The organism is Streptomyces sp. NPDC058195, from assembly GCF_042883525.1.
Lineage (GTDB): Bacteria > Actinomycetota > Actinomycetes > Streptomycetales > Streptomycetaceae > Streptomyces.
Genome location: NZ_JBHVVM010000031.1, coordinates 1 through 102,373 on the forward strand (window position 1 = coordinate 1; position 102,373 = coordinate 102,373).

Here is a 102,373-nt window from a genome sequence, read left to right on the forward strand (position 1 = left end):
ACCCGCTACGACAAGACCGCCCAGTCCTACAAAGCGGCCGTCACCCTCGCATCAATCCTGATGTGGGCCTGACACTTTGACGACAACTCCTAGGGGTTAGGGAAGGGACACCCGGCTGAGCCCGGCCGTCCGCTCGTGGTCCGCGTGGGTGAGTCCGGCTCCCTCGCCGAGGTCTGCGCCGACGGCCCGGGGGCCTTCCCCGGTACGGAAGAGGCCCGCGAGGAAGGGGTACTGGACCTCGCCGGCCTCGCCATCGCGGAGCGGGCGCTGGCCGCACTCGGCTACGTGGGCGTCCCCGGGGACTGCTGGAGAGCGGCTGCGAGAGCCGCGGCGCACTGGAGCACTTCGGGGCGCGGCGTACTTGGCGGGCGCGGTACTTCGGCATCACGTGATCCGCCCGCCCGGCAGGGACACACTGGCCGATTCCGAGGTCCGGATGCTGGGAGTGGTCAGGGGGCTGGGGCGGATGACGGTGGGCCAGACGCTGGCGGAAGGCGGCACCCCGCAGGGGGATGCCGCCTTCGGGCTGCTCCGGTTCCGCTCAGGCGGCGTGGCGGGTCGTGCGGCGGCGTACTGCGGCGGCGGTGCCACCGGCGACGATCAGCACGGCAGCCGCACCCGTGATCGCCGCGGTGTTGATGCTGGTCGACGCCCCCATCGGCGCGGACAGCACCTTCGTCGTCATCCCATCCGACGAAGAAGCCTCACCGCCGCGCTTGCCGCAGGTCTGATTCTCCGTCGGCAGTTTGCCGGTAGCCAGGTACCTGTTGACCTCGTCGTCCACGCAGGCGTTGCCGTAGCGGCCGAAGAGGGCGTGCCGGTTGGCGCCGTTGAGGGTGAGCAGCTTGGAGCTGGGCAGTTGCTCGTGCAGGGTCATGCTGCTCTTGTAGGTGGTGCGGGGGTCGCCGGTGGCGGCCACGATCAGTACGGGGGCGTCACTGCGGACCTGGGTGGGTTTCTCGTGGGGGCGGTCCCAGAAGGCGCAGGGGCCGATGTTGTTGGTCATCGGTCCGAACACCGGGTGCGCGGCCCGGCTGCGCTCGATGTCGCGCCAGTAGACCTCGGGGTCGCGCGGGGCGGCCACGTCCCCGCAGAGGATCGCGGCCTGCACTCCCGACGGTTCGGCCGCGCCGTGCAGCAGGTAGCGCAGCGTCGCGGCGAACTCCGGCGAGAGCGGCGTCGGCGCCGTGCCCTGTGCGGCCCTGCTCAGCACGGCCAGCTGCTCGGCGAGGAACGCCCGGGTCGGATCGGTGTCGTCCCCGATGCTGGAGTAGAGGAGGACTGGCACCTGGGTGTCGTCGATCCGGAAGGCGTCCAAGCCGGTGCCGACGGTCAGCGGACCGCGGGCGGACGCTTCGAGGACGCGGTCGACGGTGGTGAGCACGTGGGCGCGGGTGTGGCCGAGGCCGTAGGCGGCGTCTCGGTCCGCCGCCCACGCGGCCCAGGCGGACAGCGCCTTCTCGCTCGCGCGCTCGGTGCCCTTCGTCAGGCGGGGGCCGTAGTCGGCGGGGGCAACCGCGCCGTCGAGCACGACGCGGTCGTAGCGGCCGGGGAACATCTGGGTGTAGACCGTGCCCAAGTAGGTGCCGTACGAGTAGCCGAGGTAGGAGATCTTCCGCTCGCCGAGCGCGCCACGGACGACATCCATGTCACGGGCCGTGTTGCGGGTGCTGATGTACGGCAGCACTGAGGCGTCACGGGTGCGGCACTTCCTGGCAAGCCCCTTCTGCAGGGCGACCTGGCGGTCGAAGCCTGCCCGGCTGGTGCCGGCCGAGAACCAGGACGTGCCTACGGGCCAGCCGCAGTCCAGCGGGGTGCTGCGGCCGACGAAGCGCGGGTCGAAGCCGACGATGTCGTAGCGCGCGCCGACGTCTCTCATCGCCTTGCGGACGTCCGGCGGCGACTGGACTGAAGGTCCGCCTGGCCCGCCGTTGTTCAGCAGGATCGATCCGATGCGGTGGTGGGTGTCAGTGGCCTTGAGCCGGGATATCGCGAGGGTGATCGTGCGCCCTGCGGGGTGGGCGTAGTCGAGCGGCACGGTGACGTCCGCGCACTGCACACCGGCCTTGTCCAGATCGCGGCCCATCGTGTCGGCGGGGCCCGTGACGCAGCTGCCCCAGCCGAGGTGTTGCCGGTAGTACTGGTCGAGCCCGGCTCCGGTTCCGTTCTTGGCGGGGGCCTCTGAAGCTGAGGCCAGGGTGGGGGAAGTGATGAGGCAGGCGGCGAGGGTGAGGCTCGCGGCATAGGCGCGCCGCGTGGTGGGGCTGAGGATGGTCACGGGTGTCCTTGGGTTGGTGGGTACGGCCGGTGGCGCAAAACGCGGTGTCCAGGGCAGCGCGGAAGCCGGCTTCGGCTCGGTACCGGACGCCCTCGTCGCTGTGAATCCAGAAGTCCGATCAAGATCTTGTTCTGGCTGTCCGGCTGCCCGGCTGCCCGGCTGCCCGGCTATCTGACTGTCCGGCTATCTGGCTGCCTGGCTGCCTGGCTGCCTGGCTGTCCGGCTCAACCGCTTCGCCGGATATCGATCAGGGCGGACCTGCCTGGGCTGGGCACGATTTCAAGATTTCCCGTGGTCTTCCAGAGTGTTTCTGGCGGCTCTTGGAACGTCTGGTGCCTGTCACGGGTGCGCACGTTCAGCCATGCGAGGCCATGCCGGACCGATGGGGTGCTCGCGGGTCACCTGAGCGGTTCGGTCAGTCCGCCATCATGACCCGGCCGGGTTCCGGGACAGGTGCGTTCGCACGGTGCTGCGGGTGGCCGCCCTTGGTGGGCCGTGGGCGGACCGGCCACCAGATGCTTCGTCCGAGAAGTGCGGCAAAGGCGGGGACCAGCACCAGCGAGAGGACGAGCGCGGAGAGCAGGATTCCGAGCGTCATCGCGAAGGCGATCTGTTCGTTGCCCGGGGTCGTGGCGAGCGAGGCGAAGGAGGCGGCGAGGACCAGTCCGGCCGTCGCGATGGCCGGTGCCGTGTGCCGCAGCGCGCGGGCAACGGCGGCGCGGGCCGGGCCAGGCCGCTGCATTTCCTCCCGGATCCGGTCGCTGATCAGGATGTTGTAGTCGGTGCCCAGTGCCACGACGAACAGGAACAGGACGAGCGGGAGGGAGAAGCTGACGCCCGGCTTGCCGAGGCCGTGCTGGAACAGCAGGGTGGCGGCACCGAGGGTGGCGGCGAAGCCGAGCCCGACGGAGAGCAGCAGGATCACCGGTGCGAGCAGGCTGCGCAGGAGCAGCAGGAGGATCAGCGCGATCAGTGCGGCCGCGACCGGGAACACGGTCTTCAGGTCGTGGTCGACGGCGGTGGAGATGTCGGCGTAGATCGCCGCTGTTCCGCCCACGTGTGCCGTCGTTCCGGCAGGTGTGTGCTGGGTGACCGCTGCCCGCACGGGTCCGGAGGCCAGGTCGCGGGCCTGCTGGCTCTGCGGGTCCGCGGTCGGGTAGAGGTCGATCCGGGCGGCGCGGTGGTCCTTGTTCAGGACGGTCCGTGCGACCTGGCCCACGCCCTTGACCTGGGTGAGAGCACGGGAGAGGCCGTCGAGCCGGCCTGCGGTGAGGGTGCCGCCGTCCGTGGCGGTGACGAAGACGCTCGTCGGGTCCGACACTCCGGCCGGCAGCGCACGGGATATCTCGGTCGCGGTAGCCGCCGCGGGGGTCTTGGCAGCGCCGTTGACCTGGCCGTATTCCATGCGGATCCCGATCAGCCCGGCGGCCAGCGCGGCAAGCAGGGCGGCGGAGGCGGCCACCATCGTCAGTGGCCGTCGTGCGACCAGAGCCCCGAAGCGGGCGGCACGGCCTCCGCCGGACTCCTCGTCAAGGGCCTTGGAGGGCCAGAACATCTTGCGCCCGGCGGCCGCGAGCAGCGCTGGCAGCAGGGTGAGGCTGCCGAGCAGCATCACCAGGACCGCGACGGCGATGGCGGGGCCCAGCGAGCGGAACTGGCCGAAGGCCGCCACGCCCAGCGTGGCGAACGCGGCCACGATGGTCAGCGCCGCCGAGGTGATCGCGGTGCCCACCCGGCCCGAGACCTGCCCGGCCGCCTCGCGGGCGGACTGCTCCGGCCGGGCGCGCAGTTGCTCGCGGAAGCGGAACAGCAGGAACAGCAGGTAGTCGATGCCGATGCCGAGCAGGACCACGCTGATCAGATCAGGAGTGCCCGCGTCGAGCTTGCGCCCGGTGAGCAGCGCGGCACCCGCGACGGCTCCCCCCGCCACGCCGATGATCATGGCTACCGCGACCAGCGGCAGCAGGGCCGCCAGCACGCTGCGGAACACCAGCACGTTGATCAGCAGGATGAGCCCCATGAGGAGAGCGCCCCCGACCTTCGCGGCGGTCTCGTGGGAATCGGCGGTGTCGACGGTCCCGGCGAGACTTCCGGTGAAGCCGGTGCGCATCCCCGCCTCGGAGAACTGTGTCCGGGCGGCGTCCCGGAAGGCCCGGTAGACGCCCTGGACCCCCTGGTCCGCAGGGTTCCCGGTCAACTCGGCGGAGAGCAGTTCGAAGCTCCGGTCGGGTGCCACCATCGCCGGGGCGATCCGGGGTGTCTGGGAGCGGTCCGGGACCAGGAATGTCGGTCCGTCGTCCTGCCTGGGCATCATCACCCGGCGCTGCGCCAGCTTCGCCGCCTCGGCCTCGACCCGCTTCTGGTCGGCGGGGCTGAGAGCCTTGCCGTCGGACCGGGCGACCAGCATCGTCACGGTGGTGGCGTCGGGGTTCGCCCCGAACTGCTCCTCGGCGATCTCCAGGGCGGCGGCCGAGTCGTAGCTCCCGGGCAGGAAATCCCCGGTCTGGTTCTGGGTGACGCGGCCGATCAGTGTCGGGGCCAGGGCGCTCAGCACGACACCCAGCACCGCCCAGAGGGCGATGACTTTCCACGGGTGTCTGGTGGAGTATCCGGTCAGGGCGCGGATCACGATGTCCTCCGGCGGACGGACTTGGATGCGGACGTCTGCCGGGGGCTCCCGGCCGGTATCCAGACGATCACCCCGAGGGGCCGGGAAGCGTCCTGGCCACGGATGATCCTGGCCTGGGCCCTGGGTCCTGCCCCGGCCAGGGACCAGGACCCAGGGCCTGGTCACGATCCGGGTCATGGTCCTGGTCCTGATCCGGGTCCTGATCCTGGTCACGGGCTGCGAACTGCCGTCGGCGGCGCGGCCACTGCGGCTGCTGTGAAACCCTGTGCCGAGGGCAGGGAGGCCGGACACAGGGAGAACAGGCATGCGCACGCGGCGACACATCGGGCCCGGCGATGCCCGGGAGCCGCTGGGCATCGACAGCGCCGGGCCGCCGTGGTCCCGTAACGACGCACTCGTGACCGGCGGGGCCTGCGCGATGAACCTGCTCAGCTACGTGTTCTTCGACGACCCCGACGGCCGGTACGCCGTGAGCGTGGCCGGGTTCTTCCTCGTCGCGCTGGCAGCCCTGCCGCTGCTCGTCCGGCGCAGCCACCCGGTGGTGGCGCTCGCTGCCGTACTGGCACTCGATACGACGGCCACCCTGACCGCGCCGCTGCCCAGGCACTTCGGTGCCGTCCTGCTGGTCGCGCTGTACTCGGTCGCCAGGGCCCGCGGCGGCCGGGTGACAGCGGTCGCGGCCGTCGCGACGGTGTCGCTGACGCTGCTGAGCCAGAGCCACGGCCGGATTCCGCCCTGGCAGGATGCCGCTGTCACGCCCCTCTCCGCCCTGATCGTCGTCGGCACCGCCATGGCGGTCAACCGCTGGCAGCGGGAGGTGGCGGCGAACCGCAGACTTCTCGCCGACCGTGCGGTGGCCGACGAACGCCGCCGCATCGCACGGGAGCTGCACGACATCGTGGCCCACCACATCACCTCCATGCAGCTGATGGCTGGCGGAGCCCGGGCCAACCTCGCCCGGCCGGAGGTGGTCCGGGACGCCCTGGTCACCCTGGAGTCCTCCGGGCGGCTCGCCCTGCGCGAGATGCGCCAGCTCCTCGATGTGCTGCGGGCCGGTGACGAACCGGAGTCCGCGCCGTCGCAGCCCCAGCCGGGCGTCGACGACCTCGACCGTCTGGTGGCCGAATCCCGCCTTGCGGGACTGCCGACCGAGTTCAGCGTCCACGGGCCTCAGCGTCCGCTGCCGCCGACCGTCGGCCTCACGGTGTTCAGGATCATCCAGGAAGCCCTCACCAACGCCCGCAAGTACGCGGGGCCCGCCCGCGCGTCCGTACAGCTGACGTATCGCCAGGATCGGGTCACCGTCGAAGTGCGGGACGATGGTGGGAGCGCACCGCCGCAGGAGGGGGCGTCGGCGGTGGGCCCGGGTGGTTACGGCCTGATCGGCATGCGCGAGCGCGTCGCCCTGCACGGCGGCACCCTCAGCGTCGGCCCGCTGGCCGACGGGGGGTTCGCCGTGGTCGCCGACCTGCCGCTGACCACGGACGACGCGGCCGTCCAGCACGAGAGGGCACATCGATGAACGGAAACCGACCGAGCGCACCGAGGATCAGGGTACTGATCGCGGACGACCAGCCGCTGGTCCGGCGCGGCCTGTCGCTGATCCTCTCCCCCGACCCGTCCTTCGAGGTCGTGGGAGAGGCCGAGAACGGCGCCCAGGCCGTCGCCCTCGCCCGCCGGCTGCGCCCCGACGTCGTCGTGATGGACATCCGCATGCCCGTCCTCGACGGGGTCGGCGCGACCGGGGAACTCGCCGCCGCCGTGCCCGGCTGCCGGGTCCTGGCCCTCAGCACCTTCGACATGGACGAGTACGTCGTGGGCGCCCTGCGCGCCGGAGCTTACGGGTTCCTGCCCAAGGACAGCTCGCCGGAGGACCTGAGCGCGGCGATCCGCACGGTCCACGCAGGCGAGGCCGTCGTCGCGCCACGCCTGCTGACCCGGCTGATCTCCACCTATGTTCGGGCCCCTCACAGCGCGTCGCAGCCACTCCCCACCGACCTGGCCGGACTCACGCCCCGGGAGGTCGAGGTGTGGCGTCTGATGGCCACCGGTCTCGACAACACCGGGATCTCCCGCACCCTGGACATAAGCGTCTCCACGGTCAAGAACTACATCACCAGCATCTTCGGCAAGCTCGACGTCCGTGACCGCGCCCAGGCGGTCATCGCGGCCTACGAATCGGGCCTGGTCACCGCCCGCGCGGCAACCGCCAACCCGCCTGGCGACGAAAACGCCGCATAGCCGGGCCAGCCGGTGCGCTCACCGCTTGCACAGGGTGGTGTCGAGGAGGGCCGGGCCATCGTCAGGGCCTCCCGGGACTCCTGCACGGCCGGCTCCCGCCACGGGGCGGGTAACTCCCCGAGTTCCCGTAACCGGGCCTGCCCGGGGGTGCCCCTATCTCGTTGGTCAAGGTGAAAGGGTGCTGGTTCAGGGCGTCTGGAACGATGTGTTCCGTGGATGCGGATGAGGCAGTGGGCGGGGACGGACCGGAGTGGACGGGCGTGGTGAGCGAGCGCCTGCGTTGCTGTGTCTGTGGTGGGCCGACAGATGGTGCCGAGGACTACGTGCTCGTCGAACTGACAGCACAGTTCTCTGGCACGCGCCAATGGCTGGGTGCGCATGCGGAGCACCTGAACTCCGTATGGGCAGAAGGGTTCTCCGTGGAGGTCCACCAGATGTAGGGGCTCGCTGACGGGGCTTGGTGCCGTTGCATCGCTCCGGATGTCCGGGGTTCGCAGAAGGTTCCGTCGCGGAGCATGGCGAACAGGGCGTCGGCCCCGGCGTCTGGCCAGGCAGAGCAGGTCCTGTGTGTGGTGTGTGCCCTGGGCGGTCTTCCTGTCGTAGTAGGTCCGGGAGGCCGGGTCGCCCAGCGCGGCGAATGCGGAGAGGAAGAAAGCCCTCTTGAGCTGCTTGTTTCCCCTCCGGGAGGGTTGTTCGCCTCGGATCGAGGACCCGGAGCTGCGGGTTGCCGGGGCAAGCCCGGCGTAGGCGGCGAGGTGGCCTGCGGTCGGGAAGGTGCTGCCGTCGCCGACCTCGATCAGGATCCGGGCCCCGGTCCTGACGCCGACGCCCGGCATGGACGTCAGGCGTTCCCGACGCGCGTCTTCACCGTCTCCAGGCCCACCGTGAACGACTGCGCGATCTCCGGGTCGGACAGACCGCTGGCCATCAGGCGCAGCGCCTCTTCCTCCCGGCCGTCAGCGCCGCCTGCGGCAGTGCCGCGGTGGAGCCCGGCGGGCCGGGCTCACCGCAGCGTCCCGCCGTCGCCGTCCTTGCCCGGCCCCCACCGCGTCCGGGCCGCGCAGCGGGTGCGGGGCGCCAGCGGCCGGGACGATGGTGGTGAAGCTGTAGCGCCTGGGCAGGTTCAGGTCGCGGTGCTTGAGCCGCGGTCCTGCCGGGCGGCGGCTCGCTCCAGCTGGGCTGTGATTCCGTGCCGGTCGATCTGAATCCAGTACTCGGCGATCAGGCCGTCCTCGACTCGATAGACCGCACTGGTCATCGCGGTGATCTGCGCACCGGTCGGCGGAAAGTGATCGATGGATCCGACATGTCGTCCGGTCTGCGTCCAGCGGGCGTAGACACGATCGCCGTCGGCGATGAGTTCGTCCACGGTCAGCGTGAAGGGGCCGTAGGCGTCGAGCATCTCCTGGACGTGCTCGGCGTACTGCCGCGGTGTTCGCTCCACGACCACCGGCGCCTCCGAGACGATCTGGTGGGCGTGGACCCGGCTGGCCATGAAGCGGTCGGCCTGGCCGGGGTGCAGCCCCGATCGCACCTGCAGCAGGAACTGGTGGACTGTGTCTTTAGCGCTGGTCATCGGACAATTCTGGCATCCTGTTCATGCCGCGTGAGCCTCGGGGCGTTCGACGAGGTGGCCGCGTCCGAAGCGGGCGCGGCCCGGAATGCGGTGGCCGGGCCGAATCGTCTGGAACGCGCGGCGGCCAGCCTGGTCACCAGCGCCCTCCAGTACGGCGACGGCGCTGTCGAGATCCGGATACGGATTCACGTCCGCGACCACGGCCCCGGCTTCCCGCCCGATGTGCAGGTGGCGTTAATGACCGTGATGTCGGTGGTCAGGAGGTCGGTGGCCTGGCGGTGGGTGTGGGCGCGGCAGGTGGCGGTGCCGGTCTGGGGGCGCGGAGATCGGGCCGGGGGAAACGTTCACCTTGCGCCCCCCGGGGGGTTGCATTCGATGGGGTTTATGAGGGCCGTGACCAGGGTTTCGGGTGAGGCGTGGTGCCGTGCTGTGCCCGTACCGGGAAATGACGACACTGACGTGCCCGCCGCCGACGGCCGACCACCTGTCAGGGCGGCCGGCCGCCGGTGGCGGGCAGGTGGAGGCGTCAGAGAATTGTGTCTGGTCCTACGGGGCGACCAGTACGCGGCCCAGTGGCGCACGGCTCTCCAGCAGCCGGTGCACCTCACTGGACTCGGTCAGTGGCAACCGGGCGTGGACCGCTGTGCGCAGCAGCCCCTGGGTCACGTACTCGGTCAGTTCAGCCAGCTCCCTCGCGGTGCGCTCGGCGTCGGCCGCATGCGCGGCCAGGAGGGAAAACCCGGTGACGGACCTCAGGGCGAAGAGGCTGGTGACGGGGATGCTGCCTAGCTCGCCGCTCGCGGCTCCGTACGTCACCAGACGCCCGTAGGGGGCCAGTACGTCCAGGCTGCGGTGCAGGATCTCGCCGCCGACCGCGTCGAGGACGACGTCCACGCCGCCGGGTGCGGCCGCGCGGATCTGCTCCGGCCAGTCCTCGTCGGTGTAGTTGACGCCGGTGTCGGCACCGTGGGCGCGGGCGAAGTCCAGCTTGGCGGCCGTGCCGGCCGTGGCGATGACCCTGCCCGCGCCCAGAATCTTCGCGAGCTGCACGGCGAGATGGCCGATGGTGCCCGCGGCGGAGTGCACCAGTACGGTCTCGCCCCGCGTCAGCCGCCCGGCGCGCAGCACGCCCAGGGCCACCGGTGCCGCCATCGGAAGTGCGCTGGCTGTGCCCGCGTCGAGCCGGTCGGGTACGGGGACGAGGTGCTGGGCGTCAGCGAGGACGAGGTCGCAGAACGCGTCCTCGGAGGCCGTGGCTATCCGCTGCCCGATCAGGACCGGATCGGCGTTCGGCCCGACGGCCTCGACCGTGCCCACCACGTCGCCGGTGAGGGACCTGGGTAAGGGCCGGGAGTAGAGCTCGGCCTGGGCCATGCCGCGCCGGAGCTGGGTATCCACGAAGTTCGCGCCGATCGCCTCGGCCCGGATGAGCACCTGTCCCGCCTCCGGGACGGGAACGGGGGCTTCCTCCAGGGTGAGGACCTCGGGGCCTCCGTAGGAGTGGTAGCGGATACGTCGCATGACAGATCTCCTCTAACGGGGTGGTGTTCTAAACTGGACCAGCGGTCCAATTCAACCGTACTGGACCGCCGGTCCAGTTGACTACGGGTCATGGCCCCTGGGCGAGGAGAGAGCTGATGACGGAAGGCCGCCGCGAACGCGCCGACGCGGCACGCAATCGGCGCGCGATCCTGACGGCCACCGAGCGCCTCCTCTCCGAACACCCGCCGGAGCAGGTCTCGATGGAGCGCATCGCCGCCGCGGCCGGGGTCGGGAAGGGCACGGTGTTCCACCGTTTCGGCAGTCGGGCGGGCCTGATGCGAGAGCTGATGCTGGAACGCGCGCACGCCTTGCACGAAGCGGTCACGGACGGCCCGCCGCCGCTGGGACCGGGCGCCCCTCCCAGGCAGCGGCTGCTGGCCTTCCTCGACGCGGTCGTGGACGTGGTCGGCCGGAACAAGGGTCTGCTGGCCGCTCTCGGCGAGGCCGCGGCAGTCCCCCGCGACGTCCAGGAGGACTCACGGGAACAGCATTCCGTCTACGGGCTCTGGCACGGCCACATCAGCGCGCTGATCACCGAGGAACGTCCCGCCCTGGACGCCGAGTTGCTCGCGCATGTCCTGCTTGGCTCACTGCAGAACGGGCCGATCGTGCACCTGCTGGGGCAGGGCGAGACCCAGCGGCTGGCACGGTCGCTGCGGCTGCTGGTCACCGGCGTGCTGGAGGAATGACGGCCTGCCAGGGGCCGCGCCGCGCAGGCCCCGGACCGGAGAGTCGAGCGGGCAGAGCGGATCGGTTGAGCTGAGCCATGGGCTCGCGGTGGGCCGCGCGGGAGGCGTCGGCCCGTAGCGCCGTCCCACCCTTCCGGCACCGCCGCAGTGAAGGCGCGCACCTCGCCCCGGCGGCTGGACCGGTCCGCCGCAGGTCGCGGTGATCACCGTAGGGGCTCTGCCGCGGCACATCCGGCATTCGCTGCGGCAGGCGCGAAAGCGTCTTCGCGATCGAGCACACGACCGACTGCGGTTCTACTGGGCGGACTTGAGAGGAGTGGACGGTCAGTGCCCGACGCCGGCCAGGTCTGGCGCCAGCACGCCTGCCCGGATCACGCCCCCAGATCCTCCGTCACGGGCAGGCACTCGGCGAGCAGGTCGACGACGTCGCGCCAGGCTCGCTGCGCGTGCCGCGGGTGGTAGCCGACGCCGGGGACCACGGGGTGGCCGACCGGCGGGTGGTGGAAGGCATGCAAGGCGCCGCCGTAGACCGTGAGGCGCCAGTCGACTCCCGCGGCCTGCATCTCAGCGGTGAACGCGTTCCGTTGCGCGGGCGGCATGATCGGGTCTTCCGACCCGACCCCGGCCCACACCGGGCAGCGAATGCGCGCCGCTTCGCCCGGTCGGCCCGTGGTCAGTGCGTTGACTGTCCCGATCGCGCGCAGGCTGACGCCGTCGCGTCCGAGTTCCAGCCCGACGGCGCCCCCGGTTCCGTAGCCGACGGCGGCGATCCGGTCGGGGTCGGTCCGCGGTTCGGCGCGCAACACGTCGAGCGCCGCGTGGCCGATGCCCCGCATCCGGCCGGGATCAGCGAGCAGTGGCATGCAACGGGCCAGCATCTCCTCGGGGTCACTCACATAGCGCCCGCCGTGAAGATCGAAGGCCAGCGCTACATACCCCAGCTCGGCGAGAGCATCGGCCCGGCGGCGCTCGACGTCGCTGAGCCCGGTGCCCTCCGGCCCGAGCAGCACCCCGGGCCGACGGCCGGCACCGGCCGGGAGCGCGAGGTGCCCGGTCATCGTCAGACCGTCAGCCGGGTACTCGACCGTACGCGTCGTGATCGTCGTCATCGTCGTCATGAGACGGACTGTAGTGATCGTCGGACTCGGTCCGGCGGTGTTCTGCCGCTGGCAGAACAGGCCCGCTGAGCAGCGCTCATGCGTCGTGGATGCCCGTACAGACCGAGGCGTTCACCTCGGTGCGGACTGTCGGGGCCACCTTGTCGAAGGTGAGAGAGGCCACCGGTCCGGCCGCAGTGGCAGCCCTCATGACATCGCCGGTTGCGGGGCGCCTCTGACGGAGCGCGGCACCTGGCACAGGCTGGTGTGCCAGGGTCACTGCCGGGCTTTCACGTCGCACGCTCCTGCCATCGGGCCTGTCTTGCGGCTGGGTGCCAACAAGCCGGGTGGTCCGGTGGATCCGCCGGACGAGCTGGCCGTGCGCCATCCCGTTGCGGATCTGCTGACCATGGTCCAGGTACGCCGCCTGCCGGGCCGTCAGGACCCGTCGGCCGCTCCCTGCTTGATGAGCCCGTGCGGCGGCCTCTTGCCCGCGTCCTGTGGCCTTCATCGGCGCGTACCCGTTCACGATCCCTCGCGTCCGGTCCACCACGGCCAGCCGCTGCGCCCGCTCACGCGCCATACCGGCACGTGTGCCCTTCCGCGCGACCGCCGGTTCCGGGATACGAGGGGGCCTCCTCCCCGCGGCTGTCGCGCGGGAAGAGGTGCCGTTGTCTGGGACGGGCTGCCCATGACCACTGGCCTGGGCAACCGGTGGATCAGCAGCACCGGGGGCTCACGCCTCCGGGTGATCCTGCTGAGCCCGGCGGTACGACTCGCCTGCTGGCCCTGACGGTGCACAGGCGCCTCCGGCCGGTACAGGCTCCGGTCGACGTGTGCGAGTCCGGCTGGGATCAGCCTTCTTCCGGCCCGTCCAGCTCCCAGACGTGGAGGACGTCGCGGCCCGGGGACAGCGTGGTCCAGGCGCCGCCGCCCAGTGCGGTCGGCTCGCAGGAGACCGGCAAGGGGTAGTCGACCGGCACGAATCCGCCTGGCCCCGTGGTGTCGACCAGCCAGTGACGGCCCTGTCCCCACTCGTCGTCGCTCTCGGTGGTCGAGACGAGCAGGGTGTTCTCGTCGAGAAAGCCGCCCGCCCAGTCCCAGCAGGCCTCCGGCCCGTCCTCGTCGTCGGCGGGAGCGCCGGGATTCGGGGGGATCACCGTCCCGGCTTCCCACTCCAGCCCGGCCACCACGGAGCCACGGGAATCCCGTACGGCGAGGGAGTTCTGGTCGTGGGAGACCGTCATGAGCCGGTCGCCCGAGGGGCTGAGGTCCAGCAGGCACAGATCGCCGTCCAGACAGTCCACGGCCAGTGCGTTCCCGTCCCACCTGCCCCAGCGCAATGGTGCTCCGTCCTGCCCTTCGCCGATGCTCAGCCCCATCTGGTGGGGATCGGCAGGGTGGGGAAGGTGGAAGCTCCCTGCCGCCGCGGCTTCGGCGTCGGCCCGCGCGCGCACCTGCCCGCTCCCCGCGTCGATGACCAGCCACTCGTCGACCGTGTCGGGGCTCAGCTCGCCCCCGGGCAACGGGCCGCGCACATGGGCCCAGACGAGCCGGCCGTCCGCGGAGAAGCCGACGGATCCGCTCTCCGGGTACCGGTGGTCCTGCCGACTGGCGTACTCGGCGTACGACTCGTGCGATTCCCGGCACGCGCCGGACCAGCACCCGTGGCGGACCTCCCAGCGCACTGCGCCCGACGGCTCCACCGCGCACACGGCATGAACCCCGGCGAAGACCGCCAGGCTCGCGTCCGGGGCCACTTCCCAGGTTCCGCAGTGACGGGGCCACGGCGCGGGGAAGCGGATGCCCGGCCCCGGGCGCGCGGCGAAGGTGTCGTCCAGGGCGCGGGCCACGACCTCGTCGTCGCATCGCTGGACGAGCATCCTGCACCCCGGCAGCCCCGTGATCTGCGGTGGACCGGCCTGAGACGGAGGCAGGAGAGCGGGGACGGTGGCACGGAGCTGGGTACGAGCGGACATGCAAATCTCCCGGAGCAGTCGGATCCAGGGAAGATTACGACGTGCCTCGGACACCGTCCGCGCGATGTGCGGTCCGCCTGCGCGCAGCGCTCTTCGGCCGCGCCCGTGCCGCCCCGGCCACCGTGGGACCGGTCAGATCGAGGCCGCCTGGGCAAGAGGCCGCCTGGGTCATCAGGGCTCCGCGGCACAGCGAAGGCCGCCGAGGGGTAGAGGACTTACCCATCAGGATGCCGAGCGGTGATCGCAACGTGGCGGCGTTCTCCAGGAGAAGAAGGCGGCGCCTTCACCGAGGAGTGCGGCGTTGTGGCTGCCGTGGTCGGCGACGCGTCCGCGGTGGGCGCTGACCGCTCCCGCTCGTATCGCTGCACCCAGCATCCGCACCGGCATCCGCATCCGTATCCGTATCCGCCTGAGTGCGCGGGCGTCCGTCCAGCCCTGCGGCCGTGGTCCTCCGGCCGCCACGTCCCAGCCGTCCGGAAAGGCGGCCGGGGCGTGGCGTTGGTCTTGCTCGCGGGCGACCTGCCGGGCGAAGCGTCACGGTCGGCATACCGGGTGACGGCGTCGGGGACCAGGCGCTGGGGTTCGCCCGGTTCCAGGGCTTCGAGCTCCCGCCGCACGGGGTGGGCGAGGCCCAGCCCGTGACGGTCGGCGAACGTCGGCCGTCAGGGGCCGCCGTGCGTGCCCCTGACGGAAGGAGCGCTCGCAGGCGCTGGTCTGTTCGCGGGTCAGGAGGGCCTGGCGGACCTCGCTCCAGCAGTCCGCGGCGCGCCGGGCCCTGTCGCGTTCGGTGTCCGCTCCGCTGGCGCCGAAGGACTTGCCGGGCCTTGTACTCCTCCCGGCGCGGGTGCATCCGTCCATGCGGGCACGGTGGTTGATCCGATGCAGATTCGATGCGAGTTGTGGCCATCGGGTGGTGGGCCGGAATGTGGCGGCGAGGCAGAGAGCCACCCGTGAAGGAGCAGTCCGCATGACCGCACTCGTCGTGATCGAACCCCCGTCCCCCTCCGTGGCGGACCCGGAGAATGACGTGGTCTTACGTTTCACGGCCGGCGACGAGGACGGCATGGAGGCGGTCTACCGCCGCTGGGCGCCGCTTGTGCTGTCGCTGGCTCGGCGTTCTCTGGGTGATAGCGCGGAGGCCGAAGACCTCACCCAGACGGTGTTCCTCGCCGCCTGGCGCGGTCGCCACGGCTACTGCCCGGGCCGCGGGCCGCTGCCCGCCTGGCTCGTGGGCATCGCGCGGCGCAAGATCGCCGATGCCCTGTCCGCCCGGACCCGGCGCACGGACCTCGCCGTCGCGGCGGCCCGTCAGCTGTCCTGCCCGCCGGACCTGTTGTGCGCACAGGACGCGGTGGTGAACCGCGTGGACGTCACCCGGGAACTGCGCGGCCTTCCCGAGGACCAGCGGCGGGTACTGTGCCTGGTCTTCTACGCCGACCTGACGCAGACGCAGATCGCCCACGCCACTGGATGGCCGTTGGGTACGGTCAAGAGCCATGTCCGGCGCGGGCTGCTGCGCCTGGCCCGCAGCCTGGAGGCCTCGGCCGGGGAACGGGCACACTGACGCTCCACACACCGTCCGAGGACGGAGCGGCCCCGCTTGCGGGGCCGGGAGGCCGGTGGCCGCCACGTTGCCCGTCACGCGGGGCCGCACCGGCCCGGACACGGCCGGGCCGGTGCGCGGCAGAGCACCCGGTTCCTGCCGGGCCGGGCGTACGGACCTTGCTCCGGTCCGCCGGAGACCAGAAGAGAGGAACACTGACCGTCATGGACTCTGCCGCGCAGCCCTCCGCCGCGCAGCCCTCCGTCCCGCCCGACGCCGGTCTGGCCACGGGGGTGCTGGCACACCGTCTCGGCGTCTCACCCATGACTCTGCGCTCCTGGGACCGCCGCTACGGCATCGGGCCCACCGCCCGCACCGAGGGCGGGCACCGGCGCTGGACAGCGATGGACGTGGCCACGGTCGAGGACATGTGCCGCCTGACGGCGGCCGGCATTCCGCCCGCCGACGCGGCCCGTTGTGCCCGCAGCAGTGCCGCGGACCGGGTCTCCACGGCGGAATCCGCCACCGCCTCCCCTCCCCCGTCGCCCGGGGGGCGTTCGCGGGCCGCTGGCGCACTTCCTCTCGGTGACGTACGCCAGGAATGCCGCGGCCTCGCCCGCTCAGCCGTGCGGCTGGACGCCCCCGCGCTCGAGAAGCGGCTCACCGCGGTCGTCGAGCGCCACGGTGTGGTGGTCGCCTGGCAGGACGTCATGGTTCCCACCCTGCACGCCGTAGGCCGGCGCTGGGCCTCCTCCGGCAACCAGTACGTGGAGGTGGAGCACTTGCTCTCCTGGCACGTCTCCACGGTGCTGCGCCGCAGCACACTGCCCGCGCCCTCCGTGGGGTCCTCGGCGGCCGGATGCGTCCTGCTGGCCTGTGTCCCCGGAGAACAGCACACCCTGGCCTTGGAAGCGCTGTACGCGGCACTCGCTCAGGAGGGCCTGCCGGTGCGCATGCTCGGAGGAGCGGTGCCCGTCGAGGCGCTCGATGCGGCGGTGCGCCGGCTCGGCCCCGCCGCGGTCGTCCTGTGGGCTCAGGAGAGCGCCCGGGCGGCCCCGGCCCTGGCGCAGCACGTTGCCGGGCTGCGCTGGGGCATGAAGGGGATGCGGCGCGGTCCGGCGGTACTGGTGGGCGGACCCGGCTGGAACCCGTCCGTACCCGTGGGCGTTCTCAGGCCCGCCGGACTGGCCCAGGCGGTGGGGGCGTTACGCGCGCTGTGCGCGACCGGGTGAGAGGGCGCGCGGGGGTGCGCCCTCTCACCGCGGGCCGCGTTCAGCCGGAGGCGGCGTCGTCGGCGTTGTCGTGGGAGAAGCACTCCGCGCGCCGCCCCTGTGCGGCGTACACGCGGGGAGTGTGGCGAGGCACCGTGCCGGGCCGGGCGGGTTCGCCGCTGCCTGGGTGTCAGGAGCGCCCCCTGGCCCGCTTGAAGCGCTCCAGCCCCTCCGCCAGGGACACGATCGGCTCGGGGTATCCGGTCTTCGAGCGCTCCTGTGCCGGAAGTTTCCACGGTTCGTGCACGGCGCCCCCCTGCACGCACGCCAGTTCCTCCACCCAGCGCCGCACGTAGTCCCCGTCCGGGTCGTATCGCTTGCCCTGGGTCACGGGGTTGAACACTCTGTTGGGGCGGGTGTCGGTGCCCGTTCCGGCCATCCACTGCCAGTTGAGCTGGTTGTTCGCCAGGTCGCCGTCGACCAGCAGGTCCAGGAAGTGCCGGGCGCCCACCCGCCAGTCCACGTACAGCGTCTTGGTGAGGAAACTCGCCACCAGCAGGCGGCCCCGGTTGTGCATCCAGCCCTCGTGGCGCAGCTGTCGCATCGCCGCGTCCACCACGGGGTAGCCGGTAAGGCCCTCCCGCCACGCCTCGACATCGGCCTCCACGCTCTTCCCGACGCGCCAGTTGTCGCCGTGTGTGCGGTAGTCGCGCGCGGCGGCGTCGGGGCGCGCGGCGAGGACCTGCCGGTTGAAGTCACGCCAGGCGATCTGCCGTACGAATGCGTCGGCCCCCGGGCCACCGGCCCTGCGGGCCCGGCGTACCGCCTCGACCGGCGACAGCGTGCCGAAATGCAGATGGGGGGAGAGCTTGGATGTGGCGTCACCGGCCAGGTCGTCGTGTCGTTCCTCGTAGGAGTCCAGACCGGAGCGCAGCCAGGCGGTGAGCCTGCGTCGGCCCTCCGTCTCGCCGCCCCTGCACAGCCCCGGCGACGTCTCGCTGACCTGTCCGCGCTCCGGCAGCATGACGGAGCCCACCTCTTCGGGCACTGTGATCGCACGCGGTGCCTCCCACACGTCCCGCAGGCCCTGTTCGGACCAGCGCCGGAAGTACGGTGTGAACACCGCGAAGTGGTCGGATGCGGCTGGCGTCACCGAACCCGGCGCCACGGCCGTGCTCACCGTGTCGTGTACGTACAGGCGCCGCCCGGCGGCTTCCAGCGCACGGCGCAGCCGCCGTTCGCGCGCGTGGGCGAAGGCGCTCACGTCGTCCGCCATGTGCACCTCGTCGGTGTCTGTCTCGGCGGCCACTCGGCATACCTGTGTGACCGTGTCGCCCTCGCGCAGTACCAGCCGGCCGCCGCGCTCCCTCAGCCGGGCGTCCAGGTCCCGCAGGCAGTCGGCGAGGAAGGCGCGCCGGTTCGGCGCGGCGAAGCACGCTGCGTCCACGGCCGGATCACGTACGAACAGTGGTACCACCCGGCCTCCGCCGTCCAGGGCCGCTCGTAGCGGCGGATGGTCCGACAGGCGCAGATCGCAGGTGAACAGGACGATCGAGGTCCGCATGGGGCTCACTTCCGCTTCAGGTGGGATCGCTCTGGGACCGCTTCGCCCCGCGGTCCGGCGGCGGATGCGGCAGGCCGCCAGCAGCTCCGTTCGGGTACGGGGCTGCCGCGCCGGGTGGGGCTCCACGTCTGCGAGGTCACCGCGGTACGGGTTCGGTCCAGGGTGCTCCGGCCGGTGGCGCGCGAGCGGCCCTGGAGGTGCTGGAGGGCCTCGGGGAGGCTGAGGTTCATTCCGATGCCCGGTCGCCGCGCACGCGGAGCACCGCGGTGGCTGGGCGCCGAGGTGTTCTTCGGGCCCGGGAGGGGACCGTCCCGCTGTCCGAAGGGGTGCCTCCCGTTCGTGGTCCCGGCCCGCCGCTGGGTGCCGGTTCGGGGGTGCCTTTGCGGCCCCGTGTCCCGCTCACCCCGGAAACCGGCCGGTGGACCGCAGCTGCCAGCGGCGCTCGGCGTAGGCCAGGTCGTCCCGCCACAGCCGCCCGGCCGCGGCGCGTACCAGGGGCCGCAGCAGGGGCTGGGCCCGGAGCGCGGCGGTGAAGCCCGGACGTTGCGAGGTGGCGATCACCGCCTCGATGACGGCGGTGCGGGGTCTGCCGGCCCTGTCGGTGCCGAGCGGCGTGGCATGGGTCTCCACGACGGAACCGGCACCCTCACCGTCGGTGATGTGCATGACGACGGTGCGGGGTCCGGGCGCGGTGAAGACGGCACGGACCGGCACGACCAGTCGGCCCGCCATCTTGAACGACACATCGACGGTCAGGGCGTCCGGGGCGTCGTCCACCGCGGTCGCCGGGTCGCCGGCCGCGTCGGCCACGGTCAGGTCGACGAACGAGTACGGGTGGAACCACGCTCCGTGCCACGGATCGAGCCGGTTGGCCACCACGTCCTCGGGCTCGCAGACGCCCCTTCCTGTGTACACGGCGGTCAGGGCACGTGCGAGCTCCGGCCGCCGTGCCACGACCGGTGCGTCCAGCGGTTCCTCACCGCCCGCCGCGTCCAGCCGTGCCCACACCAGTACCCCGTCGTCGTGCACCGGCAGCGGTGACCAGCCCGCGTGCGGGCGGCCGTCCAGGGCGAGTCCGTGCCAGCGGCACACCAACGTGCCGCAACGCACCGGGCCGTCCCGCAGCGGGGCCCCCAGATGAGGGCAGATACCCGGTCCCCCGACAGGGCGCCCGTCGGGTCCGCGCCACACGACGACCTCCTGCTCCGCCACGGTCACGGCGAGCTTGCCGTCGCCCCGCAGGGCACGGGACGCGCCGACGACGTACCAGTTCCCCGACGGGCGGGCCTGCGCGCGTTCCAGCGCCCCGGCGATCACCCCGGGCCGCGCATCGGGCCATGTGGGACGCTGCCCCTCCCAGGGCACGGCGCGGCGGCGGAGCGTCAGCGGCGGACGGCGGTGGTTCACGCGGCCTCCTCGGCCGGGTGGGCGGCCGCCGTCGGCAGCACGCCGGTGGGCCGGGGGCCGAAGCGGGCGGACGAGCCGTGTACGGGACTCGTCCGCGCACGCAGCCGGGCCGCCGCCAGGCGGACCAGCCCGTCGGCGGCGGCCGCCGCTCTGCGTCGGCGCGGTACCACCGACCGCCGGTGCAGCACGGTGTATCCGTCACGGGCGACGGTGTCGAGGATGGCGCCGTACAGGACGGTCGCGGTGCGGATGCAGGGCCGCGCCACCGGTTCGAGCAGCTCGATGCCGGGTGCCGCGGCACGGTACACGCCGCGGGTCAGGGCCTCGAACTCCCTGAGCGCGGCGGTGACCCGACGGTCCGGGCGCTCCGCCGCCCGGCACCGGACCAGCAGCTCTCGGTCGACGCCGTGGCAGGCGAGCAGGTCGGCTGGCAGGTAGACGCGCCCGCGGTCCAGGTCCTCGCCGACGTCCCTCAGGAAGTTGCTCAGCTGAAAGGCGACGCCGAGCGCCGCGGCGTACGGTACGGCTTCCTCCCTGGGCACCACGGTGCCCAGCACCGGCAGCATTTCGAGGCCGATCACCGCTGCCGAGCCGTGCATGTATCCGCTCAGGTCCGCGTAGGTGGGGTAGGCCGTCACGGTCAGGTCGGAGCGCATCGCGGTCATGAAGTCATGGAAGTAGGCGGGGTCGATGGCGTAGCGGTGTGCGGTGTGGGCGAGAGCGTGCACCACGGGCTCGTGGCTTCGGCCGCGTTGCAGTCCTGTCTCCAGCTCCTGCTGGAGACGGGTCAGCGTGCGGTGGCGCGCCTCCACCTCGGTGCCGGGGCTGTGGGAGTCGACGATGTCGTCGGCCCAGCGGGCGAAGCCGTACAGGGCGTGCACGGCGGACCGGTGTTCGACGGACAGCAGTCGTGTGGCGAGGAAGTAGGTCCGGCCGTGCCGGGCGTTGAGGTCGCGGCAGCGGCGGTAGGCCGTCCGCAGGGCCGGATCGGTGATCCCCGCCGCGTCCAGTTCCCGATCGGTCATCGTGTCCTGCCTTCGGTCTTCGGGTCTGTGGGTTCGACTGGGTTCGCCGGTACCTCAGGAGGCTCGGCGGCAGCTGGTGGGTTCGGTGCGGGAGCCAGCGGCTCCCGCACGGCGGCGGGGAGGGTGTGAGGGGTCCTGCGGGCCGGAGGGGAGGTCGTCGGCCCGCGTCCGGCGGGCCGGGACGCGGACGGGGCCAGGAGGCTGGCGGGAGCCGGGGGGCGGGCCGCTGAGGAGCGCGGCCGGGAGGTTCCGCGTCGGGGCACTCCCGTGACGCGGGCTGCGGCCAGTTTCCCCGACAGCAGTACGGTCGGTACTCCGACGCCGGGGGTCGTGCCGCAGCCCGCCAGGACCGCGTTCTGCGTGCCGCGCACCAGGTTGCGTGGTCTGAAGGGCCCGGTCTGGGTGAGGGTGTGGGCGGCCGAGAAAGGGGTTCCGGCGGCGTGTCCTTGGGCGTGCCAGTCGGCCGGGGTGATCAGGCACTCCTCCTTGATGGCGGCTTCCACACCGTCCAGTCCGCGCCGGTCGAGTTCTCGCAGCAGCTCATCGCGGTATCGCGGGCCGAGCTCGGACCAGGCCGCCGGGTCCGGCCCGATGTCGGTGTTGGGGCAGGGGGCGAGGATGTAGTGCAGGTGGCGGCCCGGCGGTGCGAGGCCGGGGTCGGTGGTGGTCGGGCGGGTGACGAGCAACGACGGATCGCTCATCAGCCGTCCGGCGCGGGTGAGTTCGTGGAACGTGCCGTGCCATGCCGCGCCGAACGAGATCGTGTGGTGGGAGAGGTGGGGCCAGGTGCGGTCCGTGCCGAGGTGCAGCACGACCGCTGAGGGAGAGTGGCGCAGCCCGAGCGGTCTGCGAGGCCGGTGCCCTAGCAGTTCGTAGGCGGCCGGCAGGTCCGTGGTGAGGACGACCGCGTCGCACGGGATGCGATCGGCGCTGGTGACGACGGCCGTGATCCGCTCTCCGGACTGTTCGAGGCGGGTCACCCGCTGCCCGAACCGCAGATCCGCGCCGGCCTCGGCGGCTGCCGCCGCCATGGCCCGCGGCAGGGCGTGCATGCCGCCGCGGGGAAAGTAGACGCCTGCGACGGTGTCCATGTAGGCGATGACGGCGTAGGCGGCCAGCGCCCGTGCCGGCGGCACACCCGCGTACAGGGACTGGAAGGAGAACACCCGGCGCAGACGCTCGTCGCTGAGGAACCGGCCGATCCGGGCGTCCAGGCTACTGAATCCGCCGAGGGCGGCCAGCCGGGCGAGGTCGGTGGTGAGCAGGCCGAGCGGTGAGTCGAAGTTGGTGTCGATGAAGCGGCGCATCTGAACGCGGTACAGCCGCTGAAGCCAGGTGCGCAGCTGCCGGTAGCCCGCCGCTTCGGCCGCCCCGGCGAACCGCTCCACTTCTGCCGCCATCGCGTCCGCCTCGGTGTGCACGTCGATGCTGCTGCCGTCCGCGAAGCACGCCCGGTAGGCCGGGTCCAGGGGGATCAGCTCGACCCGCTCGTAGAGGCTGTCGCCGACGGCGGCGAACGCCTCGTCGGCCAGGTCGGGCATGGTCAGTACGGTCGGTCCGGTGTCGATCCGGTACCCCGCCAGGTCGAGGCGCCCGGCGCGGCCACCGGGCAGCTCGTCGCGCTCGACGACGGTGACCCGGCGTCCGGCCCCCAGCAGGTGCAACGCCGCCGACAGCCCGGCGAGTCCGGCGCCGACGACCACCACGTGGTCCGTGGGACCGGGCAGGGTTCGGGTCACCGGTCCCTGCCCGCGTCGCTGTCGGCCCGGTACGTTTCGTGCGCGGGCCGGGGCCCGGCGGTGCTCCCGTCCGGCCGTGCTCCGGCCGTCGCGAGCAGCAGCCCGCGCAGCGGCCCGGCTGCCTCCGCGTCGAGCGGGGCGGCGTCGAAGTGCCGTAGTGCCTGTGCGGCGAGCCGGTCGATCTTGGTCTCCACGGTGGCGCGCGCGCCTGTCGCGATCAGCACGTCCCGTATCTCGTCCAGACCGCGCTCGGTGAGAGCTGGTTCGCCGAGCCACCGGTCCAGGACGGACAGCGCGGTGCGGTTGCCCGCGGCCTCGGCCCGCGCCCGGGCGACCGCGACGGGATAGGTGGATTTGCCTTCCCGGATGTCTTCACCGCACGCTTTGCCGGTCTCCCCCGGGTCACCGAAGACATCGCCGAGGTCGTCGCGCAGCTGGAACGCCATACCGGCGCAGCGTCCGGCGTCGCACAGTTGGCGTGTCGTCATCTCGTCGGCGCCCGCCATGGCGGCTCCCAGGGCGAGGGGCCGTTCGACCGAGTACAGGGCGCTCTTCAGCCGGGCGGTTCGCAGCAGCCGGGGCAGGGAGCGTACGGCGGTGACCTGACCTCGCAGGTCCAGGTACTGGCCCGCCACCATCTCCGTGCGCAGATCGCTCCACACCCGCCGCACCACCGCCGCCGTGCGGGGCTCCATCGGTGTCTCCGCGACCATGTCGTCGGCCCAGGCGAGCGCCAGGTCGCCAGCGAGGACCGCCGCCGACCGGCCGAATCTCCGGGCCCGCTTGGCCTCCGTCCGCTCGGCATACGCGGCGGTCAGGTCCGTGTGCAGGGTCGGCCGGCCCCGTCGCAGCGTGGCCCGGTCCATCACGTCGTCGTGCACGAGTGCGCATGTCTGGAGCAGTTCCAGGGCCGCTCCCATCCGCAGGGCCCCTGCCGCGGATGCCGGATCGCGGCCAGCGCAGGCCCTGGCGGCCCACCACACCAGTTGGGCCCGCGTGCGCTTGCCGCCCTGGACGGTGAAGCGCGTCATCCGTTCCGCGACTTCCCCGGTGAACTGGGGATCCACCAGCCGCGCGCGGCTCAGGCGCTCCGCCAGCACATGGACGAGCAGCCGGCCGACGGCTCCGGGCACGTCCGCGTCGAACCGGTGCACCTCGGCGGGGTCGGCCGGAAGTTTCCCACCGGTTGCGGGGGATGCCCCGTCCGTGTCGTGTCTCTCCGCGTCGCCGGGCACCGGCACGCGCGCACATGACGCTGCGGGCGCCGCGGCGCCCGGCCAGAACGGCGGGGGCTCGGTGTGGTCCTTCGCATGGGTGGGACGCATCCCGGGTTCCTTCCTTCAGGCTTGTCCGCTCCTGTCATCCGGCTGCTTCTGTGCGAAGGGGCCTGGCGGATGCGCGGCCGTCCCACGTGATTGCGGCGATTCCGGGCATCCGTCTCTCCCGCCGTGCCGTTCGGCCGCCCGGTTCCCGGGCGTGGTCCGCATCCGCCGGGGTGCCCGGTCCGGAATACCGGTCGGTGGGGGGGGGGGCGGGGGGCGGGCCGCCCGCCCCCCGCCCGGGTATACCCCCCCGGCGGGCGGGCCCGCGGTCGGGGGGGGGGGGCCGCCCGCGGGGGGGGGGCGGGTGCGTTACTGGGGGGGGGGGGGGGGGGGGGGGGTGCGCGCCCCCCCCCCCCCCGACCGGGATATCCGCCGCGGCGGGACTGCCCCGGGGCAGCGAAACGGGAAGAGCACCAGGAAAGGGAGGCACTGTGCCTGAAGTGGACGTGGCCGTCGTGGGGGCGGGCGCGGCGGGGCTGTCTCTCGCCCACCGGCTCGCCGGGCCTGTTCCCGGCCTGCGGACACCGTCCGTGGTCCTGGTGAACGCGCCGCCTGGCGTGCTGCGGCCTCCGCCGCGGACCTGGTGCTACTGGGCGGAGGGTTCCGGGCGGTTCGACGCGGCGGTGCGGGCCGAGTGGCGGCGGCTGCGGGTTCACTCACGCGCCGGCGTCCCGGTCGAGGAGGACATCGCCCCGCTGCGGTACCGCATGATCCGTTCCGACGACTTCGAGCGCCTGGTCTCCCGGGACCTGGCGCAGAGCTCCAACGTGCGCCGCCTCGAAGCGACCGTCGAGGGGGTGGAGGACGTGCCCGGTGGCGCACTCGTCCGTCTGAGGCAGCCCGATGGCCACACGCGGGTGCTGAGCGCCCGCTGGGTCCTCGACTCCCGTCCCCCCGCCACCCTGCCGCCCGCCCGCACCACCCTGCTGCAGCACTTCCACGGCTGGTTCGTCCGCACGGCCCGGCCCGCCTTCGACCCAGCCGTCGTGGAGCTGATGGACTTCCGCACCCCGCAGCCCGCCCATGGCCTTTCCTTCGGCTACGTCCTGCCGACCGCGCCCTGCGAGGCGCTGGTGGAGTACACCGAGTTCTCGCGGCGTCTCCTCACCCCGGACCGGTACGAGGCCGCCGTGCGGAACTATGCCGATCAGGTCCTGTGTCTCGGCGAGCGGAAGGTACTGGCCAGAGAGACGGGCGTCATCCCCATGACCGACGCGCCGGTCCCGCGGCGGGCCGGGGCCTCGGTCTTCCGCGTGGGCGCCGCGGGCGGAGCGACCCGCCCGGCCACCGGCTACACCTTCGCCGGTCTGCAACGCCAGACCGAAGCCGTCGCCGATGCCCTGCGTCGCGGGCGCCGTCCCCTGCCTCCCGCCGCCCACTCGTTCCGCTCGCGCACCATGGACGCCGTCCTGCTCCGCGCGCTGGACAGCGGGAGGGCCGATGGCCCGGAACTCTTCAGCCACCTGTTCGCCCGCGTGCCCATGGCACGGCTGCTGCGATTCCTCGACGGAGCGTCCAGCCGGTACGAGGACCTCTGCGTCGGCCTGCGGACGCCTGCCGGGCCGATGCTGCGCTCCGCGCTGGAGCTGCCCCGCCTGCCACGCCGCCCCTTCCCCCTCCCCGCACCCACCGGCCCCGCCTCTCGCCTTCCTTCGACGGAGACTTCATGACGCTGCCACGCGACGAGCACCTCGCCGCCGCCTTCGGCCACGCCGCACGAACCCACGGTGCGCTCGCGGCCACCAGCCCCGGCTTCCACGCTCATCCGCGCCCCCCGGTACGCCGGCCCGGTGTGCACGCGTACGCCCTCCGCGGGCGGCGGGCCGCCGGTACGGGGTGGACACCGGTGTGCCGCGGTGTCCACCCCGTACCGGCGGGGACACCGGTGTGCCGCGGTGTCCCGCACCGCGCGGCGGGCCTGCCGGAAGACGAGTCGCGCTACCGGCACCCGCGGGGCAGCGTGGTGGGGCCCGACACCGCCGGACGGTTCGCGCACCGGCCCGGCCCGGCCGGCTCCGGCCGGGTCCACGCCCTGCCTCTGCCTGGCTGGCGAACGGTTCTCCCCCCTGCCTGCGTCGCCCGAGGGGCGCACGGCTGCGGGAAGGACGCGTGACCCCCCGCCGGGGCGCGGCGCGCCGGGGACGGGACCGCCGGGCCCGCATCCTTCCCGCCGCGCCCGGCGCCCCCCGGGTGCGGGGAATCCCGCCGTCGGTCGCCGTGGTCGGCGCGGGCATCGCCGGGCTGGCCGCCGCCACGGTGCTCGCCGAGCGAGGGATAGCGGTCACCTTGTACGAGAAGCGGCAGCATCTCGGCGGCAGGGTCGGCGGTTGGCCGACCGAACTGCGTGACGGGTCGACGGTGACCATGAGCCGAGGCTTCCATGCCTTCTTCCGCCAGTACTACAACCTGCGCGGACTGCTGCGCCGAACCGACCCCGGCCTGCAGCGGCTCACTGGTCTTGCGGACTACCCGCTGCTCCACGCCGGTGGCGCTCACGACAGTTTCCGTCACGTCCCGCGTACCCCGCCGCTCAGCGCGCTCGGCTTCGTCGCGCTCAGCCCTTCCTTCCAGCTCGCGGACCTGCGCGCCATGGACCCGATCGCGGCCCTGCCGCTGCTCGACGTGCGCGTTCCGGAGGTGTACGACCGCCTGGACGGTGTCAGCGCCCACGCTTTCCTCGACGCCGTGCGCTTTCCCCGGGACGCCCGTCATCTGGCCTTCGAGGTGTTCTCCCGCAGCTTCTTCGCGGACCCGCGGGAGCTGTCCGCGGCAGAGATGGCGCTGATGTTCCACATCTACTTCCTGGGCTCCGCCGAAGGGCTGCTGTTCGATGTGCCCCGTTCTCCCTTCCCTGCCGCCCTGTGGGATCCGCTCGCCGCCTATCTGGCCGGACACCGCGCGCAGGTGCGCACCGGTACCGCGGTCGAGCACATCGCACCCGTACCGGGCGGCGGATTCGTAGTGACCGGTGAACGCGACGAGTTCCACTGCGACGGGGTCGTCCTCGCCCTGGACAGCGCGGGGCTGCGTTCACTGGTCGACCGGTCCCGGCAGCTGGGCGACGCGCCCTGGCGTGAGCTGATCGGACGGCTGCGTACCGCGCCCCCTTTCCTCGTGAGCAGGCTCTGGCTGGACCGGCCCGTCGCTCCGGACCGGCCGGGGTTCCTCGGGACCAGCGGTTTCGGCTCCCTGGACAACATCAGCGTGCTGGAACGCTACGAGGACGAAGCGGCTCGGTGGAGCGCGCGCACCGGAGGCTCCGTCGTCGAACTGCATGCCTACGCCGTACCGCCCGGAGCCTTCCGGGCCTCCGAACAGAACGGCCTCCTGCGTCAGTTGCACCGGGTCTACCCGGAGACGAGCACGGCCACCGTCCTGGACGCCCGCCACGAATGGCACGAGGACTGCCCCCTGTTTCCGACGGGCGGCTACGGGGGCCGCCCCACCGTCCGTACCCCGCACCCGCGGCTGGCCGTGGCAGGCGACCTGGTCCGCACCGGCCTTCCCGTGGCGCTCATGGAGCGGGCGGCCACGAGCGGATTCCTCGCGGCCAACGTCCTGCTGGAACAGTGGGGGGTACGGGGGCAGGCCCTGTGGACGGTGCCGGAACGGGGGCGGAACGCGCTCCTGAGATCCCTTGCCGCCCGGGGGCTGACGCGGCATGGGCAGGCGGCATCCCCCACTCCACCGTGAGCCTTTTCAGCGTGGCCATCGATCGGGGGGCTGGGCGGGGTGGGCCGTTGACCGCGAACGGACCACATCAGCCTGCTGCCCTGCGAAGCCCTGTGACCTGCCTTCGTCACACTGACTCAACCAAGTGAGCCTGATCACGAGAGCACCGCCCGTGCGTCGGCGCGTCTGGCGCTTCATCTGGTCCGGGTCGGGTATCCGCTGATTCATGTCTCTTACGAGCAGTGGCTCCTCCCTCCCTTCCCTTCCGTTCTCCGCGCCCCGTTCCGTCTCCGCTGTCGTCCCCGCCCGGTTGCGTGGTCTGCTGCACAGCCGCGACCTCACCCTGTTCCGCAGCGTCGCCGGCCAGCGCTGGCCGGGCGCCGATCAGGTGCTGCCCCGGCTGAGCCGCAGCGCCGATCACGGGCTTCTCTGGTTCGGCGCCGCGGCCGGTATGGCGGCACTGGGCAGCAGTGCGCGGGCACGCCGGGCGGCGTTGCGCGGGGTCGCGTCACTGGCTGTCGCCTCGGCCGCGATCAATACGGTCGGCAAGCGGATGGTGCGCCGGGAGCGGCCGGTGCTGGACCTGGTTCCGATGGTGCGGCAGCTCAAGCGGCAGCCGTTCACCACGTCGTTCCCCTCCGGGCACGCGGCGTCCGCGGCCGCCTTCGCCACGGGTGTCGCCCTTGAGTCGAAGCGCTGGGGCGCGGTCGTCGCCCCGGTCGCGGCGGCCGTGGCCGTCTCCCGTGTCTACACGGGTGTGCACTATCCGGGTGATGTGCTGGCCGGTGCGGCGCTCGGCATAGGAGCGGCGTTCGCGTTGCGCGGGGTCGTTCCGACCCGGGGTCAGCTGCCCGCACCGGGCCGTCCCCCGGAGGAGGTTCCGCAGTTGCCCGCCGGCGAGGGTCTGGTCGTCGTGGTGAACCGTGAGTCCGGCACCGCCACCGCGACTGCTTCGCTGGTGCGCGAGGCGCTGCCCCTGGCCGAGGTCGTGGAGTGCGCGCCCGGCGAGTTGTCCGGGGCGCTGGCCGAGGCGGCGGACCGGGGCCGGGCGCTCGGGGTCTGCGGGGGTGACGGCACGGTAAACCTGGCGGCGTCCGTCGCGGTGACGCACGGGGTGCCGCTCGCCGTCTTTCCCGGTGGAACGCTCAATCACTTCGCATACGATCTGGGCATCGAGACGGTGTACGACACGGCGTCGGCCCTCGCCTCCGGGGGCGCGGTCAGGGTGGACGTGGGCCGGTTCCGGCCCGGTCCTGAGGGGCCGGACGGAGCGGACGGCTACTTCCTCAACGCGTTCAGCCTGGGGGTCTATCCGGAGCTCGTGCGGACCCGGGAGCGCTGGACGCCCCGCATCGGCGGCTGGCCCGCCGGGGTCCTCGCGGCTTTCGAAGTACTGCGTGGCCGACGCCCGCTGACGGCCGAGCTCCAGGGAGAGCGGCGGCCGTTGTGGCTCCTGTTCGTGGGCAACGGGCTCTTCCAGCGGGTGGGGCCCGCTCCCGGGCGGCGGCACAACCTGGCGGACGGCCTGCTGGACATCAGAGCGGTCCACGGCGGCCGGACCCCGGGGCTGCGCCTGCTGGCTGCGGCCGTGGCCGGTCCGCTGACCCGCTCCCCCGTCCACGCGGCGGTACGAAGGCACCGCGTACGGATCACCGGCCTGGCACCGGGAACCCCGTATGCGTATGACGGGGAAGTCGCCCGCTCGGGGACCGAGCTGACGGTCGACAAGCTGGCAGAAGCGCTCGTGGTCTACTGCCCCATGGTGCTGTGACGCAGAGACCGGGGCGGCGGACCACGGTCCTTGGCCCCGAGCGGGAACATCACCGGACCGCGCTCGGCGATGAGGCGGTGCGGACAGGAGACGTCAGCCACGAGCCGAGAGCCGCGTAGTCGCTGCGGGCTCGGGGCCGCCGTGCCTTTGAGGAAGCGGGTGGGTGGGCGACATCCGCCGCGGGCACCCTCCGAAAGGGCCTGGTGCCCGGCCGGGCACCTGGAAGCGGCGGCGCGCACGCGGGCCTGCCGCGCAGCCGCCGAGCGGGCCGGGCACGACCGGGGCGTCCCTGCCGCATACGCTGTCGCTGGCCGCTCCGGTCAGCTGGTGCAAGCGCCGGATGAAGGGCCACGGCGTGGGTCCGGGCCCGTCAAGCGGTGCCCCCTCTGCGCGCGTTTCGGAGAAGGTGTGTCCGGGAGGTACCGTCGATGCCAGTCCCGCAGTTGCTGACCGTCGACGGACCGTTCACGCCGTCTGCCGTCGGCCGGTCACTCGTCTCCCAGCTGGAAGCGCCCATGCCTCGCCGGTCACCGGGCGAGATCAGAACCGAACAGTCCCGCCGCAGGGGCGCCAGGAACCGGCAGGTCATCCCTGGCCTGTCCACGGCGACGAACCGGCAGATCGCACAGTTCGAAGCTCAGCACGGGCTGCCTCCCGGTCACGTCGCCCACGCCTTCCAGGCATGGGCCCTGGCGCTTCACTCCTGGCCCGACCACGGCCCCGGCCACGGACGCGGAACCACGCTCTGGCGGGACGCCCACGCGCGGACCCTGCTCCAGGGCGCGGCCTCGGCCATGAATCGCAAGGCGCGCCGTCAACTTCTCGGAGCGGTTGCTCCCCTGGACGACCGCTTCTTGACACGGACCCTGCCAGATCCGTTCTCACCGCCCGCAGACCCCTGGTGGAAGCGCCGCCTCGCGGACTGATCTACCCCACGGGTCAGGCCCACAGACGGGCACGCTGTTCTGCGCACCCCGGCATGATCGTTCTCACTCCGGGTTCCCTGTGCCGGTACTGCTCACGTCTGGTAACCGCGTTTCAGAAGCACGCCGTTATCGTGTCCACGACGGATCTGCGGAATGCCTCTTCGCCCGGGGATACCACCGTGACCGTCCACAGTCGTGAGCCGGTAAACGTGATCTCGTACGGCTCATAGCCGCTGCTGGTGCGGACGTAGGGGTCTTCGAGGGCTACGGCCTTCAGGGTCTGCCATTCTGCTGGCTCGTACACGAGGGCAAAGGGCCCCTCTTCCCTGGCATCGAGCGCGTAACCGAACTCGTCCCAGTGCGCCAGCATCTCCTCGTCGCGTGCCACGAGTACATGGTCCGTGGACTCCGCCCATGTCATTGCTCCGGGAGCCCACGGCAGGAAATCGCCGGAGCCCTCGCTGTCCGTCGCGATCCGGGGCTGTGGCCACCGCGCGGACCACCGGCCGAAGAACCGCTCCATCGCCGGCGGAACGGGACCGTGAGCCACGAGTACGGTGTCATAGCCTGTGATCATGAATTTTTCCCTCCAGAAGTGAGGCCGGGGTGCCTGGCCTTGGCGCGGTCCACCGTAGTCCCGCCCGGAGCAGTGGCAGGCCGGTCACCAGGCGTTCGGCGAACGCGACCTGTCCAGCGGCGACTACGTCTGCGTGTGGGCCATGGCATCCACCCGCGCGTACGCCTGCGGGAGGCGAAGCCGTGGGCGCTCGTGCTGACGGGTGTGCGCGGACGGCGTCAAAGGAGCTGATCGCCATGAGCGACGGCCACCGGTAATCGGCCGACTCCTGGCCGACCTGCTGCGTGGCTGTCAGCGGTGCGGGGCGCGCCCCTGTCCTGGCGGTCAGCGATGAGGCACTCGGGGGCCGACCGCCTCCAGCTGCCCTGCCTCGCACCTGCCGAGCACACTCTGGCAGCGCCCTGACCACCCACGGAAGCGGCCCGCATCCCGCTCCCGCTCCCCGCCGCCGTCCCAGTCCTCCGACGACCGGCCACCACCGGATTCCAAAGGCGTGTCAACCACACGGGGCAAGGGCCGCCGTGCCGCTCAGCTCGCTGTGCGGCATCAGCCAGCCGGCTCACCCCACATCGGCGTCGGCCCAGATGGGTGGCGGAGCGGGTTCATCTGGAGGACCTCGTGCTGGGCGAGGCGGATGAAGCCTCGTGCTGGGCGAGGCGGGTGAAGCGCTGCCTGGTGAAGATCCGGGAGGAGAGCATCAGTTCAGTTAGCCGTGAACCTCGCCTCGCCGGACCCGGTGTCCACCCGGAACGCCTCCGCCAGTTCCTTGAGCGGCCTCTTCTCGAACCCGTCGGGGACCACTAGTTCGACCACCCCCGCTCCGTCCGCCCCCTCATGCCGCTCGCCTCCGGGACCGACTCCCGGGGGAAGCGGCTTGCACGTCACGCGTTCGCCGCCCTCTACGATCTCGGAGAGGGCCATGATGCGCCCACTCGCATCGAACGCCGCATACACACGCATAGAGACCACTCCTGGTTAGTCCTGGCTAAAGGGCTGTCCCGTAATACCTGGCGGGCGTGCGACGACAGCCAGGGCACCTCGCCGCGTTGCCGGAACGCCCGGATACATCCAGCATTCGGGCGTCCCTCCGCTGTGCGATGCACCGCGTCTGACGCGGCACGCTGATCTACCAGGGATGACGGACAGCCCTCAGGTCACGGTGATCATGCTGATAGCGAAGCTGGAGGCGTTGGCCGCACTCAGATGGACCCAGCGCTTTTGCGGAATGCCCTGACTGTTGTCCCAGGTGACAGCCTCTCCCAGGTAGTACAGGGTCGCGGTCTGGTCGCTCAGCGGGTTCTGGCTGACACACATGCGTACCCAGAATCCGGCACTCTGGTCATTGGGCCACTGCCACTGCCACCACTCGTCCGCACCATTTGCCATGAAGAGCGCGCCACTGGCTATCCGGTAGACGTCCGACGGCATGACACACACTCCTGTCTTCCAATCACCCCCCTTCTTCAAGAATGAACCCATTTGGGCGAGTCGCAACCGAATTCGACGGCGTGCTTTGGGCCGTGCTCGCCTCCGTCTCCACGGCCCTCCGGTCCAGCGGGCGGGACCAGGGTGCGCGAGACGGCGCCTTCGACGTGTTCGGGGAGGATGGGGCCGAGTGCCTTCGCGGCCGGAGCGGAGAAGCGGACCACGTACGGCTGTGCGGTCGTCCGTGCCTTCCCCGCGGCTCTGCCATGCCGGTGAACTCGCTGTCCTCGTAGCCGAAGACGACGAACACCGCGGTCAGGAAATGCGATGCCGCCTTCGAGGACCGGTGCGGCTCCGGCGAGCGAGAGGCGGGCGCGGCAGCGGAACCGCCCGGCCGGGAGTTCTCCGAGGAAGCCAGGGTGATGTGCCGGTCCTCGATACGGCTCCACCGCATCCGGGGGTGCGTGCCGTGGGCGGGGGCGCAGTTCCCGGGCCAGTCCTTCTCTGGCGTGGCCGGGCGGGGCGAGCGCGATGAACACGCGCACAGTCGCGGGCCGAGTCCGGTCGTTCACACCGGACTTCGTACCGCACCCGGCAGTGGGTGCGACGACCCGGGTGCGGCGGGCGGGCGCCCGCGGCCGCGACGCCCGGGACCATTCCCCCTTCGGCCGCATCGGCAACAGCGCCACCCCCCACGGGCGCACGAGCAGGACAACAACCGCACGGACGGTCATCCCGCGCCCGCCTGCCCTGTCGCAGCGAAGGTGCAGCAGTCTCACCGAAGTGTGAGCACGGCCTCCGCGGTCTCCCCCGCGGTGAGGTTGGTGGAGTCCAGGACGTTCTTCTCGTACGGGCCGAGGTCGGCGAAGCTGTCGTATATCTGGTTGAGGATCTGGCGGTCGGTGAGCGGGTGTTGAGAGCGGGACGTCCCGCGGTCCAGTGCGACGTCCCGGTCGGGCCGCAGCACCACGTAGACGAGTCCGACGCCCACGGCCTTCGCCGCTTTCTCGTACTCCTCCAGGAACCACGGCCCGACCACCCCGTCGACCACGGTGTGGTAGCCCCCGGCGGCGTAACCGGCGGCTGCCCTGGCGATCACCCCCGTGACCGTCCGGTTCTGCTCATGCGCCTCCGGCAGGTACGGCGCCAGCGCCCCCTGCTTGATCGCCGCGTAGAAGTCGTCCGTATGAAGATGCACGCTGGGAGAGAGCCTGTTCTGGGCCAGGATGCGCGCGACGGTCGTCTTCCCTGAGCCCGAAGGCCCGCTCACCAGGATGATTTGCATCCTCCCACCGTAGGGGCAGGTGCCCAGTCTCGACGCGGCAGGACACCACCCTGCACAAGACTGCGCAGCAGAGCCGGGGAGCGGGGCTGCGGACCGGTCGAACCGCAGCCGCACCGAAGGCGGCGTCGTCCAGGGTCAGCCGAGGGTGTTCTTGTAGATGCGGCCGTCCTTGATGATCACGGCGAGGTTCTTGTCCGGGTCGCCCAGCACGGTGAGGTCCTGGGTGGGGTCGCCTTCGACGAGGAGCACATCGGCCCAGGCTCCTTCGGTGATCTGGCCGAGACGGGCCGCCTTGTAGGGGTCGCGCTCGCCGGAGAGCCGGAAGAGCTCGGCGTTGCCTGATGTGGCGATCCGCAGTGCCTCGGCGGGCTTGAAGCCGAAGTCGGTCGACAGCCGGGTGAGCATCTCGTTCTGCAGCCCGGCCTTCTCCGGTTCGAGGAGCAGGTCGGTGCCGAAGGCGATCTTCGCGCCCTGTTCCCGCGCCCACCTGAAGGTGTGAGCGACGCCTTCGCAGACCTGCTTGTTCTTCTCGGTGTTCTCCGCGCTGGGGTATTCGTGGTCGCTTTCGAGGAAGGGCTGGGTACTCAGCCACACGTCCTCGTCCGCCATCAGCTTGACGGTCCTGGGGCCGTTGACGAGGTGGCCGTGCTCGATCGACTTGATGCCGGCGGCGATCGCACGGCGGATGCCCTCGTCGTTGTAGACGTGCGCGCACACGTACGTGCCCCAGTCCGTGGCGGCCTCGACCGCGGCCCTGAGTTCGTCCGGCGTGTACTGCAGCACGTCCAGCGGGTCGTAGGCGGAGGCCACTCCGCCGCCCGCCATGACCTTGATCTGGGAGGCCCCCTTCTTCAACTGCTCGCGCACGGCCGCGAGAACCTGGTCGCGGCCGTCGGCGACCCGCAGGAATCCGATCTGCTCGGCGCGGGCGTGCGCCCCGCAGGAGAAGGTGTTCGCGTCCTCGTAGACGTGGGAGAAGTCGCCGTGCCCGGAGGTCTGGGAGATCGCCGCCTGGCTGGGGTAGATGCGCGGGCCGGGGAACGTCCCGGCGTCCAGGACCTGCCGCAGCGAGGCGACGTCGCCGGCCATGTCCCGGACGGTGGTGAAGCCGCGCATGAGCATCTGCCCGGCCGCGGCGAGTGCGTGGTAGTAGCCCGTTCCCGTCGCGCCGGTGGTCAGACCCGCGAGGGAGGTTCCGGCCGCGAAGAGGTGGACGTGCGCGTCGGTCAGGCCGGGGATGAGCACCCGCCCGCCGCCCTCGATGACAGCAGTCCCCTCCGGCGAGCCCTGCGTACCGATCGCGGCGATCCTGCGGTCCTGGATGAGCACCGACGTCGGCGGGGTCAGCCCGGACCACACGGCGTCGAAGACACGCACGTTGCTGATCAGGATCGGTACGGGGGGCTGCTGCTGGGTCACGGTCTTCCTCTCGTGGCGGGTACGAGCCGACGGGGTTCACCGGCCCGACGGGATCTGGCGGGCACATGGCGTGCTCACTCAGAAGCAGCGCATCAGCGCGTTGCGCAGGGACCTGCTTGGCCAGTCCCGAGCTCGGCCGGAGGACGCTCCTGCCGATGCTGTCGCCGCCGGGACCGCTCCGTCATGTCCGCGGCGACGAAGTCCCAGCCCCGGCCTCGTCCTCCTGCGTATGGACACCGCTCGGGGCCAGCGGGTGCCGCGCGTCCTGTACCGGCGCGGCCGCGCTCAGGAGAGCCGACGAAGTTCCGGTGCGGAACACCCACCGCTCGGCCGGCGGCCGTGACGTCATTCTGCGCGACTGACTGCCGCGCACCCTGGCCTGCCCGTGGACGGCTCCGCGCCCAGCCGGGGGCTGCGCGGTCAGGTCTGCCCGGCGCCCGGAACGGGCAAGACGATCGTGGCGGCCGCGGCCGCGCTGCGGACGGTCCCGCACGGCCTGGCCGGGGTCCAAAGTCCCGGCGCTGGAGCCGCTCGCCCGAACTATCCAGACATGGCGGACCGCCGGGCACACCGCACGCGCGGTCGCGGTGTGCGGCCTGGGGCCCGGCCCGCTCCTCGAATCCCTGGGCGTGCGGTGTTGTACGACGAGTCCCCCGCAGTGCGCACTTGGACGCGTGACGGGAGCGGTCCGGTGCTGGTGCCGCCGGGCCGACCGCGTTCACGCAGCACGCGCCGGCGGAGGTTGCCGTGGCCAACGATGGCGAGGCTGCGGCCACACTTCTCGCGCAGAACGACCGCGGCGGAGGACTTGCCCGAGGCGCTGTTTCCGCGGACCACGATGAGGCGCGTGTCCTGCGTTCCCGCCGCCCCCGGCGCGCTCTGCGTCACGCGTCGTCGCGCTCGATGCTCAACTGCAGCCCGGTCTCGTGGAAGTGCTCCCAGTTCATGACCAGGCGGAAGCGCTGATGTGGCTCCAGGCGTTCCGCGTCGGCTGGCTCCTCGCCGCGCCGCACTTGGGCGTCACCGGACTCCACGAGCTCCGCGAGGGCGATTCGGACGTCGTCGGCGTCCAGACTTGTGGCGGTTGCCAGGCGGTCCAAGGAGGTGAGGATCTCCTGCGGTTCACCCATATCGTCGACCAGATGGTTGATGAGGGTGTTGACGAGCGGGCCGGTGCGCGTCGTCCAGCGGATCCCGTCGAGGCGCTTGGTGAGTTCGGCGTCCAGGGGCAGCAGGTCGCCGGGCAGCGGCAGCGCGGCGGGCATCGACCAACGGGTGCCGTCCGGTGTCTCCTCGCGGCTGGCCAGGCCCCACGTCAGGTAGAGCTCGGACAGGTCTCGCACCGTCTTGGGCACGGGGAAGCCGGCTGTCGTCAGCATGGCGCCGAACTGCTCCCAGCGGCGCGCCTCGCACGCGTCCCGGCCCTCCGGCGCGGCCTCGTAGTCCCACTCCTCATCGGGCCAGGAGAACGTGAGCGTGCCGTCGAGGTCGCCGCCGATCATGTCCCAGTGGCCGTCGAAGATCTCCTGCACCAGGTCGTCCAGCGGGCCGGTGAAGCCGGGCTGGCTCGCGGTCCCGATCAGCAGGGTCAGGGGAAAGCCCTGGCGGGGCAGGACGTGGTCCCAGCCCGAGACGAACCAGTCGTTGTGCATCGCCATGTCCCGGCGCGGGCCGGGCACAGAGGGATTCTCAGTCATCCGCAGTTCTTCCTCGAAAACGGCCGAAGGCCCGTAGTGCTTCTGGCGGGGTGAGGTGAAGCCAGTAGGACGGTGGTCCTGGGAGCCGCTGCTCCGGCGGTGGGAACGGGAGCCACCTGTTGTGCTGGTGTACGACCGTTGAGCCCGGCAGTGCGCCGTCGCCTCGACGAGTGCGGCCCAGGCGCGTGAGGAACGACCGTACAGGCCCAAGGCCCGGGACGGGGACCGGATGTCTGGTCCGGGCGCGTGAGGGACGGCCGCATCGCACCCTGGAGCGGTGGCTGCCGGATCGCGGCCGGGGAAGAGCTCCGCCGGTCTGCCCGGCTCATCGGACGGGTACGTGCCGCCGTTCGGCCGCCCGCAGATGCGCCTGAAGCGCCGCGACGGCCTGATCCGAAGGACACGACTGGCCGCCGGGGGCCGACTGCTTGGACCGCGCGGCCGGACACGGCAACCGAAGGCCCGACCGCCCTGACTCCGAGGTGCTGCGTCGGCCCACGGTGCTCCGGCCGCGCGGCTTCCTCCGTTTCATCACGGGTTTCGGGCTGATGAATGCCACCGCCGACCTGGCGACCTTCGCGGTGCTGGCCGTCGCCCTGCGCGGTTCGGCGACGTGCGGCAACAGGAGGCGTTCCACTCGGGGTGGTTCACCGAGAACCCGCTGCCCCAGGCGCTGGTGATGCCGCTGCTCCGTGCGGGCGGCCGGGCCGTCAGGGGCCAGGACGGCGGCCCCCTCCGGACGGCGGGCCTGTGGTCTCGCGGTGGTCGGCCTGCTGCCGCCGTTCACTCCGCCCGGCGGGCCGCTGGGCATGAGCGCGCTGCCGCCGCTTTACTACGTGTCGCTGGCACCGGTGCTGGCCCTGTACACGGCCGCGTTGTGGGCGGCCCGCAGCAGATGCGAACGGAAGTGGAGCCAGTCATGACCCCGCCGCACGTCTACACTCCCGGGCCCGGCAGCCGCGGAGAACCCGAGAGGCCCCGGACCGTGCTCGCCCGCCGGGCCACGCTCGACGACATACCGGCCCTGGTGCGGCTGCGGGGACTGATGCTGGACGGCATGGGGGTGGAGACCGGCGGCGTCGACGCCCCGTGGCGGTCGGCGTCGGCCGACTGGTTCGCCGACCGGCTGGGGCAGCCCGCCCTGTTCGCGGCGTTCCTGGTCGACGATCCCGAGCTCGGTGTGGTCTCCGTCGCGGCAGGAGCGTGCGACGCGCACGCCCCTGGGCCGATGAACCTCAGCGGCCTTCAGGGGCACGTCTTCAACGTCAGCACCGACCCCCGTCGTCGCCGCCTCGGTCATGCGCGTGTCTGCCTCGACGCCTTGCTCGACTGGTTCCGTACGGAGACCGGTGTCGGTGCGGTGAGCCTGAACGCCACCGGGGACGGGGCCGCGCTGTACGAGTCGTACGGCTTCGCGGCGCCCCGGTATCCGGTCCTGCAGCTCCGGGTGGCCGGGGCGCCGTGCTGACGGCCCGGCCACCGGTGGGCCGTCAGCCGTACGAGAGGTTCGCGCACGGGTCGTCGTCGGCGGAGCGGGCCTGGTCGGCGACGGTGGGGGGCACGGTGGAGGGGGTCGAGGGTACGGGGGTGGCGGAGGGGTTCTGGGCGTAGGAGGTGCCCAGGATCACCTGGATGCCGGGGGTGGTGGACGCGGTCGTCCGGGCTCCGGCGAAGAGCCGCGCGGTGGTCTCGGCCTGCTCCCGCAGACCCGGCCCGTACTCGACGACGGTCGAGGTGTGGTCCTGGCTGCTCGCCGTGGCCGTGGTGGTGACGGTGAAGTCCCGGGAGCGCAGGAGCTCGGTCGCGCGGGCGGCGAGGCCGGTGACCGTGGTGCCGTTGTAGACGGCGACGCTGATGCCCCTGCCGGAGACCGGGGTGTTCCCCGCGGGCGTCCGGCCGCCGCCCTTCTCGTCGTGCCCGCCGGACTTCCTGCCGCTGGCGTCCTTGCCGTCGACCGTACGGTCGGCCTTCAGCGCCGTCCAGAGCGCGTCGGCGTCCGGTTCGACGATGGCGACGCGTGCGCCCTCGTAACGCCAGGGGACGGTGACGAACTTGGTGTTGTGCAGGTCGACGTTCTTCATCGACAGGGCGAACGACAGCAGCTTGTCCGCCGATCCGAGCCCGGGGTCCACGGTCATCGCGTCGGTGGCGGCGTTGGCGAGCGGCAGCAGTGTGGTCGGGTTCAGCCCGTCCGACTTGACCTTCTTGATGAGGGCGGCGACGAAGGCCTGCTGCCGTTTGATGCGCCCTATGTCCGAGCCGTCCCCGATGCCGTGCCGCAGCCGTACGTAGTCGAGGGCCTGTTGGCCGGAGACGGTCTGCGGTCCCCTGGAGAAGACCTTGGCGCCCCGGGTGGGCCGCTTGGGACTGAGATCGCGCTGGTAGACGTCCTGGGGCAGACAGACCCGTACACCGCCGACGGCCGAGGTCAGCTTGGCGAAACCGGCGAAGTCGACGACGACCGTGTGGTCCACCCGCAGGCCGGTGAGCTTCTCCACGGTGTTCTGGGTACAGGCGGGGTTCCCCTCGGCGCTCTCCCCCACCGAGAACGCCGCGTTGAACATCACGTTGCGCTGTGGCGCGGTCCACCGGCCGTCAGCTCCCTTGCAGGACGGGATGTCGACCAGCGCGTCACGGGGGATGGAGACGGCCACCGCGTGCCTGTGGTCGCCGTACACATGCAGGAGGAACGCGGTGTCGGAGCGTCCCACCTCGCCCGTGCCGCCGCCCAGTTCGCTGTTGCCGCCCGAGCGTGAATCCGATCCGACGACCAGGACGTTCTGCCCCTGCTCCGAGCCGGGCGGCCGGTCTCCGGAGATCCCGTCCGCGCTGAAGGTGTCGATGCTGCCGCCGAGCTTGAGGTAGGCCCACCCGGCACCGGCGACCAGCAGCACGAGGAACGACAGCCCGAACGTGGCCGTGCGCCGCAGGCGTACGCCCCCGCCCCTTCCCTGTCCCGCGTTTCGACGTCCCGTCATCGGCCCCACCCCGTCCATCCGGTTCCATGGGGAAGACGTGCTCCACCACCCCACGGTTGTGCAGTTGCGCAACGTAGCAAGTATTGATGCCCGAGTGGATCATCGGACCTGCCCATAGTCAGCCTGAAGCACTGTCCGCCGATACGGAGCATGAACTCCGGTCAAAGCACCGAAAGGAAGGTGAGACGCCCTGTGCTGCGCAACGGCCTCGAACCCTGGCACCTGTTGATCGTGGCGATCGTGCTGTTCGGCTCGACGAAACTGCCGGACACGGCCCGGGCCCTGGGCAAATCCATGCGGATCCTGAAGAGTGAGGCGAAGGCCATGAAGGAGACCGGCACTCAGGCACCCCGCACCGGCACACAGATGACTCACGAGGCACCCGCACCGCGCACCGAGCCGCACGTAGAGCGCACCGGCCGCCGGAGAGAGGCGGCTCACCAACGATCACTTCACGGCTTGCGCAAGCATGGGAACCATGGTCACGGCACCGCCGTTGACCTGGTGACGGCACCGGCGGTGCCGTCACCGATTCGCTGGACCACTGGATCAATGGAGGAAGTTTCATGGGTGTGACCCTGGCCAAGGGCGGCAACGTCTCCTTGTCGAAGGAGGCACCCGGCCTGACCGCAGTGACGGTCGGCCTGGGCTGGGACGTACGGACGACGACGGGCGCCGACCACGACCTCGACGCGAGCGCGCTGCTCTGCTCGGAGTCCGGCAAGGTCCTCTCCGACCTGCACTTCGTCTTCTACAACAACCTCACGAGCCCGGACGGCTCGGTCCAGCACACCGGCGACAACCTCACCGGCGAGGGCGAGGGCGACGACGAGTCCATCAACGTGGACCTGGCGGCAGTCCCGCTCGATGTGGCCAAGATCGTCTTCCCGGTCTCGATCCACGATGCGCAGAGCCGCGGGCAGAGCTTCGGCCAGGTCCGCAACGCGTTCATCCGCGTCGTGAACCGGGCGAACGGCGTGGAGCTGGCCCGTTACGACCTCAGCGAGGATGCCTCGACGGAGACCGCCATGGTCTTCGGCGAGCTCTACCGGCACGGCGGCGAGTGGAAGTTCCGCGCGGTCGGCCAGGGTTACGCCTCCGGCCTGGCGGGCATCGCGTCCGACTACGGCGTCAACGTCTGAGCGGACGACGACCGTCACGTCTCGCGGGCTCGGACCGTCTCCCTCTTCCGGGAGCGTCCGGGCCCGCGGCGGTCCCTCGTCCGCGCCCCGCCCGGTATCGCCTCCACCGCGTCCGCGCGATCATGTCCGTATGACCGACGACCACAGACATGTCCCGGGGTTCTTCGCCTCGCGCGGCCGGCCGGGACAGCCGCTTTCCCGATGACGGCCACGCCTTCGCCACCGCTGCGGACTCGCTCGCGCTGCGACCGGGCGACGCGGTGCCCGACGCCGGCCGGGGAACGGGGCGGGCGCTCCCCGCGCTGCGCGCGGCTGTCGGACCGCGGGGCACGGTGCTGGGCGCGGACCTGCCCCCAGCGATGCTTGAGGAAGGGGGCACGGACGGGGCGCGACCGTGAGGGGACGCCGCTGCTCGCCGCTGCCGCCCGGCTGCCCCTGGTCCCGGGCTCGTTCGACACGGTCCTCGCGTCCGGCCTGGTCTCCCGCCTCTCCCGGCCCGGCCCCGGCCTGGCGGAACTGGCCCGGGTGGTACGCACGGGTGGGCGGGTGGCGCTCTTCCATCCGGCCGGGCGGGCCGCGCTGGCTGCGCGCCACGGCCGCCGGATCACCGACGGCGATCTGAGGGCCGAGCCCCTCCTCCGCCCGCCGCCGGCGCGTTCGGGCTGGCGGCTCGACACGTACACCGATGAGGACGACGGTTTCCTCGCCCTCGCGTTACGGACGCTCTGAGCCCGTCGCGTCCACGCGTGGTCACTCCGTCGGCGCGCCGGACCGGCGGTGGTGCGGGACCGGGCAGCCGCCGAGGCCCGGGGCCGGGAACGTGCCCAGTGCGGAGACCTCGTAGCCGTCCGGATAGCCCTTGATCTCGGGGTTCTGCCGGGCGTAGTGCGCGGTGGTGCGCGGCGGCAGAAGCCGCATCGTTCTGGCCCTGAGCCGCAGGGCGCCCCCGGTCAGACACCGGGACACCGCGCCGGGGCGCGGATAGCGGAAGGCCCGGATCAGGGAGTCGTCGAGCAGCGCGAGGGCGGCCTTGCGGGCGAGGGGGGCCAGCGGGCGCGGGTACCAGGAACTCATCAGGTCCAAGGTGGCGTCGGAGACGCGGCGCGCGCCCTCGTCCCAGCCGAAGCGTTCCGCTTCGTAGGCGTCCAGGGTGTGCTCGAAGTCCTCGTAGGCCGTCGGCAGATCCTTGATGCCCATCCGGTCACCCAGGGCCCGGTAATAGGCGGCGCAGGCCCGCAGTTCATGGCCGGAGAGCCGGCGCCAGCCGTAGGTGTCGAGCCAGCGCTTCGGGGTCACGACAAAGGTGCACAGCACGTAGCGCATGTCGTCGTTGCTGATGTCGTAGCTGCGGTGCATCTGGTTGATACGGCGCAGCGCCGAACGGCCCGATCCGCTGTCGAAGCCGTGCTCCAGGACCGCGTCGAGGAGCAGCGCGGTGTCGTCGTAGCGCTTTTGCGAACGGTCGGTCAGTTCGGCGGTCCGCGCGAGAAGGCGGCCGATGCTGGGCACCGCATAGGTGCGGTAGAGGGCCAGTTCCAGCGCGCGGGCGATGTCCCAGGGGAACTCGTAGGTCGCCGTGATCCGGTAGATGCGCAGGAAGTCGCGCTCCGGGTCGAGACGCTGAATCTCCTTCAGCCGATCGAACCGCCTCACCGCGCTGCCCCCTTCTGCCGGCCGGAGGTCCAACTCTACGTCGATGGGGAAGACCACAGGTGAGTACGGAGATTCCGCACCCGCACGGTTCCACGGAACGACCGGAAGGTGGTCCTCATGACCGGCATACTCGGCGGCCTGCGCAGGGCGGTCACGTTCGGACGCAGGGGGGCGCGGTCCGCGCCGCCCGCCAAGGAGGTCCGGCGCAGGCAGCCCAATCTCTTCGAGGCGGCCGCCGTCTTCGTCGCGGCGTCGGCGACGGAGGACCCGGCGCGGGCCGAGGAGGCGAGCGGCTGGGTGTCGCCCGAGGCACTGTCCTTCGGGGTCAGTGAGCTGGCCTGCCGGGCCGTCGCCACGCTGGCCCGCGAACGCGGCGAGTCTCCGCAGGCCGTGGCCCGTGCGCTGCTCGGCCTCCCCGCCAGCCCAAAGGAGCCGGTCGTGGAGCACCACACCTGAGAAGCGCGTACGCCGGGCCATGGGCCCGCCTCCTACCCCTGTCAAGGGTTTCGGACTTCGGTTGTCAGGGCCTCGACGAGTGGGTTACTCACTCGTTAAGGTGCGCCGACGATCCACGACGAGCGAAGAGGAGGGTGCTGTGGCCACGCCGAACGACATGGTCGCCGACGACGACGCGCTGTACGTGCTGACGGCGGCGCTGCTGACACCGGCGCAGTTCCCGACCGTCCTCGGCGACGACTATCCGGCCGCGTGCGCGCTGCTCGGTGTCGAGCCGTACGCCGAGGGGTACGGGCTGGTGCTCGGGCAGGACGGCACGGGCGCGCGATGGACCGTCGTCGTCGAGGACGTGTCGCTGGTCGCCGTGGCGATCGCGGCCTGGGACTGCGGCATGGAGTACGACCTGTCCCCCGACGACCGGTCGGTGGTCTGCGCGCTGCCGGGCTGGCCGCTCCCGCTGGCGGTCGCGGCTCCGGGTGTGGCCGCGCCGCACGATCCTCTGCCGGACCCGGGGGCGGAGGGCGTCGCCCCGGCTCCGCTGGCGCCGCCCGACACGGCGTCGTGGGGGCCTGCCCAGCGGCGCATGGGCGCGGACGAGATCGCGCATCAGTGGGCGGCCTGGCGCGAGCAGATCGACGACGCGAGCGATTCCGCCTCCCCTGCGGGCCCTCCCGCCTCCGACCCTCAACCTGAGGTGAAGGGTGAGAGTGGGGCTGCTGCCGAGGCTCCGGCGTCCGGCACGCACGCCGGTGTCCGGCGCGTGCTCGCGGAGGCCCGGGGCTATGTCGACTCCCCGCCTCCGCCCGGCCGCGTACGGTCCTCCTTCGCCACCGAGGAGGCCCGGATGCTGCGCGCCGACGGTCCTGGCTGGTCCCTGGTGGCCCGGACCGACGACATCGCCTTCGTGCTGCTGGACGACGAGCCGGGCGAGGTGCTGCCGGTCGGGCGGGGCGCCGAGCTGCCCGGTCTGCTGGAGGCACTGGACGCGCTCGCGGTGCGGCCCGCCTGATGTCGCTGCACGCGCCTGGGCGGGACGGGGCCACGCGCGGCCCCGTCCCGCCCAGGCGCCCCGCTCAGCGGCCTATTTCCTTGCGGGAGATCCGGCGGAGCCTGCGCCGCTGCCCGGGGTCGAGCAGCAGATAGGCGACGGCCGGAACTCCGACCAGGACCAGCAGCGACAGCCAGAAGCCGATGAACGGCATCAGGACGGCTGCGGCGATCACTCCCCCGATGGCTACCTTCGCGCTGTTCGACATCGTCCCTGCCTCCTTCGCGGCCCGCAGCCGCATCTGCTGTGAGAACGCTTGTGCGCCTCTGCCGGTTCCGGGAAGCCGCGTACGTTCAGCGCAGGGGCTCGCCGACCTCGTGCATGTGCCGCAGCGCCTGCCGGTAGGACTCGGCCAGCCCGGTCTCGGCGTACGGCATGCCCAGCGCCTGGCAGTGGGCCCGCACCATGGGCTGGGCCAGGCGCAGGTGGGGCCGGGGCATGCTCGGGAAGAGATGGTGCTCGATCTGGTAGTTGAGACCGCCCAGGAACCAGTCGGTGAGAACGCCGCCGCGTACGTTGCGCGAGGTGAGCACCTGGCGCTGGAGGTGACCCCAGCGTTCACCGTCCGGGTCGGGCATCTCCATGCCCTTGTGGTTCGGCGCGAAGGCCATGCCCAGATGGAGTCCGAACAGCGCGTGGTGCAGGAGAGCGAAGGCGACGGCCTTGCCCGGCGACAGGACCGTCAGCAGCAGGGCCGCGTAGAGGCCGAGGTGGGCGACGAGGAGCAGGGCGGAGAGCAGACGCTCCCGGGCGGGCTGCCGCCTCAGGTACTGGAAGCCGGAGATCTTCAGGGCTATGCCTTCGAGGAGGAGCATCGGGAAGAAGAGGCGGGCCTGGTGGCGGGTGAGCCAGCGGGCGAATCCCGCACGCCGGGCGGCCTGGCGCTGCGTCCAGACGAGTGCGCCGACAGCGACATCCGGGTCCTTGTCGATGTGGTTGGGGTTGGCGTGGTGGCGGGCGTGCTTGTCGTTCCACCACGCCTCGTTCATACCGAGCAGCAGGTTGGCGTGGACCAGGCCGATGGCGCGGCCCGCCCGGCGTCCGCCGGTGATCTGGGCGTGCCCGGCATCGTGCCCGACGAACGCGGTGCGCGCCCAGAAGACCGCCAGCGGCAGCGCGAGCAGCAGAGTCCACCAGGTGTCGCCGAGCAGGAACATCCCGGTGATCACAGCGGCCAGCGCGGCCAGGTTGACGGCGATCCCGGTCGCGTACCAGCCGGTCCGCCGGTCCAGCAGGCCCTGCCCCTTCACCGCCCGCAGCAGGGGCGCGAAGTCGCTTCCCTGGGGTGGCGCGGCGCTCTCGGAGTCCGTCGCGCTTCCCGCTGCGGTGCGCTGGGCTGCGGCGTCCTGCGCCCCAGCGGTTCCCGTACCGTCACGGGTGGCTCCCGCCGCGGTGGCCATGGCCTGGGGCATGATGTCTCCGGTCTCTGAAAAGCTGCGCTGACCTGGAGAAACGTAGGCCTTTCGAGGGTTCCGTGGCCATGGCGCCAGCACCCCGGATATCCGGGGGCAAGCCCCCTTCCCCAAGGGGTGCTGACTCCACCCCGGCACCCGGAGCGGCCTCCTCCGGGAGCGGCCCCGCCGTCGCACTGGTCACCTATGTTCCAGGTCACAGCGATTCCGCTCCCGTTCCCCGGCGGGGGTGGGGTACCCTCGGCGCCCCCGACGCCCCGACACCCACTAGTCAAATTTGAGGAATTCGGCTTCGCTGTGCACAGACTTCCTGCCGCAACGCTCTCCGAGATTTCCGCACTCTCCGCCTGTTCCGTGGTCTTCCTGCCGGAAGACCCCGCCCGTACCGGCCGGATCGCCTTCTGGCACCCGGACGGCAGCGGTCCGCCCGACGGTCCGGGCTCCGTGGCGGACCTGACCGTCACCGGCCCCGACACCCAGCCGTACGCCGTTGCGGCGCGGCTGCTCCCGGTCCGGGACGCACTGCCGGTACTGACGCGCGCGCGTACGTCGGCGCACGCTTCCGCCGCGGCCGCCTTCTGGGGGGCTGCCGCCCTGCTCGCCCTTCAGTTCGCCGCCCGGGGCCTGCTGTTGCCGGGACTGACCGCCACCGATCACGATGCCTGGCGGGTCGGCCCGCTGACCGCCGACGACCAGGCGCTGGTCCGGACGCTCGCGGCCTCGATGCCGCCGTCGGCCCACGCGGTACCGCTCGACGGGATGGCCGCGGCACCCCTGCTGCTGCCCGAGCCCGAGCGGCTGCTGCGCGCCTTCCTCGACGCGGTGGCGGACGGCCTGCCGCGGACCCCGGCCGCCCCGCTGGCCGGTGGCGGCCCGGCGTTCACCGCGGACGAGCCCCAGCACCTGCCCGGCCGGCGGGCCTGGGCCGCCGACATCGCGGCCGGACACGACGCGGGCGTCCGCCTCTCGCTCCGGGTGGAGGTCTCCGGGCTCGCCGCGCCGGACGGGCCGAGCCCGTACGCGGGTGAGGAGGACGGGGGGCGGTCCGGCGGCCCCGCGTTCCGGGCGGTGCTCCAGATCCACAGTGTCAGCGACCCCACGCTGGTCGCCGACGCCGCCGAGGTCTGGGCGGGCGGCGCGCACACCGCCGCCGCGTTCGGGCCGCGTGCCCGGATGGACACCCTGCTGGCGCTGCGCCGGGCCGCCCGGTCCTGGCCCCCGCTGTCCCCACTGCTGTCCGCCGCGGTCCCCGACGCCGTGGAACCGGCCGACGACGAGCTCACCGAACTCCTCGGCCCCGCCGGACGGGCACTGGCCGCGACCGGCGTCCAGGTGCACTGGCCCAGGGAGCTCGCCCGCAAGCTCACCGCACGCGCCGTGATCGGCCCGCCTGACGACGGGCGGGACGGACAGCGGGGCGCCGCGGCCTCCCTGGAGTCGGGGGCTGAGCCGTTGCTGTCCGCGGACGCGCTCCTGGCGTTCGACTGGCGGTTCGCGCTGGGGGATCAGCAGCTCGACCGGGCCGAGCTGGACCGGCTCGCCGAGGCCGGACGGCCGGTGGTGCGGCTGCGGGACCAGTGGGTGCTGATCGACCCGGAAGAGGCCCGGCGTGCCCGCGAGACCCAGGACCGCAAGGTCACCCCGATCGACGCGCTGGGGGCCGTCCTGACCGGTTCCGCCGAGGTCGGCGGACGCCGGGTCGAGGTGCAGGCCACCGGCTGGCTGGAGCGGCTGCGCCAGCGCCTGGCCGACCCGGCCTCGGCCGAGCAGCGGATCGGCCCGCCCGAGGCTCTGGCCGCCACCTTGCGCGACTACCAGCTGCGCGGTCTGAACTGGCTCCACACCATGACCTCGCTCGGACTCGGCGGCTGCCTCGCCGACGACATGGGCCTCGGCAAGACCATCACCCTGATCGCGCTGCATCTGCACCGCCGGACGGTCGAGTCCGCCGCCGGACCGACGCTGGTGGTCTGCCCCACCTCTCTGATGGGCAACTGGCAGCGGGAGATCGAACGGTTCGCTCCGGGCACCCCGGTGCGACGCTTCCACGGCGCCACGCGCAGCCTCGCCGAGCTGTCGGACGGCGAGTTCGTCCTCACCACGTACGGAACCATGCGGCTCGACGCGCCCAAGCTCGCGGAGATCGGGTGGGGCATGGTCGTCGCGGACGAGGCGCAGCACGTGAAGAACCCGTACTCGGCGACGGCCAAGCAGCTGCGGACGATCGGCGCGCGGGCCCGGGTGGCGCTCACCGGAACACCGGTGGAGAACAACCTCTCCGAGCTGTGGGCGATCCTCGACTGGACGACGCCCGGCCTGCTGGGCCGCCTCGGCACCTTCCGCACCCGTTACGCGCGGGCCGTGGAGGGCGGTGACCCGGCGGCCGCGGAACGGCTCGCCGCGCTGGTGCGGCCGTTCCTGCTGCGGCGCCGCAAGTCCGATCCGGGCATCGCCCCGGAGCTGCCGCCGAAGACCGAGACCGACCGCGCGGTGTCGCTGACGCCCGAGCAGGCGGGTCTGTACGAGGCGGTGGTGCGCGAGACGCTGACCGCGATCTCCGGCGCCGACGGCTTCGCACGCCGGGGCCTGGTCGTCAAACTGCTCACCGCGCTGAAGCAGATCTGCAACCACCCCGCGCAGTACCTGAAGGAGGAGGAGCCGCGGATCACGGACCGTTCGGGGAAGGTCGAGCTGCTGGACGAACTGCTCGACACCATCCTGGCGGAGGGGGCGAGTGTGCTGGTGTTCACCCAGTACGTGCGGATGGCCCGGCTGCTCGAACAGCACCTGGCGGCGCGCGGGGTGCGCACGCAGTTCCTGCACGGTGGCACGCCCGTCGCGGAGCGCGAGGCGATGGTCGGCCGCTTCCAGGCGGGCGAGGCGCCGGTCTTCCTGCTCTCGTTGAAGGCGGCCGGCACCGGCCTCAACCTCACCCGGGCCGGTCATGTCGTGCACTTCGACCGCTGGTGGAACCCTGCGGTCGAGGCACAGGCCACCGACCGCGCGTACCGGATCGGGCAGACCCAGCCGGTCCAGGTGCACCGGCTGATCGCCGAGGGCACCGTCGAGGACCGGATCGCCGGCATGCTGGCCCGCAAGCAGGGGCTCGCGGACGCCGTGCTCGGTTCCGGCGAGGCGGCCCTGACCGAACTGTCCGATGCGGAACTGGCCCAGCTGGTGGAGCTGCGAGGGGGCGCACGATGAGCGGCATGCACGAGAGCGACCACGACGAGTACGGGATCGACGCGTACGCCGGTGACGGCGAGGACGCCCCCGGCCCCGGGCAGGAGCGGACCTTCGCCGCGCTGCCGCCCGCACAGGGCCGGGGTTTCGCCACGACCTGGTGGGGCCGGGCCTGGCTGAAGGCTCTGGAGGACACCGCGCTGGACGGCCAACAGCTCAAGAAGGGGCGGAAGTTCGCCCGGGAGGGCCGGGTCGGCGCGGTCTCCGTACGGCCCGGCCGGATCACCGCGCTGGTCCGCGACGGCGACTCCACGTACCGCAGCGACGTGCTGCTCCAGGAGCTGGGCGGGGCGGCCTGGGAGCAGTTCCTCGGCATGGCCGTCGAACGGGCCGGGCACATCGCGGCGCTGCTGGACCGCGAGATGCCCCCGCATCTGGTGGAGGACGCGGCGGCGGCCGGGGTGGAGCTGCTGCCCGGGATCGGAGATCTGGACCCGGAGTGCACCTGCGAGGCGTGGGACCACTGCCCGCACACCGCCGCGCTCTGCTACCAGGTGGCGCGGCTGCTGGACCAGGACCCGTTCGTGCTGCTGCTGATGCGGGGACGCGGTGAGCGGCGGCTCCTGGACGAGCTCCAGATCCGCATCGCGACCCGCGCGGAGGAACACGGGCCCGTCGCGGCGGAGGACGGCCGCGCCGTCCCGGACGCCACGGAGGCGGGCGTCCCGGCCGACGAGGCGTTCGCGGCCAGGGACATCCTGCCCCCGCTGCCCGCTTTGCCCCCGCTGCCCGACGCCCCGGGACCGGCGCCCTCGCTGGACACCGAGACCGAACCGCGGGCCGGTGTCGACCCGGCGGCGCTGGAGCTGCTGGCGGCGGACAGTGCGGCACGCGCACACCGGATGCTGGCCGAGGCACTCGCCCCCGGCCACGGACAGCAGCCGCCGCCGTCCGTGCTGACGCCGCGCCAGGACGCCGTGCGGCTGGCCGCCGAGAACCGGCCCGCTCCGTGGATCGCGAAGCGGCTGGCCGCCGGATCACAGCGGCGCCCCGCCGAACTCGACGCGGCGGTACGGGCGTGGCGATACGGCGGGGTGGCCGCGCTCACCGTCCTGGAGGAGGAGTGGACCCCGGGCCCGGAGGCGCTGGCCAGGGCACGCGCCCGGATCGCGGCGGCCTGGGAGGAGGGTGAGCGGCCCCCGCTGCGGGAGTCGGGCAACCGCTGGACCGCGGCGGACGACGGCGTGCAGCTGCGGTACGGGCCGGACGGGCGCTGGTGGCCGTTCCGCACCGAGGACGGACGCTGGGTTCCGGCCGGTCCTGCGGACGACGATCCGGCGGCCGCGCTCGGTGCCCCGGGCCCGGCGGACGGCTGAGGGGGCGTACGCGGAGCACGGCGGCGGGCAAGGTGGGAGGGGCGTGCCCCTCCCTGGAGCGGGGGCGCCCCTCCCCGAGAAGGGGAGCGCCCTCCCCCGCCTGTCGTCGCGTTCTGCCCGTACGTTCAACCGGATGTCACCTTCCGTTGAGTACGGGCACGGAACCTGACGGTCGTCAGACCCGCTCGTGCCCCAGGAGGCTCCATGTCCGTGCCTGTTGTCCGTCGTTCCCTCGCTGCCGGCCTGCCGCTCGCCGTGCTCGCGACGGTGTGCGTGGCCGGAACGGCAACCGGCGCGCCGGACCGGCACGAACGCCCGGAGCGTCCGGCGCGGGTCACCGGGACGGCCGTGCTGGGCGCCATTGCGCTGGGCGGCTTCAGCAACGGCCTGCTGCCCGGGACCGTCCCGGACGACCGCGGGGTGAAGCTCGGCGGGATCGGCAGCGACCTCTATCCCGCGGAGCGCCGGGGCGAGTTCTGGACGGTCACCGACCGGGGCCCGAACGGTCAGATCAAGATCGACGGGAAGAAGCGGCGCACCTTCCCCGTGCCCGGATTCAACCCGGCGATCGTCAAGGTGCGGGTCAGCGGCACGCACCTGCGGGTGATGGACGCGATCCCGGTCACCACCCGTTCCGGCGCGCCGGTGACCGGTCTGTCCAACCAGCCGGGCCGCGACGAGGCCCCGTACAGCTACGACGCGCGGACGCCGCTGCCGTACAACCCCAGCGGCCTGGACACCGAGGGCATCGTCCGCGCCTCCGACGGCAGCTTCTGGCTCGTCGACGAGTACGGCCCCTCCCTGGTGCACGTCTCGGCCCGCGGCCGGGTGCTCGCCCGCTACGTACCGCAGGGCCTCGGTCTCACCGGCGCGGACTATCCGGTGGTCGAGGCGCTGCCCGGCGTACTGCTGCACCGCAAGATCAACCGCGGGTTCGAGGGTCTGGCCCTGCTGCCCGGCGGCGATCTGGTGGTCGCGGTGCAGAGCCCGCTCTCGCTGCCCGGCCCGGAGGCGGGCGAGTCCTCCCGCAATGTGCGGCTGCTGCGCTTCTCCACGAAGAAGCACACGGTGACCGCCGAGTACGCCTACCGCTTCGACCCGGTGGGCGTCGTGGACCCGGGCGAGGACGACACCGCGGAGCTGAAGATCTCCTCGGTCGTCGCGCTCGGCGGCAACGACCTGCTGGTCGAAGAACGCACGGACCGGGCGGCCCGGTTGCACCGGGTGACGCTCCCGCAGGGCCGGGGCATCCTCGGCTCCGCCTGGGACCGGCCGACGACCTCCCCCTCGTACGAGGAGCTCACCGACCCCGCTGCCTCGGGCGTGCCACTGCTCCGCAAGAGCCTGGTCGTCGACCTGGGCAAGGTGCCGGGCGTGCCCGGGAAGATCGAGGGGGTGGCGGTCACCGGCCGGAACACCCTCGCGCTCGTCAACGACAACGACTTCGGGATGACCGACGGCCCTGAGGCGTTCGACGCCGACGGGCGCCTGGTCGACAGCGGCATCAGGACATCGGTGACGCAGCTGAAGCTGCCGCGCCCGCTGCGCGGCTGACCGGAGCGCGGCGCCTGCCCGTGGGTGCCGCCCCGTCCCGGTCCCCGGCGGCCTGTCCCGCCGGGGACCGGGATCCTCGCTTCAACCACCTGATTCCCGGCTGCCCCGCATCTGACTCCTGGCTGTCCCCACACCGGGAACCCGGCCGTTCCCGCGCCTGATTCCCGGCTGTCCCCCCGCCTGGAACCTGGCGGTTCCCCCGCCTGGATCTAGCGGTCCGCCCCCTCCTGGAACGGGCCTCACCGCACCCGCCGCCCGCCCCGTGCCGACATCGCCGTACATGCCGGTGTTCTCCTCGCCCGCCCAAGGCCCTTTCGCCCTCAGCAGTCTTCCGTGATCCGTGCGGCGCCCCGTACGGTAGGGCCCGCGAGACGCACGGCCGCACATCGGACACCACCTTCCGGTCATCGGACACAGAAGGAGCCAGGGATGTCGGGAGAATCGAGCAGTGGGCTGTTACGCGACGCCATCGGGCTGCGCGAGGTCCTCTTCCAGAGCGTCACGGCGATGGCTCCCGCCGCCGCCATCGCCGCGTCGATCCCCGCCGGTGCCGCGTTCGCGGGCGGCAGCCTGCCGCTCTCGGTCGTGGTGGCCCTCGTCGCCTGCCTGTTCACCGCGTCGTGCGTCGCCGAACTGGCCCGCCGACTGCCAGCCGCCGGTTCCGTCGCCACCTACTCCGCGCAGGGGCTGCATCCGGCCATCGGCTTCCTCGTCGGCTGGGGCTACGTCTTCGTCGAGGCGCTGGTGCCCGCGCTGCTGCTGCTCCAGCTCGGATTCACCACGGCGGGCACCCTGCACCAGGAGTGGTCCTCCTACCCAGCGGACCTGTGGTGGCCGTGGTCGCTGCTGGGTGCGGTGATCATCGCACTCGCCGGATACTTCGGCGTACGGGCCTCTGCCCGGTTCGGCACTGTGCTCGGCATCTTCGAGGTGCTCGTCTTCGTCGTCTTCGCGGCTCTGCTCATCGGGCAGGCCGGATCCGGCAACACCCTCTCGGTGTTCGGCACATCGCACACCGCCGAAGGGTACGACGGGATAAGCGGCATCTTCGCCGGGTCCGTCTACACCGTGCTCGCCTTCTCGGGGTTCGAGGCCGCCGCGCCGCTCGCCGAGGAGACGAAGAACCCGAGGCGCACGATGCGGCGGGCCGTGCTCGGCGCGGCGCTCTCCATCGGCCTGGTGTACGTGCTGACCACGTACGCCATGTCGGTGTACTTCGGGCCCGACCGGTTCGCCGGGTTCGGCGGTTCGGGCGCGGCCTCGTGGGAGGGCGTGGCCCGTGCCTCGTTCGGGCTGTTCTGGGTGCTGCTCTTCCTCGCCGTGGTCAACTCGACCGTGGCGAACGCCAACGCGTGTGCCAATGTGTCGACCCGAACCGCGTTCGCGCTGGGCCGCATCGGAGTGTTCCCCCGGGGCTTCGCCAGGCTGCACCCCCGGCGGCGCTCCCCCGTCATGGGCGTAGCAGCGCAGTTCGTGATCGCCGTCGGCGCGACGCTCGGACTGGGATTCGCCTACGACCCGGTGACCGCGTTCACGCTGCTGGCGACGGTGATCGTCACCGTGATCATCGGTGTCTACATCGTCGTGAACCTGGCGTGCGCCGGATACTTCCTGCGCCGGTGCCGCGACGCCTTCAACCCCGTACTCCATCTCCTCTTCCCGGTGCTGGGCATCGCGGCGTTCATTCCCGCGCTGCTGACGGCTGCCGGAATCCCGGCCTTCGACTTCGTCTCCGAGCTCAGCGCGCCCGTGTCGTACGCCGGTCCGGTCGTGGGTGTCTGGATGCTGGCCGGGGTCGTTGTACTGGTGGTGCTGATGCGCCGGCATCCGGACCGGGTGGCGGAGACCGGACGGATCCACCTCGACGACGACCCGGCACCGGCCGGGGACACAACGACAGGAGCAGAGCAGCGATGAGCGATCCCCGTGTCCTGACCGTCCGCCCCAAGGAGGGCGAGTACGCCTGGACCTTCGGCGGAGCGGCGCCGGTGGCCCGGATCGAGCCGGGCACGTTCCTCGACCTGTACACGGAGGACTGCTTCGCCGGGCAGGTGCGCTCCGAGAAGGATCTGGTCTCCGAGGTCTGCGCGTTCCCGTTCCTGAATCCGCAGACCGGCCCGTTCCATGTGGTGGGCGCGGAGCCCGGGGACACCGTCGCGGTGCATTTCGTCTCGGTCGAACCGGCCAGGGACTGGGCCGCGTCGACGACCGTGCCGCTCTTCGGCGCGCTCACCTCCACCCACACCACCGCGTCGTTGCAGGCGCCGCTGCCGGAGGTGGTGTGGATGTGGCAGCTGGACCGGGCGCGCCGCACCTGCCTGTTCAGCGCCCGGGACAGCGACTTCCAGGTGGAGCTGCCGATGGACCCGATGCACGGCACCATCGGGGTGGCTCCGGCCAATCTGGAGGTGCGGTCCGCGCTGGTGCCGGACGCGCACGGCGGGAACATGGACACGCCCGAGATGCGGGCGGGTGTCACCTGCTACCTGGGGGTCAACGTCGAGGGGGCGCTGCTGAGCCTGGGCGACGGCCATGCCCGCCAGGGCGAGGGCGAGACCTGCGGGGTGGCCGTGGAATGCGCGATGAACACGGTGGTGCTGGTCGAGCTGCTGAAGGGGGTCAGTACGCCGTGGCCGCGCATCGAGTCCGACACCCACCTCATGTCGACGGGATCGGCCCGTCCGCTGGAGGACGCCTTCCGGATCTCCCAGCTGGACCTGGTCCAGTGGCTGTCCCGCGACTACGGCCTGTCCGAACTCGACGCGTACCAGCTGATCAGCCAGGCGGGTGAGGCGCCGCTGGCCAATGTGTGCGACACGAACTACACCAGCGTGGCGAAGATCCGCAAGGAGTGGCTGCCCGCGGGTGACCCTCACCGCGGTCTCCACCGCCATCTGAGGGAGACCGCGTCACTCCTCGGCCGCTGAACGCCGTCCGGTTCCCGTACCCCGAATCCTGTTTCCCCGCCCCTTCCCTCCCTCCCCCCACACAGGAGTTCTCCATGCACCGCAGAAGGATCCTCCAGGGGGCCGCCGCCACCGCGGCCGCCGCCCTGCTGCCCGCCTCCACCCGGGCCGCCGCCGCCACGACGGCGGGCGACACGGACTACCCCCTCGCGCACTGGACGCCCGCGTCCTCCTCCAACTACACGGTGTCGAGCCGCCCTTCGGCCTATCCCGTGCAATACGTGATCATCCATGTCACCCAGGAGACCTACGCGGACACGATCGGCATCTTCCAGAATCCGGCGAAGCAGGTCTCCGCGCACTATGTGGTGCGCTCGTCGGACGGCTATGTCGGTCAGTGCGTACGGGAAAAGAACATCGCCTGGCACGCCGGGAACTGGGACTACAACACGCGCAGCATCGGCATCGAGCACGAGGGCTGGGTGGACCAGCCCTCCTACTTCACCAACGCCCTGTACGAGCGGTCGGCACTGCTGACCGCCTCGGTGTGCGACCGCTACAGCATCCCGAAGGACCGCGCGCACATCCTCGCCCACGCGCAGGTGCCGGGCAGTGACCACACCGACCCCGGCCCCCAGTGGGACTGGGTCCGCTACATCCGGCTCGTCAACCTGTACTCGGCGGGCTGACCCGGTCGCGTCACCCGAACCGGTGCCCGCGGCGCGCGGCGGTTGTCGCGGCGGCCCCGCCGTGGTGACGATGGGGTACGCACGATGCCCCTGGACCGGAGGGTGAGTTGAAGGATCCCTGGGTGGCGCTGGCCGCCGGTACGGACCCCGGTGAACGGATCGGCCAACTGCGCCGCGCACACGAGACGTTCACCACGGCCGGCCGACTGGAGCGACCGGTACGGCCGGTCGTCGGCGAGTCATGGCGGCGCTCGGCCCGAGCCCGGGTCAGTCCGGACGGCACGGCCCTGGTCGAGCTGGACCCGGACGACCTGGGCCCGTACCGGGACGGGCACCCGCTGGCCGCCGTCATGCCGCTGATCCGCGAGCTGACGGTGGCCTACGCGACGGACGGGGAACACCTGCTCGCGGTGTGCGACGCGCACGGCAGGCTGCTGTGGGTCGAGGGGCCCGCGGGGCCGCGGCGGGCCGCGGGCCGGATGAACTTCGTGGAGGGCGCCCGCTGGGCCGAGTCGGTGGCCGGGACCAACGCTCCGGGTACGGCACTGGCCGTGGACCGCCCGGTGCAGGTCTTCGCCGCCGAGCACTACCTGCGCCCGGTGCAGCGGTGGACGTGCGCGGCGGCTCCCCTGCACGACCCGCACACGGGCCGGGTCCTGGGGGCGGTGGACATCACGGGAGGGGACGGGCTCGCCCATCCGCACAGCCTGGCGTTCGTGCAGGCGGTGGCGCGCGCCGCGGAGACCCAGCTCGCGCTGCTCACCCCGGCGCCGCCGCCGGGTGTCACCGTGCGACTGAGCGCGCTGGGCCGGGACGAGGCGCTGCTGGTGGCGGGCGAACGGCACGTGCGGCTGAGCCGTCGGCACAGCGAGATCCTGGTGACGCTCTCCCGCCGCCCGGAGGGCCTCGGCGGCGAGGAACTGCTCATGGAGCTGTACGAGAACGAGTCGGTCCCCCCGGTGACCCTGCGCGCAGAACTCTCCCGCTTGCGGCGGCTGCTGGGTCCGGAACTCCTGCTCTCCCGCCCGTACCGGCTGGCCGCTCCGGTCGACGCGGACTTCGACACGGTGGCGCGCAGGCTGGCGTCGGGGGCGGTGGCCGCCGCGATGAACGCCTACTCCGGGCCCTTGCTGCCCGCCTCGCAGTCACCGTCCGTCATCCGCCTGAGGCGCCGCATCGAGGACCAGCTGCGGGCGGCGCTCATCGCGCGCGGCGACCCGGGGCTGCTGGCCGACTGGGCGTACAGCCCGTGGGGCGAGAACGACCTCCCGGTCTGGCGGGCGCTCGCCACGGCCGCCGCTCCCGCCCAGCGCCCGGCCCTCCTCGCCAGGGCCCGCACGCTGGAGGCCGAGCAACGCTGCCACCCGACGCAACGGGGTTGCAACGTACCGCCTCCTACGCTCGCCCCAGAGGGCCGCCCAACGGCGGGCGGCACCGGATCCGGGAGGCCACAGAGATGACCCGTTACGCCGCGCCGGGCGACGAGGGCGCACTCGTCTCGTACGAGTCCCGCTACGACCACTGGATCGGCGGTGCCTACGTGGCGCCCGTCCGGGGCCAGTACTTCGAGAACCCGAGCCCGGTCAACGGCCGCCCCTTCACCGAGATCGCGCGCGGGACGGCCGAGGACGTCGAGCTGGCCCTGGACGCGGCCCACGCGGCGGCACCCGCCTGGGGCGCCACCTCGGCTGCCGACCGCGCGGGGCTCCTCAACCGGATCGCCGACCGGATGGAGGCACATCTGGAGGAGCTGGCGGTCGCCGAGAGCTGGGACAACGGCAAGCCGGTGCGGGAGACGCTGGCGGCCGACATTCCGCTGGCCATCGACCACTTCCGGTACTTCGCCGGTGCGCTGCGGGCCCAGGAGGGCACGCTCAGCGAGCTCGACGCCGACACGGTCGCCTACCACTTCCATGAGCCACTCGGCGTGGTCGCGCAGATCATTCCGTGGAACTTCCCGATCCTGATGGCGACGTGGAAGCTGGCCCCGGCGCTCGCGGCGGGCAACGCGGTGGTCCTGAAACCGGCCGAGCAGACTCCGGCCTCCATCCACGTATGGCTCAAGCTGGTCGCCGACCTGCTGCCGCCTGGTGTCGTGAACATCGTGAACGGCTTCGGCGCGGAGGCGGGCAAGCCCCTCGCCTCCAGCCCGCGCGTCGCGAAGATCGCCTTCACCGGCGAGACGACGACGGGGCGGCTGATCATGCAGTACGCCTCCGAGAACATCAAGCCGGTGACGCTGGAGCTCGGCGGCAAGTCACCCAACATCTTCTTCGACGACGTGTGGAACGCGGACGACGACTTCCGCGACAAGGCCCTCGAAGGCTTCACCATGTTCGCCCTCAACCAGGGCGAGGTCTGCACCTGCCCCTCGCGCGCGCTGATCCAGCGCGGGCTGTACGGCGAGTTCCTGGAGGCGGGCATCGCCCGTACCGAGAAGATCGTACTGGGGCACCCGCTGGACACCGACACGATGGTCGGCGCCCAGGCCTCCAACGACCAGCTCCAGAAGATCCTCTCGTACCTGGACATCGGTGTGCAGGAGGGCGCGAAGATCCTCACGGGCGGAGAACGGATCGAGTACGACGGCGATCTGGCGGGCGGCTACTACGTCCAGCCCACCATCTTCGAGGGGGACAACCGGATGCGAGTCTTCCAGGAGGAGATCTTCGGACCGGTCGTCGCGGTCACCTCCTTCTCCGACTTCGACGACGCGATCAGGACCGCCAACGACACCCTGTACGGCCTGGGCGCCGGTGTCTGGACCCGGGACACCAACACCGCGTACCGGGCGGGCCGGGCCATCCAGGCGGGCCGGGTCTGGACCAACTGCTACCACGCGTACCCGGCACACGCGGCCTTCGGCGGCTACAAGCAGTCCGGTATCGGCCGCGAGAACCACCGGATGATGCTGGAGCACTACCAGCAGACGAAGAACCTCCTCGTGTCGTACTCGCCGAAGAAGCTGGGCTTCTTCTAGACGCACGGAAAAAGGCGCCTGGCCTGGGTTTCTCCCGTCAGGCGCCTTTGGCTGAGCCCACTCTCGACCGAGCCCGGCTTGCACGCCAACTCCCAATTCATCCCACAGCCACCCCCCTCCTGACCAGTGCTTCCGGACCAGTCACGGACCACATCCCCTCTTCAGCCCTTGAGCGCTTCACCTTGGCTGACGTGCCGCCACTCGTTCATGGACTGCTCGATGAGGCGGTTCGCCTGCTCTCGCAGGCCGTCGAGGAACTTGGCGTAGTGGCGGAACCTCGATGCTCTGGCCTGCACGGCGGGCACATTCAGCTGGGTCCACTCCGGAGTAGAGCCAGAACGAGATCCCGGCGTGTCGGAGATCGTACGGTCGCTTGGCCAGGCCAGAAGTGCGCTCAGTACGAGTCAGGGCATGCTCCCGGGCCCGCGCCCACGTGATGCCATAGGCGGCAGCGTCCACGTGGTTGCCGACCTGGTTCCGGAAGAGGCCGAACGGATCGGTCAGCACCTGGACGTTCATGCCGTGATGCCGCTTCTTGCCGGAGCAGTAGGGCCGGTCGGCGGCGATCCGGTCGATCGGCAGCACGGTGCCGCCGAGGATCACGTACGCCTTCGTGCGGGCCGTCGCCATCGCTTCGTCGAGCCTCGGCGCGAGCACGGCCAGGAAGTCGATCGCTTCGCGGACGCAGCGGCAGACGGTAGCGAGCCCGATGCCGAACCCGGCCGCGAGCTGGGCGTAGGTGTCACCACACCGCAGGTGCGCCAGGGCGAGCAGGTTCTGACGGCCCGCGGTCAGCCGCCTCCACCGCGTGCCGATCTCCCGCCTACGGGAGTCGAGTTGCCCGGCAAGATACCGCAGAGTGCGAGTGGACAGATCGATCGCCGACGGATAGACAAGCAAGCGAAGCTCCTGGCGGGACACGGCGGATCTTGGTCGAGACACCGTCTACCAGGAGCTTCTTCATAGTGCAGCACCGGCCACCTACCAGACCTCACCGACAGGTTGGGACACCCTCACTGATCTGACACACCATTTTCAGCAGGGACCGCCCGCCTATTTCCTCGCATTCCAGCGGGGAACCGCCGTCCAGCAGAAAGCGCACGCTGTCGGACCAACGGACCGGCTGCACAAGCTGATCGCAGAGCGTCCGGACGATTTCGCTCTCCCGGTACGGGAGTCCGGTGGCGTTGGCGATCACCGGTGTGCGGAGTTCCCCGAACGCAAAGGTCTTCAGATACTTCTCGAATTCGATACGGGCCGGGTCCATGTACCGCGAGTGGAACGGCCCGCCGACCCGCAGGGGGACGAAGCGCACCCCTCGGCGTGCCAGCGCCGCGTGTGCGGTGCGCAGTGCCTCGGCGGGGCCCGCGATGACGGTCTGGGTGTCGGTGTTGAGGCCGGCCAGGTCCACCGCCTCGACCCCGTCCTGCCGGAAGACGTCGAGAAGCTTCTCCACGGGTAGGTCCAGTACGGCCGTCATACCGCCGCCGGAGGCCGCCGCCATGAGTTCACCGCGCCTTTTGACCAGTCGCAGACCGGTCTCGAAGTCGAAGGCTCCGGCGGCCAGCAGGGCGTTGTACTCGCCGAGGCTATGCCCGAGGTAGCAGTCGGCCCGGCGCTCCTCCCGGCGCTCCCTCTCGAAAGAGTGCAGGGCGTTGACGACGAAGAGCGCGGGCTGGGTGTACTCCGTCCGCGAGAGGACGTTGTCCGGGTCGTCCCGGCAGAGCGCGACGAGGTCGTATCCCAGGAGGTCGCGGGCGAACTCCGTGAGTCCGGGATAGCGGTCGAATAAATCCCCGCCCATTCCCCGGGACTGCGCCCCCTGCCCGGGGAAGAGAACTGCAAATGGCATGGCATCTCCCAGAACAGAATCCGCCGAACTACCCGTCACGGCGGCACATCGGCCGAAAAACCCGATCGGTCTTTCGGAAACATCGTTTCCTGGTGGCGACAAGGGTGGTCTCCACCGGATCTCCGAGGCGTCCTCGGTCTCACGTCCCCGATGCCGGTGCGGCGACGGCGTACGGCCGTGCCCGGGGCCCGCTGTCCGCGGTGGTGGCGAGGGCGGCGGGGCCGAGTACGTCGAACAGCAGTAGCGCGCTCTACAACCGCAGGCAGTTATCCTTGACCGGCCGGCCCAGGAGGTGTTCCGCCTTCCGTATCCGGTAGGCGACGCGACTCTTGGCGATGTGCAGCCGGCCGACGGCGGACATACTGCGTTCCGTGTCCAGGTAGCACTTGACGGTGACCCTCAGTTCGGACATCCCGTCGTCGGCCAGCGGTCCGAGTTCACGGTGGCCGAACGCGGCGCTGCGATCCCGCCGCGATCTCAGCAGAATGACCAGCCCCAGATCGGCGTAGTTGTACGGCGACGACCGGACGACGGCGCCGGGACCGACCGCGCGGATCAGCTCGGCCGTCTCGCCGGCCTGGCGGTGACTGGTCCGGAATCCCTCGGTCCCCTCCCCCGGAAGGCCCGTCGCGATGTGCACCCCCGCGTGCCCAGGACGCCCGGGGCGCCGCGGCGCGGCGCGACCGCCGGAGCAGCAGGGGGTCTCCGCTGGCCTTCGGCCCCCAGGCCCACAGGGTCGAGAGACCCACGGGCAGGTTCTGCCGGATGCACTCGCGGACGGACTGGCCGATGACGTCCGGAAGGCCGTCGGTCGGAATCCCGCCAGGGATCGGAGGAAGTGGAGCGCGAGCGCCTCAGCGCAGCGGGCGGTCAGATCGTCGGGGATCCTGGACGGTCCCGCGGACCGGGCCGGGGCGGTCGCGTCCGTCGGCCGGGCGGTCTCCACCGCCCGGCCGACGGCGCCGACGCCGATCTGGAGCCGGGCCTCGCGGAGGGTGGCCTCGTCGCTGACCGCGGCGACGAGCACGGACGTGTCGCGGGGCCGTAAGCGCCGGACCCACGGATGTTCCACCATGAGCCTGTGGCTCGCCGGGACGCCGCTCATTGGTCCACCGCCCACCGTGTCCACAGGGATGCGGGTGTGTCGTCCGGGCCCGGCTGCGGGGTCACGTCGTAACTGACCGAGATCACCGAGCGCAGCACGCTGAGGAATGCCTTGGCGCGACCGCTCATGACGGATCCGGGCATGATGCCCACACCGAGGGACGACGAGGCCAGGTCGTCGACGATGTCGACCGCGCGGACCCTTCGGCCGTCGAACGTGGTGACTGGCGAGGCGCGTTGGTACATCAGTGCGAATCCGAAGCCGGCGGCCACGAGCCCACGCATGGTCTCCTGCGTCGTCGTCCTGATCACCGGGGGCATCGCGACGCCCGCGTCGACGCACAGCTTCTCGAAGTGCCGGAGGAGCGGTGGGGAGTCCAGGGTGACAAGGGGCTGGGCGACCAGTTCACCCAGTGAGACCCGACCGTCATCGGCCCCGGGAGCGTCTTCGGCCACGAGGGCGTGGACCTGTAGCTCGACGAGCGGGTGGAAAACGGATTCCTCCGCCAGGAAGTCGTAGGTCACGATCATCTCGCATCGGCCAGCCCGCAGGAATTTCAGGATTTCCTCGGCGGATTCCTCGTGCACGTTCAACTGGAGCACCCCATGGCGTTTTTCGATCAGCCGGCAGACCAGCGGCCGGAGGAACGGGGCGATCGGATAGAAGAAGCCGACATCGAGAGGACCCGTGATATCGCTCGCCAGGGAGTCGCTCTGTGCCTTGAGGCTTCTGGCCTGCCTCAGCAGTAAATGGGCTTCGTGCAAGAGGTGGCGCCCGCTGGGGGTGAGGCTCACCCCCCGGGCATGGTGGCGAAGCAGTAACTGGACGCCGAGATGGCGTTCGAGGCGGCGTACGGCCGACGACACCGTCGACTGCGAGGTACAGAGCCTCTCCGCGGCCTCGGATATGTTGCCGAGTTCGGCGGAGACCACGAAGTACTGGAGTTGGGTGAGACTGAATCCCAGCTGATCGGTCGTAGCACGCATCCGGCGAAAACCTCCTGGAGGGTAACACTCGAACTTGGGTGCAGATCTTCTTGGGGTGCTGTCGATCAGTCGGTGGGTATGGTCTGGCCGCGTCAACGCGTCTGGTGATTGCGGATGAACTCCTGCTGCTGGTGCAGGCACCTCTTCCATCGTCTCCCGCGCGATCTGCAGCCGCGTCAGCTGCTTCTCCGCACGCGGCAACTCCTCCGACAGACCAGCGATCTGCTCACGCAGCCGCTCGGCCCCGCCTGCGCCTCAGCCCGCCTGGCCTCCAACGCCTCCATCGACGGCGGCACACCGCACCCCCTCTAGCTCAGCATCGGCACGTCTCACGGCTGGCTCGGCCCCGGCGACGGCAGAAGTCGGCACGACCGGCCACATCCCGAATCTCTGTGGATCACCCTAACGAGGCACCCTCAAAAGATGCGTGCACCTTTTCGGACTTCACGTCCAGTCATATTCTTCCTGCGAGGGACTCAAGGGCAATCGGCTCCCGGGGCTTTCGACCGCCTGGAAGTCCCCGGGCCTGTCAGCTATCTCCTCGCCGCCGCCAGAACCGCCCTGTGCCTCTCGCCGCTGGGGACGGCCGCCGCGCTCGGCGTCTTGTCCGGGGCGGGCCACCCGCTCGCCCATCCGGCGCAGACGGTCATCGTGGCCGCAGGTGACACCACCGCCACGGACCACGGGACCGAGTGGCTCCGAGCAGCGGACACCGCTTCCGTGCGGCCCGGACCCCCGCCGGGCCGCATGGAAGTTCTCAGAGCAGGCCGTGCAGCCGTAGATCCGTGACGTACTTCCGGATCAGGGCGGCCGACAGATGGGGGATGTCCCCGTCGGAGCCGACCTTTTCGGCGCGTACGGCGGCGCGGAACCGCTCGGCGGGGAGTGCTGAACCGCCCGGCGGCGTCTCCGGCTCGGCGAAGGCGTGCAGCAACGGGAGCAGCGAGTGCCGGCGCTGACGTTCCGGCAGGGCCCGGAGCGCGACCGTGCAGCGGGTGAGCCACTGGGCGTGGTCGTCGATCCGCTGGACCGGATGGCCGGCCTCGATCAGCCATTCGACACAGGTGTCCAGCGAGACACCGTCGTCGTGCGGGTTGACCACGTTGAAGATCCGGTAGCCGTAAGTGGCCAGCGCGCCCAGCACGGTGACGGCCTCCGCGGTGAAGTCGACGGGCAGTCCGCCGTAGTGCGCGCGTGCGCCGCCGCCGTCGCCGTAGAACGAGCCCGGCGCGACACCGGTGGCAAGCAGGCTCAGCAGCAGACGGGTGAAGGTGTCGGACACATTGAGCTGCCCGGGGTGTGTGCTGTGCGCGAGGATGTTGTCGGACCGGAAGACGGCGACCGGCAGACCGCACAGGTCGTACGCCTCCCGGAGCAGGACCTCACCGGCCCACTTGCTGGAGGCGTAGCCGCCCGCGTAGCTCTCGTCGAGGTGCCGTACCGGCCTGATGTCCCGGATGTCGGCGTCCTCGTCCAGGGAACCGCCTGCGGTCCCGAAGCCCACGGCGACGGTCGACACATAGGAGACGGGCTTCAGCCGTGCGGTGAGGGCGAACCGGATCACCTCGGCCGTGCCGGCCACATTCGGGCCGAACAACTGGCTGTAGGGCAGCAGATGGTTCACCAGGGCGGCCGAATGGACGACCAGGTCCACGGTCTCGGCCAGGGTGCGCCAGGTGTTCTCCTCCAGTCCCAGCAGCGGCTCACCGACATCCCCCGCGAGGACGTCCAGGGTTCCCTCGGCCAGGTCGCGGAAGCGCCGGGACAGTTCGGTGTCACCGCCGCCGAAGCTCTCCTCCAGCCTGCGTCGGGCGGCGGCCGGGTCGCCGCCGCGCACGACACAGACGAGCCTGCCGCCCGCGGGCGCCAGCCGGCCCAGCCACTCCAGGCACAGGAACCGGCCGAGGTAGCCGGTGGCTCCGGTCAGCATTACGGTCCTCGGGGGGCCGTCGGAACGCGGCAGTTCCGCCGCCCCGGCCAGTGTGGCGGCGTCGATGAACTTCTCCAGGGTGAGGTCGGCGGCGCGGACCTCGGTGCTGTGCTCGCCGTGCACGGTGGCGAACGTGGGGCACCCAGCGCGGGCGCGGCGCCGCGCCTCGATGTATCCGGCGACCCGTCTCAGATCGTGGGCCGGGCTGATGATCACCCCGACTGGAACCTCCACCTGGAAGATCTCCTCCAGCAACCGGGAGAAAGAGAGCGCGGACAGCGAGTCTCCGCCCAGGTCGGTGAAGTGGGTGTCGGCGCTCGGCTCGGCGTCCGCGCAGCCCAGCAGCGCCTGGACGGCCCGGCTGACGGTCTCCGCCACCGGCCGGTCCGGCCCGCACCGCCGTACCTCGCGCAACTGCTCGGCGTACCCCTCGGCCAGCTCGTCATACAGACGTTCGAGAGTGGCACCGTAGCGTTCCTTGAGCCGGACGCGCGGCAGTTTGTGACTCTCAGTGTAAAGACCGTTCTCGATGCTGAAGGGCTCGGCCTCGATCAGGAAGTCCCTGGGGATCTCGTACGAGTCGAGGCCGGCCTCCCTGGCGGTCCGCCGGAGCGATTCCGCGAGCAGCGACTTGAGGGACGCGAGGTCGCCTCCGCACCCGGCCAGCGCGTCCGCGGTGGGTACCACCACCGCGAGCAGATAGGCACGCTCACTGTTGCCGTACACATAGATCTGCCGGATCAGCGGGCCTCCCACGAAGACCGCCTCCAGGCGGGAGACGGCCACGAACTCCCCCTGGGACAGCTTCAGGGTGTCCTTGGTGCGATCGACGTAGATCAGCCGGTCGGGCCCGGTCTCGGCGAAGACGTCGCCGGTCCGGTAGTAGCCGTCCTCGTCGAAGATCGAGGCGGTCAGCTCGGGGCGCTTGTAGTAACCAGGAATGAGTGTCTTGGACTTGAGCAGCAGTTCGCCTCGCGGATACGGCAGGTCGGTGCTGTAGTAGCCGAGTTCGGGAACGTCCGCGAGCTTGTAGTCGATGACGGGCGGGCGCTGCACCACCGTGTCCAGGAGGACTCCGCCTGCCTCCGTGGAGCCGTAGCCGGTGTACAGGTGGACGCCGAGACAGGACTCGACGAAAGACGCGATCTCGCCCGAGACGGGGGCAGTCCCGACGAACGCCTTGGCGACCCGGCCGCCGAGGAAATTCTCCCGGAGGTCCTTTCTGACCGCCGCCTCGACATCGCCGGGCTCCCCGGCCCGCCGGTCCAGTTCGGCGCGGTACCGCTCGAACAGCATGTCGCAGATCCGGGGGACCGCGGTCAACTCGGTGGGACGCACCAGCGTGATGTCCTCGAACAGCGTGGACAGGTCGCTGCGCGCGGTGAAGTAGCCGACACCGCCCTTGACCAGGGAGCCCATCAGCGCGTAGCGGCCGGCCAGATGGCTGTGCGGCATATAGAGCACGCTGACCGGAGGCGTGTCCGCAGCCCCGTAGCTGAACCCGTACCAGGCGGTGCCGACCAGCCGTTGGGTGTACATGGCGCCCTTGGGGGCGCCAGTGCTGCCGGAGGTGTAGATGAGCAGGGACAGCGGGTCCTCGCCGGGGGCGGCGGTGAACAGGGGCGCGGGCGGCAGTCGGCGTCCGCGGTCGATCACCTCGGCCAGGGTGTCCACAGCCACCGGCCGGCCGGCCTCGGCGAGGCGCCGTCGGGCGGCCTCCAGCGCGTCCCGCCCCTCGGGTCCGGGGCGCTGATCGAACACGGTCAGCCGCTGGACGGAGGGCGCCGCCAGGACGGCCAGGACCGCGACCTCCAGATACTCGGCGCTGACGGCGAGGACACGCGGTTCGGTCTCCGCAATGATCGGCCCGAGCTGCGACAGCGGCGCGCTGGACTGGAGGGGGACGGGTACCACACCGGCATGGATACAGGCCAGGTCGAGGGTCGCGTAGTCGACACCGGTGAAACCCAGGGTGCAGATACGGTCGCCCGGCCGCAGCGGGTACTCCGGGTCGTGGTGCCACCGGCTCGCGACGGCGCGGACCCGCGCCCACAGTTCGCGGTAGGTGAGGGTGTCGAAGAGCGGCAGCAGCTGTCCGGTCGCCGGGTCCGCGGCGCGTTCGCCGAGGGCCGGGAGGTCCCCGTGGTTCTCGAAGATGGCCGCCATGACCTCAGCGAGCGCCTCGCCCAGGTCCACGGACGCCAGAACCTCGGCGAGTCCCCGGCCCGGCTCGGATGCGGCCGCGGTGCTCGCGTCCTGTGGTTCTGCCATGAACAGCTCTCCCTTGGCGTTACGGCGAGGTCGCCGGGTCATATGCGAGCGGGTGGGCGCCGGGACGGCCCGGCGGTGCGCCCCTGCCGAAGCCGGCTCCGGCACATGTCACGGTGCCGGGCGCACGGCGGGGTGTCTCACCAGCCGACCGGAAGTGCGGCCACGCCCCGAACGAGGCGCTCGGTCCGCCAGGCCAACTGGTCGGACTCGACCGCGAGATGGAGTCCGGGCAGCCGCCGGACCAGGACTTCGAGCACCACGTTCAGCTCCATCCGGGCCAGTTGGGCACCGAGGCAGTGGTGGATGCCGAATCCGAAGGTGACATGGGGGATCCGCTCGCGCCCGAAGTCGATCTCCTCGGGGCGTTCGAACACCTCGGGGTCGCGGTTGGCCATGCCCAATTCGGCGACCACCGCGTCACCGGCCCGGATGATCTGCCCGCCCAGTTCCACGTCCTCGGTGGCGATCCGGGTGAAGCCGGCGGTGGCGCTGATCGGGATGAACCGGGAGAGTTCCTCGACCGCATCGGGGATGAGAACGGGATCGTCGACGAGCCGCCGCCAGAGGCCGGGCCGGGTCAGCAGGGTGTAGACGAAGTTGCCGATCTGGTTGGCGGTGGCCTCCTGACCGGCGGAGAGCAGGCTCACTCCGAGGCCGACGAGTTCACCCTCGCCGAGCGGTTCTTCCTCCTCCCCCGCCACCAGCTCGCCGAGCAGGTCCTCGGTGCGGGCCGTACGGCGCCGCGCGATCAGATCGGCGAGGTATCCACAAAGCTGCTCCCGGGCCGCGGCAGACTGCTCCGGGTCGGAGAGCATCAGCAGGCCGTCCACCCACTCGGTGAACCGGTCGTGGTCGGCCTTGGGCACGCCCAGCATCTCGCAGATCACGGTGATCGGCAGCGGCCAGGTGAGGGCCTGGGTAAGATCCGCATGGCCGCCAGCGGCCACCATGGTGTCGAGCAAGCCGTTCACGATCTCCTCGACGCGCGGGCGCAGTGTCTTCAGCCGGCGAGTGGCGAACGCGTTCGCCACCCGGCGGCGCAGCCGGGTGTGATCCGGCGGGTCCATGCTGAGCATCGAGGTGGCGGGCAGTCCGACCGCGACCGTGCGGGGCACATGGTCGCCCACGGCGGCGGCGCGGCTGAAGCGCGGGTCGGCCAGCACGGTCCGGACATCCGCGTGCCGGGTGACCAGCCAGCCGTCGCCGCCGAAGGGCAGACGCACCCGCAGCACAGGCTGCTCACTGCATATCTCGACCAGATTCGGGTCGATGTCGAGTCGGGTTATCGGTCCGAACGGATACGCCCGGAGGCCGCCCGCAGCTGTCTCGGTCATGGTGTCGGTCCTTCCAGGACTACGTGTGCTGAGGTCGGGTTTCTCCGGCGCACGGACGGGCCGGTTCCCCGCCTCTAAAAAAGCTGGCCGGACTCCTTCATCGAGGAAAGGAAGGGGCGGATTCCTCTATTCGCGAATGACGGGGCAAGATCCCGGCGTTCAGGAAAGGCCGGCCGTCTTTCCGCCGTCAATGACGATATTGCTGCCGGTGATCCATGAAGCGCGCGGGGAGACCAGGAAACCGACCGCTTCGGCGATGTCCTCGGCCGAGCCGAGCCGCCCCAGCGGAATTTCCGCAGCCCAGTTCCCGGCGAGGGCTTCGAGGCCGGCCGGGTCGGCCACGCCGCCGAAATACTCGACCGCCTGTCCGCGCGCGATCTTCGAGGCGGGTGTCTCCACATTGCCCAGGCACACGGAGAGGACCCGGATGCCGTCCGTCGCCAGCTCGGCGGCCAGACCCTTGCTGTACGTCTCCAGCGCGGCCTTGGCGGCGGCGTAGTGGTAAAGGATCGGGTAGGCCGCGATGGTGGCGATGGAGGAGACATGCAGGACGGCCCCGCCGCCGCTCTCGCGCAGCGAGGGCACCAGGGCCGCGTTGAGCCGGACCGCGGCCAGGAAGTTGATGTCCATCGTGTACTGCCAGTCCTTCTCCAGGTCCAGCACACTGTGGAAGGAACGGCAGCCACCCGCGTTGTTGACCACGATGTCCACGCCGCCGAGCGTCTCCAGCGCGGCGTCGGCGAACTCGCGCACCCCGTCGGAGGTACTGAGGTCGGCCTTGACGAAGGTGACGCCGGACGGCGTCCCCTCGTCCGGGTTGCGAGCGGAGGTGACCACGGTGGCACCGGCATCGAGGAGGTTGCGCACGATCGCGGCGCCGATCCCGCGGCTGCCGCCGGTGACCACGGCCCGCTTGCCTTCCAGCTCCCCAACGGACGGCACGAGAGAACGGCCATGGCTCGTCATATGGGTTCCGCTCTTTCATTCTCGGGCAGCCCTGGGAACAGCACGCATCGTGCCGGAATTCCCTGGCTGCGATAACGAAATAAGTAGCGCACCAACTGCCCCCGTGATGCAAAGCCACGGGATCAACTGTCGTCGCCCTCGTGCACCGGGTCAACCCAATAATTTCGTTGCAGTGCATCGCATCATGCAATGCAGGAGTCCGCTCGTGCAGGTCTGTTATTTTCCATCAGGGCGGTGTGGCCAAAGACGCCGTCGATCGGGCACTATCCAAGCGTGACCGAAGTACTTCCCCACCGGAAATCCTTCGTCGGTCCGCATTCGACTCGGAAGGCAACGATGGCCAGTCTCGATGAACCGTTCACCGTGGGCAGCCTCACGGTCCCCAACCGGATCGTCATGGCCCCGATGACCAGAACCGCGTCCCCCGGCGGGGTGCCGGGTGCCGATGTGGCGGAGTACTACGCCCGGCGGGCTACCCACCAGGCCGGACTGATCATCACCGAGGGCACCTACATCGACCGCCCCGCTGCCGGGGCCTACGACAACGTGCCCGACTTCCACGGGGAACGGGCGCTGGCCGGCTGGGCCCATGTGGTGCGCCGGGTGCACGAGTCAGGCGGAAGGATCATTCCGCAGCTCTGGCACACGGGGCTCACACGTACCGCCACCGAGCCGCCCGCCGAGGGCCCGTCCGGCATAGGGCTGGACGGCGGGCCGGCCGGTGTGGCCATGACCCGGCGGGACATCGACGACACCGTCGCCGCCTACGCGGAGGCCGCGCGGACCGCCGAGCGGCTCGGGTTCGACGGCGTCGAGGTACACGGCGCCCACGGCTATCTGATCGACAGCTTCCTGTGGAGCGAGACCAACCGGCGTACGGACGGCTACGGCGGCAGCCCCGCCGCCCGCGTTCGGTTCGGCGCCGAGGTGGTGCGGGCCGTCCGCGCGGCCGTCAGCCCGGGTTTCCCGGTCTTCTTCCGCTTCTCCCAGTGGAAGCTGGGCCGTTACGACGCCCGTAACGCGCGGAACCCCGGCGAGCTGGAGCAGTTGCTGGTGCCGCTGGCCGAGGCCGGGGTCGATGTGTTCCACGGCTCCAGTCGCCGCTACTGGCTCCCCGAGTTCGAGGGCAGCTCCCTCAACCTCGCGGGCTGGGCCCGCAAGCTCACCGGGAAGCCCGCCGTCACGGTCGGCTCGGTCGGCATGGTCCGGCAGTACGGCGATGGCGACTTCACCTCGGGCTTCACCACGCCGTCCGACACGACCGGCATCGACGAACTGCTGGCCCGGCTGGAGCGCGACGAGTTCGACCTGGTGGCGGTCGGCCGGTCGCTACTGGCCAACCCCGACTGGGCGGCGCGGGCCCTCCGCGGCGAGTTGGAGTGGACGGTCGCGTACGACCCTGCCGTGCTCCAGAGCCTGGTCTGACGGCCGTCCGGCACCGCGTCGACGCGGCCGAAGACGCCGACCGGTCGTCAGCGGGCGCCGGCGACATCGGTCCCGCGTCGGCCCGGGGCAGCGCGGAACCGGGGAGTGGTACCTCACTCGTCCGGGGAGAACCGGATCGTCCCGGCGGGGACGGACGCCCCGCACCGGATGCGTTGCACCGAGTCCTGCCTCCCGGCGGGCGGAAGGTCACGCGACGCTTCCGCGGACCGTGTGAGTGTCCACCGTGGGCGGCGTCACCGCGCGTTCTTCTCCGGCGCGGTGTACACGTACTCCTCGATCCGGTCGATGTGATCGCCCTCGAACCGGAAATACACCACGGCGTGGACCTCATCGGAGGAACCGTCGGCCAGATTCAGGCGCAGCACATGCTGCTGGAAGAGCTCGCTCCCGTTGTGAACCTGTCGGGTCACCTCGTACCGGAGGGAGTCGACGTTGGTGACAAAGGACTTGAAGTGGTCGAGGCGGTCGCTCATCGCCACCTCCCCCTCACCGTCGTTCTGCCATACGACGGCCTTTTCGGTGCACAGCTCCAGGGCACCGGAAAAGTCGCACGCCTCCAGCCGCCGCAGAAACTCATTGACGGGCACACGCAGGCCCTGTGTCATGCCGGACCACCTTTTCACGTCGAATGATTGCCCTCACACTATCGAGGAGTCACATTCTCACGGTCAAGATGATTATTTCGATGCACTGGATCGCCTAGGTCCATGAAGCGCTGCGGCCGGACTGGATCACAGAGTGCGATGCACTAGATCGACAGAATGAGTGTGACTTGTTTCGGCCGACTCATTAGCAGGAGCCAGGACGCCTCCGCAGGAATATTGGAATTCGCTCAGGATTCATACCGCCTTGGACGCCGGAAATCCCAGCGACCCCGCCATTCTGGAGCTTCTCACCATGACGAACATTCACCGTGCCGCCAGTGCCAAGATTCCCGATTTCCCGGTCGGCAGACCGGAATCCTGCCCTTTCGACCCCGATGAGATCTACACCCGGCTGCGCGCCGAGGAACCCATGACGCTGGTCCACTGCCCTGCCGGAATGGACGCCTGGCTGATCAGCCGGTACGAGGACATGCGGCACATGCTCGCGGACCGGAGTCTGAGCTCCCGCGCCGCCGGCTCGGACCACATGCTGCCGTCGTACGACGGGCACGAACCGCTTCCCGGCTTCATGATCCAGTTGGACGGCCAGGAGCACGCGCGGCTGCGTCGGCTGCTGATCGGGGAGTTCACGGTCCGCAAGATGGAGGCGCTACGACCCTGCGTCCAGAAGATCACCGACGAGCACATCGACGCGATGCTCGCCGGGGCCGGTGCCGATCTGGTGCGGGACTTCGCCCTGCCGATCTCCTCGAAGGTGATCTGCGAGATGCTCGGGGTGCCGTACAAGGACCACGAGATGTTCCAGCTCGACAGCCAGGTGCTGATGAGCTTCGAGGCGGACGAGGTCAGCCGGGGCGCGGCCACCCGGCGGCTGGAGGCGTATCTCGGCGAGCTGGTCAGGCAGCGGATCGCCGAACCACAGGACGATCTGCTCAGTCGGCTGATCGCCCGGAGCAACGATACCGACCGGCCGCTGGAAGTGGGCGAGCTGGCCACGCTCAGCGTGCTGCTGCTGGTCACCGGGCACGAGACCACCGCCAACATGATCACGCTGGGCATGCTGATGCTGCTGGAGAACCCCGGGAAGCTGGCCGAGTTGCGGGCCGATCCGGACCTGATCGGTACCGCCGTGGAGGAGCTGCTGCGCTATCTGTCGGTGATCCAGTTCGGTCTGCTCCGCTATGCGACCCAGGACGTCACCATCGGCGGTATCGAGGTGAAGGCAGGCGAGTGGCTGGTCGCGGCCGTCCCCTCCGGCAACCGGGACGAGAGCGTGTTCCCGTCCTCGGACACCCTGGACCTCGGGCGACAGGTCCGTACCAACCTGGCATTCGGCTTCGGCGCACATGTGTGCATCGGCCAGCACCTGGCCCGGATCGAGCTCCAGGTCGCGCTGTCCACGCTGCTGCGCCGCATACCGGAGCTCCGGCTGGCCGAACCGCTGGCGCAGTCCGAGTTCAAGCGCAACGACATCGTCTACGGCCTGCAGAGCATGCGCGTCACGTGGTGACGACCGGGCCGATCAGGCCGTCCGGCCGCGCGGCGAAGACCTCGGCGTTCTCCACCCCGAAGGCGGGTTCAGCCGCGAAACTCCGCCGGGCGCTCGGGGGACGCCTCGGACAGCGCTCGGGCGACCGCGTCGGCGCCGGCCTGCAGCCCGTACACCGGGGTGCCCGGCTGCTGGCGCCAGGAGTCGTCGAGGGAGCCCGCGTCGACGGTGTCGAAGCCCAGTTCGTCGATGAGGGCCCGGACGGTCTTCTTCGCGGCCGGGTCGTCGGCGGCGACCGGCAGGGCGAGCCGCTCGGGCGAGCCCGCCGGGCGGAACGCGTTCAGCAGGTCCTCCGCGTAGGTGCCGTTGAACGCCTTGACGACCGGGCGGCCGAGCTGGCGCTCGGTCCAGCGGCTCTCGGTCAGCTTCTCGTCCTCGATGCCGGCGATACGGCCGTCGCGGGGCCGGGGGTAGTAGTTGCCGGTGTCGATGACGACCAGGTCGCCGGACGTGCCGTCGAAGAGCCCCGAGGGCAGGTCGGGCACGCTCTTCAGGGGGAGAGCGACCACCACGACCTCGGCGTCGCGGACGGCGTCGGTGACGGTGGCGGGGGTCGCGCCCGTCTCCTCTGCCAGGGCGGTCAGCGTCCCGGGGCCGCGCGAGTTGGCCACGGACACCTCATGACCGAGCGCGCTGAGCCGCCGGGTGAGGTTGCCGCCGATATTCCCAGCGCCGATGACACCGATCTTCATGAAGACCTCCCGCAGGACGTACGAACTTCGCTGCCGCATGACTTTACCCGGGCAACGTGAATTTATGTAGCTGTTTCCATTGAATCGTACAAAGCGATCCAGTCCATCAATAAGTTCCGCTTGACCGGCATCAGCGAAACCATTGATAGTGAAATGTAGTGTGACCGCGACCGGTCAATGGGAAGGGGCACCGGATGAGGGGCGGCCAAGTAATTCCGGACCGCCGACCGATCTCGTCGGCGGTATTCGCCACGATCGATACGGATGGGTGATGGCGCAGTCGCACTCTCCCAGCGACCACCACGCGGCCCGGCGGAGTTCTCGCACGCCTTCGCACGCCCCCGAGGGCGTCGCGCGACGTCCCCGTGATGACAAGGAATGGGTCAGTGACCAGGACGGACAAAATCATTCGGTTCGTGGAAGAACAGTTCTTGATCGACTTTGGTGACGACGTGACACCGCAGAGCGATCTCTTCAAGGAAGGGATCATCGATTCCTTCGGATACGTCCAACTGATGTCCTTCCTGGAGAAGGAATTCTCGCTGGAGATCGAGAGCGCGGAGTTCCTGCTGGAGGTCCCGGCCACGCTGGAGGCGATCGACAGGTTCGTGGCCGCCCGGATGGACCGCAGCGGTACGCCGGGAGGCGCCCCGTGTGCGGAGTAGCGGGGTACGTCCCCTCCTCGCCCGGTGCGGAGCCCCGCCCCGAGGTCGTCGCCGGCATGCTGTCGGAGATCCGCCACCGCGGACCCGACGAGGTGGGCTACTACCTGGACGACGGTCTTGCCATGGGGACCGTGCGGCTGGCGATCGTCGATCTGGCGACGGGTGCGCAGCCCATGTCGGATGCCACGGAGCGCTACTGGATCTGCTTCAACGGCGAGTTGTACAACCACATCGAGCTGCGTGAGGAACTGCGCGGGCTCGGCCGGCCGTTCCGTACCCGGTCGGACACGGAGGTCGTCCTCCAGGCATGGATCCAGTGGGGGCCGGACTGCCTGACCCGGTTCAACGGGGCGTTCGCCTTCGCCGTCCGGGACGCCGTCGCCGACGAACTCCTCCTCGCCCGCGACCGGTACGGCAAGCGCCCGCTGTTCCACACGAGCGGCCCCGGCGGGTTCCTCTTCGCCTCGGAGATGAAGGCGTTCCGCGCCGTCCCGGGTTTCCGTTTCGCACTCGACCCCCATGAGCTGAAGACGGTCTTCGGGATCTGGACCCCGCTGCCGGACCGGTCCCCGTTCAAGGGGGTGAGCCAGCTTCCCCCCGGCAGCTTCCTCACCCTCCGCGGGGGCCGGCCCACGGTGCACACGTATGAGGAACTCTCCGTCACCGCCGAGCCGTTCACCGGTACGGCGGCCCAGGCGGCCGAGCTGGTGCGCGACACCCTGCGCACCAGCGTCGATGTACGGCTGCGCAGCGATGTCGAGGTCGGGGTCTATCTGAGCGGCGGCCTCGACTCGTCCGTCATCACCAGGCTCGCCACGGACCTCTCCTCCCACGAGGTCCGCACCTTCTCCGTGGAGTTCGAGGACCGGGCCCTCGACGAGTCGGGCAGCCAGCACTCCGTCGCGGACTACCTGGGCACCCGCCATTCCGCCATCACGATCTCCACGGCCGACATCACGGAGAACTTCCCCGCCGCCGTCCATCACGCCGAGTTCCCCGTCTTCCGTACGGCCCTCGTCCCGATGTACCTGCTGTCGCGGCACGTACGCGACGCCGGAATCAAGACGATCCTGAGCGGAGAAGGCGCGGACGAGGCCTTCCTCGGCTACTCGCTGTTCCGCGAGACCATGCTGCGCGCCTCCTGGAACGGCCTCTCCCCCGAGGAGCGACAGCGCCGGATCGCGGTGCTGCATCCGGAACTCGGCCACTTCGGACCCGAGCACCGGGTCCATGTGGCGGGGCTGCTCAGCCAGTTCTCCGAGGAGCGGCTGCCGGGGCTGTTCTCGCATGAACTGCGCTACCAGAACGGCCGGTTCGCCCAGCGGCTGCTCCAGGACCGCACCGAGCCGTTCGCCGATCTGCTCGCGCTGGTCGGGAACACGCCCGGCTATGCCGGCCTGTCCCCGACCCAGAAGGCGCAGTGGCTGGAGTTCCGGACCCTGCTGGCCGGCTATCTGCTGTCCAGCCAGGGGGAGCGGATGGGGCTCGCCCACGGGGTGGAGAACCGCTGCCCGTTCCTCGACCCGGCCGTGGTGCGCGCCGCCGCCTCGGCCAATCTGCGCTTCGACGACGGATGGGAGGAGAAGGCCGTGCTCAAGGAGGCGTTCCGCGGACTCCTCCCGGCGGATCCGCTCTCCCGGCGCAAGCAGCCCTACCGCGCCCCGGGCGGCGTCGCCTTCCAGGAGCACCGGCCGGACTATCTGGAGCTGGTTCTCTCGGAGCGGGAGCTCAAGAAGATCGACGGTATCGAACCGGTCTTCGCCGAGCGGCTGGTCCGCAAGGTCCTGGCCACTCCCCCGGACGGGATCAGCACCAAGGAGGACCAGGCGTTCGTCCTGCTTCTCTCGACCGCCCTGCTCAACCAGCAGTTCGTGACGGACGGGAACGGCCCCATGCGTAGTCCATCGGACGCCCAGATGAACCTGACCACGGTGATCGACCGCCGCGGGTCCTCACTCCTTCCCGGAGGGCGGCGATGACCACGCGCGCGTACGTTCCGGCCGAGGACGGCGTCGCAGTGATCGGGCTGGCACTGCGGATGCCCGGCTCCGAGACCCTGCCGGAGTTCTTCGGCCATCTGGTCGCGGGCCGGTCGCTGATCTCCGAGGTGCCGCCCGAACGATGGTCCAAGGAGCGTTGGTTCGGCAGCCCCAGGCGAGGCGCCGAGAAGACGAACAGCGTCTGGGGCGGCTTCATCGAGGAGGCGGACCGTTTCGACGCCGCCTTCTTCAGCATCTCCCCGCGCGAGGCGGCGAGCATGGACCCCCAGCAGCGCTTCGCCCTGGAACTGGCCTGGCACGCCATCGAGGACGCGGGCTACCGCGCGGGCGAGCTGGCGGGCACCCGGACCGGCGTCTTCATGGGGGTCTGCCACGCCGACTACGCGGAACTGATGGAACGCGACGGGGCCAGGACCGACGCCTATTTCCCCACCGGCACCGCGTACTCGATCATCTCCAACCGGATCTCGTACCACCTGGACTTCCAGGGCCCCAGCATCACCAATGACACCGCGTGCTCCAGTTCGCTGGTCTCGGTCTACGAGGCGGTGTCCGCGCTGCGCAACGGCGACTGCGCGCTGGCCCTGGCCGGCGGGGTGAATCTGTGCTGGTCGCCCAAACACTTCGTCGCCTTCAGCCAGGCGAGCATGCTGTCGCCCACCGGCCGCTGCCGGGCCTTCGACCAGGGGGCCGACGGGTATGTGCGCGGCGAGGGCGGCGCAGTGCTGCTGCTGAAGCCACTGGCACAGGCGGTCGCCGACGACGATCCGGTGTACGCGGTGATCAGGGGTGTCGCCACCAACCACGGCGGCCGGACCAATTCGCTCACCGTCACCAATCCGGTCGCGCAGGCGAGCCTGATCGAGGGGCTCTACACCCGGGCGGGCATCCGCCCGGAGACCGTGTCCTATATCGAGGCCCATGGTCCAGGTACGCCGGTCGGCGACCCCATCGAGGTGCTCGCGCTCAAGCGCGCCTTCCGCGAGCTGCACCGGGCACAGGGCACGGAACCCGTGCCGGGAACCATCGGCATCGGCTCGGTCAAGACCAACATCGGGCATCTGGAGGGCGCGGCGGGCGTCGCCGGGATGGTCAAGGTGATCGCCGCCCTCCGGGAACGGGTGCTCCCCGCGACCGCCGGTTTCACCGAGCCGAACAAGCTGATCGAGCTGGATGGCAGTCCCTTCCGGATCGTGAGCGAGACCGAGCCGTGGGCCGAGCCGCCCGCGGGTCCGGACGCCGCCCCGGTGCCCCGGCGCGCCGGGGTCAGCTCCTTCGGCTTCGGCGGGACCAACGCTCACGTCGTCCTGGAGGAGTACCTGCCCGGCGACCGGCCGGACTGCGGGGCCGAGGAGCCGGGCGCCTGTGTCGTACCCCTCTCGGCACGTACCCCGGAGCGCCTGCGCCGGGTGGCGAAGGACCTGCACACGTTTCTGACCGCGTCCTCCACCGCCGATACTCCGGCCGGTGCGTCGCCGCGCCTCGCCGATATCGCGTACACCCTCCGGACCGGCCGTGAGCCGATGCCCGCGCGGGTCGCCTTCGTGGTGACGGACCGACGGCACCTCCTGCTCGCTCTGGGCGAGTTCGCGGATGGAATGCTGAGCGACACCGCCGCGCACGACCGTACCGGGGCACCGGACACGGACGGTCTCGCCGAGCTGACGGAGACCGCCCAGCGGTGGGCCGCGGGCGGCGAGACGGGCTGGTCCCCGCTGCCGGGCCACCCGCACGGGCGCCGAGTGCGGCTGCCCGGCTACCCCTTCGCCCGGGAACGCCACTGGTTCCGGACCCGCCCCGAGAACGAGAACGCCACGACCACCGGCACGCTCCACCCCCTCGTGCACCGCAACACCTCCCGCCTCGGCGAACAGCGCTATACCTCGGTCTTCACCGGCGACGAGCCGTTCCTCGACGACCACCGCGTGGACGGGGCGCGGGTGCTGCCGGCCGCCGCCCAGCTGGAGATGGTCCGCGCCGCGGTGTCGTACGCCACCGGTCACGAGGACCCGGCCGCCACGGCACTCCGGCTGACCGACACGGCCTGGCTGCGCCCGCTGGTTGCGGACGGGCAGCCGCTCCAGGTTCGGGTGGTGCTCACCCCCGGGGACGACGGCGCCCTCGGGTACGAGATCCGTACCGGGGACGAGGAGGCCGGCGCCGCCGTGGTGCACAGCCGGGGCATCGCCTCGGTCGGCCCGGCGGAGGAGTGCGAGACGCTCGACCTCGACGCGCTGCGCGCGTCCTGCACCGCTCGCCGCGACCCCGCCGAGGTGTACGCGGGCTTCCGCGAGGCGGGACTGCGGTACGGGCCTGCCCTGCGCGGACTCACCGGGATCCACCTCGGGTCGGGGGAACTGCTCGCGCGGATCGAGCGGCCCGCAACGGACATCGCGGTGGCGCTGCCGCCGAGCGTGCTGGACGCGGCGCTCCAGGCGTCGCTGGTCCTCCGGTCCGCCCTGAACCCCGGGGCGGAGCAGGCGCTGACGCTGCCGCTCGCCCTTGACCGCCTCGACGTCCACGGCACGTGCGGGGACGCCGTCTGGGCCTGGGTCCGCCACCAGCGCGGCGGCAAGGAGCTCGCCGTCTTCGACATCGACCTGTGCGACGGCAACGGCACGGTCCTGGCCCGGCTGCGCGGTCTCGCGCAGCGGACCGTCACCGAACCGGCGGAACCCGCCGAACCGTCCGCCCCCACCGGGCCGGGCGTGGTGGCAGCCACCTCGCGCTGGGTGGAGGCTGCGCCCGCCGGCACGGCCGAGCCCGGCACGGTGCACGGCTTCGTCGCCGGGATGCCCGAGCCGTTCGTCTCCGGGCTGTCCGGTGCGACCGGCCTCCCCTTCACCGCCCTGCCCGGCGTCCCCCTCGACGCCGTGGCGGACGGTGTCACCGTCGTACTGGACCGTGTCCTCGGGCGGATCCAGGAACTGCTGCGCTCGAAACCGAGGGGAACGCACCGCTTCCTCGTACTGGTCGACGACCGGGTGCCGCGCTTCTGCCACGCGCCGCTCGTCGGCCTCTTCCGGACCCTGCACCTGGAGAACCCGTCCGTGTCCGGGCGGGTGGTCCGGGTCGCCGGCCTCGGCACCGCGCCGTCCGGGCGGATCGCGGAGATCGTGCGCCAGGAGGCCGCCGATCCCGTCGTCGCCGACGCCGAGATCCGTCGCGGCGCCGACGGCGTCCGCCGCACCTGGCGTCCGGTCGCCGTCGAACCCTCCGCCGGTCCGGAGGTCCCGCCGCTGAAGAAGGGCGGGGTCTACTGGCTGACCGGGGGCCTCGGCGGCCTCGGCCGGAACGTCGCCCGCTACTTCGCCCGGCAGGACGGTGTCACCGTGGTGCTCAGCGGCCGGACCCCGGCCGGGGCGGCGACCGACGAGGCACTGGCCGGGCTGCGCGCGGCCGGGGTCGACGCGCACTACCTCGCCGCCGACGCGGGCAGCGCGCAGGACGTGGAGCGCGCCGTCCGCACCATCGTGCGCGAGCACGGGTCGCTGGACGGAATCGTGCACGCGGCGGGGACGCTGCGGGACGCCTATCTCCTCACCAAGGACCCCCGCGAGGTGGCGGAGGTGCTGGCGCCGAAGGTGGCCGGTGTCCTCCACCTCGACGTGGCCACCCGCGGCCTCGCCCTCGACTTCCTGGTGCTCTTCTCCTCCGTCGCCGGGGTGTACGGCAGCGCGGGCCAGGGCGACTACGCGGCGGCCAACGCCTTCCTGGACGCCTTCGCCCGACACCGGCAGACGCTGGTGGACGCCGGGGAGCGGACCGGCCGGACCGTGGCGGTGAGCTGGCCGCTGTGGGCGGACGGCGGGATGACGATGGACGAGGTGACCCTCGCGTCGATGCGCCGGCAGCGCGGCTGGGAGCCGCTGCCCACGGAGGACGGTCTGCGGGTCCTGGGGCGCGCGCTGCTCGACTCGCCGGAGCACCTCGTCCTCGCGTACGGCGCCGACGCCTCCCTCACCGCCGAGCCGCAGGCCGCGCCCGCCGCGGTGCCCGCCGCGGTGCCCGCCCCGCCCGTCCGGGCCCCGGGCGGGCTCTCCGGGGACGACCTGGTGGCGCGTACGACGGAGGTGGTGAAGCAGGTGCTGGGCGAGGTGCTGCACCACGACCCGGCGGCCCTCGGCACCACCGTCGGCCTGGTCGACTACGGGATCGACTCGCTCGCCATCCTGGAGGCCACCGAGCGGCTCGGCGAGGTCACCGGGCCGCTGCCCAAGACGCTCTTCTTCGAGTACCTCGACATCGAAGGCGTCGTCGGCTATCTCGTCGAGGAGCACCGGACGGCGCTTGAATCCCATTTCGGCGCGGCACCGGAACGGACGCCCGAGCCGGTGGCGAGGACCGAGCCGTCCGCCGTACCTGAACCGTCCGCCGTGTCCGGAGCGTCAGCCGCGCCCAAACCGTCGGCCGTCCCCGGGCCGGATGAGGCGTCCGCACGCCGGGACCTGGCACCGGTGGAGGTCCGGGCCGCCGCGGCCGGGGCTCCGGCCGCCGCCGCGTCCGACGACCGCCACGACATCGCGATCATCGGTATCTCCGGCAGCTACCCCGGCGCCGAGACCCTGGACGAGCTGTGGTCGGTCCTCGAAGAAGGGCGCCACCTCTTCCGGGAGGTGCCCCGCGAGCGCTGGGACCACGACACGATCTACAGCAACGAGCGCAGTGTCCCCGGCAAGAGCGCCATCCGTACCGGGACGTTCCTCGGGGAGATCGGCACCTTCGACCCCCGATACTTCCGGGTCTCCAAACGCGAGGCGGAACGGATGTCACCGGAGGTCCGCCTCCTCCTGCGGGCCGGTGTCGAGGCGCTGGAGGACGCGGGGTACTCCCGCGAGACGATCCAGCGCCAATACCAGGGCGACGTCGGCGTGCTCGTCGGCTCCATGAGCAACCACTACGGTCTCTACGGCTTCCAGAACAGCCTGACCCGCGGGGCCCCGGCGACCGGCAGCTACACCGGCACGCTGCCCAACATGCTGTCGTACTTCTACGGGTTCACCGGGCCGTCGATCTTCCTCGACACCATGTGCTCGGGTTCGTCGACGTGTGTGCACCAGGCCGTGCAGATGCTGCGGGCCGGCGAGTGCCGGATGGTAGTCGCCGGAGGGGTGAACCTCCTGCTGCACCCGTACAACCTCATCACCTCCTCACACGAGCACTTCACCACCGCGACCTCCGATGTCATCCGGAGTTTCGGGCTCGGCGCGGACGGGACCATCCTCGGCGAGGGCGTCGGCGCCGTGGTGCTCAAGCCGCTGATCGACGCCGAGCGGGACGGTGACCGGATCCACGCCGTCATCAAGGGCACCGCGATCACCAACGCCGGTGTGCGCAACGGGTTCACCGTGCCCAACCCGCGGATGCAGGCCCGTGCCATCGAGAAGGCGATCGACGACGCCGGCGTCGACCCGCGCACCATCAGCTATGTGGAGGGCCACGGTTCCGGCACCTCGCTCGGCGATCCGATCGAGGTCAGGGCCCTCACCACGGCGTTCGGCAAGTACACCCGGGACACGCAGTTCTGCGCCCTGGGGTCGGTCAAGTCCAACATGGGACACCTGCTGCACGCGGCCGGCATGGTCGGCCTGGCGAAGGTGGTCCTCCAGCTCAAGAAGCGCACCCTCGTCCCCTCGCTCCACAGCGAGCAGCTAAATCCCGACATCTCCTTCGCCGACACGCCCTTCCGGGTGCAGCGGGAACGCACCGAGTGGGAACCGGCAGTCACGGTGGAGAACGGATCCACGACCGTCCATCCACGGCGGGCCGGTATCACCTCCATCGGTGCGGGCGGTATGAACTCGCACATCGTCGTGGAGGAGTACATCGACCGAACCGGCCCCCGGGCACCGCGGCCGGACGGGCCCGAGTTGTTCGTCTTCTCCGCGATGACCGACACCGTGCTGGAGACCTCGCTCCGGCGGTTCAGGGACTTCCTGGCGGCGGCGGACGAGGCGGACCTGCCCTCGATCGCCCATACGCTCCGGGTCGGCAAGAACGAACTGCCGTGCCGCTGGGCCTTCCTGGCCCAGAACCTCGCCGATGCCGTCGCGGCCGTCGACCGCTATCTGGCCGGTGACCGTGACCAGGCCGCCGCGCTCACCGCTACCGGCCCGCGCGCCTCGGCCGCCCGTGAACTGGCCCTCGCCTGGACCGGTGGCGGTGGCGTCGACTGGGCCCCGCTCACCGGCGCCCGCCCGCCCCGGCGGATCTCGCTGCCGGCCTACCCGTTCGAGCGGGTGCGGTGCTGGGTGGACCCGGAGCCGGGCGCACCCGACGTCACCGCGCCGCTGGTCCTGAGCGGGAAACCGCATCCGTTCCTCGGGGCCAACCAATCCGACATCGACGGGCTGCGCTACGGTCTGGACGTCCACCTCGACGACCTCGCCGACTACGGCTGCCCGCAGGACAAGGTGCGGGGCATCGTCCCGACCTTCGCCGTCGATCTGGCGCTCGCCGTCGGGAAGGTCTCCGGACTCACCGGCACCCCGCGCGTCAAGGGCCTGCGCCTGTACGGCCCGGTCCCCTGGGACGCCACCGCCCGTCTGGTCACCACGGTCACCGTCCGGGGCCGGGAGGAAGCCGTCGGGGCCGTGTTCCGCGAGGACGGGACGGGAGCGCGTACCCCGGTCGCCGACTTCGCGGTGTACCCGGACAACCGGCGGGCCGCGCCGGACACCGTGCGGCTCGGCGGCGACGGTACGCGCGCCCTGGACCGGGAGGAGGTGCTGGCCGAACTGGCCGAGGGCGGCATCACCCCCGACCCCTTGCTGTGCGGGGTGCACGGCGCGCACTGGCTGCCGGACGGACAGCTCGTCCTCGATGTGTCCGTCCCGGAGCTTCGCCTGGATCACACCCGGAGAAACATCAGTATCGCCCCGCATGTCCTCGCGGCGATCGCCCATGGTGTCCAGCTCTTCGCCAGGCGGGCCGGTGAACCCGCCTGGGCACGGCAAGTCCCGTACCGGATCGACGACATACGTCTCTTCGGTGACGCACGGGACGGCGACGACGTGGCCCAGGTGTTCCTCGACCTGCCGACGCGGCCCGATACCCCCGGCGGCCGGGTCCGGCTGGCGGACCGCGACGGCCGGGTCCTGGCCGAACTGGTGGGCGTGCGGTGGGGCGAGGGCGGTACGGAGTCCGCGGCCACAGAGGCGGAGCGCAGCAGTACGCCGGTGCCTGCCATGGCTGAGCAGCGGGCGCTCGCGTCCGGCCCTCCGGAGCCGCCCGAGGACGAGAGCGGGGCACTGGTCGCCTTCACGGTCGGTGAACTCCGCCGTATCGCGGCGGACATCCTGAAGTTCGATGCCGAGGAACTGGATGTCCACACCGGTTTCGACGCCTTCGGCTTCGACTCCATCTCGCTCGTCGCGTTCAGCACGCTCATCAAGGAGTCGCTCGGTGTCGAGCTGACCCCCGCGGTCTTCTTCGATCTGACCACGCTGGACCGGCTGGGCCGCCATCTGGTCACCGAGTTCGGGCACCAGCTCGACACCGCGCGGGAAGGCTCGAAACCGCCGGTCCCGTCGATGCCTTCGGTACCGCGGACGGCCGTGACCGAGCCGGCTCCGTCCGCCGCGACCAGCCGGGAGAGCCGTGCCCCGGAACGCCGCGACGGGCCGGTGCCCATCGCCGTCATCGGTGCCGCCGGGCGCTTCCCCGGCTCACCCGACCTGGACACCTACTGGTCGCGGCTCGTCGAAGGCCGGGACTGCGTCTCGCAGTTCCCCGTCCACCGCTACAACGACGCCTACCGGCGGATCGTGGAGAAGGCCGATTTCCCGCGCCACGCGGGTGTCGTCGACGATGTCGACGCGTTCGACGCCGGCTTCTTCCAGATCTACCCGCGGGAAGCCGAGCTGATGGACCCCCAGCACCGGCTCGCCCTGGAAACGGTCTGGAGCGCGATCGAGGACAGCGGGTACACCCGGGCCGGACTACCGAGGAACACCGGGCTCTACTTCGGTGTCTCGGGCACCGACTACGCCACTCTGCTCACCACCCACGGCGTCGAACCGGACGCGTTCACCTCCACCGGCAACGCCCATTCCATGCTGGTCAACCGGATCTCGTACATCCTCGACATCCGGGGCCCGAGCCAGCCCGTGGACACGGCCTGCTCCAGTTCCCTGGTCGCCGTGCACCGCGCGCTGGAGGCCATCCGCTCCGGCGTGTGCGATCTGGCGATCGCCGGCGGAGTCAATCTCCTGCTCAGTGTGGACACCTTCGTCAGCGCCCACCGCGCCGGGATGCTGAGCCCGACCGGCCGGTGCCGGACCTTCGCGCGGGACGCGGACGGCTATGTGCGCGGGGAGGGCGTCGGCGCGCTGGTGCTCAAGCCGCTCGACGCCGCCGAGCGGGACGGTGATCCGATCCTCGGCGTGCTCGTCGGCAGCGCCGAGAACCACGGCGGCCGCGCCAACTCCCTGACGGCGCCCAACGCGGACGCCCAGGCCGAGCTGGTCCAGACGGCGATGGCGGGCATCGAGCCGGACACCGTCGACTACATCGAGACCCACGGCACCGGAACCGTGCTCGGCGACCCCGTCGAGGTACGCGCGCTGCGCACCGCCTACAAACGGCTCGGCAGCACCCCCCTGGCGGACGTCGTGCTGGGCTCGGTGAAGACCAACATCGGCCATCTGGAGGCGGCGGCAGGTGTCGCCGGGCTGCTGAAGGTGCTGCTCGCCCTGGAGCACGGTGTCATCCCGGCGACCCGTAACTGCGCGGACCTCAACCCCTATCTCGAACTCGAAGGAGGCCCTTTCCGCGTCGGGCGCGAGAACGAGCCCTGGCGACGCCGCTCGGTCCCGCGGCGGGCCGGGATCAGCAGCTTCGGCTTCGGCGGCGCCAACTGCCATGTGGTCGTCGAGGAGTACACCCCGGGCACCCTGCCCGACCCGGACGCCGAGGACACCCCTGTGATCGTCCCGCTGTCGGCTCGTACCCCAGGACAACTGAGCCAGGTCGCCCACAGGCTGCTCGCCCATCTGGAACGGACGCCCGAGCCGCCGTCGTTGCGCGCGCTGGCCTGGACCCTCCAGTCCGGACGGGAGGCGATGGCCGAGCGCGTCGGCTGGGTCGTCGGATCGCTGCGTGAACTCACCGACCACCTGCGGAACTTCACAACGGACGGCGAGAACATCGGGAACGGGGTCAGGGGCAGTGCCGTCCGGCCGGTCACCGATTCCGTGCCCCTGGTGCCGAACGGCGACCCGGCCCGTCTGCTGGCCCGCTGGACCGCGGGGGCGGCCGTGGACTGGCGGCCGCTGTACGGGGCGTCGGCGCCCCGGCGGGTGCGGCTGCCCGGCTATCCCTTCGCCCGTGAGCGCTACTGGATCCCGGATGCCGCGCCGGAGCGGCTGGACGACCCGGGCCGAGCCTGGAGCGGCACCGCGCTGCTGGTCCCCCGCTGGAGGCCGAAGCCCGCGCCCACGAGCGGCCCGCAGCGGCCGGAGCGCCATGTGGTGATCCTGTGCGGGGCGCTCGCCGCCGCGCGGGAATCCGCCGAGCGCCAGGTGACGGGCGTGCGATGGGCGACGGCCGAAACCGGCGCACAACGCCTCGACAGCTGTTTCGGCGCTGTCTCCCGGCAGGTCTTCGAGACCGTGCGCGAGCTGGCCGCCGACACCTCGGCCAGCCGCACGCTGGTCCAGGTGGTGGCGCCCATCGGTGGCGACGACATCGTTCATCTGGCCCTCGCCGGTCTGCTGCGTACCGCGGCGGCGGAGGACCCCACCCTCACCGGGCAGCTCATCGGCCTCGACCTCACTGGTCGCGACGGGCCGGACGGCCCGGCGCTCGCCGCCCTGGTGGCGGAGAACGCGCGGGCCACCGGGGACGAGGTCGTCCTCCAGCGGGACGCGGTGCGCTCCGTCCTCACCTGGGAGCGGGCCGAGCCCGCGCCCGGGAACGACGCCTCCGGACCGTGGCGCGACGGCGGCGTCTATCTGATCACCGGCGGCGCGGGCGGCATCGGTGCGGTGATCGCCCGTGCCATCGCCCGGGACGTCGCCGGTGCAACGCTGGTCCTGGCCGGCCGCTCGCCCCGGGACGCGCGGATCGACGCGCTCCTCGCGGAGCTGCGTGCAGCGGGGGCCGCCGCCCGGTACGCGCGGGCGGATGTCTCACGCTGGGAGGAGGTGCGCCACCTCGTCGAGGACGTCCGGGAGCGGGACGGGGGCCCGCACGGGATCGTGCACTGCGCGGGGGTGGTGCGCGACGGCGCCCTGGTACGCAAGACGGAGCGGGAGTGGGCGGACGTCCTCGCGCCGAAGGCGGACGCCGTCGTCCACCTCGACCGCGCGGTGGGCGAAGCGCCCCTGGACTTCCTGCTGCTGTGCTCCTCCGGCTCGGCGGTCACCGGCAATCCCGGTCAGGCGGACTACGCCACCGCCAACGCCTTCCTCGACGCCTTCGCCGTACGACGCAACGCGCGTGCCGCCGCCGGGGAACGCTTCGGACGCGCCCTGTCGCTGGCCTGGCCGCTGTGGCGCGAGGGCGGAATGACCGTCGACGACGCCGTCCTGAAGCGTCTGTGGCAGAGCCGGGGCCAGGCCCCGATGGATTCCGCGGACGGCATCGGCGCACTGGTCCGTGCCTGGCGGCTGGACGGCGAGGGGCAGGTCTGGATCCACCACGGAGACCTCGACCGGATCCCGGTCACCCCCTCACCGGCAACCGCCGTGCGGGACGTAACAGAAGCACCGGCAACCGCCTTACGGGACGTAGCAGAAGCACCGGCGACATCCGTGCGCACCGCCGCGGAGGCGCTGCGCGGCCTCACCGGTCTCTTCGCCGAGGTCACCAAGGTCCCACCGGGCGACATCGACCCGGACGCGCCGCTGCACACCCTGGGGCTGGACTCGATCATGGTGGTGCAGCTCAACAAGGAGCTGGCCCTCAGACACGGAGAGGTGTCGAAGACCCTCTTCTACGAGCTTCCGACGCTCCGGGCGATCGCCGGGCACCTCACCCCTGCGCAGGACGGGCCGCGCGATGCCGACGGCAGGTCCGGCGAGCCCACCCGGGACTCGGGGCCGGCGCCGTCCGAGCCCCGGCCTCTGCCCGCCACGCCCGCCGGGCGGCGGGAGCCCATCGCCGTCATCGGGATGAGCGGACGCTACCCGGGTGCCCCGGACCTCACCGCGTTCTGGGAGAACCTCAAGGCGGGGCGCGACCGCATCGGTGAGATCCCGGCCGACCGCTGGCCGAGGGAAGGCTTCTACGAGCCGGACCGTGCCAAGGCGATCGCCACCGGGCGCAGTTACAGCAAATGGGGCGGGTTCCTCGACGGCTTCGCGGACTTCGACCCGATGTTCTTCCGGATCGCCCCCCGGGACGCCTACGCCATGGACCCGCAGGAGCGGCTGTTCCTCCAGGCGGCCTGGGAGGTCGTGGAGGACGCCGGTTACACCCCCGGGGAACTCGGTGGCCGTCATGGCGGCCGGGTCGGGGTCTTCGCCGGTGTCACCAAGTCCGGCCACGCCCGCTACGGCGCGCGCAGACTGCCCTCGGGCGAGACGGTGGTCCCGGCACTGTCGTTCGCGTCGCTGAGTTCCCGGACCTCGCACGTCCTTGATCTGCACGGGCCGAGTCTGACCATCGACACGATGTGCTCGGCGTCCCTCACCGCGATCCACGAGGCGTGCGAGCATCTGTACCAGGGCTCCTGCGAGGCGGCCATCGCCGGCGGGGTGAATCTGTATCTCCACCCGCTGGACTACATCGAGCTGTGCCGTTCCAACATGCTGTCGACCGGCCCCGAGCTGCGCAGCTTCGGCAGCGGCTGTGACGGCTTCGTACCGGGCGAGGGTGTGGGCGCGGTGCTGCTCAAGCCGCTCTCCCGGGCGCTGGCCGACGGCGACCGGGTGCTGGCGGTGATCCGGGGCACGAGCGTCAACCACGGTGGCCGCACCCACGGTTACACGGTGCCCAGTCCCACGGCCCAGGCCGAGGTGATCCGTGACGCGCTCGACCGCGCGGGTGTCTCGGCCCGGGACATCGGCTACGCCGAGGCGCACGGCACCGGCACCGAACTCGGTGACCCGATCGAGGTGGCCGGTCTGACCCTGGCCTTCGCGGCGGACACGGACGACCGGGGCTTCTGCGCCCTCGGCTCCGTCAAGTCGTCCATCGGGCACCTGGAAGCCGCCGCCGGCATCGCCGGACTGACCAAGGCCGTCCTGCAACTGCGGCACGGGCAGTTTGCCCCGAGCCTGCACGCCGAGGAACTCAACCCCAACCTCGCCCTCGAACAGACCCCGTTCTTCGTCCAGCGTGGCCTCGCCCACTGGCCGGGCGACCGCCCTCGTCTGGCGTCGGTCTCGTCGTTCGGTGCCGGAGGCTCGAACGCACATGTCATCTTGGAGGAACACGTGTCAGAGCCCGTAGCCGACCGGGCCACCGCCGAACACCTGGTCGTCCTGTCCGCGCGCACCCCGGACCAGCTGCGTGCTCAGGCCGCCCGTCTGGCGGAGCATCTGGACGGCGCGGGAGCGCGGGAGCGTCTCGCCGACATCGCCTTCACCCTCCAGATCGGGCGGGAGGACCGGGAAGAGCGCCTCGCCGTGGTCGCCACCTCGGTGTCCGGACTGCGCGCCGTGCTGCGCGCGCACCTGAACGGGGAAACGGACACCCCCGGCGTCCACCGGGGCACCGTCGGTAAACCCCGGAGCGCCGTCGCCGACCTCGCGGCGGACGAGGAGGTCGGGCATCTGCTGGTGGCCCGCCTGGCCAGGCAGGGCAAGCTCGCGGAACTCGCGGAGCTGTGGACCCAGGGGGTGGCGCCGGACTGGTACGCCCTGCACGGTCCGGACACGCCCCGTCGGATCTCGCTGCCCAGCTATCCGTTCGCCCACGACCGCTACTGGGCCGGCGACCTCGAGCCTCTCGGCACACCCGACGCGCCCGCCGCTTCCCCGGTGTTCCGCGTCGAAGAGGCCGCGCCCCTCGTGTCCGACGTCCACCACCAAGCCGCTCCCGGGGTGCCCGACATCCGGGAAGCCGCCCCCTTCGTACCCGGAGCCGTACCCGCAGCACGGCCCGGCCGCCCGGCACCGGCGCCCGCGGTGGCGGACGCGCGGCCCGCGCCGCCGCTCGACGAACGGGTCCGGCAGGTGGTGCTGGAGAAGCTGGCCGACGCTCTGGCCATGGAGGCCGGGGCGGTCGCGAGCGGCCACGCGTTCGCCGACTACGGGCTGGACTCCATCCTCGGCGTCCGCTTCGTCCACGAACTGAACGAGGCCCTGGGCCTCGATCTCACTACCGGCGTCATCTACGACCACAGCACGGCCGACCGCCTGATCGCCCATCTGCTGCACGAGCACCGCACGGCCATCACGCTGCCCGTCCCGGACGCCCCGCCGGCCGCCGGGCCCGCTCCGGCGGCCGAGGTCGAGGCCGAGGGCCCGGCTCCGGAGGCGGGCGGCCGTGAGCCAATCGCGGTCGTCGGCATGAGCGGACGGTTCGCCGGCTCCGACTCCCTGGAGGAGCTCTGGAAGCATCTGGCGGCCGGTGACGACCTGATCGGCGAGGCGACCCGCTGGCCCCTCCCGGCGGCCGACGACACCGGCAGGCCGCGCTGCACCCGCGGTGGATTCCTCGACCGTATCGACGAGTTCGACCCGCTGTTCTTCAACATCTCCGGGGTCGAGGCCGCCGTCATGGACCCGCAGCAGCGGCTGCTGCTCGAAGAGTCCTGGAAGGCCCTGGAGGACGCGGGCTACGCTGGACGCGCGGTCGCCGAGCGCACCTGCGGTGTGTATGTCGGCTGCTGGGACGGCGACTACCAGCAGCTCGTCGGCGAGGACGGGCCCGCGCAGGCGTTCTGGGGGAACATGGCGTCCTTCGTCCCGGCCCGTGCCTCGTACTTCCTCGATCTGAAGGGGCCGGCCATCTCGGTCGAGACCTCCTGTTCCAGTTCCCTGGTCGCGATCGACCTGGCCTGCAAGGACCTCTGGTCGGACGAGACGGACATGGCCCTCGCCGGCGGTGTCTACGTCCAGACCTCCCCGCGTCTGTACGACCTCGCCGGACGCGCCGGGATGCTCTCGCCGACCGGGCGCTGCCATGCCTTCGACCACCGCGCCGACGGCTTCGTACCGGGTGAGGGTGTCGGTGTCCTGGTCCTCAAGCGGCTGGCGGACGCACTCGCCGACGGCGACCACATCCACGGTGTGATCCGGGGCTCCGGCACCAACCACGACGGCGCGACCAACGGCATCACCGCCCCCAGCTCGCTCTCGCAGGAACGGCTGCTGAGCGAGGTGTACGACCGGTTCGGCGTCGATGTCGAGACGATCCAGGTCGCCGAGGCCCACGGGACCGGCACGAGGCTCGGTGACCCGATCGAGTTCCAGGCGCTGACCCGCGCCTTCCGCAAGGGCACCGACAAATCCGGTTTCTGCGCCCTCGGTTCGGTCAAAACGAACCTCGGGCACACCCAGTCCGCCGCCGGTGTCGCCGCCGTCTTCAAGGTCCTCCTCGGCATGAGGCACGGGCAGATCCCGGCCTCGCTCCACTTCGAACGGCCCAACAACGCCGTGCAGTTCGACGGCAGCCCCTTCTATCCCAGCACCCGCACCCACCCGTGGCCGAAGCCCTCGGGCACCCCGCGACGCGGTGTGGTCAGCTCCTTCGGGGCCAGCGGCACCAACGCGCATCTCGTCCTGGAGGAGCCGCCGGCGGTGTCCCGGCCGCGTCCGCAGAGCCCGGCCCATCTGGTCGTGCTGTCGGCGCGTTCACGTGAGCAGCTCCAAGAGCAGGTGGCGCGTCTGGCCGCGCATCTGCGCCGGGAGACCGCCCTGGACTGCGATGACATCGCCTGGACGCTCGCCGCCGGACGCGAGCACTTCGCCCACCGCTTCGCCTGCGTGGTACGGGACCGCAACGAACTGCTGGACGTCCTGGACCAGGGGATCGACGGGCCGCAGGCGCACACCGGGGAGGCCGCCGGAGCAGGGCTGCCGGACGCCGAGGAGGCGCTGCGCCGCTGCGCCACCGGGACGGCCCTCACCCGCGCCGCGGACCTCACCGTGCTCGCCGAGCTGTTCGTCGGGGGCTCGGTGCTCGACCCCGCCCGGATCTTCCCGAGTAAGGGGCCGCGCCGGGTTCCCCTGCCCACCTACCCGTTCGCCCGCGAGCGCCACTGGGTCGGCGGAAGCCCTCTGCCGGGGCCGGCCGTCACCGAGGCCGCGTCCGACCGGCTCGCGCCCCTGGAGCCCCGCCATCCGATCCTGGTCGGTACGGCCCCGGTGCCGGGCGAACCCGGCACCGTTCGGGGCACAGCGAAGCTGACCGGCGAGGAAAGCTTCCTGCGCGACCATCTGGTGCGCGGCGAGCGGGTCCTGCCCGGGGTGGTCCATCTGGAGCTGGCCCGTGAGGTCGCCGCCCGTGCCCTCGGCACGGACACCGCGACCCCGCTCACCCTGCGGAACGTCACCTGGGTCCGCCCGCTGGTCGTGGAGGGCGCTCCGCTGGCGGTGGATATCACGGTGCGGCCAGAGGGCGACGGCGTCGCCTTCCGGGTGGCCTCCGCGACGGACGACACGGACCCGTTCTGCGAGGGACGTGTGCTGCCCTCTGTCTCCCCGCGTCCGGCCCCGCTGGACCTGGACGCACTGCGCGCGGGCTGCCCGGTCCGGGTGCCGGGCGCGCGGATCGGCGAGGCGATCGCCGCCAAGGACATCACCCATGGGCCGAGCCTGCGCGCGATCGAGGAGGCCCAGGTGGGGCCGGACCTGGTCGTCGCCCGTCTCTCGGCGGCACCGGGTGAGCCCTATCCGTACGGTCTGCATCCCACGCTGCTCGACTCGGCGATCCAGGCGTCGGCGGCGCTGGACCTCGACGGTGCGCAGACCCCGCCCGGTGCGGTGATGGTGCCGTTCGCCCTGGACACGCTGGAGCTGTACGGCCCCTGCGTGGACGCGATGTGGGCCGTGGTCCGTACCGCGCCGGGTCGGGAGGGGCCGGACGCGCTCAGCAGGCTCGACATCGACCTGGTCGACCCAACGGGGGCGGTCCTGGTACGGATGACCGGTTACACCTCGCGGGCCGTGCCCGAGCCCGTGCCCTCGCTGTTCGCCCCGGTGTGGGAGCCGGTGCCGGAAGCGGACCTCGGGGTGTCCCCCGCGCCGCTGCCGGAGCGGACCCTGGTCGTCGGCGCCTCTGACCGGCAGTTCGCCGAGATCGCCCGGCGCTGCCCCGGGGCGCGGGCATGGCGGCTTGCGCCGAGCGCGTCGGCCGAGGAGAACGCCGCCGCGCTGCGGCCCGGCGGCCCGGTCGGACATCTGCTGTGGGTCGCCCCGGACACTGCGCCGCACCCGACGGACACCGCCGCCTTCGCCGCCGCCCAGGAACAGGGCGTCCTCGCCGCCTTCCGGATGGTCAAGGCACTGCTGCTCACCGGTCAGGACGCCCGTCCACTCGGCGTCACCCTGGTCACCCGCGGCGCCCAGGCCACCCATCCGGCCGAGGAGATCCGGCCGGCCCAGGCGGCCCTGCACGGCCTGTTCGGCTCGCTCGCGCAGGAATACCGCCACTGGGAGGTCCGCCGCTTCGACCTCGGCACCACCGACGGTCCGAACGCCTTCACGGACCTTCCCGCGCGGTCCACCGGCGGCACCTGGGCGCGGCGCTCGGGCCAGTGGCTGCGGCGGCGGCTTGTGCCGTGCGCGACCGAGCGGCCGACGGTGGCCCCGTACCGGGAGCGCGGTGTATACGTCGTCATCGGCGGCGCGGGCGGCCTCGGTGAGGCGTGGACCCGGCACGTGGTGGAGCGCCATGGCGCCCGAGTGGTGTGGATCGGCCGCCGCCCGCAGGACGCCTCGATCGAGGCGCGGACGCGGGCGGCCGGACCCGGCGGAGAGGTCAGCTACCTTTCGGCCGACGCCACGGACCCCGAGGCGCTGCGCGCGGCCTGTGCGGAGATCAAGGCCCGGTACGGGCGAATCCACGGTGTCGTCCACGCGGCCCTGGTGCTGCGCGACCGCGGCCTCGCCACCATGGAGGAGGCCGACTTCCGGGCGGGCCTGGCGGCGAAGACCGACACCAGCGTCGCCATGGCACGGGTCTTCGCCGGGGAGCCGCTCGACTTCGTCGTCTTCTTCTCCTCGCTCCAGTCGTTCGTCACGGCGGCGGGGCAGAGCAACTACGCGGCCGGTTGCGCCTTCTCCGACGCCTACGCGCATCTGCTGGCCACTCATCTGGACTGCCCGGTGAAGGTGATGAACTGGGGCTGGTGGGGATCGACCGGCAGCGTCGTCTCCGCGCTCCACCAGCAGAGCATGGCGCGGTGGGGACTGCTGTCGATCGAACCGCCGGAGGCGATGGCCTCGCTCGCCACCCTGCTCGGCGGTCCCCAGCCGCAGGTGAGTTTCGTCAAGATGACTGATCCGGAGGCGATCGAGCCAATCGACATGACGCTGCGCACGACCGTGTACGGGCGTTCGCCCATGGGTGTTCCGTCCGGGGCGGCGCTGGCCCCGGCGGACCTCGACGACGGGGACGAGTGTCTCCTACGGAGCGTGGCCGACTGGCGCCGCACCGAGCGTGATCCGCTGCTCGCCGAGCTGATGCGGGCCCATCTGGAGGCGCTGGGTGTGCTGCGGCCAGGGGAGCCGGCCCCCGCCGATCCGGCGGCGGCGCGTGAGCGCGGCGGGATCGACGAGCGGTACACGATGTGGCTCGCCCATGCCCTGCGGGTCGTACCGGACCGGGCGCGGCCTCTCGACGTTCTCGGACAGCGGTGGGCCGAGCAGTGCACACGGTGGTCCGCCGATCCCGACAAGAGGGCGGAACTCGCCCTGGTCGACGCCACGTTGAAGGAGCTGCCGCATATTCTCACCGGGCGCGTCCCGGCGACGGACAGCATTTTCCCGCGCGGCTCGGTGGAGCTGGTGGAAGGCTGCTACCGGAACAACCGGGTGGCCGACACCTTCAACCGCACCATGGCGTCGGCCGCCTCGGGGATCGTCTCGGAGCTGCTGCGGAGGAACCCGGGTCACCGCATCCGGATACTGGAGATCGGGGCGGGCACCGGGGGCACCAGCGTCGGCATGTTCGCCGCGCTGCGCCCGTACTGGCACAGTGTCGAGACCTACACGTACACGGACCTGTCGAAGGCGTTCCTGAACCGCGCCCAGGCCCGGTTCGGTCCGGATGTCCCCTACCTCGACTGCCGGCGCTTCGACGTGGAGCAACCGCTCGCGGGGCAGGGCATCCCGGAGGGCGGCTACGACCTGGTCATCGCCGCCAATGTCCTGCACGCCACCCGGAACATGCGCAACACGCTGCGCAACGCCAAGTCGGCGCTGCGGGACAAGGGCTGGCTGCTGCTCAATGAGCTGACCGCCTTCGATGTGTTCAGCCATCTCACGTTCGGGCTGCTCGAAGGGTGGTGGCTGTCCGAGGATGTGCCGCTGCGTGTGCCGGGCTCGCCCGCGCTGGCGCCGGAGACCTGGCGGGAGGTGCTGCACGGCGAGGGGTTTTCCTCGGTGGTCTCCCTGCTGCCGCACGCCCGCGACCTTGGCCAGCAGATCCTGGCGGCCGAGGGCGACGGTGTCGCGCACCGGCGGGTGCCCGCGCGGGCCCGCGCGGCCACCGTGCCACCACGGCCCACCGCGGCCGTCCCCGCGCCCCCCACCCCGGCCCCGGCCGTCGTACCCCCCGCCCCCGCCGCGACCCGGGCTTCGCTCCTGGCCTCCTATCTCACGGACAAGGCGGCGGAGACACTGCGGATACCGGCGAAGAAGATCGACCCGGGGACGTCCTTCGCCTCGTACGGGATGGACTCGATCCTGGTCCTCCAGTTCGCCAACGCGCTCCGGCAGGACCTGGGCGAGCTGTCCTCGGCTCTGCTCTTCGAGGAGGACTCGGTGGACCGGCTCGGCGCCTACCTGCTGGAGCACCACCGCGCCGAGGTGGACGCGCTGACCGGGGCCCGGCTGCCGGACAGCGGCAAGGACGCAAACCCCGATGCCGTTCGGGGGCCGTCGGCCGCGTCCATCGGCTCGCTGTTCACAACGCTGGCGGGGTCGGGTGACCCGGCCCTGAGCAGCTCCCTGCTGACGGCCGCCGCGCGGCTGCGGCCCGCCTTCGCCTCCGGCGCGGACGGCCGGGAGCCGGAGGCCCTGCATCTGGCCGACGGCGCGGACGGAATCGGGCTGGTCTGCCTGCCGTCGCTTGTCGCTCCCACCGGGGCGCACCAGTACCTCCGGTTCGCCCTCGCGCTGCGTGGTCTGCGGTCCGTCTGGACAGCCGGTGTGCCGGGCTACGGCGCGGGCGAACCGCTGCCGGGGAACCTGGACGCGGCGATGGACCTCCAGGCCGATTTCCTGCAACGCCGGTTCGCCGGCCGCCCGTTCGCGCTGGTGGCGTACTCATCGGGCGGGTGGGCTGCCCATGAGGTGCTGCGGCGGCTGGAGGCCGCCGGAGCCGCCCCGGTCGCGCTGGTGCTGCTCGACTCCCCCGGGCGGCCCGACGACGATGTCGCCGGGGGCATGGCCACCATCGCCCACTGGCTGACCAGTCGGTTCCCGCAGCTGCCCGTCGAGGACGAGCAGCTCACCGCGATGGCCCGGTACGCGGAGCTGTTCGACGGCTGGCGGCCCCGCCCGGTGTCGACCCCGACGCTGTTCGTGGGCGCGGCTTCGGAAGGACCCCTCTTCGAGGTGCTCGGTGACCGGTCGGGACCGCTGTGGCGGCCGGAGTGGCCGCTGGAGCACACCCGGCTCGACGTTCCCGGCAGCCACTTCACGATGCTGGACGAACACGCAGAGTCCACGGCGCTCGCCGTCCACCAGTGGCTGGTCCAGCGGTCCGGCTGATCGGAGGTTCCGCGACACGAAAGCCGTCTTCGTCGTGGGCCCGGCCCGGTCGCCGAGCCTGCGTCGAGGACGGCCCGTGGTGGTTCATCGTTGTCCTGCCTGAGGACAGCGGCCACCCGCTCGTCGCCCGTGGACCACGTGACCTTCATCCATAGGGCCGTGGTCTTCAAGAGCTGCCAGTCGTGGCCGGCCACCCAGGCGTGGCATCAGCGGGAAGGTGAACTGTGAGGTGATTTCATCCTGACGCGGCCGCGAGCGGAAGGGCGAGAACAGCCTTGCCGATCGCGGTGATGCGGGTGGTGCTGCAGCGCAGCTTGCGCAGGAGACGCCAGCTCTTGAGCGTGGTCATGGCCTGCTCACCGACGCAGCGGATTTTGGCGTGGGTGGTGTTGTGGCGTCGTTGCCACCGCTTGAAGCGGCGCCCTTTGAACGGGGATCCGGACGTTCCGTTCCGTGCCCTGATACGCCTCGTCGGCCCAGCATGTGAGGTCCGCCTCGGCAAGGGCGTCGATGAGGCCGTGCTCGCGTGCCGCCGTCAGGTCGTGCCTCGCGCCGGGCAGCGCGGGTGAGGCCCACAGCAGCCGGCCCAACGGATCGGTCAGCACCTGGACGTTCATGCCGTGATGCCGCTCCTTGCCGGAGCAGTAGGGCCGGTCGGCGGCGATCCGGTCGATCTGCAGCACGGTGCCGCCGAGGATCACGTACGCCTTTCGTGCGGGCCGTCGCCATCGCTTCGTCGAGCCTCGGCGCGAGCACGGCCAGGACGTCGATCGCCTCGCGGACGCAGCGGCAGACGGTAGCGAGCCCGATACCGAACCCGGCCACACGCTGGGCGTAGGTGTCACCACACCGCAGGTGCGCCAGGGCGAGCAGGTCCTGACGGCCCGCGGTCAGCCGCCTCCACCACTTACCGATATCCCGCCTACGGAAGGCGAGTTGCCCGGCAAGATACCGCAGAGTGCGAGTGGACAGATCAATCGCCGACGGATAGACAAGCAAGCGAAGCTCCTGGCGGGACACGGCGGATCTTGGTCGAGACACCGTCTACCAGGAGCTTCTTCATAGTGCAGCACCGGCCACCTACCGGACCTCACCGACAGGTTGGAAGAGCCTCAATCTGAACACCCACCTGGCTGCTGGACTGAAACCGTACAAGGCCGAAAACGACTGGGTTACCACCATCCGCCTCCCGCCCTATGCACCCGACCTGAACCCGTCGAGGCCATCTGGTCACTCCTGCGCAGAGCCACGGCCAACACCGCCTTCAACACACCCCACGACCTCGACCGCAAACTTCGCCGCGAGTTACGCAGAATCCAAATCCGGCCCCACCTGATCGACGGCTGCCTCACCGCCACGGGCCTGGCTATCAACCCACCGACCCCACCCTGAAAACCTCAGCAATCAGCTCTATCGTGGACCTCCAGTCCGCACTCGTAACGGACGGGGACTGGGGCGCGTATCGAGTCGTGATCAATGTGACTGCTTGAGTCCGCGCCGAGCTGTCCGCCAGCGTGGCAGACGGGCACGTTACGTCATGGGCCTGGCCGGAACGTAGAGCAGCGCTGGCGCTTCTCGGGGTTCCATCGATGGGCCGAGTAGGAGCCCGCGGTGGCGCGCCCTCATGTCAGCTGTGGGGAAAGTGCGTTGACGCTTTTCGGACGGTGGTCAATCATCGCTGCTCATGCTTCAAAGTGAGATTTGGGATGACCGGGCCGCTCAGAGCTACGACACACCTGGGACTGGCATGTTCGCACCGGAGGTGCTGGGGCCGACGGTGGACCGCCTGGCGGAGCTCACCGGGGGCGGGCAGGCGCTGGAGTTCGCCATCGGGACCGGGCGGGTGGCACTGCCGCTCGCGGAGCGCGGCGTCCCGGTCAGTGGCATCGAACTGTCGGAGCCGATGGTCGATCAGCTCCGTACCCAAGCGGACGAGGCGGCCATTCCGGTCGTCGTCGGCGACATGGCCGCTGCCCGAGTCCCGGGCGAGTTCCAGCTCGTCTACCTCGTCTACAACGGCATCTCGGTCCTGCTCACGCAGGCGGAGCAGGTTGCCTGTTTCCGAAACGCCGCACGCCACCTCGCGCCGGGTGGGCGGTTCGTCATCGAGCTGTGGGTTCCCGAGCTTCGCAAGTTGCCGCCAGGCCAGCAGGGCGTGGTCTTCGGGTCGGCGCCGGGCTATATCGGGCTCGACACCTACGATGTTTTGCGCCAGCAGGTCGTCTCGCACCACTTCGGGTTCGACGCCGACAGTGGCCGTGAGGCCAGCCTGTTTCGCAGCCCACACCGATACATCTGGCCGGCTGAACTTGACCTGATGGCCGAGCTGGCCGAAATGACGCTGGAGTCCAGGCACGCAGACTGGACGGGAGCGGAATTTACCGCAGAGTCGCGCTCCCACGTCTCCGTCTACAGGACGTCCGGCCCACTCTGACCGGGCAAGTGGCTCGTGACTGTCAGGTCACCCGCATGCATCGAGCTGCGCTCACTGAGCGTTTTCAGCGTTGCCTCTCCAGGGTGAGGACGGCTTTGGCGATGACGGTCATGCGGTTGGGGCTGATGCGGGATCGGCGGAAGATCTGCCAGGACTTCAGCCGTGCCATGCCGCGTTCGACCGGTGCTCTTGCAGCGGCCAGGGCCCGGTTGAAGGTGCGCTGGGTGGGGGTGAGTTCACCGCCCGGTGGGCGTTTGAGTCCTGTGGTGACCCAGGGGCCGGCGCCCTGGTAGGCGCGGTCGGCGACGATGGGGACGCCCTGGCGTTCGCAGATCCGGATGATGCGGTGGGTGCGGGCCGCGGTCAGGTCGTGGGTGCGGCCCGGCAGCGCGGGCGAGATCCACAGGATCTCACCGGTGGGGTCGGTGACGACCAAGCTCGTCGAGGCCGCCCAGGCCCGCTGGCGAGCCGTGAATGCACCCCACCTCGTTGCTCTCGTCCGCGCCGGGGCCCGTTTCGAACGCGGCCAGCTCGTTGAACGGCCGCAGACGACCGCGGCGTGAATAGGGTGGCGGGCCTGCCTCGAAGTTCGAGATCATCCGGTCATGTTGGATGGCACGGCAGGACAGGACCTTCCGGTCGGCTTCGGGTTCCGGCCGTATCGCGGCGACGAAGACCACGGCGCCATGGCGGCGGTGCGGCGGGGGTGTGCTGAACGGGACCGGGTCGATGCCCAGTCGGTCGTGGAAGGGCTCCCGACAGCAGCCGAGATCGCGGAAGCTTCTGCCAAGTTGGAGGAGCCGTCCAAGAACCAGATCCTGGTGGTGTGCGACGGGAGCGTCGTCGGCTACTCGACGATCCGGTGGTGGCAGGAGCGGGACGATACGTGGCTATACCTGCACCGCGGCTACCTCTTGCCCGAGCATCGCGGTCAGGGCATCGGCTCAGAGATGCTGAGCTGGGCCGAAGAGCGGATCCGCCGGCTCGTCAAACAGCATGGAACGGCGCGGACGGCAGTGATCGGCGCGAACGCCATGACCTCCGAGCAGGATGCCACGGCACTTCTGCGCGCAGTCGGCTACCGACGTGTCTTCAGTCTGGTCGAGCTGGAGCTGGGCGATCTGCAGCAGATGCCCGAGCCGGGCGACGAACTGCCGGCCGGGATACGGACGGGGCCGATCAGGACAAGCCACTACCGTGCAGCCTGGAGGACGGTCGTCGATTCGTACGCGGACAGCGGCTTCACTCAGAGATGGCCGTTCCAGGACTTCGTCGACACCGCCGACCCGGCATGCTGGAGGGCTGCCTGGAACGGGCAGGACATGGTCGGCGTCGCCCTCTGCTCCATCCGCCGTCACGACCACACCGTGGGCGAGGTAGAAGAGCTGAGTATCCGGACGGACCAGCGACGCCTCGGAATCGGCCGGGCCCTGCTGCTGGACGGGCTGCAAAGCCTTCGCGAACAGGGTGCAACGACCGCCCGGCTGTTCACGGGCACGGCAAATCCACACCGGTCCTACAACCTCTACGAGAGCGTGGGGTTCCGGCGGCAGAACGAATACGTCCGCTACCGCAAGCCGCTTGCTTGATCGACCGGCCATTGGGCTGTCCGGTCATCCACAGGATTTGACAATAGCTCGTCACCCGATCAGTGGCCACGCTGAATACGCTCAGTGATCGGCACTCACCTACATACTTTCAGTGTCGACGTGAGGGGCAAGGCGTGCGACCACGGCAGCGAGTTCCCGGCGTCTGTCCGCGTGAGAGATCGGGGCGCCCGATGGCAGGGGCAGAATGAATTCTGTCGGCGATTTGACCTTTATGCCCTTGCGATCGACGGGAATCGCGGCCGATTTGCGCACTGTGACCAGGACGTCTTGTCGGCCGAGAGTGTCCTGCTCGTGGGGTGCGATGGATACTATTTCCAGCCAAGGAATGGATGCGCCATACCCACTATCCAGGACGACGGTCAATTCGTTAGCGTCAAGTTTCAGCTTCTTCGATCCTATACTGCGGACCGCCATCACGACGGAAATAGAGCATGAGATTCCCAAAGCCCAGAGTACGATGTCTTCTGGCGGGTACTTCTGTTCGGCCAGCACGGGTAGATAGATCCCCTGAGTCGCGGCCGCCAGGGCATATCCCAGGAAAGGGAGCCATTCTGCGCGCATGCTGGCGTCGAATACCACGGTGTCGGTGGTGATGTAGGCCTGCTGCGGCGAAGAGGAACTGGCACTGGCAGATTCTTCGGTGCCCGGCTGAGGTCGATCGGGTTCAGTGGGCGTGCGACTCCCAGCACCCTTTCTTGGCCACACGTCTTCGGGTGCTGCCGCAGCGGGCTGGGGCCCGGCGAAGAAGGCGAGCAGCTGTGTGGGAAAGGGGCGGTACATTGCGCGCTTCGCCATACAGGAGGCGACGAGCGGGCGCAGCTCGGCGGGCACCGCAGTGAGATCCGGCTCGCTGTGAACGGCTCGGTACAGCAGGGCCACGGGTTCGGCTTGGCCGAAGGGCAGGGCGCCGGCTGCATGAGCAAGGACAGCGCCGAGGGCGAAGACATCGGTCGCCGGGCCGATGTCCCCGCCGGTGATCTGCTCAGGGGCGAGGAAGCCCGGGGTGCCGATGACGGTGCCTGTGTCAGTCAGCCGGGTGTTCTGTAAGGCCCGTGCGATACCGAAGTCGACAACCCTGGGGCCGTCATCGGACATGAGAATGTTGGCCGGCTTGAGGTCGCGATGGACCAGCCCGCAGGCATGGATGGCCTGGAGTGCCTCGGCGAGGGCCGCACCGAAGGAGCGCAGGGCCGGTTCGTCGAACGGTCCGTCTTCAAGAAGGACGCGGTCGAGTGAGCGGCCTGCTATGAAGGCCGTCACCATCCAAGGCTGCGAGGCCTCCGGATCGGCGTCGACCACCTGGGCCGTATGGAATCCCCCCACTCTGCGGGCCGCGGCGACCTCAGCGCGAAATCGCTGACGGAAGCCGGGGTCTGAGGCGAGTTCGGGCCGGGCCAGCTTCACAGCGACCGACCGTCCGCCTGGTGACCGGCCCTTGTAGACGTGCCCCATGCCTCCTTCGCCGAGCTTGCCGACGATGTCGTATACGCCGACCCTGCGAGGATCAAGCGGACCGAGCCCTTCCATGAACACCCCCGGATCGGTGGTACGCGGTCGAAAAGACTACTGACTAACAATCAGGACAGGAAGCCGCCTACGGGTGCTTCGCGGATGACTGAAGATCTTCAAGGTGCCGTGCCCCACGTGCTGAAGCACAAGGTCCTGAACATCTTCCCCAGCGTCGACACCCCGGCCTATGCGACCTCCGTCCGGAAGTCAGGCGGAAGGGGCACCGCGCATGTCGAGGTTCGTCTCTACGGCGGCCAGCCTGGTGACGGACAGCAGTGTGTCGGTCAGTTCGAACGAGCGCATCCCGCCGAGCGGCAGACACGCGTAGAAGTCGCCCCCTGGCGGTTACGGGAGCGGCGTGACTGCAACTGCGGTGCCGACTGGTGCCCTCCACCTCGTCACCCGATCGGTGGGCACGCTGAAAACACTCACTGGGTGGTACGGGTGAGGTCTTTGATCCAGATCATCGAAGCGCGCAGGTGCAGGCCGGCGAGGTAGCTGCCGGGTGTCTTGTCATACCGGGTCGCGATGCCCCGCCAGGCTTTGAGCTTGTTGATCATGCGTTCGACCGTGTTCCTCTCTTTGTAGAGGCTGGCATCGTGACCGACGGGTCGACCGCCTCTGGAGCCCCTCTTCTTACGGTTGGCGGCTTGGTCCCTCTTCTCCGGAATAACCGCCTTGATGCCGCGTTGCCGCAGGTGTGCCCGGTTGCCGCGCGACGAGTAGGCCCTGTCCCCGGCGACCGCGTCCGGCCGGGTCAGGGGGCGACCGAGGGGCCCTCGGACCCTGATCTTCCCCAGCACAGGGATGAACTGCGGACTGCCCGCGGACTGCCCCGCGGTCAGGACGAACGCCAGAGGGCGACGCTTGCGGTCGGCAGCGAGGTGGACCTTACTGGTCTGCCCACCCCTGGAGCGTCCCAGGAGGGCGGCCTTGAGCCGGAGCTTGCGCCGCCGCCGGATCCGCCGTCGCTCCTTCCGCTCGGGATCGCTCTCGACTGCCTGCCCGTTTTGTCCTCCAAGGCCGCCCCCTTTGACCTGGCCTTCTCCTCCTGGGTGGCGACCTCCTCCAGTGCGGTGAAGACGCCCTCGTCCAGGTGCATCCCGGCAGCGTCGTGGTGAACCCGCGCAGTGGTGGAGTCGATGCTGACCAGCGACAGGTCCACCTCGCCCCGCTTCGCTGCTTCAGCGATCAGCCCCTCCAACAGGGCCTCGAACACTCCCGCGTCCCGCCACTGGCGGAAGCGGTTGGAGACGGTCGACCAGGCACCGAACTCCTGCGGCATTTCTCGCCACTGCCAGCCCGTCTTGAACCGCCAGATCACGCCCTCGAACTGCTGCCGCAGTCGCTCGGGATACGGACCGTACTCACCGATCGGCAGGTACGGCCCGATGAACTCCCACTCTGCATTGGTTAGTTGCACTCGCGTCACGCAAGACGATCTACCGGATCACGCCTCGCAGCGAGGCCGAATCCCGCAGATTGATCAGGACTCGATACGCGCCCTAGGCCCTGTCGTCAAAGTGATCTTGGATTGTGGATCATGGAGTCGTGATACGTCGCCATGAACTGTCCGATGCCGAGTGGGACCTCATACGC

General features: G+C 71.2%; 62 protein-coding genes and 10 pseudogenes. 34 read left to right on the plus strand and 38 right to left on the minus strand.

What is annotated here, in order from left to right; translation table 11 throughout:
* Nucleotides 1-541: 541 nt before the first annotated feature.
* Together ACFVWY_RS29650 and ACFVWY_RS29655 are read right to left on the minus strand one after the other, a co-directional pair.
* Nucleotides 542-2,278 (minus strand): alpha/beta hydrolase, encoded by a 1,737-nt coding sequence (locus ACFVWY_RS29650; protein WP_389877790.1) that lies wholly within the window; start codon nt 2,276-2,278, stop codon nt 542-544.
* A gap of 415 nt (nt 2,279-2,693) precedes the next feature.
* Complete coding sequence (locus ACFVWY_RS29655) at nt 2,694-4,907, minus strand: MMPL family transporter (protein WP_389877791.1); 2,214 nt, start codon at nt 4,905-4,907, stop codon at nt 2,694-2,696.
* Nucleotides 4,908-5,211: 304 nt separating this feature from the next.
* On the opposite strand from ACFVWY_RS29655, the gene ACFVWY_RS29660 reads away from it, so the two are divergent.
* From ACFVWY_RS29660 to ACFVWY_RS29670, 3 genes are all read left to right on the plus strand, one after another.
* A complete protein-coding gene (locus ACFVWY_RS29660; protein ID WP_389877792.1) occupies nt 5,212-6,429 on the plus strand; it encodes a sensor histidine kinase in 1,218 nt (405 codons plus the stop codon).
* Entirely contained in the window at nt 6,426-7,148 is a 723-nt protein-coding gene (locus tag ACFVWY_RS29665; protein WP_389877794.1) for a response regulator, read from the plus strand. The genes ACFVWY_RS29660 and ACFVWY_RS29665 overlap by 4 nt, the downstream gene beginning before the upstream one ends.
* Before the next feature lie 212 nt (nt 7,149-7,360).
* Nucleotides 7,361-7,588: a hypothetical protein gene (locus ACFVWY_RS29670; RefSeq protein ID WP_389877795.1), complete on the plus strand. Its 228-nt coding sequence runs from the start codon at nt 7,361-7,363 to the stop codon at nt 7,586-7,588.
* A 41-nt stretch (nt 7,589-7,629) separates the two neighbouring features.
* On the opposite strand, the pseudogene ACFVWY_RS29675 reads toward ACFVWY_RS29670, so the two are convergent.
* The 5 genes and pseudogenes from ACFVWY_RS29675 to ACFVWY_RS29695 form a co-directional block, all read right to left on the minus strand.
* Nucleotides 7,630-7,993: pseudogene (locus ACFVWY_RS29675) on the minus strand (transposase); the annotation flags it as partial.
* A 111-nt stretch (nt 7,994-8,104) separates the two neighbouring features.
* Nucleotides 8,105-8,290 (minus strand): annotated as a pseudogene (locus ACFVWY_RS29680) (hypothetical protein); the annotation flags it as partial.
* On the minus strand, nt 8,272-8,724 hold the full coding sequence (locus ACFVWY_RS29685; RefSeq protein WP_389877797.1) for an ester cyclase: 453 nt from the start codon (nt 8,722-8,724) through the stop codon (nt 8,272-8,274). The gene ACFVWY_RS29685 and the pseudogene ACFVWY_RS29680, both read right to left, overlap by 19 nt.
* A 21-nt stretch (nt 8,725-8,745) precedes the next feature.
* The gene (locus tag ACFVWY_RS29690) at nt 8,746-8,925 is read right to left on the minus strand and encodes a hypothetical protein (RefSeq protein ID WP_389877798.1); all 180 of its coding nucleotides are present in this window, start codon (nt 8,923-8,925) and stop codon (nt 8,746-8,748) included.
* 345 nt (nt 8,926-9,270) lie between these two features.
* Complete coding sequence (locus ACFVWY_RS29695) at nt 9,271-10,245, minus strand: zinc-binding alcohol dehydrogenase family protein (protein ID WP_389877799.1); 975 nt, start codon at nt 10,243-10,245, stop codon at nt 9,271-9,273.
* A 116-nt stretch (nt 10,246-10,361) separates the two neighbouring features.
* On the opposite strand from ACFVWY_RS29695, the gene ACFVWY_RS29700 reads away from it, so the two are divergent.
* Nucleotides 10,362-10,955: a TetR/AcrR family transcriptional regulator gene (locus ACFVWY_RS29700; RefSeq protein WP_389877800.1), complete on the plus strand. Its 594-nt coding sequence runs from the start codon at nt 10,362-10,364 to the stop codon at nt 10,953-10,955.
* A gap of 371 nt (nt 10,956-11,326) precedes the next feature.
* Here ACFVWY_RS29700 and ACFVWY_RS29705 read toward each other — a convergent pair whose 3' ends face one another.
* Together ACFVWY_RS29705 and ACFVWY_RS29710 are read right to left on the minus strand one after the other, a co-directional pair.
* Nucleotides 11,327-12,064: a dienelactone hydrolase family protein gene (locus ACFVWY_RS29705; RefSeq protein ID WP_389877877.1), complete on the minus strand. Its 738-nt coding sequence runs from the start codon at nt 12,062-12,064 to the stop codon at nt 11,327-11,329.
* A gap of 842 nt (nt 12,065-12,906) precedes the next feature.
* Nucleotides 12,907-14,031, minus strand: a complete 1,125-nt coding sequence (locus ACFVWY_RS29710) for a hypothetical protein (protein ID WP_389877801.1) — start codon at nt 14,029-14,031, stop codon at nt 12,907-12,909.
* A 967-nt stretch (nt 14,032-14,998) separates the two neighbouring features.
* Here ACFVWY_RS29710 and ACFVWY_RS29715 point away from each other — a divergent pair.
* Nucleotides 14,999-15,595 carry an RNA polymerase sigma factor gene (locus ACFVWY_RS29715; protein WP_389877803.1) on the plus strand — a complete coding sequence of 199 codons (597 nt, stop codon included), beginning with the start codon at nt 14,999-15,001 and terminating at the stop codon, nt 15,593-15,595.
* A 203-nt stretch (nt 15,596-15,798) separates the two neighbouring features.
* Nucleotides 15,799-16,806, plus strand: a complete 1,008-nt coding sequence (locus ACFVWY_RS29720) for a MerR family transcriptional regulator (RefSeq protein ID WP_389877805.1) — start codon at nt 15,799-15,801, stop codon at nt 16,804-16,806.
* A 169-nt stretch (nt 16,807-16,975) separates the two neighbouring features.
* On the opposite strand, the gene ACFVWY_RS29725 is transcribed toward ACFVWY_RS29720, so the two are convergent.
* The 5 genes from ACFVWY_RS29725 to ACFVWY_RS29745 all read right to left on the minus strand — a co-directional run bounded on the left by ACFVWY_RS29725 (nt 16,976) and on the right by ACFVWY_RS29745 (nt 23,845).
* Complete coding sequence (locus ACFVWY_RS29725; RefSeq protein WP_389877806.1) at nt 16,976-18,349, minus strand: cryptochrome/photolyase family protein; 1,374 nt, start codon at nt 18,347-18,349, stop codon at nt 16,976-16,978.
* Nucleotides 18,350-18,748: 399 nt separating this feature from the next.
* The gene (locus tag ACFVWY_RS29730; RefSeq protein ID WP_389877807.1) at nt 18,749-19,756 is read right to left on the minus strand and encodes a DUF5914 domain-containing protein; all 1,008 of its coding nucleotides are present in this window, start codon (nt 19,754-19,756) and stop codon (nt 18,749-18,751) included.
* Complete coding sequence (locus tag ACFVWY_RS29735) at nt 19,753-20,781, minus strand: phytoene/squalene synthase family protein (RefSeq protein ID WP_389877808.1); 1,029 nt, start codon at nt 20,779-20,781, stop codon at nt 19,753-19,755. The genes ACFVWY_RS29730 and ACFVWY_RS29735 overlap by 4 nt, the downstream gene beginning before the upstream one ends.
* Complete coding sequence (locus ACFVWY_RS29740; RefSeq protein ID WP_389877809.1) at nt 20,778-22,520, minus strand: phytoene desaturase; 1,743 nt, start codon at nt 22,518-22,520, stop codon at nt 20,778-20,780. Before ACFVWY_RS29740 ends, ACFVWY_RS29735 begins: the two co-directional genes overlap by 4 nt.
* Nucleotides 22,517-23,845 carry a polyprenyl synthetase family protein gene (locus ACFVWY_RS29745; RefSeq protein WP_389877810.1) on the minus strand — a complete coding sequence of 443 codons (1,329 nt, stop codon included), beginning with the start codon at nt 23,843-23,845 and terminating at the stop codon, nt 22,517-22,519. Before ACFVWY_RS29745 ends, ACFVWY_RS29740 begins: the two co-directional genes overlap by 4 nt.
* 428 nt (nt 23,846-24,273) lie before the next feature.
* Here ACFVWY_RS29745 and ACFVWY_RS29750 point away from each other — a divergent pair, with 428 nt between their 5' ends.
* The 5 genes from ACFVWY_RS29750 (at nt 24,274) to ACFVWY_RS29770 (ending at nt 30,211) form a co-directional block, all read left to right on the plus strand.
* Entirely contained in the window at nt 24,274-25,512 is a 1,239-nt protein-coding gene (locus tag ACFVWY_RS29750) for a lycopene cyclase family protein (RefSeq protein ID WP_389877812.1), read from the plus strand.
* Nucleotides 25,509-25,955, plus strand: coding sequence for a hypothetical protein (locus tag ACFVWY_RS29755; RefSeq protein WP_389877813.1), 447 nt, complete (start codon nt 25,509-25,511; stop codon nt 25,953-25,955). The genes ACFVWY_RS29750 and ACFVWY_RS29755 overlap by 4 nt, the downstream gene beginning before the upstream one ends.
* Entirely contained in the window at nt 25,952-27,535 is a 1,584-nt protein-coding gene (locus ACFVWY_RS29760) for an FAD-dependent oxidoreductase (RefSeq protein ID WP_389877815.1), read from the plus strand. The genes ACFVWY_RS29755 and ACFVWY_RS29760 overlap by 4 nt, the downstream gene beginning before the upstream one ends.
* Nucleotides 27,536-27,740: 205 nt before the next feature.
* Nucleotides 27,741-29,285, plus strand: coding sequence for a bifunctional phosphatase PAP2/diacylglycerol kinase family protein (locus tag ACFVWY_RS29765; RefSeq protein ID WP_389877817.1), 1,545 nt, complete (start codon nt 27,741-27,743; stop codon nt 29,283-29,285).
* A 428-nt stretch (nt 29,286-29,713) separates the two neighbouring features.
* On the plus strand, nt 29,714-30,211 hold the full coding sequence (locus ACFVWY_RS29770; RefSeq protein WP_389877818.1) for a hypothetical protein: 498 nt from the start codon (nt 29,714-29,716) through the stop codon (nt 30,209-30,211).
* 112 nt (nt 30,212-30,323) lie between these two features.
* Here ACFVWY_RS29770 and ACFVWY_RS29775 read toward each other — a convergent pair whose 3' ends face one another.
* The 7 genes and pseudogenes from ACFVWY_RS29775 to ACFVWY_RS29805 form a co-directional block, all read right to left on the minus strand.
* Nucleotides 30,324-30,788 carry a hypothetical protein gene (locus tag ACFVWY_RS29775; protein ID WP_389877820.1) on the minus strand — a complete coding sequence of 155 codons (465 nt, stop codon included), beginning with the start codon at nt 30,786-30,788 and terminating at the stop codon, nt 30,324-30,326.
* A 702-nt stretch (nt 30,789-31,490) separates the two neighbouring features.
* Nucleotides 31,491-31,748: a hypothetical protein gene (locus ACFVWY_RS29780; RefSeq protein WP_389877821.1), complete on the minus strand. Its 258-nt coding sequence runs from the start codon at nt 31,746-31,748 to the stop codon at nt 31,491-31,493.
* A gap of 189 nt (nt 31,749-31,937) precedes the next feature.
* A complete protein-coding gene (locus tag ACFVWY_RS29785; protein WP_389877822.1) occupies nt 31,938-32,216 on the minus strand; it encodes a hypothetical protein in 279 nt (92 codons plus the stop codon).
* Nucleotides 32,217-32,573: 357 nt separating this feature from the next.
* A pseudogene (locus ACFVWY_RS29790) lies at nt 32,574-32,785 on the minus strand (RNA 2',3'-cyclic phosphodiesterase); the annotation flags it as partial.
* A gap of 203 nt (nt 32,786-32,988) precedes the next feature.
* Entirely contained in the window at nt 32,989-33,498 is a 510-nt protein-coding gene (locus tag ACFVWY_RS29795) for an AAA family ATPase (protein ID WP_389877824.1), read from the minus strand.
* A 135-nt stretch (nt 33,499-33,633) separates the two neighbouring features.
* Nucleotides 33,634-34,917, minus strand: coding sequence for an amidohydrolase family protein (locus ACFVWY_RS29800; protein WP_389877825.1), 1,284 nt, complete (start codon nt 34,915-34,917; stop codon nt 33,634-33,636).
* A gap of 884 nt (nt 34,918-35,801) precedes the next feature.
* A complete protein-coding gene (locus ACFVWY_RS29805; RefSeq protein WP_389877827.1) occupies nt 35,802-36,614 on the minus strand; it encodes a DUF6042 family protein in 813 nt (270 codons plus the stop codon).
* Nucleotides 36,615-37,078: 464 nt separating this feature from the next.
* Between ACFVWY_RS29805 and ACFVWY_RS29810 the strand changes: the two are divergent.
* Nucleotides 37,079-37,537, plus strand: a pseudogene (locus tag ACFVWY_RS29810) (magnesium-translocating P-type ATPase); the annotation flags it as partial.
* Complete coding sequence (locus ACFVWY_RS29815; RefSeq protein ID WP_389877828.1) at nt 37,534-38,082, plus strand: GNAT family N-acetyltransferase; 549 nt, start codon at nt 37,534-37,536, stop codon at nt 38,080-38,082. The pseudogene ACFVWY_RS29810 and the gene ACFVWY_RS29815, both read left to right, overlap by 4 nt.
* A 22-nt stretch (nt 38,083-38,104) precedes the next feature.
* On the opposite strand, the gene ACFVWY_RS29820 is transcribed toward ACFVWY_RS29815, so the two are convergent.
* Complete coding sequence (locus tag ACFVWY_RS29820) at nt 38,105-39,592, minus strand: LCP family protein (RefSeq protein WP_389877829.1); 1,488 nt, start codon at nt 39,590-39,592, stop codon at nt 38,105-38,107.
* Nucleotides 39,593-39,784: 192 nt separating this feature from the next.
* Here ACFVWY_RS29820 and tatA point away from each other — a divergent pair, with 192 nt between their 5' ends.
* The 3 genes and pseudogenes from tatA (at nt 39,785) to ACFVWY_RS29835 (ending at nt 41,463) form a co-directional block, all read left to right on the plus strand.
* A complete protein-coding gene (gene tatA / locus ACFVWY_RS29825) occupies nt 39,785-40,168 on the plus strand; it encodes a Sec-independent protein translocase subunit TatA (RefSeq protein WP_389877831.1) in 384 nt (127 codons plus the stop codon).
* Complete coding sequence (locus ACFVWY_RS29830) at nt 40,159-40,734, plus strand: TerD family protein (RefSeq protein ID WP_389877833.1); 576 nt, start codon at nt 40,159-40,161, stop codon at nt 40,732-40,734. The genes tatA and ACFVWY_RS29830 overlap by 10 nt, the downstream gene beginning before the upstream one ends.
* A gap of 130 nt (nt 40,735-40,864) precedes the next feature.
* A pseudogene (locus ACFVWY_RS29835) lies at nt 40,865-41,463 on the plus strand (methyltransferase domain-containing protein).
* Between the two features lie 21 nt (nt 41,464-41,484).
* Here ACFVWY_RS29835 and ACFVWY_RS29840 read toward each other — a convergent pair.
* The gene (locus ACFVWY_RS29840; protein ID WP_389877834.1) at nt 41,485-42,387 is read right to left on the minus strand and encodes an oxygenase MpaB family protein; all 903 of its coding nucleotides are present in this window, start codon (nt 42,385-42,387) and stop codon (nt 41,485-41,487) included.
* A 117-nt stretch (nt 42,388-42,504) separates the two neighbouring features.
* On the opposite strand from ACFVWY_RS29840, the gene ACFVWY_RS29845 reads away from it, so the two are divergent.
* Both ACFVWY_RS29845 and ACFVWY_RS29850 read left to right on the plus strand, forming a co-directional pair.
* A complete protein-coding gene (locus ACFVWY_RS29845) occupies nt 42,505-42,843 on the plus strand; it encodes a hypothetical protein (protein ID WP_389877836.1) in 339 nt (112 codons plus the stop codon).
* Nucleotides 42,844-43,000: 157 nt separating this feature from the next.
* Nucleotides 43,001-43,852, plus strand: a complete 852-nt coding sequence (locus ACFVWY_RS29850; protein ID WP_389877879.1) for a hypothetical protein — start codon at nt 43,001-43,003, stop codon at nt 43,850-43,852.
* Between the two features lie 64 nt (nt 43,853-43,916).
* Here the strand turns inward: ACFVWY_RS29850 and ACFVWY_RS29855 are convergent, their stop codons facing one another.
* Nucleotides 43,917-44,099: a hypothetical protein gene (locus tag ACFVWY_RS29855; protein ID WP_389877838.1), complete on the minus strand. Its 183-nt coding sequence runs from the start codon at nt 44,097-44,099 to the stop codon at nt 43,917-43,919.
* 85 nt (nt 44,100-44,184) lie between these two features.
* Nucleotides 44,185-45,303: a fatty acid desaturase family protein gene (locus tag ACFVWY_RS29860; RefSeq protein ID WP_389877840.1), complete on the minus strand. Its 1,119-nt coding sequence runs from the start codon at nt 45,301-45,303 to the stop codon at nt 44,185-44,187.
* Between the two features lie 297 nt (nt 45,304-45,600).
* On the opposite strand from ACFVWY_RS29860, the gene ACFVWY_RS29865 reads away from it, so the two are divergent.
* The 8 genes from ACFVWY_RS29865 to ACFVWY_RS29900 all read left to right on the plus strand — a co-directional run bounded on the left by ACFVWY_RS29865 (nt 45,601) and on the right by ACFVWY_RS29900 (nt 57,991).
* Complete coding sequence (locus tag ACFVWY_RS29865; protein WP_389877842.1) at nt 45,601-48,507, plus strand: DEAD/DEAH box helicase; 2,907 nt, start codon at nt 45,601-45,603, stop codon at nt 48,505-48,507.
* Entirely contained in the window at nt 48,504-49,862 is a 1,359-nt protein-coding gene (locus ACFVWY_RS29870; protein ID WP_389877844.1) for an SWF or SNF family helicase, read from the plus strand. Before ACFVWY_RS29865 ends, ACFVWY_RS29870 begins: the two co-directional genes overlap by 4 nt.
* A 204-nt stretch (nt 49,863-50,066) precedes the next feature.
* Complete coding sequence (locus ACFVWY_RS29875; RefSeq protein ID WP_389877845.1) at nt 50,067-51,416, plus strand: esterase-like activity of phytase family protein; 1,350 nt, start codon at nt 50,067-50,069, stop codon at nt 51,414-51,416.
* 429 nt (nt 51,417-51,845) lie between these two features.
* Nucleotides 51,846-53,333 (plus strand): APC family permease, encoded by a 1,488-nt coding sequence (locus tag ACFVWY_RS29880; RefSeq protein ID WP_389877846.1) that lies wholly within the window; start codon nt 51,846-51,848, stop codon nt 53,331-53,333.
* Nucleotides 53,330-54,343 carry an acetamidase/formamidase family protein gene (locus ACFVWY_RS29885; RefSeq protein WP_389877848.1) on the plus strand — a complete coding sequence of 338 codons (1,014 nt, stop codon included), beginning with the start codon at nt 53,330-53,332 and terminating at the stop codon, nt 54,341-54,343. Before ACFVWY_RS29880 ends, ACFVWY_RS29885 begins: the two co-directional genes overlap by 4 nt.
* A gap of 74 nt (nt 54,344-54,417) precedes the next feature.
* Nucleotides 54,418-55,011: an N-acetylmuramoyl-L-alanine amidase gene (locus tag ACFVWY_RS29890; RefSeq protein WP_389877849.1), complete on the plus strand. Its 594-nt coding sequence runs from the start codon at nt 54,418-54,420 to the stop codon at nt 55,009-55,011.
* 107 nt (nt 55,012-55,118) lie between these two features.
* Nucleotides 55,119-56,471, plus strand: a complete 1,353-nt coding sequence (locus ACFVWY_RS29895; RefSeq protein ID WP_389877851.1) for a GAF domain-containing protein — start codon at nt 55,119-55,121, stop codon at nt 56,469-56,471.
* Complete coding sequence (locus ACFVWY_RS29900; protein ID WP_389877853.1) at nt 56,468-57,991, plus strand: aldehyde dehydrogenase family protein; 1,524 nt, start codon at nt 56,468-56,470, stop codon at nt 57,989-57,991. Before ACFVWY_RS29895 ends, ACFVWY_RS29900 begins: the two co-directional genes overlap by 4 nt.
* A 486-nt stretch (nt 57,992-58,477) precedes the next feature.
* Here the strand turns inward: ACFVWY_RS29900 and ACFVWY_RS29905 are convergent.
* From ACFVWY_RS29905 to ACFVWY_RS29935, 7 genes and pseudogenes are all read right to left on the minus strand, one after another.
* A pseudogene (locus ACFVWY_RS29905) lies at nt 58,478-58,891 on the minus strand (transposase family protein); the annotation flags it as partial.
* Between the two features lie 91 nt (nt 58,892-58,982).
* Complete coding sequence (locus tag ACFVWY_RS29910; protein ID WP_389877854.1) at nt 58,983-59,843, minus strand: ACP S-malonyltransferase; 861 nt, start codon at nt 59,841-59,843, stop codon at nt 58,983-58,985.
* A 250-nt stretch (nt 59,844-60,093) separates the two neighbouring features.
* On the minus strand, nt 60,094-60,483 hold the full coding sequence (locus ACFVWY_RS29915) for a hypothetical protein (protein WP_389877855.1): 390 nt from the start codon (nt 60,481-60,483) through the stop codon (nt 60,094-60,096).
* Nucleotides 60,484-60,944: 461 nt separating this feature from the next.
* Nucleotides 60,945-61,934 (minus strand): LysR family transcriptional regulator, encoded by a 990-nt coding sequence (locus ACFVWY_RS29920; RefSeq protein WP_389877857.1) that lies wholly within the window; start codon nt 61,932-61,934, stop codon nt 60,945-60,947.
* Between the two features lie 757 nt (nt 61,935-62,691).
* Nucleotides 62,692-66,135: a carboxylic acid reductase gene (gene car, locus ACFVWY_RS29925; RefSeq protein WP_389877858.1), complete on the minus strand. Its 3,444-nt coding sequence runs from the start codon at nt 66,133-66,135 to the stop codon at nt 62,692-62,694.
* A gap of 137 nt (nt 66,136-66,272) precedes the next feature.
* Complete coding sequence (locus ACFVWY_RS29930) at nt 66,273-67,469, minus strand: cytochrome P450 (RefSeq protein WP_389877859.1); 1,197 nt, start codon at nt 67,467-67,469, stop codon at nt 66,273-66,275.
* A gap of 159 nt (nt 67,470-67,628) precedes the next feature.
* A complete protein-coding gene (locus tag ACFVWY_RS29935) occupies nt 67,629-68,435 on the minus strand; it encodes an oxidoreductase (protein ID WP_389877861.1) in 807 nt (268 codons plus the stop codon).
* Nucleotides 68,436-68,771: 336 nt separating this feature from the next.
* On the opposite strand from ACFVWY_RS29935, the gene ACFVWY_RS29940 reads away from it, so the two are divergent.
* Nucleotides 68,772-69,860, plus strand: coding sequence for an NADH:flavin oxidoreductase (locus ACFVWY_RS29940; RefSeq protein ID WP_389877862.1), 1,089 nt, complete (start codon nt 68,772-68,774; stop codon nt 69,858-69,860).
* A gap of 254 nt (nt 69,861-70,114) precedes the next feature.
* On the opposite strand, the gene ACFVWY_RS29945 is transcribed toward ACFVWY_RS29940, so the two are convergent.
* The gene (locus ACFVWY_RS29945; protein ID WP_389877864.1) at nt 70,115-70,486 is read right to left on the minus strand and encodes a nuclear transport factor 2 family protein; all 372 of its coding nucleotides are present in this window, start codon (nt 70,484-70,486) and stop codon (nt 70,115-70,117) included.
* A 292-nt stretch (nt 70,487-70,778) separates the two neighbouring features.
* On the opposite strand from ACFVWY_RS29945, the gene ACFVWY_RS29950 reads away from it, so the two are divergent.
* Complete coding sequence (locus ACFVWY_RS29950; protein ID WP_389877865.1) at nt 70,779-71,996, plus strand: cytochrome P450; 1,218 nt, start codon at nt 70,779-70,781, stop codon at nt 71,994-71,996.
* A 68-nt stretch (nt 71,997-72,064) separates the two neighbouring features.
* Here the strand turns inward: ACFVWY_RS29950 and ACFVWY_RS29955 are convergent, their stop codons facing one another.
* Nucleotides 72,065-72,727, minus strand: coding sequence for an NADPH-dependent F420 reductase (locus ACFVWY_RS29955; RefSeq protein ID WP_389877880.1), 663 nt, complete (start codon nt 72,725-72,727; stop codon nt 72,065-72,067).
* Between the two features lie 416 nt (nt 72,728-73,143).
* Here ACFVWY_RS29955 and ACFVWY_RS29960 point away from each other — a divergent pair, with 416 nt between their 5' ends.
* Genes ACFVWY_RS29960 through ACFVWY_RS29970 form a run of 3 tightly spaced genes read left to right on the plus strand, consistent with a single transcriptional unit; the run spans nt 73,144 to nt 95,221 of the window.
* Nucleotides 73,144-73,392, plus strand: coding sequence for an acyl carrier protein (locus ACFVWY_RS29960; protein WP_389877867.1), 249 nt, complete (start codon nt 73,144-73,146; stop codon nt 73,390-73,392).
* Complete coding sequence (gene asnB, locus ACFVWY_RS29965) at nt 73,380-75,371, plus strand: asparagine synthase (glutamine-hydrolyzing) (RefSeq protein ID WP_389877868.1); 1,992 nt, start codon at nt 73,380-73,382, stop codon at nt 75,369-75,371. The genes ACFVWY_RS29960 and asnB overlap by 13 nt, the downstream gene beginning before the upstream one ends.
* A complete protein-coding gene (locus ACFVWY_RS29970; protein ID WP_389877870.1) occupies nt 75,368-95,221 on the plus strand; it encodes an SDR family NAD(P)-dependent oxidoreductase in 19,854 nt (6,617 codons plus the stop codon). Before asnB ends, ACFVWY_RS29970 begins: the two co-directional genes overlap by 4 nt.
* A 235-nt stretch (nt 95,222-95,456) precedes the next feature.
* Here ACFVWY_RS29970 and ACFVWY_RS29975 read toward each other — a convergent pair.
* Nucleotides 95,457-96,220: pseudogene (locus ACFVWY_RS29975) on the minus strand (transposase family protein).
* Between the two features lie 685 nt (nt 96,221-96,905).
* Here ACFVWY_RS29975 and ACFVWY_RS29980 point away from each other — a divergent pair.
* A complete protein-coding gene (locus tag ACFVWY_RS29980; protein ID WP_389877872.1) occupies nt 96,906-97,655 on the plus strand; it encodes a class I SAM-dependent methyltransferase in 750 nt (249 codons plus the stop codon).
* 64 nt (nt 97,656-97,719) lie between these two features.
* Here ACFVWY_RS29980 and ACFVWY_RS29985 read toward each other — a convergent pair.
* Nucleotides 97,720-98,088, minus strand: a pseudogene (locus ACFVWY_RS29985) (transposase family protein); the annotation flags it as partial.
* A gap of 1 nt (nt 98,089) precedes the next feature.
* Here ACFVWY_RS29985 and ACFVWY_RS29990 point away from each other — a divergent pair.
* Together ACFVWY_RS29990 and ACFVWY_RS29995 are read left to right on the plus strand one after the other, a co-directional pair.
* A pseudogene (locus tag ACFVWY_RS29990) lies at nt 98,090-98,218 on the plus strand (IS256 family transposase); the annotation flags it as partial.
* A 42-nt stretch (nt 98,219-98,260) separates the two neighbouring features.
* Nucleotides 98,261-99,244: a GNAT family N-acetyltransferase gene (locus tag ACFVWY_RS29995; RefSeq protein WP_389877874.1), complete on the plus strand. Its 984-nt coding sequence runs from the start codon at nt 98,261-98,263 to the stop codon at nt 99,242-99,244.
* A 99-nt stretch (nt 99,245-99,343) separates the two neighbouring features.
* On the opposite strand, the gene ACFVWY_RS30000 is transcribed toward ACFVWY_RS29995, so the two are convergent.
* Together ACFVWY_RS30000 and ACFVWY_RS30005 are read right to left on the minus strand one after the other, a co-directional pair.
* On the minus strand, nt 99,344-100,792 hold the full coding sequence (locus ACFVWY_RS30000) for a serine/threonine-protein kinase (protein ID WP_389877875.1): 1,449 nt from the start codon (nt 100,790-100,792) through the stop codon (nt 99,344-99,346).
* Nucleotides 100,793-101,202: 410 nt separating this feature from the next.
* Nucleotides 101,203-102,206: pseudogene (locus tag ACFVWY_RS30005) on the minus strand (IS5 family transposase).
* Nucleotides 102,207-102,373 lie beyond the last annotated feature (167 nt).

Coding starts and splice junctions, on each gene's coding strand:
- ACFVWY_RS29745 (WP_389877810.1), bottom strand. CDS start 23,845: ATGCGTCCCACCCATGCGAAGGACCACACCGAGCCCCCGCCGTTCTGG.
- ACFVWY_RS29705 (WP_389877877.1), bottom strand. CDS start 12,064: ATGACGACGATCACGACGCGTACGGTCGAGTACCCGGCTGACGGTCTG.
- ACFVWY_RS29950 (WP_389877865.1), top strand. CDS start 70,779: ATGACGAACATTCACCGTGCCGCCAGTGCCAAGATTCCCGATTTCCCG.
- ACFVWY_RS29700 (WP_389877800.1), top strand. CDS start 10,362: ATGACGGAAGGCCGCCGCGAACGCGCCGACGCGGCACGCAATCGGCGC.
- ACFVWY_RS29945 (WP_389877864.1), bottom strand. CDS start 70,486: ATGACACAGGGCCTGCGTGTGCCCGTCAATGAGTTTCTGCGGCGGCTG.
- ACFVWY_RS29890 (WP_389877849.1), top strand. CDS start 54,418: ATGCACCGCAGAAGGATCCTCCAGGGGGCCGCCGCCACCGCGGCCGCC.
- ACFVWY_RS29875 (WP_389877845.1), top strand. CDS start 50,067: ATGTCCGTGCCTGTTGTCCGTCGTTCCCTCGCTGCCGGCCTGCCGCTC.
- car (WP_389877858.1), bottom strand. CDS start 66,135: ATGGCAGAACCACAGGACGCGAGCACCGCGGCCGCATCCGAGCCGGGC.
- ACFVWY_RS29900 (WP_389877853.1), top strand. CDS start 56,468: ATGACCCGTTACGCCGCGCCGGGCGACGAGGGCGCACTCGTCTCGTAC.
- ACFVWY_RS29815 (WP_389877828.1), top strand. CDS start 37,534: ATGACCCCGCCGCACGTCTACACTCCCGGGCCCGGCAGCCGCGGAGAA.
- ACFVWY_RS30000 (WP_389877875.1), bottom strand. CDS start 100,792: ATGGAAGGGCTCGGTCCGCTTGATCCTCGCAGGGTCGGCGTATACGAC.
- ACFVWY_RS29725 (WP_389877806.1), bottom strand. CDS start 18,349: ATGCGGACCTCGATCGTCCTGTTCACCTGCGATCTGCGCCTGTCGGAC.
- ACFVWY_RS29805 (WP_389877827.1), bottom strand. CDS start 36,614: ATGACTGAGAATCCCTCTGTGCCCGGCCCGCGCCGGGACATGGCGATG.
- ACFVWY_RS29795 (WP_389877824.1), bottom strand. CDS start 33,498: ATGCAAATCATCCTGGTGAGCGGGCCTTCGGGCTCAGGGAAGACGACC.
- ACFVWY_RS29850 (WP_389877879.1), top strand. CDS start 43,001: ATGGTCGCCGACGACGACGCGCTGTACGTGCTGACGGCGGCGCTGCTG.
- ACFVWY_RS29715 (WP_389877803.1), top strand. CDS start 14,999: ATGACCGCACTCGTCGTGATCGAACCCCCGTCCCCCTCCGTGGCGGAC.
- ACFVWY_RS29855 (WP_389877838.1), bottom strand. CDS start 44,099: ATGTCGAACAGCGCGAAGGTAGCCATCGGGGGAGTGATCGCCGCAGCC.
- ACFVWY_RS29710 (WP_389877801.1), bottom strand. CDS start 14,031: ATGTCCGCTCGTACCCAGCTCCGTGCCACCGTCCCCGCTCTCCTGCCT.
- ACFVWY_RS29880 (WP_389877846.1), top strand. CDS start 51,846: ATGTCGGGAGAATCGAGCAGTGGGCTGTTACGCGACGCCATCGGGCTG.
- ACFVWY_RS29930 (WP_389877859.1), bottom strand. CDS start 67,469: ATGACCGAGACAGCTGCGGGCGGCCTCCGGGCGTATCCGTTCGGACCG.
- ACFVWY_RS29660 (WP_389877792.1), top strand. CDS start 5,212: ATGCGCACGCGGCGACACATCGGGCCCGGCGATGCCCGGGAGCCGCTG.
- ACFVWY_RS29830 (WP_389877833.1), top strand. CDS start 40,159: ATGGGTGTGACCCTGGCCAAGGGCGGCAACGTCTCCTTGTCGAAGGAG.
- ACFVWY_RS29940 (WP_389877862.1), top strand. CDS start 68,772: ATGGCCAGTCTCGATGAACCGTTCACCGTGGGCAGCCTCACGGTCCCC.
- ACFVWY_RS29735 (WP_389877808.1), bottom strand. CDS start 20,781: ATGACCGATCGGGAACTGGACGCGGCGGGGATCACCGATCCGGCCCTG.
- ACFVWY_RS29910 (WP_389877854.1), bottom strand. CDS start 59,843: ATGCCATTTGCAGTTCTCTTCCCCGGGCAGGGGGCGCAGTCCCGGGGA.
- ACFVWY_RS29755 (WP_389877813.1), top strand. CDS start 25,509: ATGACGCTGCCACGCGACGAGCACCTCGCCGCCGCCTTCGGCCACGCC.
- ACFVWY_RS29980 (WP_389877872.1), top strand. CDS start 96,906: ATGCTTCAAAGTGAGATTTGGGATGACCGGGCCGCTCAGAGCTACGAC.
- ACFVWY_RS29720 (WP_389877805.1), top strand. CDS start 15,799: ATGGACTCTGCCGCGCAGCCCTCCGCCGCGCAGCCCTCCGTCCCGCCC.
- ACFVWY_RS29870 (WP_389877844.1), top strand. CDS start 48,504: ATGAGCGGCATGCACGAGAGCGACCACGACGAGTACGGGATCGACGCG.
- ACFVWY_RS29845 (WP_389877836.1), top strand. CDS start 42,505: ATGACCGGCATACTCGGCGGCCTGCGCAGGGCGGTCACGTTCGGACGC.
- ACFVWY_RS29885 (WP_389877848.1), top strand. CDS start 53,330: ATGAGCGATCCCCGTGTCCTGACCGTCCGCCCCAAGGAGGGCGAGTAC.
- ACFVWY_RS29775 (WP_389877820.1), bottom strand. CDS start 30,788: ATGATCACAGGCTATGACACCGTACTCGTGGCTCACGGTCCCGTTCCG.
- ACFVWY_RS29970 (WP_389877870.1), top strand. CDS start 75,368: ATGACCACGCGCGCGTACGTTCCGGCCGAGGACGGCGTCGCAGTGATC.
- ACFVWY_RS29685 (WP_389877797.1), bottom strand. CDS start 8,724: ATGACCAGCGCTAAAGACACAGTCCACCAGTTCCTGCTGCAGGTGCGA.
- ACFVWY_RS29995 (WP_389877874.1), top strand. CDS start 98,261: ATGTTGGATGGCACGGCAGGACAGGACCTTCCGGTCGGCTTCGGGTTC.
- ACFVWY_RS29765 (WP_389877817.1), top strand. CDS start 27,741: ATGTCTCTTACGAGCAGTGGCTCCTCCCTCCCTTCCCTTCCGTTCTCC.
- ACFVWY_RS29920 (WP_389877857.1), bottom strand. CDS start 61,934: ATGCGTGCTACGACCGATCAGCTGGGATTCAGTCTCACCCAACTCCAG.
- ACFVWY_RS29770 (WP_389877818.1), top strand. CDS start 29,714: ATGCCAGTCCCGCAGTTGCTGACCGTCGACGGACCGTTCACGCCGTCT.
- ACFVWY_RS29860 (WP_389877840.1), bottom strand. CDS start 45,303: ATGCCCCAGGCCATGGCCACCGCGGCGGGAGCCACCCGTGACGGTACG.
- ACFVWY_RS29780 (WP_389877821.1), bottom strand. CDS start 31,748: ATGCGTGTGTATGCGGCGTTCGATGCGAGTGGGCGCATCATGGCCCTC.
- ACFVWY_RS29665 (WP_389877794.1), top strand. CDS start 6,426: ATGAACGGAAACCGACCGAGCGCACCGAGGATCAGGGTACTGATCGCG.
- ACFVWY_RS29935 (WP_389877861.1), bottom strand. CDS start 68,435: ATGACGAGCCATGGCCGTTCTCTCGTGCCGTCCGTTGGGGAGCTGGAA.
- ACFVWY_RS29955 (WP_389877880.1), bottom strand. CDS start 72,727: ATGAAGATCGGTGTCATCGGCGCTGGGAATATCGGCGGCAACCTCACC.
- ACFVWY_RS29820 (WP_389877829.1), bottom strand. CDS start 39,592: ATGACGGGACGTCGAAACGCGGGACAGGGAAGGGGCGGGGGCGTACGC.
- ACFVWY_RS29695 (WP_389877799.1), bottom strand. CDS start 10,245: ATGCGACGTATCCGCTACCACTCCTACGGAGGCCCCGAGGTCCTCACC.
- ACFVWY_RS29785 (WP_389877822.1), bottom strand. CDS start 32,216: ATGCCGTCGGACGTCTACCGGATAGCCAGTGGCGCGCTCTTCATGGCA.